General features: G+C 48.4%; 88 protein-coding genes and 12 pseudogenes (2 of these 100 only partly in view). 41 read left to right on the plus strand and 59 right to left on the minus strand.

Annotated elements, in window-relative coordinates:
- On the plus strand, positions 1 to 75 hold the 3' portion of the coding sequence (gene rlhA / locus QUE34_RS09245) for a 23S rRNA 5-hydroxycytidine C2501 synthase (protein WP_032302993.1). 1,887 nt of this gene lie to the left of the window's left edge; 75 of the gene's 1,962 nt are visible here — the last part of the coding sequence; the start codon falls outside the window, past its left edge; it ends in the stop codon at positions 73 to 75.
- Positions 76 to 170: 95 nt separating this feature from the next.
- Here the strand turns inward: rlhA and QUE34_RS09250 are convergent, their stop codons facing one another.
- Positions 171 to 401 (minus strand): DUF2554 family protein, encoded by a 231-nt coding sequence (locus QUE34_RS09250; protein ID WP_000491567.1) that lies wholly within the window; start codon positions 399 to 401, stop codon positions 171 to 173.
- A gap of 178 nt (positions 402 to 579) precedes the next feature.
- Between QUE34_RS09250 and hicB the strand changes: the two are divergent.
- The 7 genes and pseudogenes from hicB to patD all read left to right on the plus strand — a co-directional run.
- A pseudogene (gene hicB, locus QUE34_RS09255) lies at positions 580 to 816 on the plus strand (type II toxin-antitoxin system antitoxin HicB); the annotation flags it as partial.
- Between the two features lie 78 nt (positions 817 to 894).
- A complete protein-coding gene (locus QUE34_RS09260; RefSeq protein WP_103253629.1) occupies positions 895 to 2,301 on the plus strand; it encodes an aminotransferase-like domain-containing protein in 1,407 nt (468 codons plus the stop codon).
- A gap of 244 nt (positions 2,302 to 2,545) precedes the next feature.
- Positions 2,546 to 3,690 (plus strand): annotated as a pseudogene (gene ydcS / locus QUE34_RS09265) (putative ABC transporter substrate-binding protein YdcS).
- Between the two features lie 17 nt (positions 3,691 to 3,707).
- On the plus strand, positions 3,708 to 4,721 hold the full coding sequence (locus tag QUE34_RS09270; protein WP_103253628.1) for an ABC transporter ATP-binding protein: 1,014 nt from the start codon (positions 3,708 to 3,710) through the stop codon (positions 4,719 to 4,721).
- Complete coding sequence (locus QUE34_RS09275) at positions 4,722 to 5,663, plus strand: ABC transporter permease (protein WP_001251336.1); 942 nt, start codon at positions 4,722 to 4,724, stop codon at positions 5,661 to 5,663.
- Entirely contained in the window at positions 5,653 to 6,447 is a 795-nt protein-coding gene (locus QUE34_RS09280; RefSeq protein ID WP_000555466.1) for an ABC transporter permease, read from the plus strand. Before QUE34_RS09275 ends, QUE34_RS09280 begins: the two co-directional genes overlap by 11 nt.
- 21 nt (positions 6,448 to 6,468) lie before the next feature.
- The gene (gene patD / locus QUE34_RS09285; RefSeq protein ID WP_032302997.1) at positions 6,469 to 7,893 is read left to right on the plus strand and encodes an aminobutyraldehyde dehydrogenase; all 1,425 of its coding nucleotides are present in this window, start codon (positions 6,469 to 6,471) and stop codon (positions 7,891 to 7,893) included.
- 96 nt (positions 7,894 to 7,989) lie between these two features.
- On the opposite strand, the gene yncL is transcribed toward patD, so the two are convergent.
- A complete protein-coding gene (gene yncL / locus QUE34_RS09290) occupies positions 7,990 to 8,085 on the minus strand; it encodes a stress response membrane protein YncL (protein WP_001303494.1) in 96 nt (31 codons plus the stop codon).
- A gap of 194 nt (positions 8,086 to 8,279) precedes the next feature.
- Here yncL and ortT point away from each other — a divergent pair, with 194 nt between their 5' ends.
- Entirely contained in the window at positions 8,280 to 8,453 is a 174-nt protein-coding gene (gene ortT, locus QUE34_RS09295; RefSeq protein ID WP_000061178.1) for an orphan toxin OrtT, read from the plus strand.
- An 85-nt stretch (positions 8,454 to 8,538) separates the two neighbouring features.
- A complete protein-coding gene (gene ydcY, locus QUE34_RS09300) occupies positions 8,539 to 8,772 on the plus strand; it encodes a DUF2526 family protein YdcY (protein WP_032302999.1) in 234 nt (77 codons plus the stop codon).
- Here the strand turns inward: ydcY and QUE34_RS09305 are convergent, their stop codons facing one another.
- Entirely contained in the window at positions 8,773 to 9,222 is a 450-nt protein-coding gene (locus QUE34_RS09305; protein ID WP_032303000.1) for a DMT family transporter, read from the minus strand.
- On the minus strand, positions 9,222 to 9,737 hold the full coding sequence (locus tag QUE34_RS09310) for a GNAT family N-acetyltransferase (RefSeq protein ID WP_000027557.1): 516 nt from the start codon (positions 9,735 to 9,737) through the stop codon (positions 9,222 to 9,224). The genes QUE34_RS09305 and QUE34_RS09310 overlap by 1 nt, the downstream gene beginning before the upstream one ends.
- 180 nt (positions 9,738 to 9,917) lie before the next feature.
- On the opposite strand from QUE34_RS09310, the gene curA reads away from it, so the two are divergent.
- Both curA and mcbR read left to right on the plus strand, forming a co-directional pair.
- A complete protein-coding gene (curA, locus tag QUE34_RS09315; protein WP_024212169.1) occupies positions 9,918 to 10,955 on the plus strand; it encodes an NADPH-dependent curcumin/dihydrocurcumin reductase in 1,038 nt (345 codons plus the stop codon).
- A gap of 198 nt (positions 10,956 to 11,153) precedes the next feature.
- Positions 11,154 to 11,819 carry a colanic acid/biofilm transcriptional regulator McbR gene (mcbR, locus tag QUE34_RS09320; protein ID WP_103253627.1) on the plus strand — a complete coding sequence of 222 codons (666 nt, stop codon included), beginning with the start codon at positions 11,154 to 11,156 and terminating at the stop codon, positions 11,817 to 11,819.
- 35 nt (positions 11,820 to 11,854) lie between these two features.
- On the opposite strand, the gene pqqU is transcribed toward mcbR, so the two are convergent.
- Positions 11,855 to 13,957 carry a TonB-dependent receptor PqqU gene (gene pqqU / locus QUE34_RS09325; RefSeq protein ID WP_103253626.1) on the minus strand — a complete coding sequence of 701 codons (2,103 nt, stop codon included), beginning with the start codon at positions 13,955 to 13,957 and terminating at the stop codon, positions 11,855 to 11,857.
- Between the two features lie 241 nt (positions 13,958 to 14,198).
- On the opposite strand from pqqU, the gene yncE reads away from it, so the two are divergent.
- Positions 14,199 to 15,260: a 7-bladed beta-propeller protein YncE gene (gene yncE, locus QUE34_RS09330; RefSeq protein ID WP_105268474.1), complete on the plus strand. Its 1,062-nt coding sequence runs from the start codon at positions 14,199 to 14,201 to the stop codon at positions 15,258 to 15,260.
- Between the two features lie 112 nt (positions 15,261 to 15,372).
- Here yncE and ansP read toward each other — a convergent pair whose 3' ends face one another.
- Positions 15,373 to 16,872, minus strand: coding sequence for an L-asparagine permease (gene ansP / locus QUE34_RS09335; protein WP_001353204.1), 1,500 nt, complete (start codon positions 16,870 to 16,872; stop codon positions 15,373 to 15,375).
- 212 nt (positions 16,873 to 17,084) lie between these two features.
- Here ansP and QUE34_RS09340 point away from each other — a divergent pair, with 212 nt between their 5' ends.
- From QUE34_RS09340 to QUE34_RS09375, 9 genes and pseudogenes are all read left to right on the plus strand, one after another.
- On the plus strand, positions 17,085 to 17,204 hold the full coding sequence (locus tag QUE34_RS09340) for a glutathione S-transferase (protein WP_072000954.1): 120 nt from the start codon (positions 17,085 to 17,087) through the stop codon (positions 17,202 to 17,204).
- A gap of 605 nt (positions 17,205 to 17,809) precedes the next feature.
- Positions 17,810 to 18,340 (plus strand): hypothetical protein, encoded by a 531-nt coding sequence (locus QUE34_RS09345; RefSeq protein ID WP_032303072.1) that lies wholly within the window; start codon positions 17,810 to 17,812, stop codon positions 18,338 to 18,340.
- Positions 18,337 to 18,692: pseudogene (locus QUE34_RS28420) on the plus strand (lipoprotein). Before QUE34_RS09345 ends, QUE34_RS28420 begins: the two are co-directional and overlap by 4 nt.
- Before the next feature lie 221 nt (positions 18,693 to 18,913).
- The gene (locus QUE34_RS09350) at positions 18,914 to 20,908 is read left to right on the plus strand and encodes a type VI secretion system Vgr family protein (protein WP_105268475.1); all 1,995 of its coding nucleotides are present in this window, start codon (positions 18,914 to 18,916) and stop codon (positions 20,906 to 20,908) included.
- Positions 20,909 to 20,958: 50 nt separating this feature from the next.
- The gene (locus tag QUE34_RS09355) at positions 20,959 to 21,411 is read left to right on the plus strand and encodes a DcrB-related protein (protein ID WP_103253622.1); all 453 of its coding nucleotides are present in this window, start codon (positions 20,959 to 20,961) and stop codon (positions 21,409 to 21,411) included.
- Between the two features lie 18 nt (positions 21,412 to 21,429).
- Positions 21,430 to 26,055 carry an RHS repeat-associated core domain-containing protein gene (locus QUE34_RS09360; protein WP_249896337.1) on the plus strand — a complete coding sequence of 1,542 codons (4,626 nt, stop codon included), beginning with the start codon at positions 21,430 to 21,432 and terminating at the stop codon, positions 26,053 to 26,055.
- A 12-nt stretch (positions 26,056 to 26,067) separates the two neighbouring features.
- Positions 26,068 to 26,385, plus strand: coding sequence for a hypothetical protein (locus tag QUE34_RS09365; protein ID WP_129708641.1), 318 nt, complete (start codon positions 26,068 to 26,070; stop codon positions 26,383 to 26,385).
- Positions 26,386 to 26,488: 103 nt separating this feature from the next.
- Positions 26,489 to 26,887: pseudogene (locus QUE34_RS09370) on the plus strand (RHS repeat-associated core domain-containing protein); the annotation flags it as partial.
- A gap of 96 nt (positions 26,888 to 26,983) precedes the next feature.
- A complete protein-coding gene (locus QUE34_RS09375; RefSeq protein ID WP_286338954.1) occupies positions 26,984 to 27,568 on the plus strand; it encodes an SUKH-4 family immunity protein in 585 nt (194 codons plus the stop codon).
- A 160-nt stretch (positions 27,569 to 27,728) separates the two neighbouring features.
- Here QUE34_RS09375 and QUE34_RS09380 read toward each other — a convergent pair whose 3' ends face one another.
- On the minus strand, positions 27,729 to 28,298 hold the full coding sequence (locus QUE34_RS09380) for a flavin reductase family protein (protein WP_032184209.1): 570 nt from the start codon (positions 28,296 to 28,298) through the stop codon (positions 27,729 to 27,731).
- Between the two features lie 174 nt (positions 28,299 to 28,472).
- On the opposite strand from QUE34_RS09380, the gene nhoA reads away from it, so the two are divergent.
- On the plus strand, positions 28,473 to 29,318 hold the full coding sequence (nhoA, locus tag QUE34_RS09385) for an N-hydroxyarylamine O-acetyltransferase (RefSeq protein ID WP_032303004.1): 846 nt from the start codon (positions 28,473 to 28,475) through the stop codon (positions 29,316 to 29,318).
- A 95-nt stretch (positions 29,319 to 29,413) separates the two neighbouring features.
- Here the strand turns inward: nhoA and QUE34_RS09390 are convergent, their stop codons facing one another.
- The 10 genes and pseudogenes from QUE34_RS09390 to yddG all read right to left on the minus strand — a co-directional run bounded on the left by QUE34_RS09390 (position 29,414) and on the right by yddG (position 43,825).
- Complete coding sequence (locus QUE34_RS09390; RefSeq protein ID WP_032303005.1) at positions 29,414 to 30,307, minus strand: PhzF family isomerase; 894 nt, start codon at positions 30,305 to 30,307, stop codon at positions 29,414 to 29,416.
- A gap of 79 nt (positions 30,308 to 30,386) precedes the next feature.
- Positions 30,387 to 31,067: a respiratory nitrate reductase subunit gamma gene (gene narI / locus QUE34_RS09395; protein ID WP_000617115.1), complete on the minus strand. Its 681-nt coding sequence runs from the start codon at positions 31,065 to 31,067 to the stop codon at positions 30,387 to 30,389.
- On the minus strand, positions 31,064 to 31,759 hold the full coding sequence (narW, locus tag QUE34_RS09400; protein ID WP_032303006.1) for a nitrate reductase molybdenum cofactor assembly chaperone: 696 nt from the start codon (positions 31,757 to 31,759) through the stop codon (positions 31,064 to 31,066). Before narW ends, narI begins: the two co-directional genes overlap by 4 nt.
- The gene (gene narH / locus QUE34_RS09405) at positions 31,759 to 33,303 is read right to left on the minus strand and encodes a nitrate reductase subunit beta (RefSeq protein ID WP_103253619.1); all 1,545 of its coding nucleotides are present in this window, start codon (positions 33,301 to 33,303) and stop codon (positions 31,759 to 31,761) included. Before narH ends, narW begins: the two co-directional genes overlap by 1 nt.
- Complete coding sequence (gene narZ, locus QUE34_RS09410) at positions 33,300 to 37,040, minus strand: nitrate reductase Z subunit alpha (RefSeq protein ID WP_032303008.1); 3,741 nt, start codon at positions 37,038 to 37,040, stop codon at positions 33,300 to 33,302. Before narZ ends, narH begins: the two co-directional genes overlap by 4 nt.
- Positions 37,041 to 37,134: 94 nt before the next feature.
- Positions 37,135 to 38,523, minus strand: coding sequence for a nitrate/nitrite transporter NarU (gene narU / locus QUE34_RS09415; protein ID WP_105268478.1), 1,389 nt, complete (start codon positions 38,521 to 38,523; stop codon positions 37,135 to 37,137).
- 324 nt (positions 38,524 to 38,847) lie between these two features.
- Positions 38,848 to 40,098 (minus strand): leucine-rich repeat domain-containing protein, encoded by a 1,251-nt coding sequence (locus QUE34_RS09420; protein WP_032303010.1) that lies wholly within the window; start codon positions 40,096 to 40,098, stop codon positions 38,848 to 38,850.
- An 838-nt stretch (positions 40,099 to 40,936) separates the two neighbouring features.
- Positions 40,937 to 41,420, minus strand: a pseudogene (locus QUE34_RS09425) (leucine-rich repeat domain-containing protein); the annotation flags it as partial.
- Between the two features lie 163 nt (positions 41,421 to 41,583).
- Positions 41,584 to 42,684 carry a porin OmpC gene (ompC, locus tag QUE34_RS09430; RefSeq protein ID WP_032184219.1) on the minus strand — a complete coding sequence of 367 codons (1,101 nt, stop codon included), beginning with the start codon at positions 42,682 to 42,684 and terminating at the stop codon, positions 41,584 to 41,586.
- 259 nt (positions 42,685 to 42,943) lie between these two features.
- Positions 42,944 to 43,825 carry an aromatic amino acid efflux DMT transporter YddG gene (gene yddG / locus QUE34_RS09435; RefSeq protein ID WP_072000955.1) on the minus strand — a complete coding sequence of 294 codons (882 nt, stop codon included), beginning with the start codon at positions 43,823 to 43,825 and terminating at the stop codon, positions 42,944 to 42,946.
- Between the two features lie 231 nt (positions 43,826 to 44,056).
- Here yddG and fdnG point away from each other — a divergent pair, with 231 nt between their 5' ends.
- From fdnG to fdnI, 3 genes are read left to right on the plus strand one after another with little or no spacing between them, the layout of a single operon-like run.
- Positions 44,057 to 47,104: a formate dehydrogenase-N subunit alpha gene (gene fdnG / locus QUE34_RS09440; protein WP_103253616.1), complete on the plus strand. Its 3,048-nt coding sequence runs from the start codon at positions 44,057 to 44,059 to the stop codon at positions 47,102 to 47,104.
- 12 nt (positions 47,105 to 47,116) lie between these two features.
- On the plus strand, positions 47,117 to 48,001 hold the full coding sequence (gene fdnH / locus QUE34_RS09445; protein WP_001240580.1) for a formate dehydrogenase N subunit beta: 885 nt from the start codon (positions 47,117 to 47,119) through the stop codon (positions 47,999 to 48,001).
- The gene (gene fdnI, locus QUE34_RS09450; RefSeq protein WP_000045646.1) at positions 47,994 to 48,647 is read left to right on the plus strand and encodes a formate dehydrogenase-N subunit gamma; all 654 of its coding nucleotides are present in this window, start codon (positions 47,994 to 47,996) and stop codon (positions 48,645 to 48,647) included. The genes fdnH and fdnI overlap by 8 nt, the downstream gene beginning before the upstream one ends.
- A gap of 50 nt (positions 48,648 to 48,697) precedes the next feature.
- Here the strand turns inward: fdnI and QUE34_RS09455 are convergent, their stop codons facing one another.
- The 6 genes from QUE34_RS09455 to bdm all read right to left on the minus strand — a co-directional run bounded on the left by QUE34_RS09455 (position 48,698) and on the right by bdm (position 52,899).
- Complete coding sequence (locus tag QUE34_RS09455) at positions 48,698 to 48,982, minus strand: HigA family addiction module antitoxin (RefSeq protein ID WP_000781370.1); 285 nt, start codon at positions 48,980 to 48,982, stop codon at positions 48,698 to 48,700.
- Complete coding sequence (locus tag QUE34_RS09460; protein ID WP_032303016.1) at positions 48,982 to 49,260, minus strand: type II toxin-antitoxin system RelE/ParE family toxin; 279 nt, start codon at positions 49,258 to 49,260, stop codon at positions 48,982 to 48,984. The genes QUE34_RS09455 and QUE34_RS09460 overlap by 1 nt, the downstream gene beginning before the upstream one ends.
- 185 nt (positions 49,261 to 49,445) lie before the next feature.
- Positions 49,446 to 50,456 (minus strand): alcohol dehydrogenase AdhP, encoded by a 1,011-nt coding sequence (gene adhP, locus QUE34_RS09465; protein ID WP_000642407.1) that lies wholly within the window; start codon positions 50,454 to 50,456, stop codon positions 49,446 to 49,448.
- Positions 50,457 to 50,590: 134 nt separating this feature from the next.
- On the minus strand, positions 50,591 to 52,288 hold the full coding sequence (gene maeA / locus QUE34_RS09470) for a malate dehydrogenase (protein WP_032303017.1): 1,698 nt from the start codon (positions 52,286 to 52,288) through the stop codon (positions 50,591 to 50,593).
- Positions 52,289 to 52,444: 156 nt separating this feature from the next.
- Positions 52,445 to 52,582 carry a stationary-phase-induced ribosome-associated protein gene (gene sra, locus QUE34_RS09475; protein ID WP_000841554.1) on the minus strand — a complete coding sequence of 46 codons (138 nt, stop codon included), beginning with the start codon at positions 52,580 to 52,582 and terminating at the stop codon, positions 52,445 to 52,447.
- Between the two features lie 101 nt (positions 52,583 to 52,683).
- Positions 52,684 to 52,899 carry a biofilm-dependent modulation protein gene (gene bdm / locus QUE34_RS09480; RefSeq protein ID WP_000495766.1) on the minus strand — a complete coding sequence of 72 codons (216 nt, stop codon included), beginning with the start codon at positions 52,897 to 52,899 and terminating at the stop codon, positions 52,684 to 52,686.
- A 344-nt stretch (positions 52,900 to 53,243) separates the two neighbouring features.
- Here bdm and osmC point away from each other — a divergent pair, with 344 nt between their 5' ends.
- Positions 53,244 to 53,675, plus strand: a complete 432-nt coding sequence (osmC, locus tag QUE34_RS09485) for a peroxiredoxin OsmC (RefSeq protein WP_000152305.1) — start codon at positions 53,244 to 53,246, stop codon at positions 53,673 to 53,675.
- A 55-nt stretch (positions 53,676 to 53,730) separates the two neighbouring features.
- Here the strand turns inward: osmC and QUE34_RS09490 are convergent, their stop codons facing one another.
- The 13 genes and pseudogenes from QUE34_RS09490 to QUE34_RS09545 form a co-directional block, all read right to left on the minus strand.
- Positions 53,731 to 54,657 carry an oligopeptide/dipeptide ABC transporter ATP-binding protein gene (locus QUE34_RS09490; RefSeq protein WP_032303018.1) on the minus strand — a complete coding sequence of 309 codons (927 nt, stop codon included), beginning with the start codon at positions 54,655 to 54,657 and terminating at the stop codon, positions 53,731 to 53,733.
- A complete protein-coding gene (locus tag QUE34_RS09495) occupies positions 54,650 to 55,636 on the minus strand; it encodes an ABC transporter ATP-binding protein (RefSeq protein WP_032303019.1) in 987 nt (328 codons plus the stop codon). The genes QUE34_RS09490 and QUE34_RS09495 overlap by 8 nt, the downstream gene beginning before the upstream one ends.
- Entirely contained in the window at positions 55,633 to 56,529 is an 897-nt protein-coding gene (gene ddpC / locus QUE34_RS09500) for a D,D-dipeptide ABC transporter permease (protein ID WP_032184225.1), read from the minus strand. Before ddpC ends, QUE34_RS09495 begins: the two co-directional genes overlap by 4 nt.
- A complete protein-coding gene (locus tag QUE34_RS09505) occupies positions 56,526 to 57,548 on the minus strand; it encodes an ABC transporter permease (protein ID WP_000145093.1) in 1,023 nt (340 codons plus the stop codon). Before QUE34_RS09505 ends, ddpC begins: the two co-directional genes overlap by 4 nt.
- 1 nt (position 57,549) lies before the next feature.
- Positions 57,550 to 57,897 (minus strand): annotated as a pseudogene (locus QUE34_RS09510) (ABC transporter substrate-binding protein); the annotation flags it as partial.
- Positions 57,885 to 57,965: pseudogene (locus tag QUE34_RS28585) on the minus strand (PAS domain S-box protein); the annotation flags it as partial. The pseudogenes QUE34_RS28585 and QUE34_RS09510, both read right to left, overlap by 13 nt.
- A gap of 24 nt (positions 57,966 to 57,989) precedes the next feature.
- The gene (gene dosC / locus QUE34_RS09515; protein WP_000426274.1) at positions 57,990 to 59,372 is read right to left on the minus strand and encodes a diguanylate cyclase DosC; all 1,383 of its coding nucleotides are present in this window, start codon (positions 59,370 to 59,372) and stop codon (positions 57,990 to 57,992) included.
- 363 nt (positions 59,373 to 59,735) lie between these two features.
- The gene (locus QUE34_RS09520) at positions 59,736 to 61,055 is read right to left on the minus strand and encodes a family 10 glycosylhydrolase (protein ID WP_077756956.1); all 1,320 of its coding nucleotides are present in this window, start codon (positions 61,053 to 61,055) and stop codon (positions 59,736 to 59,738) included.
- Positions 61,056 to 61,185: 130 nt separating this feature from the next.
- Positions 61,186 to 62,721 (minus strand): acid resistance gamma-aminobutyrate antiporter GadC, encoded by a 1,536-nt coding sequence (gadC, locus tag QUE34_RS09525; protein ID WP_032303025.1) that lies wholly within the window; start codon positions 62,719 to 62,721, stop codon positions 61,186 to 61,188.
- A 155-nt stretch (positions 62,722 to 62,876) separates the two neighbouring features.
- Positions 62,877 to 64,277 carry a glutamate decarboxylase gene (gene gad, locus QUE34_RS09530; RefSeq protein ID WP_000358943.1) on the minus strand — a complete coding sequence of 467 codons (1,401 nt, stop codon included), beginning with the start codon at positions 64,275 to 64,277 and terminating at the stop codon, positions 62,877 to 62,879.
- A gap of 360 nt (positions 64,278 to 64,637) precedes the next feature.
- Positions 64,638 to 67,421, minus strand: coding sequence for a M16 family metallopeptidase (locus tag QUE34_RS09535; RefSeq protein WP_198600487.1), 2,784 nt, complete (start codon positions 67,419 to 67,421; stop codon positions 64,638 to 64,640).
- A 56-nt stretch (positions 67,422 to 67,477) separates the two neighbouring features.
- Positions 67,478 to 69,850, minus strand: coding sequence for a TonB-dependent receptor plug domain-containing protein (locus QUE34_RS09540; protein ID WP_286338955.1), 2,373 nt, complete (start codon positions 69,848 to 69,850; stop codon positions 67,478 to 67,480).
- A gap of 37 nt (positions 69,851 to 69,887) precedes the next feature.
- Positions 69,888 to 71,573, minus strand: coding sequence for an ABC transporter ATP-binding protein/permease (locus QUE34_RS09545; protein WP_103253613.1), 1,686 nt, complete (start codon positions 71,571 to 71,573; stop codon positions 69,888 to 69,890).
- A gap of 202 nt (positions 71,574 to 71,775) precedes the next feature.
- Between QUE34_RS09545 and QUE34_RS09550 the strand changes: the two genes are divergently transcribed.
- Positions 71,776 to 71,898 carry a hypothetical protein gene (locus QUE34_RS09550; RefSeq protein WP_123059887.1) on the plus strand — a complete coding sequence of 41 codons (123 nt, stop codon included), beginning with the start codon at positions 71,776 to 71,778 and terminating at the stop codon, positions 71,896 to 71,898.
- On the opposite strand, the gene QUE34_RS09555 is transcribed toward QUE34_RS09550, so the two are convergent.
- The 11 genes from QUE34_RS09555 to fimA form a co-directional block, all read right to left on the minus strand.
- Positions 71,861 to 73,021: an anaerobic sulfatase maturase gene (locus tag QUE34_RS09555; RefSeq protein ID WP_032303030.1), complete on the minus strand. Its 1,161-nt coding sequence runs from the start codon at positions 73,019 to 73,021 to the stop codon at positions 71,861 to 71,863. The genes QUE34_RS09550 and QUE34_RS09555 overlap by 38 nt on opposite strands.
- Before the next feature lie 51 nt (positions 73,022 to 73,072).
- Positions 73,073 to 74,755, minus strand: coding sequence for a sulfatase-like hydrolase/transferase (locus tag QUE34_RS09560; protein ID WP_103253612.1), 1,683 nt, complete (start codon positions 74,753 to 74,755; stop codon positions 73,073 to 73,075).
- 400 nt (positions 74,756 to 75,155) lie between these two features.
- Positions 75,156 to 75,917, minus strand: coding sequence for an acid stress response transcriptional regulator YdeO (gene ydeO / locus QUE34_RS09565; protein ID WP_032303032.1), 762 nt, complete (start codon positions 75,915 to 75,917; stop codon positions 75,156 to 75,158).
- 74 nt (positions 75,918 to 75,991) lie between these two features.
- Positions 75,992 to 76,189 carry a two-component system connector SafA gene (gene safA / locus QUE34_RS09570; protein WP_032303033.1) on the minus strand — a complete coding sequence of 66 codons (198 nt, stop codon included), beginning with the start codon at positions 76,187 to 76,189 and terminating at the stop codon, positions 75,992 to 75,994.
- A 247-nt stretch (positions 76,190 to 76,436) separates the two neighbouring features.
- On the minus strand, positions 76,437 to 78,716 hold the full coding sequence (gene ydeP / locus QUE34_RS09575) for an acid resistance putative oxidoreductase YdeP (protein ID WP_032303034.1): 2,280 nt from the start codon (positions 78,714 to 78,716) through the stop codon (positions 76,437 to 76,439).
- 348 nt (positions 78,717 to 79,064) lie between these two features.
- Positions 79,065 to 79,979, minus strand: a complete 915-nt coding sequence (locus tag QUE34_RS09580) for a fimbrial protein (RefSeq protein WP_000516693.1) — start codon at positions 79,977 to 79,979, stop codon at positions 79,065 to 79,067.
- 58 nt (positions 79,980 to 80,037) lie between these two features.
- Positions 80,038 to 80,541, minus strand: coding sequence for a type 1 fimbrial minor subunit FimG (fimG, locus tag QUE34_RS09585; RefSeq protein WP_032184240.1), 504 nt, complete (start codon positions 80,539 to 80,541; stop codon positions 80,038 to 80,040).
- 12 nt (positions 80,542 to 80,553) lie between these two features.
- Positions 80,554 to 81,084, minus strand: a complete 531-nt coding sequence (gene fimF / locus QUE34_RS09590) for a type 1 fimbrial adaptor subunit FimF (RefSeq protein ID WP_103253609.1) — start codon at positions 81,082 to 81,084, stop codon at positions 80,554 to 80,556.
- A gap of 13 nt (positions 81,085 to 81,097) precedes the next feature.
- Positions 81,098 to 83,749, minus strand: a complete 2,652-nt coding sequence (locus QUE34_RS09595; RefSeq protein WP_032303037.1) for a fimbria/pilus outer membrane usher protein — start codon at positions 83,747 to 83,749, stop codon at positions 81,098 to 81,100.
- Positions 83,750 to 83,792: 43 nt separating this feature from the next.
- On the minus strand, positions 83,793 to 84,503 hold the full coding sequence (locus QUE34_RS09600; RefSeq protein ID WP_032303038.1) for a fimbria/pilus periplasmic chaperone: 711 nt from the start codon (positions 84,501 to 84,503) through the stop codon (positions 83,793 to 83,795).
- A 360-nt stretch (positions 84,504 to 84,863) separates the two neighbouring features.
- Positions 84,864 to 85,427: a type 1 fimbrial major subunit FimA gene (gene fimA / locus QUE34_RS09605; protein WP_024218640.1), complete on the minus strand. Its 564-nt coding sequence runs from the start codon at positions 85,425 to 85,427 to the stop codon at positions 84,864 to 84,866.
- Positions 85,428 to 85,882: 455 nt separating this feature from the next.
- Here fimA and QUE34_RS09610 point away from each other — a divergent pair.
- The 3 pseudogenes from QUE34_RS09610 to QUE34_RS09620 all read left to right on the plus strand — a co-directional run.
- Positions 85,883 to 86,040 (plus strand): annotated as a pseudogene (locus QUE34_RS09610) (alpha/beta hydrolase); the annotation flags it as partial.
- A gap of 89 nt (positions 86,041 to 86,129) precedes the next feature.
- A pseudogene (locus QUE34_RS09615) lies at positions 86,130 to 86,276 on the plus strand (IS481 family transposase); the annotation flags it as partial.
- Between the two features lie 85 nt (positions 86,277 to 86,361).
- Positions 86,362 to 86,499: pseudogene (locus QUE34_RS09620) on the plus strand (helix-turn-helix domain-containing protein); the annotation flags it as partial.
- A 172-nt stretch (positions 86,500 to 86,671) separates the two neighbouring features.
- Here QUE34_RS09620 and QUE34_RS09625 read toward each other — a convergent pair.
- Positions 86,672 to 88,519 carry an ankyrin repeat domain-containing protein gene (locus tag QUE34_RS09625; protein ID WP_241957489.1) on the minus strand — a complete coding sequence of 616 codons (1,848 nt, stop codon included), beginning with the start codon at positions 88,517 to 88,519 and terminating at the stop codon, positions 86,672 to 86,674.
- A 311-nt stretch (positions 88,520 to 88,830) separates the two neighbouring features.
- Here QUE34_RS09625 and QUE34_RS09630 point away from each other — a divergent pair.
- From QUE34_RS09630 to QUE34_RS09640, 3 genes and pseudogenes are all read left to right on the plus strand, one after another.
- Positions 88,831 to 88,977 (plus strand): annotated as a pseudogene (locus QUE34_RS09630) (helix-turn-helix domain-containing protein); the annotation flags it as partial.
- Positions 88,978 to 89,220: 243 nt separating this feature from the next.
- Positions 89,221 to 90,738, plus strand: a complete 1,518-nt coding sequence (locus tag QUE34_RS09635) for an NEL-type E3 ubiquitin ligase domain-containing protein (protein ID WP_286338956.1) — start codon at positions 89,221 to 89,223, stop codon at positions 90,736 to 90,738.
- Positions 90,739 to 91,687: 949 nt separating this feature from the next.
- Positions 91,688 to 91,882, plus strand: a complete 195-nt coding sequence (locus QUE34_RS09640) for an MbcA/ParS/Xre antitoxin family protein (protein WP_000956368.1) — start codon at positions 91,688 to 91,690, stop codon at positions 91,880 to 91,882.
- A gap of 115 nt (positions 91,883 to 91,997) precedes the next feature.
- Here the strand turns inward: QUE34_RS09640 and QUE34_RS09645 are convergent.
- The 6 genes and pseudogenes from QUE34_RS09645 to lsrR form a co-directional block, all read right to left on the minus strand.
- Positions 91,998 to 92,383, minus strand: a pseudogene (locus tag QUE34_RS09645) (hypothetical protein).
- 190 nt (positions 92,384 to 92,573) lie between these two features.
- Entirely contained in the window at positions 92,574 to 93,896 is a 1,323-nt protein-coding gene (hipA, locus tag QUE34_RS09650; protein ID WP_001544563.1) for a type II toxin-antitoxin system serine/threonine protein kinase toxin HipA, read from the minus strand.
- Positions 93,896 to 94,162, minus strand: coding sequence for a type II toxin-antitoxin system antitoxin HipB (gene hipB / locus QUE34_RS09655; protein WP_001296726.1), 267 nt, complete (start codon positions 94,160 to 94,162; stop codon positions 93,896 to 93,898). The genes hipA and hipB overlap by 1 nt, the downstream gene beginning before the upstream one ends.
- Before the next feature lie 214 nt (positions 94,163 to 94,376).
- A complete protein-coding gene (locus QUE34_RS09660) occupies positions 94,377 to 99,797 on the minus strand; it encodes an ECSE_1600 family autotransporter (RefSeq protein WP_103253606.1) in 5,421 nt (1,806 codons plus the stop codon).
- 529 nt (positions 99,798 to 100,326) lie between these two features.
- On the minus strand, positions 100,327 to 101,919 hold the full coding sequence (lsrK, locus tag QUE34_RS09665; RefSeq protein ID WP_000113145.1) for an autoinducer-2 kinase: 1,593 nt from the start codon (positions 101,917 to 101,919) through the stop codon (positions 100,327 to 100,329).
- Positions 101,920 to 101,997: 78 nt separating this feature from the next.
- Positions 101,998 to 102,951, minus strand: coding sequence for a transcriptional regulator LsrR (lsrR, locus tag QUE34_RS09670; protein ID WP_000154346.1), 954 nt, complete (start codon positions 102,949 to 102,951; stop codon positions 101,998 to 102,000).
- A 249-nt stretch (positions 102,952 to 103,200) separates the two neighbouring features.
- Between lsrR and lsrA the strand changes: the two genes are divergently transcribed.
- The 7 genes from lsrA to tam are packed head-to-tail and all read left to right on the plus strand — an operon-like array spanning position 103,201 to position 109,815.
- A complete protein-coding gene (gene lsrA, locus QUE34_RS09675) occupies positions 103,201 to 104,736 on the plus strand; it encodes an autoinducer 2 ABC transporter ATP-binding protein LsrA (protein ID WP_000958013.1) in 1,536 nt (511 codons plus the stop codon).
- Positions 104,730 to 105,758: an autoinducer 2 ABC transporter permease LsrC gene (gene lsrC, locus QUE34_RS09680; RefSeq protein WP_021552079.1), complete on the plus strand. Its 1,029-nt coding sequence runs from the start codon at positions 104,730 to 104,732 to the stop codon at positions 105,756 to 105,758. Before lsrA ends, lsrC begins: the two co-directional genes overlap by 7 nt.
- The gene (gene lsrD / locus QUE34_RS09685) at positions 105,758 to 106,750 is read left to right on the plus strand and encodes an autoinducer 2 ABC transporter permease LsrD (protein ID WP_103253604.1); all 993 of its coding nucleotides are present in this window, start codon (positions 105,758 to 105,760) and stop codon (positions 106,748 to 106,750) included. The genes lsrC and lsrD overlap by 1 nt, the downstream gene beginning before the upstream one ends.
- 11 nt (positions 106,751 to 106,761) lie before the next feature.
- Positions 106,762 to 107,784, plus strand: coding sequence for an autoinducer 2 ABC transporter substrate-binding protein LsrB (gene lsrB / locus QUE34_RS09690; protein ID WP_105268487.1), 1,023 nt, complete (start codon positions 106,762 to 106,764; stop codon positions 107,782 to 107,784).
- Positions 107,785 to 107,810: 26 nt separating this feature from the next.
- Complete coding sequence (gene lsrF / locus QUE34_RS09695) at positions 107,811 to 108,686, plus strand: 3-hydroxy-5-phosphonooxypentane-2,4-dione thiolase (protein WP_000774178.1); 876 nt, start codon at positions 107,811 to 107,813, stop codon at positions 108,684 to 108,686.
- Between the two features lie 23 nt (positions 108,687 to 108,709).
- Complete coding sequence (gene lsrG / locus QUE34_RS09700) at positions 108,710 to 109,000, plus strand: (4S)-4-hydroxy-5-phosphonooxypentane-2,3-dione isomerase (protein ID WP_032303049.1); 291 nt, start codon at positions 108,710 to 108,712, stop codon at positions 108,998 to 109,000.
- Positions 109,001 to 109,056: 56 nt separating this feature from the next.
- Positions 109,057 to 109,815 (plus strand): trans-aconitate 2-methyltransferase, encoded by a 759-nt coding sequence (tam, locus tag QUE34_RS09705; protein ID WP_032303050.1) that lies wholly within the window; start codon positions 109,057 to 109,059, stop codon positions 109,813 to 109,815.
- Positions 109,816 to 109,818: 3 nt separating this feature from the next.
- Here tam and QUE34_RS09710 read toward each other — a convergent pair whose 3' ends face one another.
- From QUE34_RS09710 to glsB, 5 genes are all read right to left on the minus strand, one after another.
- Positions 109,819 to 110,733, minus strand: a complete 915-nt coding sequence (locus tag QUE34_RS09710) for a bestrophin family protein (RefSeq protein ID WP_032303051.1) — start codon at positions 110,731 to 110,733, stop codon at positions 109,819 to 109,821.
- A gap of 196 nt (positions 110,734 to 110,929) precedes the next feature.
- On the minus strand, positions 110,930 to 112,381 hold the full coding sequence (gene uxaB, locus QUE34_RS09715; protein ID WP_032303052.1) for a tagaturonate reductase: 1,452 nt from the start codon (positions 112,379 to 112,381) through the stop codon (positions 110,930 to 110,932).
- 226 nt (positions 112,382 to 112,607) lie between these two features.
- The gene (locus QUE34_RS09720) at positions 112,608 to 114,026 is read right to left on the minus strand and encodes a sensor domain-containing diguanylate cyclase (protein WP_123059885.1); all 1,419 of its coding nucleotides are present in this window, start codon (positions 114,024 to 114,026) and stop codon (positions 112,608 to 112,610) included.
- A gap of 138 nt (positions 114,027 to 114,164) precedes the next feature.
- A complete protein-coding gene (locus QUE34_RS09725; RefSeq protein WP_001191038.1) occupies positions 114,165 to 114,524 on the minus strand; it encodes a DUF4186 domain-containing protein in 360 nt (119 codons plus the stop codon).
- On the minus strand, positions 114,524 to 115,343 hold the 3' portion of the coding sequence (gene glsB, locus QUE34_RS09730) for a glutaminase B (RefSeq protein ID WP_032303054.1). Its footprint extends 107 nt past the window's final position; the window shows 820 of its 927 coding nt (coding positions 108-927); its start codon lies off the right edge, out of view — the gene reads right to left on this strand; its stop codon occupies positions 114,524 to 114,526. The genes QUE34_RS09725 and glsB overlap by 1 nt, the downstream gene beginning before the upstream one ends.

The following is a 115,343-nucleotide window of genomic DNA, read 5'->3' on the forward strand; positions in this document are numbered from 1 at the left end:
CCGTTACCGGGAAGCGTAGTGGCATCCGTTAGTCCGGATGATCTGCTGAAAACATTGCCGAAGCGAAAAGGGTAAAACGCCAGTTTTCTGGTTACTCACAACTTATTGAATCTGCATGATCTTGTCGGCCGGGTAAGGCGTCACGCCGCATCCGGCAATAAATAAATGACTCAACGTTGTCCCGCTTCTGGTTTGCGCGATTTTTGCCAGTAAAAATGCTCGCGCAAACCTTCCGCCGACTCTTCCGCCACGGCACGCAATTCATCGCTGTCCGCTTCATGACGCAGCTGATGATCCACATTCTTCACCCACATAAATTCATGTCCTTTGTGCCCTGCCATGAGTTGTCCTGAGAACAGTGCACACGTTAATAAGACAACCGATAAAGCCTTCGAAAACATCCCGCCACCTTTTTCTGACCTTTTGCCGCTATGATGCCGATCGTTTCTTGAGGTTATTATTCAGTTTTGCAAATTAGCGCAAAGAAATTCTGGAATCTTCCTTCCTGATTTTGCATTGCATTCTGCCGTTGCGGCGATTTAGTGCTATTTTCGAGCACATTACACACGGAGGTAAACTTCGCCATTAAATAGTCACGATCACTTTATTGAAGTGCCTTTGAGCGTCGCCTCTAATGTATTGCTGTTAAATGCTTTTTTACAGTCAGAAATCACTCAGCAAGAGTTAGCCAGGCGAATTGGCAAACCTAAACAGGAAATTACTCGCTTATTTAACTTGCACCATGCGACAAAAATCGACGCCGTCCAGCTTGCGGCTAAGGCGCTTGGCAAAGAGTTATCGCTGGTGATGGTTTGATAACAGTTAATGAAAAGTTGTCATTTTTAACAACTGATATAGACTGCCGAATCACCTGCACATAATAACGATTCGATAATGAAAAAATACCAGCAGCTTGCAGAACAATTACGCGAGCAGATTGCGTCGGGGATCTGGCAACCCGGAGATCGTTTGCCTTCGTTGCGTGACCAGGTGGCGCTTTCTGGCATGAGCTTTATGACTGTCAGCCATGCCTATCAGTTGCTCGAAAGTCAGGGATATATTATCGCGCGACCGCAGTCGGGTTATTACGTTGCGCCACAGGCAATAAAAATGCCGAAAGCGCCAGTCATTCCAGTCACTCGAGATGAAGCAGTCGATATCAACACCTATATTTTTGATATGTTGCAGGCCAGTCGCGATCCGTCGGTAGTTCCGTTTGCCTCGGCCTTTCCCGACCCGCGACTTTTCCCCCTCCAACAACTAAACCGCTCGCTGGCGCAGGTAAGCAAAACCGCCACGGCGATGAGCGTGATTGAAAACTTACCGCCAGGAAACGCAGAACTGCGTCAGGCTATTGCTCGTCGCTATGCCTTACAGGGCATCACCATTTCCCCTGATGAAATTGTCATTACTGCCGGGGCGTTAGAAGCATTAAACCTCAGTTTGCAAGCGGTAACCGAACCGGGCGATTGGGTGATAGTAGAGAATCCCTGTTTTTACGGCGCGTTGCAGGCGCTGGAGCGATTACGGCTGAAGGCGTTATCGGTGGCGACGGACGTTAACGAAGGGATCGATCTTCAGGCGCTGGAACTGGCGTTGCAGGAGTATCCGGTGAAAGCGTGCTGGCTGATGACTAATAGCCAGAATCCACTCGGATTTACCTTAACGCCGCAGAAAAAAGCGCAGCTGGTAGCGTTGCTCAATCAGTACAACGTAACGCTGATTGAAGATGACGTTTACAGCGAACTTTATTTTGGACGGGAAAAACCGCTGCCTGCGAAAGCGTGGGATCGCCATGATGGCGTTTTGCATTGCTCTTCGTTTTCGAAATGTCTGGTGCCTGGTTTTCGTATTGGTTGGGTCGCCGCCGGAAAACAGACACGTAAAATTCAACGCTTGCAGTTGATGAGTACGCTTTCCACCAGCTCACCGATGCAGCTTGCGCTGGTGGATTACCTTTCCACGCGCCGATACGACGCCCATCTTCGTCGTTTACGTCGTCAGCTTGCGGAACGTAAACAACGTGCCTGGCAGGCGCTGCTGCGTTATCTGCCTGCGGAAGTGAAAATTCATCATAATGACAGCGGTTATTTTCTCTGGCTGGAACTCCCCGCGCCGTTAGATGCGGGCGAATTAAGCCTGGCAGCACTGACGCATCATATCAGTATTGCGCCGGGTAAAATGTTTTCTACCGGTGAAAACTGGTCACGTTTTTTTCGTTTTAATACTGCATGGCAGTGGGGCGAGCGCGAAGAACAGGCGGTTAAACAATTAGGCAAACTTATTCAAGAACGGCTGTAATAGCGTTTAATTTAATTCCTCTTAGGTTGGGTAATATGAATTTCGAATAGCAGTCATATTTCCTAACCCCTTGTCTATACTCTAGAAGATAATCTCACAGACGGCATAATGCGCGGTAGCTCACAACCTGATTAAATTTTCTCAGGGGCGAAGGTGTGCCTGCAAGCCGCCGTCTATGGTTAAACAAGGAGATATTTTTACGGCACGGCGGCTGAACAATTAATTACGACAGGAGTAAGACCTTATGAGCAAGACATTTGCCCGCAGCAGCCTGTGTGCGCTCACCATGACAATAATGACCGCTCACGCCGCCGAACCACCTACCAATTTAGATAAACCGGAAGGGCGACTGGATATTATCGCCTGGCCGGGATACATCGAACGCGGACAAACTGATAAACAATACGACTGGGTAACGCAATTCGAAAAAGAGACAGGTTGCGCGGTGAATGTAAAAACCGCCGCGACGTCCGATGAAATGGTCAGTCTGATGACCAAAGGGGGTTACGATCTGGTTACAGCATCCGGCGATGCCTCGCTGCGCCTGATTATGGGTAAACGCGTGCAGCCGATTAGTACCGCATTGATTCCCAACTGGAAAGCGCTCGATCCGCGTGTGGTTAAAGGCGACTGGTTTAACGTTGGCGGCAAAGTTTACGGCACTCCTTACCAATGGGGCCGAACCTGCTGATGTACAACACGAAAACCTTCCCGACGCCGCCGGATAGCTGGCAAGTGGTTTTTGTTGCGCAGAATCTGCCGGACGGTAAGAGCAATAAAGGCCGCGTTCAGGCTTATGATGGCCCTATTTATATTGCGGATGCTGCGTTGTTCGTTAAAGCCACTCAGCCGCAGTTGGGCATCAGCGATCCGTATCAACTCACCGAAGAACAGTACCAGGCGGTGCTGAAAGTGCTGCGCGATCAACATAGTTTGATCCATCGCTACTGGCATGACACTACCGTGCAAATGAGCGATTTCAAAAACGAGGGTGTGGTTGCTTCCAGTGCATGGCCCTACCAGGCCAACGCCCTGAAAGCCGAAGGCCAGCCTGTCGCTACCGTTTTCCCGAAGGAGGGCGTTACCGGTTGGGCTGACACCACCATGCTACATAGCGAAGCGAAACATCCGGTTTGCGCCTACAAATGGATGAACTGGTCATTAACGCCAAAAGTGCAGGGCGATGTGGCGGCCTGGTTTGGCTCGTTACCGGTAGTGCCGGAAGGGTGTAAAGCCAGTCCGTTATTAGGCGAAAAAGGTTGTGAAACAAACGGTTTTAACTATTTCGATAAAATCGCCTTCTGGAAAACGCCTATAGCAGAAGGGGGCAAGTTTGTTCCCTACAGTCGCTGGACGCAGGATTATATTGCCATTATGGGCGGCCGCTAACTTCGCTGGGGTGTTTTATGACGTACGCAGTGGAGTTTGACAACGTATCGCGACTGTATGGTGATGTGCGCGCGGTAGATGGTGTCAGTATTGCGATAAAAGATGGTGAGTTTTTCTCAATGCTGGGGCCGTCTGGCTCCGGCAAAACCACCTGCCTGCGCCTGATTGCTGGATTCGAACAGCTTTCCGGCGGGACTATATCTATCTTTGGTAAACCCGCCAGCAATCTGCCACCGTGGGAGCGGGACGTGAATACCGTTTTCCAGGACTACGCGCTTTTTCCGCATATGTCGATTCTTGACAACGTGGCCTATGGGCTGATGGTCAAAGGGGTGGATAAAAAACAGCGACACGTAATGGCGCAAGAGGCGCTGGAGAAAGTGGCGTTGGGGTTTGTACAGCAACGTAAACCGTCACAACTTTCTGGTGGTCAGCGTCAGCGGGTTGCCATTGCCAGAGCGTTAGTGAATGAACCGCGCGTATTGCTGTTGGATGAACCGCTCGGCGCGCTGGATCTTAAGCTGCGTGAGCAGATGCAACTGGAGCTGAAAAAGCTGCAACAGTCTCTTGGCATCACCTTTATTTTCGTGACCCACGATCAGGGCGAGGCATTATCGATGTCCGATCGTGTTGCGGTATTCAACAACGGTCGTATTGAGCAGGTCGATTCCCCGCGCGATCTCTATATGCGTCCGCGCACGCCGTTTGTTGCGGGATTCGTCGGGACATCCAACGTTTTTGAGCCGCTAATGGCCGAGAATCTTTGCGGCATGATAGGCTGTTTTGCCCTGAGACCGGAACATATCCGCCTCAACACCCCCGGCGAAGTGCAAGTTAATGGCACGATCCAGGCGGTGCAGTATCAGGGCGCGGCGACCCGTTTTGAACTGAGACTGAATGGCGGTGAAAAACTGCTGGTGAGTCAGGCCAATATGACAGGCGAAGAACTGCCTGCCACGCTCACGCCCGGACAACAGGTGATGGTTTCCTGGTCGCGCGATGTGATGGTGCCGCTGGTTGAGGAGAGGTGAATGGCGATGAACGTATTGCAATCACCTTCACGTCCAAATCTGGGTAAGGTGTCAGGATTCTTCTGGCGGAAACCGGGACTGGGGCTGTTTTTGCTGCTGCTTGGTCCGCTGATGTGGTTTGGTATCATCTATTTCGGCTCGCTGCTGACGCTGTTATGGCAGGGCTTTTATACCTTTGACGATTTCACCATGTCGGTAACGCCAGAACTGACGCTGGCGAATATCCGCGCGCTGTTTAATCCGGCGAATTACGACATCATCCTCCGCACGCTAACCATGGCTGTGGCTGTCACTATCGCGAGCGCCATTCTGGCTTTTCCGATGGCGTGGTATATGGCGCGCTATACCAGCGGGAAAATGAAAGCGTTCTTTTATATTGCGGTGATGCTGCCAATGTGGGCAAGCTACATTGTTAAAGCTTATGCCTGGACATTATTGCTGGCAAAAGATGGCGTGGCGCAGTGGTTTTTACAACATCTGGGGCTGGAACCACTGCTGACAGCGTTCCTTACATTACCAGCGGTGGGCGGTAACACGTTGTCAACTTCCGGGCTGGGGCGCTTTCTCGTGTTTCTCTATATCTGGCTGCCGTTCATGATCCTGCCCGTGCAGGCGGCGCTTGAGCGTTTGCCGCCGTCATTGTTGCAGGCGTCGGCTGATCTTGGCGCGCGTCCACGGCAAACCTTTCGCTATGTGGTGCTGCCGCTGGCGATCCCGGGTATTGCCGCTGGCTCTATCTTTACCTTTTCACTCACACTGGGCGATTTTATCGTTCCGCAGCTGGTTGGCCCTCCAGGATATTTTATCGGCAATATGGTTTATTCCCAGCAGGGGGCGATTGGCAATATGCCGATGGCTGCGGCATTCACCCTGGTGCCGATTGTTCTCATCGCACTGTACCTGGCGTTCGTGAAACGTCTGGGAGCATTCGATGCACTCTGAACGCGCACCGTTTTTCCTTAAACTGGCGGCCTGGGGCGGCGTGGTTTTCCTTCATTTTCCCATCCTGATTATCGCCGCCTATGCTTTTAATACCGAAGATGCAGCGTTTAGTTTTCCACCGCAAGGCCTGACGCTGCGCTGGTTTAGCGTGGCAGCACAGCGTAGTGATATTCTTGATGCTGTGACACTGTCACTTAAAGTGGCGGCGCTGGCGACATTAATTGCGCTGGTATTAGGGACACTGGCCGCTGCTGCGCTGTGGCGTCGGGACTTTTTCGGTAAAAGCGCCATTTCATTGTTATTGCTGCTGCCTATTGCGCTGCCGGGCATTGTCACTGGTCTGGCGCTATTAACTGCTTTTAAAACCATCAATCTGGAGCCGGGATTTTTCACCATCGTGGTCGGTCATGCGACTTTTTGCGTAGTGGTGGTGTTTAACAATGTCATCGCCCGTTTTCGCCGCACCTCCTGGAGTCTGGTTGAGGCGTCAATGGATCTTGGGGCCAATGGCTGGCAAACCTTCCGCTACGTGGTGTTGCCGAATCTCAGTTCGGCGCTTCTGGCAGGAGGAATGCTGGCGTTTGCTTTGTCGTTCGATGAAATCATCGTGACGACTTTTACGGCAGGTCATGAACGAACGTTACCGTTGTGGTTGCTCAATCAGCTTGGGCGACCACGTGATGTACCGGTAACCAACGTGGTGGCACTGCTGGTTATGTTGGTAACAACCTTGCCGATCCTGGGGGCCTGGTGGCTAACCCGCGAAGGCGACAATGGTCAATAACCACTGATACAGGAATATGCTATGCAACATAAGTTACTGATTAACGGAGAACTGGTTAGCGGCGAAGGGGAAAAACAGCCTGTCTATAATCCGGCAACGGGGGACGTTTTACTGGAGATTGCCGAGGCATCCGCAGAGCAGGTGGATGCTGCTGTTCGCGCGGCAGATGCAGCATTTGCCGAATGGGGGCAAACCACGCCGAAAGCGCGTGCGGAATGCCTGCTGAAACTGGCCGATGTTATTGAAGAAAATGGTCAGGTTTTTGCCGAACTGGAGTCCCGTAATTGTGGCAAACCGCTGCATAGTGCGTTCAATGATGAAATTCCGGCGATTGTCGATGTCTTTCGCTTTTTCGCCGGCGCGGCGCGCTGCCTCAATGGTCTGGCGGCCGGCGAATACCTTGAAGGTCATACTTCAATGATCCGTCGGGATCCGTTGGGGGTCGTGGCTTCTATCGCACCGTGGAATTATCCGCTGATGATGGCCGCGTGGAAACTGGCTCCGGCGCTGGCGGCAGGGAACTGCGTAGTGCTTAAACCATCAGAAATTACCCCGCTGACAGCGTTGAAGCTGGCTGAACTGGCGAAAGATATCTTCCCGGCTGGCGTGATTAATGTGCTGTTTGGCAGAGGCAAAACAGTGGGCGATCCGCTGACCGGACATCCCAAAGTGCGGATGGTGTCGCTGACGGGCTCTATCGCCACCGGCGAGCACATCATCAGCCATACAGCGCCGTCTATTAAGCGTACTCATATGGAGTTGGGTGGCAAAGCGCCAGTGATTGTTTTTGATGATGCTGATATTGAAGCAGTGGTCGAAGGTGTTCGCACTTTTGGCTATTACAATGCCGGACAGGATTGTACCGCGGCATGTCGGATCTACGCGCAAAAAGGTATTTACGATACGCTGGTAGAAAAACTCGGTGCTGCAGTGGCAACGTTAAAATCTGGTGCGCCGGATGACGAGTCCACAGAGCTAGGACCGTTAAGTTCGCTGGCACATCTCGAACGTGTCAGCAAGGCGGTAGAAGAGGCGAAAGGGACAGGGCACATCAAAGTGATCACCGGTGGTGAAAAACGCAAGGGTAATGGCTATTACTATGCGCCTACGCTGCTGGCTGGCGCGTTACAGGACGATGCCATCGTGCAAAAAGAGGTATTTGGTCCGGTGGTGAGCGTGACGGCCTTTGACAATGAAGAACAGGTGGTGAACTGGGCGAATGACAGCCAGTACGGACTTGCATCTTCGGTATGGACGAAAGATGTGGGCAGGGCGCATCGTGTCAGCGCACGGCTGCAATATGGTTGTACCTGGGTCAATACCCATTTCATGCTGGTTAGTGAAATGCCGCACGGTGGACAGAAACTTTCTGGTTACGGCAAGGATATGTCACTTTATGGGTTGGAGGATTACACCGTCGTCCGCCACGTCATGGTTAAACATTAAGGATAATATTGCAGATCGTAAGAGTATGAGAAGATCTTGCGTACTGTCAGAGCACTGATTTCTCTGACAGTACGTGCTGCGTGCAAAATCACTACATCAAATAAACCAGCCAAATCTCATAGAGATAAGAGTAAACAAACCAACAGCAGCAAAGACATTTATCAGTACTACAGTTCTACTGGAAACATTCATTTTTGCCACCTTTTATCATTGCCCCTATGTGTATAGTACGGGTTAAGAAAATCCGCAATAATACTCATTCTGAAGATGGATAAGGGCAAGTTGCTGTTTGATGATTTTTTCTCAAACTGGTGAAAAAACTTGATGCACGTCAAAAAATGACGCATATTTGCGCGCGTTTTATTCATCTGGCTGGACGCCCGTACATGTCTCTCTATCAACACATGCTTGTTTTTTATGCGGTTATGGCAGCAATCGCATTTCTTATCACCTGGTTTCTTTCTCACGATAAGAAACGCATCCGTTTCTTAAGCGCCTTTCTGGTGGGGGCAACATGGCCGATGAGTTTCCCGGTGGCGCTGTTGTTTTCGCTGTTTTAAATCTTACGCACTGGCTTGACGGCACCACGCAGACTTATATCATTTGGATGAATCGATAAATTTCACAAGTGGCTAAGGAGAAAGTATGTCGCATCTGGATGAAGTCATCACGCGCGTGGATGCCGCGATTGAAGAGAGCGTCATTGCCCATATGAACGAATTATTAATCGCCCTGAGCGATGACGCGGAGTTAAGTCGGGAAGATCGCTACACCCAGCAGCAGCGTCTGCGCACAGCGATCGCCCATCACGGTCGCAAGCATAAAGAAGATATGGAAGCGCGCCACGAACAGTTAACCAAAGGCGGCACCATCCTCTGATTAAAATGTGCGCCTGGCCACCAGCCAGGCACCAACCACAAGTAAAATTGCGCCACAAATTGGGCCGATCAACGCCCGTAGTGGTACGCCATGACTGAGGAAGATATCCAGCACCAGACCGCCAATTAGCTGGCTGGCGACCAGTACTGCAATAGTTGTCGCCGCTCCCAAATTCTGATATCCGCTGATACTGGCGAAGACAAAAAAAGATCCCAGCAAGCCGGGTATAAGTGTCCACCAGCGTACGCTGGACACCAGTTCGCCAAACCCCGCCATGCCTTGTTTAAACCATAAAATAGCAACAAAGAGCACAATCCCTACCAGTGAGTTCAGCAACATGGCGATGAGAATGGTAGAGGAGGTCTGGGTGATGCGCACCATTAGCGTGTTCTGGACGACCAGACCAATCCCTGCGGCAATCAAAAAGGCAAGGGTAAGCGACTGATTCATCAGATTGCGTCCGGTTCACTGCGTTCGTCGAGTTGCAACTGCATAAATGTCAGATCCAGCCAGCGCCCAAATTTAGTGCCCACCTGCGGCATTTGTGCGGTGATGACAAATCCCAGCGACTGGTGGAGATGCAGCGAAGCCTGATTTTGCGATTCGATCCCGGCGACCATAACATGCTTCCCGCAATCCCGCGCTTCATCAATCAATCGGCTTAACAATTTACGCCCAAGACCTTTGCCCTGATGATCAGGATGGACATAAACCGAATGCTCCACGGTATGGCGAAAACCATCGAAACTACGCCAGTCGCCAAACGAGGCATATCCCGTCACTACGCCATCTTCTTCACTCACCAGCACCGGATAACCTGCTATGGTCCGCGCTTCAAACCAGGCAATGCGGTTATCTGCATCCACCGTTTGGTCATTCCAGATAGCCGCCGTATACAACACGGCGTGGTTATAAATTTCCGCAATGGCAGCACAGTCGGCTTTGCGGGCAAAACGGATGGACATGTCTGGCCTCGATAAAATAATGATAATGACGTTATCAATACTATCGAAAACAGCCCGAAGCAACGGATTCCTCGATGAAATTATTGCGTGTTGCAGAGGGGATGTGACGACTGCAAACAAAACCAATCCTGCGAGCCTGCTACTATTGATGGATTCATGCCAAAAGCACAGGAGAGCATTATGGGGCAACAAAAGCAGCGTAACCGCCGTTGGGTTCTGGCCTCGCGTCCGCATGGCGCGCCGGTTCCGGAGAATTTTCGTCTTGAAGAAGATGATGTCGCCACACCGGGTGAAGGACAGGTATTACTGCGCACAGTTTATTTGTCACTGGACCCGTATATGCGTGGACGTATGAGCGATGAGCCATCTTATTCACCGCCGGTTGACATTGACGGCGTGATGGTCGGCGGTACGGTGAGCCGTGTTGTGGAGTCAAATCATCCTGATTACCAGCCTGGTGACTGGGTGCTGGGCTACAGTGGATGGCAGGACTATGACATATCCAGTGGTGATGATTTGGTGAAACTTGGCGATCATCCGCAAAATCCATCGTGGTCGCTGGGTGTGCTGGGGATGCCAGGCTTTACCGCTTATATGGGCCTGCTGGATATCGGTCAGCCCAAAGAAGGCGAAACGTTGGTGGTAGCTGCAGCGACAGGACCAGTGGGGGCGACGGTGGGGCAAATCGGCAAACTTAAAGGTTGCAGAGTGGTGGGGGTAGCTGGTGGCGCGGAAAAATGCCGCCATGCTACCGAGGTGTTGGGCTTCGATGTCTGCCTTGACCATCACGCGGATGATTTTGCCGAGCAACTGGCGAAAGCGTGCCCAAAAGGTATCGATATTTATTATGAAAACGTTGGCGGTAAGGTATTTGATGCGGTGCTACCGTTACTCAATACATCCGCGCGCATTCCCGTCTGCGGCTTAGTGAGCAGCTATAACGCTACAGAGCTACCACCCGGTCCGGATCGTTTACCCCTGTTGATGGCAACGGTGCTGAAAAAACGCATTCGCTTGCAAGGGTTTATTATTGGTCAGGATTATGGTCACCGTATCCATGAGTTTCAGCAGGAGATGGGACAATGGGTGAAAGAGGGGAAAATTCACTATCGTGAACAAATTACCAACGGTTTGGAGAACGCCCCACAGACGTTTATCGGCCTGCTGAAGGGTAAAAACTTTGGCAAAGTGGTGATCCGCGTGGCGGATGATGATTAAAGTTTCAACGGCGGCGTAAGGCCGCCATAAAAATCCAGGCAAAAAGCTTATTTTCAGCTTTAATTAACTGACCACATCATTGTTCTGCTGCTAATAACTACAAAGGTGAGTGGCTTATGATTATTCATTTTAACACACCAGGTGAACGCCTTCTGCCATGCAGGCAGGGTCGGAAAGAAAACACGCGAAGGAAGTAAAATGCCTGGAACGGAAAAAATGAAACATGTCAGTTTGACTATGCAGGTTGAGAACGACCTGAAACATCAACTAAGTATTGGTGCACTAAAACCTGGCGCACGCCTGATTACTAAAAATCTGGCGGAGCAATTAGGTATGAGTATTACACCCGTGCGTGAAGCATTATTACGTCTGGTTTCGGTGAATGCGCTCTCTGTCGCACCAGCGCAAGCATTTACAGTACCGGAAGTGGGGAAACGTCAATTAGACGAAATCAATCGGATCCGCTACGAACTGGAATTAATGGCAGTTGCTCTGGCTGTAGAAAACCTCTCCTCGCAAGATATAGCGGAACTTCAGAAATTGCTCGATAAATTACAGCAGGCGCAAGAAAAGGGCGACATGGAACAAATCATTAATGCGAACAGGTTATTTCGCTTAGCGATTTATCATCGTTCAAATATGCCCATCCTGTGTGAGATGATTGAGCAACTGTGGGTCAGGATGGGACCTGGTTTACATTATCTTTATGAAACGATTAATCCAGCGGAATTACAGGATCGTATAGAAAGCTATCATGAACTACTCGCCGCGTTGAAAGTAAAAGACAAAGAGCGATGCAGACATTGTCTTGCTGAAATTATGCAACAAAATGTTGCTATGTTATACCAGCAATATAATCGTTAAATTAAATGCCCGGCAAATACCGGGCATCAAGATAATCACTCAAATCGCCACGCAACATTCACGCCGATACCATAATTTCGCCCGGGCGCAGGTTCGTAATATCGCCCGTTCGACTCATTGACAATGACAGAACCAACGTATTCTTTATCGAATAAATTGTCGACACTGCCAAATAAATCCACAGTTAAATTGTGGTAATTGTATTTATACCCCGTGAATAAGCCGACGAGTGTATAAGAAGGCGCTTTGGCCGTATTTTCATCATCTGCCATAATATCGCCCATATAACGCGCTTCCGTACCTGCATACCAGCCATCTTCCGGTACATAACCTATCGACGCAAAGCCCATATTACGGGCGATCCCTGGCATCCGGTTACCGTTACAATCATGTTCATTGCACACATTGCTGCGATAGGTCGCATCAAGCCAGGTCCAGGACGCTTTTACGCGAAAATCTCCCGCGAAACGTTGATCCCATGCCAGTTCAGCGCCTTGACGACGGGTCTTTCCGGCATTTTTATAAGTCGTACGTCCACCGCTACTGCTATCGACAACAATTTCATCATCGGTGTCGGTCTGGAACAATGCGAGACTAAGCAGCCCATCACCAATACGCGTTTTACTGCCGATCTCAATTGTATCGTTGGTGGATGGTTTTAAACCAAAGTTCATACCGCTTTGACCGTCAGCACGATAAGACAGCTCATTAATCGTCGGCGTTTCAAAACCACGCCCGGCTGCCAGATAGATATTCCAGGCATCGGTCATTGCATATTTTAACGATCCGGCTGGTAGCCATTTGTGATAACTGGCATCACCACTGTCATCGCCGTTACCCGGAGTAATGTAATGATCGTTGGAATCAAACCATACGGAGCTGTAGCGCACGCCAGCATCCAGCGACAGTTTTTCGCTCAGCTGCCACTGCGTTTGTAAATAAGGATCGACGTTCCACATCAGATTGCGTTCGTCGCGGCGCAACTCACCTTTTTGCCCGTACTCCGGCACACCGCTGTTCAGGCGGAAGTTGTTGTAGCCTTTACGGTTTTCACTCATGTTTTCGTAGTTCAGGCCGGTAGTGAACGTGACCGGAACACCCAGTTCGCCACGGTGTGTCCAGCGGCTGTCTATCCCCTGGTAATGACGTTGTAGAGTAATCACACCGCCCGCATGCGATGGGTTAAGTTGGGGGGCCATTGGGATTGACTGGTACTGGGTCGTTTCTCGTTCTCCGGCATACATCATCACACTCATATCATCCTGCGAACTTAGGCTACGTTCATAGCGCAACCCAGCCTGAGTTTGCTTGATGGTTTTTCGCGTGTCGTACTGTTCAGCGCGTGGCGCTTGTTGCGGATTCGCCTTCCATTCTGCTTCGGTTAGCCCACCTGGGTCATCTGCTTTGATATCCACACTATTGAAAATCAGGCTTAATTTGCTGGCGTCATCAATGCGAACGCCCAGTTTGGCATTGGCTAAATTTTTCTGTGCGCCACTATGATCACGATAGCCGTGGGTCGTAAAACGCGTGGTTGAGACGGTGTAATCGACATCGCCGGGCTGTGTGCCGTCTCCCGTTGCGCCCGTTGCTTTCAGCCCATAGCGCCAGCTGCCAAAACTGCCGTAGTAACTACTGGCTTCAATGGTTGGTGGCTGTTGCCCGGTCTGGGTGGTGACATTCATTACACCGCCAGACGCGTTGCCATACAGGGCAGAAAAGGGGCCACGCAGCACTTCCACATTTTGTACACTGCTTAAATCGATGTTGGATGTTTGCCCTTGCCCGTCGGGCATTGTGGCGGGAATACCGTCCACATACAGGCGAATACCGCGAATACCGTAAGTGGAGCGGGAGCCAAATCCGCGAATCGACAGCTGTAAATCTTGCGCATAGTTCTGCCGGTTTTGTACCTGCAAACCAGGCACGCCGGTCAGTGATTCGGACAAGTTAATGCGCGGTGTTGCCAGACGCATCTCCTCGCCATCCACCACGCTTACTGCTGCTGGGGTATCCAGTTCTGAAACCACCTGCGGTGCGGCACTGACAATCATAGTCTGTTCATCAGCGGCAAAAACAACGGGGGAAAGGACAAGCAGTGCGGGCAAAACGGTCTGTCGGACGGAAAAAATCTTCATGAAAAAAGCCAGGTTAAGAATGGGAAAACGCCGTCATGGTAATGAAATTGTAAATTTATGGAAAATGAAACGGCACAATACGTTAAGTAATTGAGAAAATTGTAGTCGTAACGGCAAGAAATGCTCCACATTTGAGAAAATAATGATTACCATTCCCATTTATAACAAGAGCGTAACGATGATTACGCTTAGCGAAGCATTGTGAAGCAGCAAAAATATCGGTTCATCAAAGGGAGTCGTCATGCATTTACGTCATCTGTTTTCATCGCGCCTGCGTGGTTCATTACTGTTAGGTTCATTGCTTGTTGCTTCATCATTCAGTACGCAGGCCGCAGAAGAAATGCTGCGTAAAGCGGTAGGTAAAGGTGCCTACGAAATGGCTTATAGCCAGCAAGAAAACGCGCTGTGGCTCGCCACTTCGCAAAGCCGCAAACTGGATAAAGGTGGCGTGGTTTATCGTCTTGATCCGGTCACTCTGGAAGTGACGCAGGCGATCCATAACGATCTCAAGCCGTTTGGTGCCACCATCAATAACACGACTCAGACGTTGTGGTTTGGTAACACCGTAAACAGCGCGGTCACGGCGATAGATGCCAAAACGGGCGAAGTGAAAGGCCGTCTGGTGCTGGATGATCGTAAGCGCACGGAAGAGGTGCGCCCGCTGCAACCGCGTGAGCTGGTAGCTGATGATGCCACGAACACCGTTTACATCAGTGGTATTGGTAAAGAGAGCGTGATTTGGGTCGTTGATGGCGAGAATATCAAACTGAAAACCGCCATCCAGAACACCGGTAAAATGAGTACCGGTCTGGCGCTGGATAGCAAAGGCAAACGTCTTTACACCACTAACGCTGACGGCGAATTGATTACCATCGACACCGCCGACAATAAAATCCTCAGCCGTAAAAAGCTGCTGGATGATGGGAAAGAGCACTTCTTTATCAACATCAGCCTCGATACCGCCAATCAGCGTGCATTTATCACCGATTCTAAAGCGGCAGAAGTGCTAGTGGTCGATACCCGTAATGGCAATATTCTGGCGAAGGTTGCGGCACCGGAATCACTGGCTGTGCTGTTTAACCCAGCGCGTAATGAAGCCTACGTAACGCATCGTCAGGCAGGTAAAGTCAGTGTGATTGACGCGAAAAGCTATAAAGTGGTGAAAACGTTCGATACCCCGACTCATCCGAACAGCCTGGCGCTGTCTGCCGATGGCAAAACGCTGTATGTCAGTGTGAAACAAAAATCCACTAAACAGCAGGAAGCTACCCAGCCAGACGATGTGATTCGTATTGCGCTGTAATAGATATGGCGAGGGTGAAAACGGAGAGACTTGCCTGACTTTTATCACGCCGCATGCGGCCCCCTCGTTTCTAATCTGAATTTGCCCGGCACATAGCCGGGCAATTTTGCAATTAACTCGCCGTCTCTGGCTTAAACACAATTTCCTGTTTTTCTTCGTCTTCCTCGACGACTGGCGCAGTGCTGTGTATTTCTGCAACGCGTTTGCGTACACCAAACCAACCTACTACCAGCAGAAGGCCAATAATCGGCAGCGCAGCGATGGTATAAGTCCCGTTCGGGTAATCGAACGCCATCAGCACCAGGACGCTCAGTAAAAACAGTAATGTCAGCCACGACGTAAAGGGCGCACCTGGGAGTTTAAAACTGACATCCGCTGCTTTGCCTTCTTTAATCGCTTTACGTAGACGCATCTGGCAAACAATGATAAACGCCCATGAAGCGATGATTCCCAGCGACGCGAAGTTCAACACAATCTCAAATACGCGAGACGGCACCAGATAGTTAAGGAATACGCCAACAACATAAACGACCAGCGTCGCCAGGATCCCGGCATACGGCACATGCTGACGGCTCATTTTCGCCATAAAACTCGGTGCGGAACCGCCCATCGCCATTGAGCGCAGAATACGTCCGGTGCAGTACAGACCTGAGTTCAGGCTGGAGAGGGCAGCGGTCAGCACCACAATGTTCATAATGCTGCCGATATATGGCACACCCAGTTTAGAGAAAAACGTCACGAACGGACTTTGCCCCGCCTGATACGCGCTCCACGGCAATAACATAACCAGCAACACCACGGAGCCGACGTAAAACAGGCCAATACGCCAAATCACACTGTTAATCGCTTTAGGCACCATGGTCTGCGGATCTTTACATTCTCCGGCAGCTGTACCCACCATTTCAATGGAGGCAAAAGCAAACACTACGCCCTGAATCAATACCAGCGCAGGTAGCAAACCATGGGGGAAGAAGCCGCCATTATCGGTGATTAAATGAAAGCCAGTGGTGTTGCCATCCAGCGGCTGACCACTACCGAGGAACACTGTACCCACGACCAAAAAGGTCACAATGGCGAGCACTTTAATAAGCGCAAACCAGAACTCCATCTCCGCAAACCATTTCACACCAATCATATTCATGGTGCCAACGATGGTCAGCGCAGCGAGCGCAAAGACCCACTGCGGCACACCACCAAATGCGCCCCAGTAATGCATATACAGCGCGACGGCGGTAATATCGACAATCCCGGTCATCGCCCAGTTAATGAAGTACATCCAGCCTGCAACGTAAGCGGCTTTCTCTCCTAAAAACTCACGGGCATAAGAGACAAAACTGCCACTGGAAGGGCGGTGTAGCACCAGCTCACCCAATGCACGCAGAATAAAAAATGAAAACAGGCCGCAGATTAAATAGACCAATGCCAGTGCTGGCCCCGCCATTTGCAGTCGGGCTCCAGCGCCTAAAAACAAGCCGGTGCCAATCGCGCCGCCGATGGCGATCATCTGTACCTGGCGATTGCCCATCGCTTTGTGATACCCCTCTTCGTGGGCATTAAGCCAGCGGCGTTTCGCGGCGTGTTGATCTGAAGTGTCGGTGTCGTGTTTACTCATTGCTCTCCCTGATTGCTTTAATGAAAAAGTCATATAAGTTGCCATGAACAATGTTTATTCATCCTGGCGATGACAAGATTCACCATTATTCTTTATGGGTATAACTGTCGGCGCAGAATCCTACCTTTTATCGTGTAACGATGCAAAATAATCCCGCTATAAATATGCGGGGATAAAGGCGGCCGGCAACAAAATAGCAACCTGATGAAATTATGACGGAAACAACCACTATTGGTTTGATGATACCCGACGGCAGTCCTACTCTTGCGCCACTCGTTCGTCGCTCTGAACGCCAGTGGTTGCAGTGGACACTGGCGTGGTTGGATCATTGAATAGTGAGGGGCTAGCACATGGCAGGTTTCAGGGGTAATACGCCAAATGCCGATACAATTGCTGATTAAATGAGCCAGTTGCCGACGTTACAGAAAAGGCTAAAAAATGTAAAAGGCATGTAGGGTGATAAACGCGCTATTGCCTGACAGGAGTTTCTGGAATTAGTCCTGTTCCATGGTCATTACAACGCTTAAAACATGACTTCAATATAATTAATGTGTATATCATTCTCGATATTAATTTATGAAGTGAATTTGATATATTCCGAATTCTTAATTTACATTACTAATGTATGGGGCATAACGTTAAGATTGCTATGTGCAGATTAAAATATCAGGGTGGGGCGGTAGCGTTTACAGATATTAATCAATTGATGGGAGTTATGATAACTGCGTAATCATTTGCATCGGTTATTGATATTGAAGATAGATTAATAAAAATGCTGAGAATTAAGGTTAAAAAATCATAACGGGAAACGTTGATAACTTACTTTGATTTCATTTTCTATGAAGATGATGTCATCAATACTGTATAAAGTGGAAATGTTGAACATCAAAGAGCGTTTGTGTTTTATCTGAAAGATATTATTTCCAGGGGAAAGGATATATCATTAAGGAGAATGACATCTGGTGAATTAACATTGGCCAGATCGATTTTTGAGAATACAATTGATTATAGCAAGGTATGGATCCACAATGAAAAATATTTGCCTGGTCAAGGGGAAAGAACAGCGATGACCCCAAACGGGGAAATGTATTATCCTGATGCTGTTTATAGTTCAGATTTTTCATCGCAAGCAATGCCTGGTGATCGTGAAACAGTTGCAGGTGCTTCTCACTTGTTTATTCATGAAACGATGCATGTTTGGCAATATCAGAAAGGGTATGCAGTTAAGTTGCGTGGTTTATTTTCCTGGGCGGCAAATTATCATTACGATCTTAATTTACAGTCAATTTCTTCTTATTCTATGGAACAACAAGCATCTATAGTTGCTGATTATTGGCTATTGATTAACTATGGATTGGTCGCTGATTTGGCAAATGTTAACTATGTAGGTGATACAACAGAATCAGTGAATACTCTATCGGAAAAATACAAGAAGGTGCTTAATTTATTTCCTGCTGGTGTCATATGAAGAGATTCTTTTTGTTATTCTTTTTATCGGGATGCACTGTTGGTGATTATGTTCGCCCATTGTTACCCGGTAATGTATATTTACAAGACGGGCGGGTTTGTTCAAAACCAGACGATGGGAATATTATTTCAAATTATATTTTATATGAAGGTAAATATGGCAATGCAATAAAATTGAAAAGAGTGACAGGTCAGTTCGATCCCAATGTATTGACATAAGTGAGCTATCTTCAGATGTTATGTATATCGGGAAATATATGCTCTCTTCCGGAAGTACAAAAGAATATTATGGTTTTAGCATAATTAGAACCGGGGAACGTATTTTAAGATTTGATGATAATCATATCAAATAACAGATTAAATAATTTTATTGGTTTTATTAATGTACTTTAGGTGAATGTTTCCACCAGGTTAACATGATGGTGCATTCTTCAAGGCATATATGGTTGATAGTATCTTCAGTAGCACGCATAAGTATTGAGATGTTTTATGCCAGCTACGAATATATTGCATATTTTATTCTCTGTAAGATTTCTTATTAGCACTTAGCCATTTCTAGTTAAAAGGATTAATTATGAGTTTTGCAGCTACAGATTATCCATCCGGCGCACTAACTGGATCGGGTACACATAACGTGACTTTGAGCGGCAGCGCAGTTCCTGATGGAATGTTACTGTTTGCAAGCTTAGGGGGGACAGAAACAGTAGGGGAACTATTTACTTATTCTATTAAATTAAAAACTCCTGACATCCTGAACCTGGGCTATGTTTCCCCCGCAGCCAACCTGCAGCTCAAACCGATGGTGGGCAAAGATCTGTGCGTCAATATCGAATTGGATGGCGGCGGAAAACGTTATATCAGCGGGCTGGTGACGGCGGCACGCGTGGCTGGTCATCAAGGACGTTCGGTGGTGTATGAACTGCGGATTGAACCGTGGTTAAAAATACTGACCCACACTAGTGACTACAAAGCGTTTCAAAATAAAAACGTGGTGGAGATCCTGGATGAGGTACTGGATGAGTACCCCTGGCCAGTGGAAAAACGACTGGTGGAAAATTATCCGACTCGCGCCTGGCAGGTGCAGTACGGTGAAACAGATTTCGATTTTATTCAGCGCCTGATGCAGGAGTGGGGTATCTACTGGTGGTTTGAGCACAACGAGAACAGTCACACGTTAGTGCTGGCTGATGCCATTAATGTCCACAAGGCGTGCGCAGATTCGCCACTGGTGTGTTATTACCAGAAAGGGCTGAAACTGGACAAGGAATTTATCCATACCATCACAGCAAATGAAAGCCTGCGCAGCGGACAGTGGGTACTAAATGATTTCGACTTTATGAAGCCGCGTTCACTGCTCAAGAGCACCGTGGCTAATCCGCGTGAAACTGGCCTTGCTGAATATGAGCACTACGAATGGCCGGGAGACTACTTCACAAAGAGTGAAGGTGAAATGCTGACACGCATCCGCATGGAAGAACAGCGTAGCCCCGGTAGTCGGGTACAGGGCAGCGGCAATATTCGTACCCTGATGACAGGTTTTACCTTCACCCTGGAAAACTATCCGACAGCCGAAGTGAACCGGGAATATCTGCTGGTTCAGACCACGCTATTTATACAGGACAATGCGCAACACAGCGGCCAGGAGCAGCATTTCTCTTACTCAACCAGCTTTGAACTGCATCCCACCAGCGAAGTTTACCGCCCGCAGCGAACCCTGAGCAAACCCCATACTAAAGGCCCGCAGAGCGCCATCGTGACCGGCCCGACGGGACAGGAAATCTGGACAGATAAATATGGCCGGGTGAAAGTTCAGTTTGGCTGGGATCGTTACGGTAAGAATGATGAAAACAGTTCCTGCTGGGTCCGTGTCAGTTATCCGTGGGCGGGTAAAGGATTCGGTGGCATTCAGATCCCGCGCATTGGTCAGGAAGTACTGGTGGATTTCAAAAACGGTGATCCGGATTTACCGATAATCGTTGGGCGTACCTACAATCAGGACACCATGCCACCGTGGGGACTACCGGGCGCAGCGACGCAAAGCGGGTTTTACAGCCACACTATCGGCGGCGGCCCGACCAATGCTAACGCCTTGCGTTTTGAGGATAAAACTGGCGGAGAAGAAATCTGGTTGCATGCCGAGAAAGATCAACGCATTGAAGTAAATAATAATGAAAGCCACTGGGTGGGCAATAATCGCCTTAAAGTCATTGATAAAACAGAAACTGCGATTATTGGTGAGAAACGTTCTCTAACAGTCCAGACGGATGATACCTCCCTTGCCGGACGAAATAAAACGATTCAGGCCGTACAGAATTTACGCCTTGCTGCGGGAGATTCCATTATTCTTAGCTGCGGAGAAACTATCCTGCAAATGACCAGTGACGGAATATTTAATATAACCTGTAAGAATTTTAATATTACCGCAACGGAAAATGGAAAGATAAATACACAATCAGGGCAGCTTGATTTAAATATGAATGACAGAGCGGCAGATATACCTCCGCCTGGAACATCGGAGAAAACAGCCCTTCAGTTGGCAATAGACGTCACCTTCATGACTAAAAAATAAATAAAAACCATCATTAAACAATTTATTAATTAACAAGGACTCATACCATTATGACGGAGTATTATCTCAATGAAACTGTTGTAACTTTCCCCGGGAATATTATTCAGGACAGTACGATTAATATGCTGCGTCTCAGCGATCCCGACGCTGCACTCATTATCAGCCGGGGCCAGATGCAGGAAGGAGACGAATTAGCCTCCCAGATTGAACAGCAAATGAAAAAACTGGAGAAACAGGTAAAGGATCTTCACTACACGCCCGTTCAGGTAACACGGGTAGGGATTAATGACGGTGAAGAAGGGCTGGAAATACAGAGTCAGTTTCTCCGGGGTAACGAGCAGGTGTACCAGTGTCAGGTGGCATTTGTGTTGCCGGGTGAGCGGGTCATGATGGCCTTCACCTACGCCAGAACCACACCGCTGACCCCGGCAGATATGACGCGCTGGGCTGAAATTAAAAAGAATCTGCGCTTCAGGATACGGCAGGAAGCCGGGACGAATTAATCACACAGGGAACGGGACATGGAAGAGGCATTCTGGGCAGCAAGGCAGGGTGATGCCCTGCTGCATACGTCGTTTATAGCAGATGTGCTGGGGGCAGTTGTAGAGGTTGCCGCCACAGCCCTGGTGGATGTTCTGGTTGTCGGAACCATGGCGGCGCTGGGCGGAGTTGAAGTGGCAACGCTGGGCTGCTCAACCATTTTAGCGATCGGTATAGCAACAGCGGTATTTATGTCGTATCAGGGCTGGAATGACCGAATCAGTAGGGAAAGTGAGCAACTGGCGAACTGGCTTTTCCCGCCTCAGATTGAAGGTTACATCCTCACCGGCTCTGGCGACACATGGATCAACAGCAAACCTGCCGCGCGGGCCGCGGCGACTGCGGCATCGCGGCAGGACATTGAGGCGCAGGAGGCGCAGGCGAAGGCGGAACAGGAAGAAGCGCAGCGTCAGGAGGATGCCAGAACGTTTCTGGATGTGGCCGGGGAATATCTGGAAATGGCGGGGGCCATAGCCCTGGCGGTTAACCCGGTGACAGGGCCTGTGCTGATGTCCCGGGCGCTGCACGACCAGCTCAGTACGGAAGAAGGGCGTTCTGAAATGGTGGATGGCGTGACACATTTTGTGTCGGAACTATGGCAGCCCACCGTGGCCAGTGCGGCCCCGGGCTCCACCCCGACCCCTGACGATAAAATCGACTGCCATAAACATCCCTCCTCACTGACGCAGTTTCTCGCACAAAAAAAAGCCGCCTTTCTGGATGACCCCCTGGGAACGGCCCTTAACCTGTTGAGTCCGGGCGGTATGCTGGAAACCGCCTTTCAGGGAGTGAATGCGGTTATTGGCAGCATCAGTAATCTGTTCAAAGGCGATGATGAACCGCCCGCAGCGGAATATATCGCGGAAGGCGCGCGGGATGTGCGTATCAACAGCCAGCCGGCGGCACGCAGCGGGGCACGCTGTACCTGCGAGGCCAGGGTGGTGAATGAGCCGGGGAACGGGGCGTTTGTGTCACCGGATGTCCGCATTGGCGGTCCGTTACTGGTGGTCAGGGATATCAGAAGCGGCAGGTCGCAGATAACCCTGGTGGCAACCGTGGCGCTGATGTTTCTTCGCCCGGGCAAAATGCTTTCTAAAATCGCCTGTTTTGCTGCCAGTGTCGGGATGGGGGTGATGACGCAGAAGGCCATCAGTGCCCTTCCGCATCCGGTCAATGCCGCCACCGGAGCCAAATATCTGGCGGATGACGATGACTTCGATTTCAGTCTGCCGGGCCACTTTCCGCTGGACTGGCAGCGCGTGTACAGCAGTCGTGACGACCGCACGGAAGGGATGTTCGGGCAGGGCTGGAGCGTGATGTATGAAGTCAGCCTCGAGCGCACGCCGGGTACTGCTGACGAAAACTGTATGACCTTTGTGTCGGGCATGGGACGACGCCTGGATATGGAGGCCGTGCTGCCGGGGAGCGGGTTTTACAGCCCCGGCGAAGGACTGGCAGTACGGCGGGGTGAGCAGGGGCACTGGCTTATCAGCAGCGATGACGGGCAGTTTTTTCTGTTTGAAGCCGACCCGCATCACCCGCAGCGCCAGCGGCTGAAAATGCTGGGCGACCGCAACAGCAACTGTCTGAATCTGTACTACGACGAGCTGGGGCGCATCACGCAAATCAGCGGTGAACAGCAGCGTCCGTGCATTCGTCTGCATTATGAACTGGCGGCGCATCCCCGGCGGGTGACACAGATTTATCAGCATTTCCCTGAGACGGCTCCTTTACTGCTGCGTCGTTACCGCTATGACGAGGCCGGCGACCTGAACGGCGTGTACGACAGCACGGGGCACCTGCTGCGTGAGTTTGCTTACGACGAAAACCACTGCATGACCCTGCACCGCCAGCCGGGCGGCGAAGGGTATTATTACCAGTGGGGCTGGTATGAAGGCCCGGATGACGCAGCGTGGCGGGTGACGGGGCACCACACGGACAGCGGTGAACAGTACCGGCTGGCGTGGAGCCTGGCGGCACGCAGGCTGTGCGTGACGGACGGGCTGGGGCGCACGCGTTATCATCAGTGGGATGCGCAGAACCAGGTGACGGCGTACCAGGACGAAGCCGGGCAGGTGACGACGTTCCGCTGGAGCGACGAAGAACGGCTGTTACTGGGAATGAGCGATGCGCAGGGCGGCAAATGGCGCTATGTGTATGACCGGCAGGGGCATATCACGGAGACGCACGACCCGCTGGGGCGGGTGGCACAGACACAGTGGCACCCGGTGTGGCACCAGCCGGAAACGGAGGTGGACGCGGCGGGGAACAGCTGGTGCTGTGAGTACGATGAACGCGGCAATCTTCTTGCGGTGACCGACCCGCTGCAGCAGAACACCCGGTATCAGTATGACCGCCACGGCCAGGTGGTGCAGATAACCGATGCCCGTGGGGGGAATAAATACCTTCAGTGGAACGAAGACGGGCAGCTCATGCGGCACACGGACTGTTCCGGCTCGCAGACGGCCTGGTTCTACGACGAACGCACGCGGCTTATCAGAATGACAGACGCGCAGAGCCACAGCACGCGCTACGGGTATGACGACAGCGGTCATCTGACGGAGGTGATACTGGCGGACGGCCGCACGGTGAATTACCAGTCGGACGCGGCGGGCAGGCTGGTGAAGTACACCAGCCCGATGGGGAGGATAACGCGCTGGCAGCGGGACGGGCAGGGCCGGGTGCGCAGCCGGACAGACGCGACGGGGCGCAGGACGGCGTTCGGGTACGATGCTTACGGGCGTCTGGTCACGCTCACGAACGAGAACGGAGAAAGCTACCGGTTCCGCCATGATGTGCTGGACCGTCTGGCGGAGCAGATAAATCCGGACGGCTGCCGCCAGGCGTACCGTTACAACGCGCTGAACGCGGTCACGGAAGTGGTGTTCACCGGGGACCGGGGCGGTGAAATCCGTCACCGGCTGGCGCGCGATGCGGCGGGCCGGCTCACGGCAAAGGAGACAGCCGATAGCCATACGGAATACGTCCATGATGCGGCAGACCAGCTACTGGAAATCCGCCGCCAGCGGCACGAAACTGACGCGCCGGAAGTTATCCGCTTCAGTTACGACAGACTGGGGCGGATGCTGACCGAGGAGACGGCGCAGGGCGTCCTGACCCATCAGTACGATGAACTGGGCAACCGGACAGCCACCACCTTTCCGGACGGCAGAACGCAGCGCCATCTGTACTACGGCAGCGGCCATCTCCAGCAGATAAATCTGGACCGGGAGGTCATCAGCGAGTTCACACGTGACGCCCTGCACCGGGAGGTGCTCAGAAGTCAGGGGCGACTGAGCACGCGGCAGCTTTACGACACCGCCGGGCGGCTGAAGCGCAGGGAGACATACAGCGGGATGCGCGGGGTGGTACCGGAGACGTTCACGGACCGGCAGTACAGCTACAGCGGCGAGGATGAACTGCTGAAGACGCGGCACAGCCGGCGGGGGGAAACGGATTACTTCTACGACCCCACGGGGCGCATCACGGCGTGCCGCTCGGAGGATGAGGGGTATCTGGCGAGCTGGCAGTACGACGCGGCGGGAAACCTGCTGGGGCGGCGTGCGGGGGAAAGGGCCACGGCAGAAAACAGCGTTGTGCCGTTCAACCGGCTGATGTCTTACCGTGGTGTGCACTACCGTTACGACGAATTTGGCCGGACGGTGGAAAAGCAGGGCCGGAGCGGAGCGCAGAGTTACCGTTATGATGCGGAACACCGGATGGTGGAAGTGACGACAGCGCGGGGAACGTACCGGTATGTGTACGATGCGCTGGGGAGGCGGACGGAAAAACAGCACATCAGCCCTGACGGTAAACCGTATAACCGGACGACATTTTTATGGGACGGAATGCGGCTGGCGCAGGAGAGCAGGCCGGAGGGAACAGGCAGCCTGTATATCTACAGTGACCAGGGGAGTTATGAACCGCTGGCGCGGGTGGATAAGGCGGGCAAAGAGGGACCGAACCGGATACTGTATTTTCACACGGATGTGAACGGTGCGCCGGAAGAGATGACGGACAGTGACGGGAAAATCGTGTGGGAGACGGGGTATCAGGTCTGGGGTAACACGATACAGGAGAAGGACCACGGCGGGGTGGAGCAGAACCTGCGCTACCAGGGACAGTACCTCGACAGGGAAACAGGGCTGCATTACAATCTGCACAGGTACTATGATCCGGATGTCGGGCGGTTCATGGTAACGGACCCGATAGGGCTGGCGGGGGGACTGAATCTCTATCAATATGCACCGAATCCATTAAGTTGGATCGATCCGTTGGGACAGATGTGTGCTACTTTGAAGAAAAGTAGTCATGCTTTACAACGGCATCGTGAAGGTCGACCTATTGGTGCTGTTATTAATGATCTTCAAAATGCGCGTTCTAGCGATATATTAAAGCAATCAGATGGGCGGTGGGTTGTACTGGGACCAAATGGCAGAGCACATATAATTGAAAAAGATGGTTCTGAAATTGTCACATCTATGAGGGATATCTCTAGGAAAAATATCCAACATCGAATGAATAGAAATACTGACCGATGGGAAAGACCAACTCAAAGTGAACTTGATGAATTTAGAGATATATTTAGTGATTATGTAAGATTTTAATAGGTGAGAGAAATGTATTTATTGGAACATAGAAATCCTTCAGGAACAGTGAATCAATTTCACATTGATGTATCAGAAGACGGTTTGATGATTTATGAATCGTGCATAAATTATGTATTAGAAAATTGTAGCGATCAGGAGGTTTATGAAATTACTGGTTGTGAAAATAGAGAGGCATTGAAGGAAATACAAAAGGATATTATCTCTATTTTATATTATCATGCTGCCAGGGATTTATTTCCTGCACGTTATTTAGAACCTACAAATAGGCATCAAGATTTAGATGAATTATCGTATATAGGTATTAATATGTCCGGTTTAAATAAATAGTCGTGAAGCATCAGAGTTGCATGCAGCGAGTGTAATCGCAGAAGGTAATAAACACTGCGCTGCTTCTTTATTTTTAAGAGATGCATCTTGAGCGTGGGTATACTTACTCAGGTACTACGATCCGGACTGCGGGCGGTTTACGCAGCCAGACCCGATAGGGCTGGCGGGGGGACTGAATCTTTATCAGTATGCGCCGAATCCGTTAGGCTGGATCGATCCTTTAGGATTAAAGGGAGGAAAAGCCTGTACAGATTTAGGTAAGGCGGGTGAGAAAAATTCTTCTGAATTAACTGGACTACCTAAAAATACGGTAAAAATCCCAAGTGCTAGCGGCAAAAAAGATTATCGACTTCCTGATCATATGTCTGGTGATGGACGTTACATTGCTGAAACTAAGAATCAGAATTCAATGCATCTATCCAGTCAGTTGAAAGATGATATTGCTCATGTAACTCGTGATGGCGTCAGGGAAAGATCATCGTGTGCCGTAGGCACACCGTAATCTTTCCCTGGGGGAGCGGGCTTTCGTAATCTTTCCCTGTAATATGGGGTGTTCACTTTTACAGGCTGCTCTTGATAAATTAAAAGGAAGATAATTATGTCATTAAATCCATTTAACGTTAAGATAAATGAAAAAATTTGTGAAATTAACAAATCTGATTCAAAATCAAACTTATTAAAAGAAATAAGAGATAAGGTTTACCTTATACAACCGTATGATAATTATGCCTTAACATTTTATCACAATGCTTTGTATTATTTCACTGCAAATAGCAAAAGATACATTGTCTTTGGTCACGATCTAGAAGGACATTTTGCAATTGAGGAAAAAAGCAGAAAAATCTATCACATAAGTAACTGTAAGAACGATCAATGTTCTTATTCATTGATTTTTTGCAATACAAATATAAATAATTTCATAAGCTTTAATAATGTATTTATTTTTATGGTGCTTGAACAAGCTAAAATATTAAACTATGAAAATCAATGTGACTCTGATGATGAGAAAATATTCGATATCCTGGACAATTATTTCACTGAATGTGATCCTTTATCGATGGCCGAGGACATGTTTTGGCATGTCAGATCCTACATGCTACGTGATGGTTTTTTCCCTACGAATGACACCCAAATTAATTTTTACAAAGATATGATGTTAAAATCAAACATGACTAATGAATGATAATTAATTTACTTATAGTAATGGAATTGCTCATGAATTCCGCAGGACGGCATTTTTAACGGCATAGTCAACTCCCGACCGCCGCACACAGCAGACGCAGATTTTTTCTCTGATAGGCACTTATTTGCTGTCTGCCATCCATGATAACTACGGCAAACATTTAGCCCGCGGTGACTCGCTTGCCGCTGGTAACAAACGTGCCAGCACCTAAATGATGTAGTGTATTGAGTTTGTCATCATCAAACTGCCAGCGGCCTTCGACAAATACTCGTGCGTCTGCCGCAGCTGATACTACCTCGCCAAATAGCGTATCGTATTTTTCTTGCGCAGAAGTCGCTGGTAGCAATCGACACTCCATCCATGCCAGACATTTCTCTTCAACCAGCGGCAATCCAAGCACCGGACCTTTCACAACCGGAATGCCATAGCAATTAAATTTATCTTCTTCACGACCCGAGACACTTCCCACCGCCCACGTCCAGTTAGTCGCTGCAACACCTGGGACAACAATGCCAAATTTACCGTTACGCTCAATCAACTCCCTGGTCCATGTCGATTTATCTACCACAATCGCTATGCGTGGCGGTTCAAACTCCACCGGCATCGACCAGGCCGCAGCCATCACATTACGTCGCTGTGATTTTTCATCAAAAGTTGTTATCAAAACTGTGGGGCCGTGGTTTAACAGACGGCTGGCATGGTGTAATTCGACGGGGATGAATCGGCTCACGGTATCGCCTCGCTAAGAAGGTTGTTTTAAAAGCGTAGCTCGTAACGCAATAAGTAACGAAATTAACGGGATTGGCGATTTGCGAACGTGATGCATGTCCGCGATCGCACAAAATAGCCGGTGCGGCGTCTATTCCAGGTTATAAATTGAGAAAACCACAAACGGAAACGCCTGATGACGCCCATTCTGAATCACTATTTTACCCGCATTAACTGGTCGGGAGCGGCTGCGGTCAATATCGAAACGCTGCGCGCATTACACCTGAAACACAATTGCACCATTCCATTTGAAAATCTCGATGTTTTGCTGCCGAGAGAAATGCAGCTTGATGATCAATCGCTGGAAGAGAAATTGGTGCTCGCCCAGCGTGGTGGTTACTGCTTTGAGCAGAATGGCGTGTTTGAGCGGGTGTTACGCGAGCTGGGTTTTCAGGTACGCAGTCTGTTAGGGCGCGTAGTGTTATCTAATCCGCCAGCATTACCGCCGCGTACCCATCGTTTGTTGTTGGTGGAGCTGGAAGGCGAACACTGGATTGCCGATGCCGGTTTCGGTGGGCAGACTTTGACTGCGCCGATTCGTTTAGTGGCGGATATCGCGCAAACAACGCCACATGGCGAATATCGGCTGTTACAGGAAGGGAACGACTGGATTTTGCAGTTTAATCATCATCAGCACTGGCAGTCGATGTACCGTTTTGATCTCTGTGAACAACAACAAAGTGATTATGTGATGGGGAATTTCTGGTCGGCGCACTGGCCGCAATCGCATTTTCGCCATCATTTGCTGATGTGCCGCCATTTGCCGGACGGTGGCAAACTGACACTGACCAATTTTCATTTCACCCATTATGAAAATGGACATGCAGTGGAGCAGCGAAATCTACCGGATGTGGCGTCGTTATATGCCGTGATGCAGGAGCAGTTTGGTCTGGGCGTAGATGACGCAAAGCATGGCTTTACTGTGGATGAACTGGCGTTGGTGATGGCGGCGTTTGATACGCATCCGGAGGCGGGGAAATAGTTTGTGCCAGGGGCCGGATGCGGCGTAAACGCCTACAACCGGCCCACATTAGCCCGGTTGTAGGCCTGATAAGCGAAGCGCATCAGGCAACGGTATCAAAAATCAATGGCCCATTCAGCATGGAAAAGAATCACCGCCGTGCCGGAAATGGTAACTTTCTCCGGTTGGTTATCTCGAATTGTCACCGTCACATCAATCACGCCGTCACGCCCCAGTGCGCGCCCCTGATGGCCTTTAACACGCAACACGCTGCCATCGTGGGGTAGTAAGTTGTGATGTACCAACCATGCGCCCATCGGGCCATTGGCATTGCCGGTCACCGGATCTTCCACAATACCAATCGCAGGTGAGAACATGCGACCATCGGTTTCATTTTTGCCTGGGCGGATCTGGAACGGGAAGAAACCATTGCAGCCAATCTGCTTGCTGATTGCGGTCAGCGCAGCAAGGTCAGGCGAAAGGGCGTCGATATCCACTTCAGATTTCAGTGGGATCATCACTTTTGAGTGTCCTGTGGTTGCCACCTGAATTGGCAAGCCTGGCAGAATATCGTCTTCAGTGAGATGAAGCGCGTTGATAATCGCTGCACGTGTTTCACCTTCCAGCGGTGGCTCAAAGCCCGGCGTACCTTGTTCCAGCGAAATACGATAATCATCGTTATGCTTTTCGATAGTCACGCGATGTTTTCCTGCCAGCGACGTTTGCCAGACCGTGCAATTTCCCAAACCTAATACCTTTGCACGTACATAGTGCGCAGCCACCGTTGCGTGACCGCAAATTGGCACTTCAACCGTTGGCGTAAAGTATCGAACGTGTACATCGCTGTCGTCGCTGTGCAGCAGAAAAGCAGTTTCCGAATGACCTAATTCGCGGGCGATAAGCTGCATTTGCGCTTCGCTAAGTTTATCGGCGGGAAAAACAACACCGGCAGAATTGCCGCGAAACGGTTGTGAGGTAAAAGCATCGACGTGGTACACCTGCGGTTTCATTAACGTTCTCCTGTGGCTGGAGAACTATCATAGCCTGCAAGTGGCCGGAGAGCGAAGGGCTATCCGGCCAGGGTGAAAATTATCGCCGCGAGCGCACAATCTGATACCGACGAGTAAAGTACTCAAACGGCGCGCTCCACACATGCACCAGTCGGGTGAACGGGAAGAGCAGGAAGATGGTCATTCCCAATACCAGATGCAGGCGGAAAACGAACGCTACGCCGTTAAGCATTTCTGACGATCCTCCACGGAAAGTGACGATACTTTGCGCCCAACCCACCAGTTTCATCATTTCGCTACCATCAGGATACTGTGCTGAAAACGGTATGGTACTTAGCCCCAACAAACATTGGATCAGCAATATGCTCATGATGATGATATCCGGCGTGGTGGAAGTAGCACGCACACGCTGATTTGTCAGCCTGCGCCACAGCAGTCCTGCACCGCCAATCAACGTCAACACGCCGCAAATACCGCCGAGCACCATTGCCATCAGTTGTTTCGCTGCCACTGGTAAAAACCACGCGTACATCCAGTGCGGTGTTAACATGCCGAACAGATGACCGAAGAAGATCCCCAGAATGCCGATATGGAACAGATTCGACCATATCACCATCCCGCGTTTATCGAGCATCTGGCTCGAGGAGGCGCGCCAGGTGTACTGCCCGTAGTCATAGCGCAGCCAGCTGCCAAGGAAAAACACCGTCGCACAAATGTATGGGTAGATATCGTAAAAAAAGACGTTCAGATACTGAATCATTTCCCACCTCCCGCACTGATGTCGACGTACTGCGGCGCGACATCCTGGCTAAAGCGTCGCTGATATTGATTAAGCGGCGAGCTGTCACACGCCGTGGCGTTATCTTCAATAAACTTCACCTGTTCTTCTTCCCACACCGCATCCAGCGCCTGGCGGGTGTCGTCACGCTCTTCACTACGAATTTGTTTTGTGACACTGTCACTTGACAGGGGACTTCCTGCCAGTTGCAAAAGGGCGTCAAATAACGCGTACCACGGTGTCTCGCGTTGTTTTAAGCGTCCGCCAAGCAGGGCGAGGATCGGCGCAACGTTGAGTAATCCTTCTTTTGCCTGATCGTCCGGCAGCACACTTAAGTACTCCAGGTACAGCGGCAGATAATCGGGCAGTTCCCGACAATCCAGTTGCAGACCGACCTTTTCATACTCCGCCAGCAGGTCCACCATTGCCTGGCCTCGATCGCGGGATTCGGCATGAACATGTTCGAACAGCAGCAGCGACGTGGTGCGCCCGCGGTCGAACACTTCACACCATTCGGCCTGTTTATCCAGCAGCGGCGCGTTGAGCAGGTCGAGTGCAAAATCGGTGAGCATCGGTGCGTCGCGGCGGATCAACGCCAGCGCGTCCTCCTTACATTCCCACAACAGCTCGTCCGGATACTCCATCAACAGGCCGATCACTTTGAGGATCTGCATTATTCGCCCTCCGCTTTGTCGCGCACTTCGGTGATGTTGATGGCATCGATACGGCTACTGTTGAACAGGTTGAATTTGCTGTCCGAGCCGTGGCAACCGTCGCCAAAGGTAAAACCGCAGCCATTGCGTTCTGCGAAGGCATCGCCCGCCATTTCCCGATGACTGGTTGGAATGACAAAACGGTCTTCATAGTTGGCAATGGCGAGGTAGCGATACATCTCTTCGACCTGGGCGACGCTCAGCCCTACTTCGTCAATGGCGCGGGTATCGGTAACGCCTTCCACGGTTTGTGAACGCATATAGTGGCGCATCGCCATCATCCGTTTTAGTGCCCGCAGCACCGGACCGGTATCGCCCGCACTCAACATATTGGCGAGATATTGCACCGGTATACGTAGGCTTTCGATAGCGGGAAGCACACCTTCGCTTTTCGGCAAGCCACCCGCATCAGCGTAAGACTGAATCGGTGACAGCGGAGGAACGTACCAGACCATCGGCAGGGTGCGGTATTCAGGGTGCAGCGGTAACGCCAGTTTCCAGTCCATCGCCATTTTGTAGACTGGCGAACGCTGGGCAGCTTCAATCACGTTTTGTGGAATACCTTGTTTCAGGGCTTCTTCGATCACAGAGGGATCGTGCGGATCGAGGAACACTTCGCACTGGCGTTCATAGAGGTCAACTTCGCGCTCGGTGCTCGCCGCTTCCTCGATGCGGTCGGCGTCGTAAAGCAGCACGCCCAGATACCGGATGCGACCCACGCAGGTTTCTGAGCACACGGTGGGTTGGCCTGACTCAATTCGTGGGTAACAGAAGATGCATTTTTCTGACTTACCGCTTTTCCAGTTGAAGTAGATTTTCTTGTACGGACAACCGCTAATGCACAAACGCCAGCCACGGCATTTATCCTGGTCGATGAGCACAATGCCGTCTTCTTCGCGTTTGTAGATCGCGCCGCTTGGGCAGGTCGCCACGCAGCTGGGGTTAAGGCAGTGTTCGCACAGGCGCGGCAGGTACATCATGAACGTGTTTTCAAACTGCCCGTACATCTCCTTTTGCATGGCGTCAAAGTTGCGGTCACGAGCGCGTTTTTCGAACTCACCGCCCAACAATTCTTCCCAGTTTGGCCCCCAGATCACTTTGTCCATCCGTTTGCCGTCAATCAGTGAACGCGGGCGAGCAGTAGGGATATGTTTGCCTTCCGGTGCGCTATGCAAATGTTCGTAGTCGAAGGTGAAAGGTTCGTAGTAATCGTCAATCTGCGGCACCACCGGGTTGGCGAAGATTTTGGTAATCACCCCCATCTTGCTGCCCAGACGCGGGCGGATCTTACCGTTGACATCGCGGACCCAGCCGCCTTGCCACTCTTCCTGATCTTCCCAGTTTTTCGGATAACCAATACCCGGTTTGGTTTCGACGTTGTTAAACCATGCGTACTCCATGCCTTCGCGTCCGGTCCAGACGTTTTTACAGGTCACCGAACAGGTATGGCAGCCGATACATTTATCGAGGTTAAGCACCATGCCGACTTGCGAACGTATTTTCATTTTTTCGCCTCCTGTACCTGATCGCGACCTTCATCATCCAGCCAGTTAACGTTCTTCATCTTGCGGATCATGATGAATTCGTCACGGTTTGAGCCGACGGTGCCGTAGTAGTTAAAGCCCCAGGCCAGCTGCGCGTAACCGCCAATCATATGCGTTGGTTTCGGACAAACGCGGGTGACCGAGTTATGAATGCCGCCGCGCATGCCGGTTACTTCCGAACCGGGGATATTCATTATGCGTTCCTGGGCGTGATACATCATGGTCATGCCCGACGGTACACGTTGGCTGACCACTGCACGGGCCGTCAGCGCGCCGTTGGCGTTAAACACTTCCACCCAGTCGTTATCGACAATGGTCAGTTCGCGGGCATCGGTTTCGCTGATCCAAACAATTGGCCCGCCGCGAGAGAGCGTCAGCATCAGCAGGTTTTCACTGTAGGTAGAGTGAATGCCCCATTTCTGGTGCGGTGTCAGGAAGTTAAGTGCTTTTTCCGGGAAGCCGTTTGGCGGTATCTGGCGCATTTCGCTGACGCTGCGCGTGTCGATAGGCGGACGATAAGCCACCAGGCTTTCACCAAAGGCACGCATCCACGGATGATCCTGATAGACCTGCTGGCGTCCCGACAGCGTGCGCCACGGAATTAACTCATGAACGTTGGTGTATCCGGCGTTGTAGGAGACGTGATCGCTTTCCAGACCAGACCATGTGGGGCTGGAGATAATTTTACGTGGCTGCGCCTGAATATCGCGAAAGCGGATCTTCTCGTCCTCTTTGTGCAGCGCCAGATGGGTATGTTCGCGTCCGGTGATCTCGCCCAGCGCTTGCCACGCTTTGACCGCCACATGCCCGTTGGTTTCCGGTGCCAGCGCCAGTATCACTTCTGATGCATCAATGGCGGTGTCAATCAGCGGTCGCCCCTGTGCCGGGCCATCACGCTTGGTGTAATTGAGTTTGCCGAGGAAATCGATTTCATCCTGGGTATTCCACGAAATCCCTTTACCGCCGTTGCCAAGTTTGTCCATCAATGGCCCGAGCGAGGTAAAGCGATCATAGGTAGCAGGGTAGTCGCGTTCCACCGCTACAATATTGGGCGCGGTTTTACCCGGGATCAGATCGCATTCGCCTTTGCGCCAGTCGAGCACTTCACACGGCTGCGAAAGCTCTGCCGGAGAGTCATGCAGTAGGGGTTGTAATACCACGTCGGTTTCTTTGCCAAGATGCCCTACGCACACTTGCGAAAATGCTTTGGCAATACCTTTGTAGATTTCCCAGTCGCTGCGTGATTCCCATGCCGGATCGACCGCCGCAGAAAGCGGATGAATAAACGGATGCATATCCGAGGTGTTCATATCGTCTTTTTCGTACCAGGTGGCGGTGGGCAGAACGATATCGGAGAACAGGCAGGTACTGGACATACGGAAATCGAGCGTCACCAGCAGGTCGAGCTTGCCTTCAATCGCCGCAGTTTGCCACTCGACTTCTTCTGGTTTGATCCCGTCGCTGGCACCGAGTTCCTCACCCTGAATCCCACTTTCGGTTCCCAGCAGATACTTCTGCATATATTCGTGGCCTTTGCCGGAGGAGCCAAGCAGGTTAGAACGCCAGACAAACAAATTACGCGGATGATTGCTGCCGCTATCGGGTTGTTCGCAGGCCATGCGTAAATCGCCCGATTTCAGCGCCTGGGCGGTTAATTCTGTGGGGGATAATCCGGCCTTGTCGGCTTCAGCTTTAATCCCGAGCGGGTTACGCCCCAGCTGCGGCGCAGAAGGTAGCCAGCCCATACGTTCGGCGCGAACGTTGAAATCAATCAGATGACCGCTGTACTTACTGGCATCGGCGAGCGGTGAAAGTAACTCCTGAGCAGAGACTTTTTCATAGCGCCATTGACTGGAGTGATTGTAGAAAAATGAGGTGCTGTTCATCTGGCGCGGTGGTCGGTTCCAGTCGAGTGCAAAGGCCAGAGGCAGCCAGCCGGTTTGCGGGCGCAGTTTTTCCTGACCGACATAATGTGCCCAGCCGCCACCGCTTTGCCCGACACAACCGCAGAAGATCAGCATGTTGATCATCCCACGGTAGTTCATGTCCATGTGATACCAATGGTTGACGCCAGCACCGAGGATAATCATCGAGCGCCCATGCGTTTTATGGGCGGTATCGGCAAATTCGCGGGCGATGGTTTCAATGTACTGGCGCGGTACGCCGGTAATTTGCTCGCCCCAGGCTGGGGTGTAAGGTTTGATTTCAGCGTAATCTTTCGCGCTGTTTTCATCTTCCAACCCGCGATCGAGGCCGTAATTTGCCAGTACCAGATCATAAACGCTAACCACCGGACAAGTGCTTCCATCGGCGAGCGTCAGATTTTTCACCGGAAGCTGGCGCACCAGTATGGGATCATTTTTTACGCTGCGAAAGTGTGGATTTTCAATGCCGCCAAAGTAGGGGAAGGCCACGCCTGCAACAGTGTCGTGTTGACCGAGCAAGCTTAACGCTAACTCAGTTTCTGTCCCGGCGGCGATAGATTCCAGGTTCCATTTGCCTTTTTCGCCCCAACGAAAACCAATCGAACCGTTAGGCACCACCAGTTCACCCGCAGTATTAACTGCCACGGTTTTCCACTGCGGATTGTTGCTTTCGCCCAACCCATCCACCAGGTCAGATGCACGGATCATCCGTCCGGGAACGTAGCTGCCATCGTCGCGCGGTTCCAGCATTACCAGCATCGGCATGTCGCTGTAGCGGCGGCAGTAATTGATAAAGTAGTCGCTGGGATTATCGAGATGGAACTCTTTTAAAATCACATGGCCCATTGCCATTGCCAGGGCGCTATCAGTGCCTTGTTTCGGTGCCAGCCACTGGTCGCACAATTTGGCTACTTCAGAGTAGTCCGGGGTAATGGCGATAGTTTTGGTACCTTTGTAACGTACTTCGGTAAAGAAGTGGGCGTCTGGTGTGCGCGTTTGCGGTACGTTAGAACCCCAGGCGATGATATAGCTGGAGTTATACCAGTCGGCAGATTCTGGCACGTCGGTTTGCTCGCCCCAGGTCATCGGCGAGGCAGGCGGCAGGTCGCAATACCAGTCATAGAAACTTAAACAGGTGCCACCTAACAGCGACAGATAGCGTGTTCCGGCGGCGTAAGAAACCATCGACATCGCCGGAATCGGCGAGAAACCGGCAACGCGATCAGGACCGTAAGTTTTGATGGTCCAGACGTTAGCGGCGGCAATCAACTGGTTTAGCTCCTGCCAGTTGGAGCGGATAAAGCCGCCACGCCCACGCACTTGTTTGTAGCTCAGGCACTTTTGCGGATCGTTCATAATCGATGCCCACGCCAGTACCGGATCGCTGTGTTGCTTGAGGGCTTCGCGCCACAGTTCAATCAGTCGTTTACGAATGAGCGGGTATTTCAGGCGGTTAGCGCTGTAAAGATACCAGGAGTAACTTGCGCCACGCGGGCAGCCGCGAGGTTCATGATTGGGCAGGTCAGGGCGAGTGCGCGGGTAGTCGGTCTGTTGGATTTCCCAGGTCACCAGACCATTTTTAACGTAGATTTTCCAGCTACAGGAGCCTGTACAGTTAACGCCGTGAGTGGAACGCACGATTTTGTCGAACTGCCAACGCTGGCGATAGCTGTCCTCCCAGTCGCGGTTGCTATGCATCACCTGTCCGTGACCATCGGCAAAGGTTTCGCCCTTTTGTTTGAAGTAGCGAAAGCGATCCAAAAGTTTACTCATGACATAACTCCTGCTCCAGGAATGAATTGGGATCTGATGCCTTGTCGGATGCGACACGGTTGTAGCCTGATAAGACGTGTCAGGCATCGATTTCTTATTTTTGGCTGAACTTCCGCCGACCATAAACCAGCCAGGTCAGCAGCACACAAACGATGTAGAAGATTAAAAACACTTTCATCGCGCCTACCGGAGAGCCGGTCATATTGAGCGACATGCCAAACGCCTGCGGAATGAAAAAGCCGCCCACTGCGCCAATGGCTGAGATAAAGCCCAGAGCCGCCGCCGTTTCGGTGACGGCTTCTCTCTGAGCTTGCTCATCACTACCGCCTTTCATCTTCACCCGATAAATGGTTATCTGGCGAAAGATGACGGCGATCATCTGGAAAGTAGAACCACTTCCCAGACCTGCGGTCAGAAACAACCCCATAAATACGGCGTAAAATGCGATGAAATTACCGGAGCCTGTGCCCGGTAAGGTAAGGAACAGCAGGGCGCTGAAAATCGCCATAAAAATGAAGTTGATAAACGTCACCCGCACGCCGCCGAATTTATCGGAAATAGCACCACCAACCGACCGCGCGATGGCACCAATAAATGGGCCCAAGAACGCCAGACGCAGAATATTCACATCCGGGAACTGGGTTTTCGCCAGCATGGCAAAACCCGCAGAAAAACCGATAAACGAACCGAAGGTGGCGAGATAGAGAAGACTGAGCAGCCAGAGATGCAGACGTTGTAATACAGGCAATTGATCGGCGATTGACGCGCGTGAACTGGCGATATCATTCATCCCTAACCAGGCGGCAATAGTGGCAATCGCCAGTAATGGCACCCAAATCCAGGCGGCATTCGCCAGCGACATTACCGAACCGTCGGCCTGTGGTACGCCATTGACGCCGAGAAAGGCAAATACGGGGATAAAAATCACCAGCGGCGCAACCAGCTGCATCACACTTACACCTAAGTTTCCTAATCCGCCATTAATCCCAAGTGCGCTCCCTTGTTTGGCTTTTGGGAAGAAGAAACTGATATTGCCCATGCTCGAAGCAAAGTTCGCACCTGCAAAACCGCATAGCAAAGCGATAACGATAAATATCCCAAAAGGAGTATTCGGATTCTGCACGGCAATTCCGAGCCAGACGCAAGGAATAATCAGGATTGCAGTACTAAAAACCGTCCATCGGCGTCCACCAAATATAGGCACCATAAAGGAGTAGGGGACACGCAATAATGCGCCAGAAACGGAGGGTAATGCGGTTAATAAAAAGAGTTGATCGGTAGTGAAATTAAAACCGATTTTATTGAGATTAACAGTAACTGCGCTAAATAGCATCCAGACACAGAAGGCAAGAAGTAGACAACTGACTGATATCCAGAGGTTTCTTCGTGCAATATGCTTTCCTTTATTTTCCCAGAAGGCCGGGTTTTCTGGTTTCCAGTCGCGCAAAAGATAACGACTATTTTTCTCATTTTGCAGTGCCATATTGTTCCTCACATGTACACATTGGTAATGAAAAAAAGACAAAACAGGAGGTAAGGCGCAATAGCCAGTTATTAGAATTAAGGATGAATTAGGTGAAGTGCTGATTGAAAGAATAGATAAGAAAGCGTAACCGCGGGGGCAGAATGGGGATTAAGCAGACAGATATGTGTTACTAAATGTAACTAACAGGCTAACCTTCAAACGGGGGTTAATCTTTGAACGTATGCCATGTTTCAACCCTTCAGATCGTGAATCTAAAGGGTTGCATATTAACTATATTCTTAATAAGACCAGACACTTATAGAATTAGTGATGATTTATTCACTAAAAAGGCCATGAGCTGGAGGAAAACGATCTGTCCAGAAAGTCTATCGGTTCCTCTCTTATCGCCTCATTGTAATAATCGTTATTACAGTAAGTATTGTTTATTTCATCTAAGGTCATATTTTTAATTTTTATATTCATCTGATTTACAACTTCTTCTGTTTTATAAGTGTGTATATTATATGGGGTGTATGCTTCTTTAAAAGTATAGTGAAACAATTCGTTATCCACATCTACTCCGTCAGAGTGAACTTCAAATGCACCAGGCGAAAGAATTGCCAGGCCAGTATTAAGCTTAAGTGCTGGGGAAAACAAATTAAATAACATGAGCTGCATAGTAGGGCAATTGTTCTTCCCAGAAACATTTAAAAAATTTAAGTTTTTGCTCTGTTTTATTATGGGGAATAAAGTTCCAATATCGGATGTATTCTTAGTGTCAATGCGGGTTATTTTATTATTGTCCAGCCTTAAACTTTTGATAGATGAAAGATAAGTCAGGAAATGAAGGTTTATTTTTTTCAACTGATTGTTCGCAGCGTTTAATGTCTGTACATTGCAGAAGTTGCTAAAGAATATTTTAATTTCAGAAAGCAAGTTGTTGTTGATAAGTAACGTATTCAAGTTGGGAAATAAGGCATTATGTAAACTTGTTAGTTTATTATTGGATAGATCCAGAAGTAAGAGTTCATCTTTATTTCCTGCAGCAATATCAGTTAATTGATTGTGGCTGAGATTCAGGTACTGCAGCCTTTCGCAACATTCTAATTGCACAAACTCTAGTTGATTATGTGCCGCACTAAAATAAGTAACTGATGAAAGCCCATCTATATCAATATTTCTGAGAGCATTATTATTCACAGATATATGTTTAATGCTTACATTTCTGCCTTGAGGAAAATTTATAGACTCAAGAGCATTACTATTCAGACTAAGGTTGATGAGTTTATCGTAGTTGGTTGCATCAAAATGTTTGAGTTGGTTCTCATCAAGATTGATAGAGGTGAAGTTTTGCAGCCCTGGTGGTTGGGTGGTTAAATTAAGTCCAGATAAATCAATGTCATTCTGCTTCGACAAAAAAGCACGGTTTATCCTTTCTGCCGCTTCTTTTCGGCATTCTTGACGATGAAGTTCACCTGTGACTATGCATTCTTCTTTCCATTTATTCAATTCATGCATCCAGCTATATAAATTCTGTTCTGGGAGTCGCTGTAGGGACTGCTTTGTTTTAAAAAAGATTAAAGGAAACTTCATAACTACTCCATGGCAATAATATATTTTTTGATTTATTATCCTTGATAAATCAGGATGTTTTTTATAACTCTGTGGTAAAGGATTGGCTTAACCAATTATGAAATGTTGGTCCATAACCTAAGGAAGTTTTATTCTCATCATAAATGTAATAACAGATAGGGGTGCCTGTTGCGTCCTTGAGTTCTGAGGATGAGGATGAGGATAGGGGAGTGTCGTTATCAAACCGACACGCGCGATACATAGGCAGAATAGCTTTTAATTCTTCTTCAGAAAGTGTTGTTTCTTGTTCTGTTAAAGTTAAATTGCTGAAATAAGGTTTTGAACGGTAACGAATCGACATTGAATCATTGTTTTCTTTATTATCACCTTCAGTATTTTTGCTTACTTCTACAAGATGCTTATTACTGGTATCGATATTTTTAATTGCTAGATCATAAGATATCTTAATGGTCACTTCATCAATATTATCAACTAAATCCATTATTGCATTCCAGTACTGCATTTGTGCAATAGGATCATTGTTAATACCGTTAACTGATAAATACCAAAGATGTTTTGATGATATTAACTCATTAATGTTATCTGTTGGTAATAAATTGTTATTACTTAAGTCTAAATATTCTAGTATCGCAGTGCTTTTAGCGTTTAAATTTGCAATATGGTTGTCGTTTAAAGCGATTTTTTTCACCATGGGGTGATAGTGTAATTTAAGATCATTGATCATATTGTGACGAGCACTTAACTCAATCAGAGATTCTTGTTGAGAAACATCCAGCAATGTTAGCTGGTTATTATCAAGGTTTAGAAATTTCAGTTTATAACTGTCAGAAATATTAATTTCTTTTAGATTATTATTTTGCGCTTCCAGATTAATCAATGAATGCTGATTTTTTAAATCTAAACTTTCCAGCTTGTTGCAATCGATATAAATATTTTCCAGTTTTGATTCATTTGGAAAGGTTATCGTTTCAATATTATTCAAGGTGAGGTTGATATTGATAAGACTAGCATTGTCGGTAAAGTCAAGGAAAGTTAGACAATTCCCCTCCAAATTCAATGTGTTAACTGTAGGGGGGGATAGGCGGTAACTCACTCAAATCAAGATATGACAAATTAAGAGATTCCATGTTTGAGTTGTAAGCTTCATTAATTCGCTCTAGAATAGTTCTTTTTTCTACGCCATTATTAAGCGATTTCTCACCCCATTGTGCCAGTTGTTCAAAAAAATTGCTGGCGATGGTTTCTCTGTTAGGTAATGCGTTATTCACTTGATAACTGGCATTATTTTTTACACAAGCTGTATTAATATTGGTCATAATCACTCATCAATAAATATTATACTAAGATGTCCCCGGAGGGTATGGAAGAATATTAATTGAGGTGAATGACCAGAAATATCAAAAATTGCTCATTTTTACTTAAGGAGTCATACAGCAGCACTTAAATCAAAAACCAGCCCAGAGAAGGGCTGGTCAGGAGAGGATGTTAGAACTGATAGGTAATGCCCGTTGCGACGATGTTATCGGTGCGAATATCTACGGCACGGGTAAAGTCGCTTTCATCGATCAGGTTGATTTTATAATCAACATAGGTCGACATATTTTTGTTGAAGAAATACGTTGCACCAACGTCGATATACTCAATCATGTCCTGATCGCCGTAACGCCCCAGATCTCTGCCTTTTGATTTCAGGTAAGCGAGTGATGGGCGCAAGCCGAAGTCGAATTGATATTGGGCCACCACTTCGAAACTTTGTGCTTTGTTAGAGATATAACCATCACCATAGGTGGTCATGTTTAATGTTTCAGCGTAATTAGCTGCAAAGTAAATGTTGTTGGCATCATATTTTATACCTGTTGCCCACAGTTCTGCATTCTTACCGGAGGCATTGAGAGGATTAGCCGCTGCTCTTTCCTGCGCATTTGTCCGATCAGATTTGGTATACACAGCACCGATCCCAAAGCCATCATAAACATAAGTTGAGGAGATACCGAAACCGTCACCATTGGCACGCGTATAGTCAGCACCATAAAGATGAGCGTTATCAGAGCGTTCATTTTTGCCTTGATATTGTGCGGCAAAGTTCAGCCCTTCAATTAAGCCAAAGAAATCGTAGTTGCGATAGGTTGCCACACCAGTGGTACGATATGTCATGAAGACATCTTTCTGGCTCCAGGTATCTCCACCAAATTCTGGCAACATATCGGTCCATGAACCAATGTCATAACCGACACCGTAGTTACGACCATAGTCCAGAGAGCCAAATTCACTAATTTTTAAACCTGCATAGGCAAGACGGGTTTTGTTGCCGCGCGAGCCGTTGGCTTCATCGTTATAGCCTTTAAAATCATATTCCCAGTGACCAAAACCAATCATTTGATCATTGATTTGCGTTTCTCCTTTAAAACCGAGACGGGCATAAGTTTTATCACCATCGTCACGCTTATCATCAGTAAAATAACGTAGAGCGGTAACCTTGCCATAAAGGTCGAGTTTATTACCATCCTTGTTATATACTTCGGCAGCATGTGCTACGTTCGCAGCTAACAAACCAGTTACAACCACCGCAACTATTTTTAATTTCATTTAACAGTATCCTTTTAATTATCGTTAAACCTATTTTCTAAACGAATTTTAAACGGCGTCATTTACAAATGACATACTGTTTTTAAAATAGAATGGTGATTAAAAACAATGAGAATACTAGATGAAATAATATTATTTGTCGATATGTGATCGAAGTCGAAATGAGATATAAGGTGAATTACTGGTATTTGAAATTTATTTTTTATTATTGTCGTAATTTAGCGGGTTAACTGCCGGGTGCTATGACCCGGCAATAATTTTATCCACGACGTGTCGCCAGCCAGCAGAGCAGGGAACCGCCGCAGACCATCAGTGCGCCTTGCCAGAATGAGAACGATAGCGGAGCACTAAGCAGTACCGCAGCAAGCGCCGACGAAAGTACGGGCGTAAAATACGAACCTACTGCCATAATGGTGACGTTGCCATGTAAAATGCCAACGTTCCACGCAGCGTAAGCAAATCCTAAGGTAAATGCCGCAGAGATGAGTTTAATCATGACGGGTGTGCTAAATACCATTTCTGGTTGTGGCGTGAGAAAATAGTAAACCCACAAACTTGCTCCTGTCAGCAGTACAAAAACGGTTATTCCATTAAATCCGCGTGCGTATTTATTCGTTACTGTACAATAAGCTGCCCAGATAAAAGCGCCAATGAACGCCAGGAAATAACTTAATGGACTGGTGGTAATATTATTGATGATTTCATCATAGTGTAACCCATTGTCACCGCCTAACACCCAACAGACACCGACCAGGGCTAATAATAATCCAGGTACAATCAGCCAGTTGGTTTTCTGACCATTAAACAGAATGGCAAAGAGAATTGTCAGACTGGGCCATAGATAGTTCACCATACCTACTTCAATCGCCTGATGACGGCTCGCCGCATACCCTAAGGAAAGCGCCAGACAGATTTCATAGCTGACGAATAACAGACTCCCGGCGAGCAAATACCCTTTCGGGATCTGCCGAATTCGCGGAAATCCAACCGTGAAGATTAACAGCAGCCCGCTTAATGAATAGATAGCAGCTGCGCCGCCGACCGGGCCGAGCCCCTCACTGACACCGCGAATCAATCCTACCATTGTGCTCCACAGGACGATCGCTATTAGCCCTATGAGCGTTGCTTTTTGTCGTGTCATGCTCGCTGTTTTGTCTCTCTTGCCGTTAAAAATTAAGCTGAATTTTATAGCATTTTTTTAACTGGCCTGTCAGGCAGTGGTGCGTTTTTCTACCGCTATTGAGGTAGGTCAATTTGCGCAGGCGGATTATTTTGTGGCAAACAAGTGTTCTTTTTGATTTCGCGCAAAAAGATTCAGAATTTTACTGTTAGTTTCCTCGCGCAGTAATACCCCTGAAAAAAGAGGAAAGCAATGGACGTCAGTCGCAGACAATTTTTTAAAATCTGCGCGGGCGGTATGGCGGGAACAACAGTCGCGGCATTGGGCTTTGCCCCGAAGCAAGCACTGGCTCAGGCGCGAAACTACAAATTATTACGCGCGAAAGAGATCCGTAACACTTGTACATACTGTTCCGTAGGTTGCGGGCTATTGATGTATAGCCTGGGTGATGGCGCGAAAAACGCCAGAGAAGCGATTTATCACATTGAAGGTGACCCGGATCATCCGGTAAGCCGTGGTGCGCTGTGCCCGAAAGGGGCCGGATTGCTGGATTACGTGAACAGCGAAAACCGTCTGCGCTATCCGGAATATCGTGCGCCAGGTTCTGACAAATGGCAGCGCATTAGCTGGGAAGAAGCATTCTCCCGCATTGCGAAGCTGATGAAAGCAGACCGTGACGCTAACTTTATTGAAAAGAATGAGCAGGGCGTAACGGTAAACCGTTGGCTTTCTACCGGTATGCTGTGTGCCTCCGGTGCCAGCAACGAAACCGGGATGCTGACTCAAAAATTTGCCCGCTCCCTCGGGATGCTGGCGGTAGACAACCAGGCGCGCGTCTGACACGGACCAACGGTAGCAAGTCTTGCTCCAACATTTGGTCGCGGTGCGATGACCAACCACTGGGTGGATATCAAAAACGCTAACGTCGTAATGGTGATGGGCGGTAACGCTGCTGAAGCGCATCCCGTCGGTTTCCGCTGGGCGATGGAAGCGAAAAACAACAACGATGCAACCTTGATCGTTGTCGATCCCCGTTTTACGCGTACCGCTTCTGTTGCGGATATCTACGCACCTATTCGTTCCGGTACGGACATTACGTTCCTGTCTGGCGTTTTGCGCTACCTGATCGAAAACAACAAAATCAACGCCGAATACGTTAAGCATTACACCAACGCCAGCCTGCTGGTGCGTGATGATTTTGCTTTCGAAGACGGCCTGTTCAGCGGTTATGACGCTGAAAAACGTCAATACGATAAGTCGTCCTGGAACTATCAGTTCGATGAAAACGGCTATGCGAAACGCGATGAAACACTGACTCATCCGCGCTGTGTGTGGAACCTGCTGAAAGCGCACGTTTCCCGCTACACGCCGGACGTAGTAGAAAACATCTGCGGTACGCCAAAAGCCGACTTCCTGAAAGTGTGTGAAGTGCTGGCCTCCACCAGCGCACCGGATCGCACCACCACCTTCCTGTATGCGCTGGGCTGGACGCAGCACACCGTGGGTGCGCAGAACATCCGTACTATGGCGATGATCCAGTTACTGCTCGGTAACATGGGTATGGCCGGTGGCGGCGTGAACGCATTGCGTGGTCACTCCAACATTCAGGGCCTGACTGACTTAGGCCTGCTCTCTACCAGCCTGCCGGGTTATCTGACGCTGCCGTCAGAAAAACAGGTTGATTTGCAGTCGTATCTGGAAGCGAACACGCCGAAAGCGACGCTGGCTGATCAGGTGAACTACTGGAGCAACTATCCGAAGTTCTTTGTCAGCCTGATGAAATCTTTCTACGGCGATGCCGCACAGAAAGAGAACAACTGGGGCTACGACTGGCTGCCGAAGTGGGACCAGACCTACGACGTCATCAAGTATTTCAACATGATGGATGAAGGCAAAGTCACAGGTTATTTCTGCCAGGGCTTTAACCCGGTTGCGTCCTTCCCGGACAAAAACAAAGTGGTGAGCTGCCTGAGCAAGCTGAAGTACATGGTGGTTATCGATCCGCTGGTGACTGAAACCTCAACTTTCTGGCAGAACCACGGCGAGTCGAACGATGTCGATCCGGCATCTATTCAGACAGAGGTATTCCGTCTGCCTTCGACCTGCTTTGCTGAAGAAGATGGTTCTATCGCTAACTCCGGTCGCTGGTTGCAGTGGCACTGGAAAGGTCAGGACGCGCCAGGCGAAGCACGTAACGACGGCGAAATTTTGGCGGGTATCTACCATCATCTTCGCGAGTTGTACAAAGCCGAAGGTGGTAAAGGTGTAGAACCGCTGATGAAGATGAGCTGGAACTACAAGCAGCCGCACGAGCCGCAGTCAGACGAAGTGGCAAAAGAGAACAACGGCTATGCGCTGGAAGATCTCTATGACGCTAATGGCGTGCTGATTGCGAAAAAAGGTCAGTTGCTGAGTAGCTTTGCGCATCTGCGTGATGACGGTACAACCGCATCTTCTTGCTGGATCTACACCGGTAGCTGGACAGAGCAGGGCAACCAGATGGCCAACCGCGATAACTCCGACCCGTCCGGTCTGGGGAATACGCTGGGATGGGCCTGGGCGTGGCCGCTCAACCGTCGCGTACTCTACAACCGTGCTTCGGCGGATATCAACGGTAAACCGTGGGATCCGAAACGGATGCTGATCCAGTGGAACGGCAGCAAGTGGACGGGTAACGATATTCCGGACTTCGGCAATGCCGCACCGGGTACGCCAACCGGGCCGTTTATCATGCAGCCGGAAGGGATGGGACGCCTGTTTGCCATCAACAAAATGGCGGAAGGTCCGTTCCCGGAACACTACGAGCCAATTGAAACGCCGCTGGGCACTAACCCGCTGCATCCGAACGTGGTGTCTAACCCGGTGGTTCGTCTGTATGAACAAGACGCGCTGCGGATGGGTAAAAAAGAGCAGTTCCCGTATGTGGGTACGACCTACCGTCTGACCGAGCACTTCCACACCTGGACCAAGCACGCGTTGCTCAACGCAATTGCTCAGCCGGAACAGTTTGTGGAAATCAGCGAAACGCTGGCGGCGGCGAAAGGCATTGCCAATGGCGATCGTGTCACTGTCTCCAGCAAGCGTGGCTTTATCCGCGCGGTGGCTGTGGTAACGCGCCGTCTGAAACCACTGAATGTAAACGGTCAGCAGGTTGAAACGGTGGGTATTCCAATCCACTGGGGCTTTGAGGGTGTCGCGCGTAAAGGTTATATCGCTAACACTCTGACGCCGAATGTCGGTGATGCAAACTCGCAAACGCCGGAATATAAAGCGTTCTTAGTCAACATCGAGAAGGCGTAAGGGGGCGAACAGATGGCTATGGAAACGCAGGACATTATCAAAAGGTCCGCAACTAACTCCATCACGCCGCCTTCTCAGGTGCGTGATTACAAAGCAGAAGTCGCGAAACTTATCGACGTTTCCACCTGTATCGGCTGTAAAGCCTGTCAGGTGGCGTGTTCGGAGTGGAACGATATCCGTGATGAAGTGGGGCACTGCGTCGGGGTTTATGATAACCCCGCCGATCTGAGCGCCAAGTCCTGGACGGTGATGCGCTTTAGCGAAACCGAACAGAACGGCAAGCTGGAGTGGCTGATCCGTAAAGACGGTTGTATGCACTGTGAAGATCCGGGCTGCCTGAAGGCGTGCCCGTCTGCTGGTGCGATCATTCAGTACGCTAACGGGATTGTCGATTTCCAGTCGGAAAACTGCATCGGCTGTGGTTACTGCATTGCCGGGTGTCCGTTTAATATTCCACGCCTCAACAAAGAGGATAACCGGGTATATAAATGCACACTCTGCGTCGATCGCGTCAGCGTTGGTCAGGAACCGGCTTGTGTGAAAACTTGTCCGACCGGGGCTATCCACTTCGGCACCAAGAAGGAGATGCTGGAGCTGGCGGAACAGCGCGTGGCGAAACTGAAAGCGCGTGGTTACGAACATGCTGGTGTCTACAATCCGGAAGGGGTCGGTGGTACGCACGTCATGTACGTGCTGCATCACGCCGATCAGCCGGAGCTGTATCACGGTCTGCCGAAAGATCCGAAGATCGATACATCGGTAAATCTGTGGAAAGGCGCGTTGAAACCGCTGGCAGCGGCTGGCTTTATCGCCACTTTTGCCGGGTTGATTTTCCACTACATCGGTATTGGCCCGAATAAGGAAGTGGACGATGACGAGGAGGATCATCATGAGTAAGTCGAAAATGATTGTGCGCACCAAGTTTATTGATCGCGCCTGTCACTGGACCGTGGTGATTTGCTTCTTCCTGGTGGCGCTGTCCGGGATTTCGTTCTTCTTCCCGACGCTGCAATGGCTGACGCAAACCTTCGGTACGCCGCAGATGGGACGCATTTTGCACCCGTTCTTCGGCATTGCGATTTTCGTCGCGCTGATGTTTATGTTTGTGCGTTTTGTGCATCACAACATCCCGGATAAGAAAGATATTCCGTGGCTGTTGAACATTGTCGAAGTATTAAAAGGCAATGAACACAAAGTGGCGGATGTCGGTAAGTACAACGCCGGGCAAAAGATGATGTTCTGGTCGATCATGAGCATGATTTTCGTGCTGCTGGTAACCGGGGTGATTATCTGGCGTCCGTACTTTGCGCAGTACTTCCCCATACAGGTTGTCCGTTATAGCCTGTTGATTCACGCGGCTGCGGGTATCATCCTGATCCACGCCATCCTGATCCATATGTATATGGCATTCTGGGTGAAAGGGTCGATTAAAGGGATGATCGAAGGGAAGGTGAGCCGTCGTTGGGCGAAGAAACACCATCCACGCTGGTATCGTGAAATCGAAAAGGCAGAAGCGAAAAAAGAGAGTGAAGAAGGGATATAATCTCTTTTGAACTTTAAGCTGAAAATGGCGCTGTAAAAAGCGCCATTTTTTTATTGCGTAACCAGACGGCGTAGTCGCGACACATCTACCGTTTTTTCTGCCTCTGCCAGACTCCAGGCGTTTTGTAGATTCAGCCACATTTGCGGCGAACTGCCGATCACCACGGAAAGTTTAATCGCCATTTCTGGCGTCAACGCGGCTTTTCCGGTCAGCAATCGGCTTGCCGTTGAGGGCGCAATTTCCATTGCTCTGGCAAACTCGCGCAGGCTGACGTTCAGCTCGTCCAGTGATTCCTGAATAATGTCCCCCGGGCGGGGATGATTGGCCATTTTCATCAGTGATAGTCCTCGTAATCCAGTATGTATGCATCGCCATTGACGAATTCAAATGTGATTCGCCAGTTGCCCGAGACAGATATCGCCCAAATTCCATCACGATCGCCGCTTAACGGGTGTAGTCGGTAACCGGGCATATCGAGATCAGCAAGACAGCTTGCTGCATCAATCACAGCGAGTCGGTGGCGTAATCGTTTGATTTGCGTCGGTATAACGCCGGAGGTTTTGCCGAGAAGAAACAAGTCACGCAATCCCTTGTGTCTGAAATTCATTATCATCTCTTCATCCTTGTTCCCTCGAAAGGAACGCTATCACTATTGTTCCGTGCAGCGCAACAAATTTCGCTACGTTTTCGCGAATTGTGAGGGGAAAGATGGGGGAGGAAAAGAAGAAGAGTGAAATTGCGGAAAGCGTCTCGCAAAACAGGCTGCGACCCGAACATGGCAGTCGCAGCAAAGGCCTCTTAGCGGCGGAAATCAATCACCATACGGCCACGGATTTTGCCTTCTTCCATCTCAGTAAAGATGGTGTTGATGTCCGCTAACGGACGCAGGGCGACTTTCGGCACCACTTTGCCTTCGGCGGCAAACTGGAAGGCTTCGGTGAGATCCTGGCGCGTGCCAACCAGCGAACCGACCACTTCAATACCATCCAGCACCAGCCGTGGGATATCCAGGCTCATAGACTCCGGCGGCAGACCGACTGCCACAACACGACCGCCAGCACGGACAGCATCAACTGCCGAGTTAAACGCAGCTTTAGCTACCGCTGTTACCACCGCAGCGTGAGCGCCACCAGTTTTCTCCTGCACAATTTTGGCGGCGTCTTCGGTGCGTGAGTTAATCGCTAAATCTGCACCCATTTCGGTTGCCAGTTTCAACTGCTCATCATTGACATCAATGGCGATCACTTTGGCATTAAAGACATTTTTCGCATATTGCAGGGCGAGGTTGCCCAGACCGCCAAGACCGTAGATAGCAATCCACTGTCCTGGACGAATTTTTGACAGTTTTACTGCTTTGTAGGTGGTGACACCCGCGCAGGTAATGCTGCTAGCCGCCGCGGAGTCCAGGCCATCCGGCACTTTAACTGCGTAATCGGCGACCACGATGCACTCTTCCGCCATACCGCCATCAACGCTGTATCCGGCATTTTTTACTGAACGGCACAGCGTTTCGTTGCCGCTGTTACAGTATTCGCAATGACCGCAACCTTCGTAAAACCACGCCACACTGGCACGATCGCCTGGTTTTAATGAAGTTACACCAGGGCCAACTTCTGCCACCACACCAATACCTTCGTGTCCCAGAATTACGCCGGTTTTATCACCAAAATCGCCATTCTTAACATGAAGATCGGTATGACATACGCCACAACACTCCATTTTCAGCAGGGCTTCGCCATGTTTCAGTGAGCGCAGTGTTTTATCCGTAACGTCAACATGATGATCCTTCGTAACAACTGCAGCCTTCATAGTTTCCTCCTTTTCGGATGATGTTCTGCATAGCAGGTGAGGCAAATGAGATTTATTCGCCACTACCCAGTATGGATGAGATCTGAAAAAGGAAGAGGAAAATTGCCCGGTAGCAGTCACTACCGGGCGCTGGCTTAGATGGATGTACGGCGGTAGTCGCGGTATTCGGCTTGCCAGAAGTTATCATCAATGGCCTGTTGCAGAGCTTCGGCAGACGTTTTCACCGCCACACCTTGCTGCTGCGCCATTTTGCCAACCGCAAACGCAATTGCGCGGGAGACTTTCTGAATATCTTTCAGTTCCGGTAATACCAGACCTTCGCCGTTCAGGACCAGCGGCGAATACTGAGCAAGTGTTTCGCTTGCTGACATCAGCATCTCATCGGTGATACGTGACGCGCCGGAAGCAATAACGCCCAGCCCAATGCCCGGGAAGATAAAAGCGTTGTTGCATTGCGCGATAGGGTAGATTTTATCTTTCCATACCACCGGATTAAACGGACTGCCGGTGGCGACCAGCGCGTTACCTTCAGTCCAGGCGATAATGTCCTGAGGTGTGGCTTCCACGCGTGAAGTCGGGTTAGACAGCGGCATCACGATCGGACGCGGACAGTATTTATGCATCTCACGGATGATCTCTTCCGTAAACAGCCCGGTCTGTCCTGAGACGCCAATCAGAATATCCGGTTTGACATTGCGCACCACATCAAGCAATGACAGCACATCGCTGTCAGTATCCCAGTCACTGAGATTTTCGCGCTTCTGCACCAGTTTGGTCTGAAAAGGCAGCAGATTCGGCATCTTGTCGGTGAGCAGACCAAAGCGATCGACCATAAAGACTTTCTGCCGCGCCGCTTCTTCGCTTAATCCTTCACGCTGGGTCTGGGCGATGATCATCTCCGCAATGCCGCATCCTGCTGAACCTGCGCCGAGGAAGACGATTTTTTTCTCGCTTAACTGACCGCCCGCCGCACGGCTGGCTGCGATCAGTGTGCCGACTGTTACCGCCGCGGTGCCCTGAATATCATCGTTAAAAGAACAAATTTCATTGCGATAGCGGTTAAGCAACGGCATCGCATTTTTTTGTGCGAAGTCTTCAAACTGCAACAGCACGTCCGGCCAGCGTTGTTTCACAGCCTGGATAAATTCATCCACGAATTCATAGTATTCGTCGTCAGTGATACGTGGATTACGCCAGCCCATATACAGCGGATCGTTAAGCAACTGCTGGTTGTTCGTCCCGACATCCAGCACCACCGGCAGTGTATACGCCGGGCTTATGCCACCGCAGGCGGTATAGAGCGACAGTTTACCGATCGGAATACCCATCCCACCGATGCCCTGGTCACCAAGCCCCAGAATACGTTCGCCGTCCGTCACCACAATCACTTTAATATTATGGTTCGGTACGTTTTGCAGAATATCGTCCATATTGTGGCGGTTCTGGTAAGAGATAAACACGCCGCGTGAACGGCGGTAGATCTCAGAAAAACGCTCACAGGCTGCGCCGACGGTTGGGGTATAAATAACAGGCATCATCTCATCAAGATGATTGTTTACCAGACGGTAGAAGAGGGTTTCGTTAGTGTCCTGGATGTTACGCAGGTAGATGTGCTTGTCGATTTCGGTTTTGAATCCCTGATACTGGATCCATGCGCGTTCCGCTTGTTCTTCGATGGTTTCGACCACTTCCGGCAGTAACCCCAGCAGGTTGAAGTTACGGCGTTCTTCCATGCTGAAGGCGCTGCCTTTATTCAACAAGGGAAATTCCAGCAGTACAGGGCCAGCGTAAGGAATATAAAGCGAACGCTGTTTTTTTGTTTTTGGTTCCATGTCACTCACTCTTTTTTGAATATCCATCCCTGGGGTGCTTTTATCGTCTTTGCTTTACCGCCAGGGCGTCGGCTCCAAGTATAAAGCAGTTAAAAACAAAAACACCATTGCGCAGGCAATGGTGTTTAATCGTCATTGAGGACTGATTGTTAAAGATTACTTTTCAGCGGGGCGTTTTCTGCCGGTTGGGTTATTTACCACGCTGGATTTATCACCTTCGGTAACTATTTTGCGCTGGTTAGAAATTTTATGGTCCAGTCCAAGAATATGACGTGCCTGACGGTTCGATTTCATTTTAACTCCTCAATCCTGTTGCTAGTTTTAAGGACAACATCGCCGTAGCGAAGAAACACGTGCTAAACCCCTAAATTAGGTTGCCGATCAAGCATAGCACCTTAAAGCGTAGGGTGCTGGCCACTGACCACATAATTGATCGTTTGCTGGTAGATATCACTGAGGATGTCGTTATCAGAAGCTTCCACCCATTTGGTCAGCTCCATGAGAATGTCATCTTCAGTGACAACACCGTGTTCTGCCCGAAGGCCTTGCTCAATGGCATTAACCAGAGCGGGTTCTGCTGTTGAATTTTCTGCCTGATAATAAGTAAACATAGTGATTCTCCGTGTCTGTGTATTTATGGTGTCTGCTACGGATCGCAGATTTATAAAGCACATTCAGCATGGCAAATATTTGCCGCTTCGTTGTTAAGATTAGTCCTGGTTGATGATTTTTATATTTTAACTTCATGATATTCATAGGGATTGTGATTGGTATGATCCGATTAATATTGATGCAATATCTCTTGAGTTATATATTCCCGGTTATCTATTGTGGGAATTTTATTTAAGTACATAGATAATATTTTCGCCGGATTCTATTCGGAATATCCTGCTTATCCTCGTGCTGTTTCTCACGTAGTCTATAATTTCCTTTTTAAGCCCACAGGAGAGCAACAATGACAATCCATAAGAAAGGTCAGGCACACTGGGAAGGCGATATCAAACGCGGGAAGGGAACCGTATCCACCGAGAGCGGCGTGCTGAACCAACAGCCGTATGGATTTAATACGCGTTTTGAAGGCGAAAAAGGAACTAACCCTGAAGAACTGATTGGCGCGGCGCATGCAGCATGTTTCTCAATGGCGCTTTCATTAATGCTGGGGGAAGCAGGATTCACGCCCACATCGATTGATACCACCGCCGATGTCTCGCTGGATAAAGTGGATGCCGGGTTTGCGATTACTAAAATCGCACTGAAGAGCGAAGTTGCGGTGCCGGGTATTGATGCCTCTACTTTTGACGGCATTATCCAGAAAGCAAAAGCAGGATGCCCGGTTTCTCAGGTACTGAAAGCTGAAATTACGCTTGATTACCAGTTGAAATCGTAAAGCGTTGCCGGATGACGCGTCAGGCGCGTGATTGCCTGATGCGTTGTTAGCGTCTCTACAGCGCCCGCCAGCACCTGATCTCACGTCCGTCCTCCCGCGTCGTGAATGATTGCCGAACTTCACATCCGCTGGTTGCCAGGGGGCAACGTTCGCGGAAAAAACAGCCCGGCGGCAACGTGCGGTTTCCTGGTAGTTCCGTTTTACGCAATGCCCATTCTTCCTCCAGCGGTTTATCAATGGCGGGCAGGGAATCCAGCAATAATCGGGTGTATGGATGTGCCGGAGTAGAGAGCACCTGCTGCGCGTCGCCCAGTTCCACAATCTGTCCGAGATACATCACCGCTACCCGATCGCTCATATGACGAATCACCGAGACATTGTGTGAAATCAGCACATAAGTCAGCCCGCGATTTTCCTGTAGCGTTACCAGTAAATTGAGGATCTGCGCCTGGACGGAGATATCCAGCGCCGAGGTGGGTTCATCAAGCACAATCACGTCAGGCTGCGAAGAGAGTGCTCTGGCAATGGCGATACGTTGCCGCTGCCCGCCTGAGAACGCATGAGGCAAGCGGTCGAGATACTCCGGACGAATACCCACCTGCACAGCCAGCTCCTCTGCCAACGCTCGCCGCTGTTGTTCACTACTACGCTTAGCAATCCAGAGCGGTTCCGTGATGATGCGCCACACCGGTAAGCGCGGATTAAGCGAAGAGAGCGGGTCCTGAAACACCATCTGCATAATGCGTTGTGATCCTGAACGGATGTACTGCCCGTGGCTCGGTTGCAGCATACCCATTAAAAGCTGTGCGAGGGTGCTTTTGCCGCAGCCTGACTCACCGACGATCCCTAAGGTTTCACCACGACGGATCTGTAAATCAATACCATTGATGGCATGAACATGTTCCGTAGTTTTACCAAGCCAGTTTTTTCGGGCCGGGAAATTGATATGGACGTCGCGTAACGTTAATAACGTGTCAGACACTAATGACCTCCTGCTGAGGATACCAACAGGCGCAGCGGTGGTTGTTGTCACCACACGCTGTCAGCGCCGGGACGTTTTCACACTGTGTACCTGCCGCATAGCAACGATCGCGAAAAGCGCAGCCGTCAGGCAAATGGGTGAGGTTTGGTACCGTCCCTGGAATGGCGGGTAATGGCTGGCGTGGTATTCCATGTTCCGGTGCGCATTGCAGCAAACCAATGGTATACGGATGCTGGGGATGATGGATAACGTCTGCCGTCATGCCGCTCTCGATCACGCTTCCGGCATACATCACGTAAACGCTATCGCACAGTTGCGACACCACGGCCATATCATGGCTGATGAACAGTACCGCAGTTCCACTGGCGCGGGCTTTATGTTTAAGCAGACGCAGTACCTGCAACTGTACCGTGACGTCCAGCGCCGTAGTCGGTTCGTCGGCAATAATCAATTGCGGCTCGCAGGAGAATGCCAGCGCAATCATTACCCGCTGGCGCATACCACCTGAAAGCTCAAACGGATAGCGCGACATAACTTCCACGGCATCCGGGATTTGCATCTCTTCCAGCAGGGCAATCGCTTTAGCTCTGGCTTCCCTACGACTTATTGGTTGATGATGGCGGATCACGTCCATCATCTGAAGACCTATTCGACGTGTCGGATTTAGGGCGGTCATCGGTTCCTGAAAGATCATCGCCACTCGTGCGCCGCGCCACTGACGAAGCTGTTTTTCCCGAGCGTTAAGAGCATCTTCTCCCAGCAGTGAAATATGTCCCCGATGTACGCAATAACTACCCGTCGGTAACAGACGCATAATCAACATTGCAGTGACTGATTTACCCGAGCCGGATTCTCCCACCAGACCGACAATTTCACCGCGGTTGATTTTCAATGACACATTGTTGAGCGCGTGAACGTCGCCGTTAAAACCGGAGAAACTCAAATGCAGCTGTTGAATGTCCAGAACGGGTTGGGTCATGACTGCTTTCCTCCTGCTTTCGGGTCAAGCAGATCGCGAATACCATCACCAAAGAGATTGAACCCGACGGCGGTAAGCAAAATCGCTGCCCCCGGAAATGCGCAATACCACCATTGATCGAGCACATAGTTGCGGCCATTCGCCACCATCGCCCCCCATTCAGCACTCGGTTGTTGAGCACCCAGGCCAATAAATCCCAACGTGGCGGCCATTAAAATCGCGCTACCAATATCCAGCGATGCCTGCACAATCAGCGGCGGCAGGGAGTTACGTAAAATATGCCAGTTGATCAGATGCCAACGCGACGCACCAAAGGTTTTCGCCGCCTGAACGTAAGTGTACTGGCGAACAACTAATGTTTGCCCCCGCGCCAGGCGCACATAAAACGGGATACGCACGATAGCAATCGCCAGCATGGCGTTAAACAAACTCGGTCCAAGTGCGGCAGCCAGCGCCATTGTCAGCACCAGCGAAGGAATCGACAGCATAATGTCCATGATGCGCATGATGATCGCGTCTGCGCGGCCGCCAAGCACACCGGATAGACACCCGAGTAGCGAACCCATCATACCCGCAATGGCGACCACCACTAATCCGGCGAGAATTGATTGCTGACTGCCGACCAGTACGCGGCTAAACAGATCGCGTCCCACTTCATCGGTGCCAAACCAGTGCGCCGCAGAAGGCGGCAAAAGGCGGGCAGTTAAATCAATGGCGTTGGGATCATGCGTCGCCAGCCACGGTGAAAAAATCATCATCAGTAGCATTAATACAATGATGACTGCGCCGGTCACGGTGAGCGGACTGCCTTTCAGCATCCATACCAGTTTTGCACCGTTAAATCGCGTTTGTTTTGGTGGGCGTACGACGGACGTTTCCTCGCTTAGCATCATTCATCACCTCCACGTCCGATACGCGGATCAATCCACAAATAGAGCAAATCCACCACCAGGTTGACCAGCACATAAGCAAATGAAACCACGACGGCAAAGCCCATCACTGCCGGGAAGTCGAGCGCCTGTATTGATGTTACTACCCATGCACCCATTCCAGGCCAGGCAAAAACGGTTTCGGTGAGCACTGCGCCATACAACAAATCGCCCAGCGCCAGCCCCAATACGGTAATCGAGGGGATCAACGCATTGGGTAGCGCATAACATAAAACGATATACCAGCCGGGCAAGCCGCTGGCCCGGGCGGTACGAATGTAGTCTTCACTCAATTGTTCCAGCATAGCTGAGCGGATCTGGCGAGCGACAATCCCCAGGTGAACGAACGCCAGCGTTAATGCCGGTAAGATGAGATGTTGCAGCGCATTGAAGAAGACTTCACCGTTGCCTTCAAGCAGCGCATCGAGCAGATAAAAGCCGGTAACGTGCGTTGGTGGATCCAGCCAGTCATCAAGCCTTCCGCCGCCGGGAAGAATTTGCAGATGACCATAAAACAGCACAATGACGCCCAGCCCAAGCCAGAACGCAGGTGTGGAGATTCCGGTAATGGCCATTATTCGCACCAGATGATCCAGCCAGCGATTTCGCCAGACTGCAGAGAGTATGCCCAGCGGGATACCAACCAGGAGTGCCAGCAGCAGAGCGCAAAATGCCAGTTCCAGCGTCGCCGGGAAAAATATGCGCAACTCTTCCAGCACCGGACGCCCGGTACGAATGGATGTTCCCAGGTCACCCTGAAACAGGTCGCTGACGTAGCGGTAAAACTGTACGTACAGTGGCTGGTCCAGTCCCAGTTGCTGGCGAATATTATCCACGATAGCATCGCTGGCGCGGTCACCCGCCAGTAACCGCGCCGGGTCGCCGGGGATCAGGTGCGAGATAATAAACGTAATCACACAGACGCCCGCCACCACGAGCACCAGCCCCCAGCAGCGTTGGCGTAAAATACTCCAGAAGGTCACGTTATTTACTCATGGTATTGATATTGAAGACCTGTTCCAGCATGGGATTGAACACAAAGCCTTTCACCTCTTTGTTCATCGCCAGTTGGTAGTTTTTCTGGAACAGGTACACATAAGCAGCGTCATCAATGACGATTTTCTGTGCCTGCTGGTAGTCCCGGGTACGCTGCGTCTGGTCGGTGGTCGCTAGCGCATTGCGCAGTAGCTTATCGACCTCACTGTTTTCATAGAACGAGCGGTTACCCGGCAGACCTTTTTTGTCGGACTCAAACCAGTAATTCATAAACATATACGGGTCGGCAAAATCCGGACTCCAGTTGCCAATCGCGATGTCGTAATCACCGCGCCCATCATATTTTGCTCAAGGGCGGGGAAAAAAATGCCATCGGCGGCATTATCCGCATCGGTTAGCTTCATGATTACCTCTGCATCCTGGCGCATCTAAAGACTGGCTTTCCAGAGTTCAACACGGTTTCTACCTCGTCTTTTGGCGATATACAGAGCTTCATCGGCTATTTGAATGAGGCGCTCATAGTCAGGATGACCATTAAACATGGCGGCACCGATGGAAAGTGAGAGGGCAATATCTTCGCCGTTTGCGGCTTTCAGTTTGGTTTTCTCCACCCGACTGCGAATACGTTCTGCGGTACGTAACGTTTCGTTTTCCGAAGCTTCAGTCAAAACAATGATAAATTCATCGCCCCCGTAGCGGAAAACATAATCACTACTGCGGACGTTGTCATAAAAGGCCTGAGAAACTTTACGCAGAATTTCATCGCCAGTGTTATGGCCCCACGTATCGTTGATCTCTTTGAATTTATCAACGTCAATAATCAGCACTGACAGGGGGGTTCCGGTCCGGTTGGCATGGGCAATTTCGCGTTTAAAGATGGTCGGCAGGAAGCGGCGGTTAAGTAATTTTGTCAGTACATCCATACCCACTTCGTGGCGAGATACTTCTTCAAATAATTCACGCAGCAAGGTAATAATTTGCGATACGGTATTTCTTATCTGTAATAAAAATCTCACCCGCAGAGTTTTGTTGCTCAAATTTTTTGTATTACGTATGGTTTGATTAAAAATACCGTCGAAATCCTGAATCAGGCGGGAGATATGACCCACTTCGGCAATGCCGCTAAAATAATGTCGACCTTTATGGTTAAACCACAGGCCAAAATCAGCCTGGCTTAAAGGCAAACTACTGCCTAAATCAGAATCCAGCAGAACTTTATAGATAATGTCAATTTCCCATGAAAGGATTGAGGCTATTTGCCGTTCTTTTTCTTCTTCGGCGTTTTCCAGTAACGAGAAGATACGATAGTTTTCATCTTCTTTTGAGGCACTACTGTCACTAAAGGTAAACGCGCGGGTCATGACTTCCATCGCGATATCAATACTGTTAATCGAGAAATGGTAGACCTGAAGTTTTTCTGCGGCAGAATAATCCGAAGAGAAAATCACCGGATAGAGGATTTTTTTCAGCACCCGAAACCCCATCTCGACAATTTCTACTGGAATGCCGATGCGGGCATGCACTTCTGCGACGGTATGCTGGATTTGTATTAGCCTTTCAACATCGTCAACCTGGGCAGAAAGCACATTAATAATCCAGCGTTCCATCGCACTTTTCAGCTGCCGCTCAACTTGTTCATTACTCAAGAATTCTTCGGCATGCGGGTCGATACGGACAATTCGGTAAAACTCAATGCTCAGGTAATGGGCATGCGCAACGGCAATTTCCGCGGCTTTAGCACGAATGAGCGGATCTGCTTGTTCGACAAGCCCGGTCCACTCATCTTTCATTCTTTTAAAATACATCTCCATAATTCACACCCTTATAAGGCTGAGAAAGCAGACGGAATCAAAAACGAAACGCAACGTGCGAGATCGACTAACTGCACATATTCTCCTGAAATATGAAGATATACTGAAAAGAAATAAGAGAGTTAGGACAGTTTCAATCTACGCTACTGTTCTTCAGAAGAGTATAGCCCATCGTAATTATTTTTCGGAAACAGCGAATACCGTAGGGTTTTCATATTCATACATTTTTATTAGGGGTTTTATGGCTATTAAACTAAGAGTGGTTAATTGCGTGGTTAATTTGGCTTAAATAAGCATGATTATTAGTGGGATATTTCAAGAGGATAACAAGCCGGTGAGTAAAGCACCGGCCATGTTACAAGTTTAACTGCCCCAACGACTTTGCAAATAGCTGACCGCTTGTTGAGTCTGAGGTTTGTTCAGATAGTCCTCACGGAACAAGATTGTGCCGCTAATTTCTGGCACGGCATCGTTAAGATCGAGTTGCTTTTTCAGTTCCGGTACGCCGCCGTTAATCATCCAGTCTGGCTCTATCTTTGAAGGTTCACCCACTTTATAGAAGGCGATACCGATATACAGGCGGGTCCTGGTCGGTTTAACGACATCCGCCCACCATTTTGCCAACACGTCATAACGCGCGGCACTCCGCGAGAATGGCCAGTAAATTTGGGGGGCAATGTAATCCAGCAATCCTTGTTCCACCCATCGGCGCGTGTCAGCGTAGGATTCGTCATAGGCTGCCGCGCCTCGGGTATCAGAACCGAGCGGATCGTGTGATCGGTTACGCCACACGCCTGCCGGGCTAACGCCAAATTCGACTTCCGGCTTAATGCTTTTAATGGTGTGCGATACCTTCGCAATTAACTGCTGAGTATTGTTGCGCCGCCAGTCTGCTTTTGACGCAAATGCGCCTCCGTATTTGCGGTACGTTTCGTTATCATTTAGCCGTGAAGCTGGTGACTCAGTATAAAAATAGTCGTCAAACTGCACGCCATCTACCGGATAGCGGGAAACCACTTCCGCGACTATTGATGTGATCCAGTCCTGAACCTCAGGGATGCCTGGGTCGAGGACAAACCGATCACCCGACGTTCTAATCCAGTCGCGGTGTTGCACATAGACGCTGGCCGGTTGTTGAGACAGGGTGCTATTCAGTTCCCTGATAGTACCAGGCTTTGTATTAACCGATACGCGGTAAGGGTTAAACCAGGCGTGTACTTTCATCCCACGCTTGTGGGCTTCGTCGAGCATAAATTGCAACGGATCGTAACCCGGGTTTTCGCCAATCTTACCGGTCATAAGATCGGACCACGGCAAAATTTTCGATGGCCATAGTGCGGTACCGTCCGGCTTGACCTGGAAAAAGACCGTGTTTATACCGAGACGTTGCAGATGATCGAGCTTGTCGATCATCGCCTGTTGTTGTACGCGGATCCGGCTGGTGGGGTTACTAATGTTAACCGAGGAAACCGGTGGCCAGTCGAGGCGAGACACTGTGGCCAGCCAGATGCCACGCATCGGTTGTGACGATTGTTGCGTCGTAGCTGGTGGCTTCGAACCTGTTGGTGGTGTCACCATTGACTCTGGGGGCGTGCTTTTGCAACTACACAGTAACAGTGCCAGTGCAACCAGTACCGCTGGTCTTCTAATTGCTAATTTCTCGTTTCGGGAGCAGATATCCATATATGCTGGTTTCCGGTAAACAGATGTGCGCTCATTCTCGTACTTATCCCGGTTAAGTCAATACGACAGCGAGCACGAAAAAGGGAGCGATGAATTATCGCTCCCTTGTCTTATAACCATTCAGACATGGTTAGTGTTTCTTGTCATTCATCACAATATAGTGTGGTGAACGTGCACGCGGGTGCAGGAAGAAGTGACCTTTTGGTGCGTTCTTACTGTTGATTGGCTCCAGAGTGACGCCGGTATTCGCTTTGCCTTTACGATCATGAACAGCATAGAGAATAAAGGGCAGGGCAAGTACCACCAGGAAACTAACGACCAGTAATTCAACATACATATCGGTAGAGTCACCCTGGATGTTATCCGGCGGCAGGAAGGAAACAATAAACGCCATAATTGAAGTCAGCAGACCGACAATTGCCACGACCAGTTTCACCCCTTTACCACCAGGGATATTAAATGTGCGTTTTAAGTCAGGATGTTTAAGAACCAACACAATGTAGCCAATAAACAGCATGAAATAAGCACACAGATAAATCACCACCGTCAGCGCCAGGGCGATCAGGAAGGACATATTGTTACCGCCACCAGTATTGGTGAGGATGATCAACGCGATAGTAGTAATCACCAACTGCGAAATAACCAGCGTTACCGGTACGCCATTTTTGTTCATTTTAGCGAACGCCGCTGGCAGCAGGTTTTTCTGCGCGGTGACATACATCCCGCGAGAAGGGCCAACAATCCAGGAAGCGATTTCCGCCAGAACACCCAGCAACAGCAGTGCGGAGATCACGCGAACCGTCCACTCAATTTCCGGTGCCACATGGGACATAAGAACGGTAAAGGTTTGCATTACCCCTGCGGAGAGGTTGATTTCATTACCCGGAATAACCATCGCAATAGACAAACCGCCAACAGAGCTTAAGCAGATTGCCGCCACCATCAGCAGTAACATCGCCAGCGGATAATCGCGACCGGGATTGCGCATTTCATTGACGTGGGTTGCGGAAGCTTCTACCCCCATATAACTCAAAATGAAGGCAACAAACACAACCAGGGTGCCGACTTTAGAGAAATCAGGGAAGAAGGTTTTCGCATCCATTTCGATAGCAACGGGAGCACCGGAGTGCAGATAAATAGCCGCTAATGCGATCAAAATAAATGCAGGTAACAGGATACCGGCGAAGAAGCCAACTTTAGCAATTCGCGCCGTGTATTTCGTGCCACCAAACTGTGTTAATGCCAGCGCCCAAAGAATGATGAGTGCTGCAATAGTTTTGGTAATGGGGTCTTCATTCAACGCTGGCCATTTCAAAATGTAGGAGAGTGCCCCTAACACGAAATAGAGCATTGGAATAAAACCGATGGCGATTTGCAGATAGCCAAATGAGATCGCTGCAAACCCCCATCTCGGCCCCAGAGTATTTGATACCCAGGCGAAGACGCCACCTTCTTCCCAGCCGTCGACGGTAGCCATTTCCGCAGCACAAAGTCCCACGGGAATAAACCATAAAATCCCGCCTAATAGCAGGAAGAAGACTAATGAAAAGCCCGATGTTGCGAAAGTAGGGTATTCATAAACAGCCATTACCATCGATGCCGTTATGGCAAAGAATCCGAGTAATGTGAGCTGCTTAGCTTTACCTGTCTGTACTGATGTAGCCATATTATCCCCCTAAAACGGTATTCCTGTCGGAACCGCACCTGTTTTGTTCTGAAGCGTATTCAGAACAATATTTTCCGTTGCTAATGCCAGTGAACAGACTTTGGAAATTGTCCCGAAACGGGTTCGTTTCGGGACACCGTTACCGTTAAACGTTATCAGGTATGTTTAAAGCTGTTCTGCTGGGCAATACCCTGCAGTTTCGGGTGGTCGCTGAGATATTTCAGGGAGGCTTTGTAGTCTTCCAGCAACAGTTCAGCAAAGTCCATTTCGAAGCCGCGACGACACATAATGCGCATCACCACGATGTCGGTGGCTTCACCGCCGAGAGTGAAGGCCGGAACCTGCCAGCCGCGCAGACGCAGACGTTCAGAGAGGTCGTACAGGGTGTATCCCGGATCTTCACCATCTTTCAGTTTGAAGCAAACCGCCGGGATGCCTTCGTCCGGGCGACCCGTACAGATGAACTCATACGGCCCCAGTTTGGCGATTTCATCCGCCAGATAAGCGGCAACCTGGTAGGAAGCGTTCTGTACTTTGGTATAGCCTTCACGACCGAGGCGCAGGAATTCATAGTATTGTGCAATCACCTGACCCGCCGGGCGGGAGAAGTTGATGGCGAAAGTCCCAATCTGACCGCCGAGGTAGTCAACGTTGAACACCAGTTCCTGCGGCAGCGCTTCTTCATCACGCCAGATAACCCAGCCGCAGCCCAGCGGAGCCAGACCGAATTTATGGCCTGAAGCACTGATCGATTTCACACGCGGCAGGCGGAAGTCCCAGACGATATCCGGGGCGACGAACGGTGCCAGGAAGCCACCGCTGGCGGCGTCGATGTGCATGTCGATGTCGATACCGGTGTCGGCCTGGAATTTATCCAGCGCATCGTGCAGCGGTTGCGGGAACTCATAGTTACCGGTGTAGGTCACGCCGAAAGTCGGCACCACGCCGATAGTGTTTTCGTCGCAGGCTTCAATCATGCGTTTCGGGTCCATAAACAACTGACCGGGGCGCATAGGGATTTCACGCAGTTCCACATCCCAGTAACGGGCGAATTTATGCCAGCAGATTTGTACCGGGCCGCACACCAGATTAGGTTTGTTAGTCGGCTTACCTGCAGCTTCCATACGCTTGCGCCAACGCCATTTCATCGCCATCCCGCCGAGCATACAGGCCTCGGAAGAACCAATGGTGTTGGTGCCAACGGCCTGACCATTTTTCGGTGCAGGCGCATGCCACAGATCGGCAACCATGTTTACGCAACGCAGATCGATTGCTGCAGATTGCGGATATTCTTCTTTGTCGATCCAGTTTTTGTTAATGGATAAATCCATCAACTTATGGACATTTTCGTCGTCCCAGGTCTGGCAGAAAGTGGCCAGGTTCTGACGAGCGTTGCCATCAAGATATAATTCGTCATTGATAATCTGGAATGCGACATCATCACGCATTTCGTGCAGCGGAAAACGTTTTGATTCTGCAATAGTGGAAATAGACTTCGCACCAAAACGTGAATCGAGTAATTCCGACCTTAAATCCGTTACTTGCTTCTTATCCATTTTAAACTCCTTAAAATGATTGGATCGCATTAAAAAAGTAGGATTTATCGATAAAGTAAGCAAGTGCAAAGGACTCGGGTTTAAATAACAAAATCCTAATGTTATTTATCATGAAATATTACGAGAATAATGTTTTTTCATTAAAAACAATATATTATTGAATTCTTGGGTGGTGGCAAGGTGTTTTATGTTGTTATTTTTATGCGCTTTCTATGTCTCCTGAATTATCGCGTAAAAATCAGGCATTAAAATATCATTATTAGCACTCGGCTATTATTTTGAACGCATTTATAAAATTATTACATAAAAATGGCGAATATTGCTAAAATCCCCGCCAACGAGGTGTTGACGGGGCTGTTATTATTTTGGCAATAATACTCCGGTATAGGTATTCACCGGATGAGAAAGATATTGTTTAACGGCAGTGTTAACATTCTCTACCGTCATTTGTTTCAATAATTGCTCCTGCTCAGTCCATGCTGCAGGATCGTCATATTGAATAAGACTATTTACAATGGTGTTCGCTAATTGTTGAACGCTACGCTGTTGGATATCGAGGCTGCGCTGAACGTTTTGCTGGTATTCGTTCAGTTCTTGCTCACTGATCCCTTTAGCCAGACGCTTAACCATCACTTCATTCGCTAACGTTAACAGTTCATCATGTCGTTCCGGTTGACAAGTAAAAGCCAGCAAATGACTGATGTCTTTGGCCTGAGGATCAACCGAGAGGCGAGAAGAAACGCTGTATGCCCCAGATGCCTGTTCACGAATATTAATGCGTAGATCTTTTGCCAGTGCGACGTTAAAAGCATCGAGCGCCATACGCGTCGCCAGGTTAACCGGTGTCCGGGAATCATAACGCTTCCACTGTGAAACCTGTGCCACAGGTTCATTTTGTTCTTTTACAGTAATCGATGCGTTGTCCGTCGCGCGAGTTAATGGTTTACCTGCGGCTAATGGCGAATCAGAGTGTTTGATTGATCCTAAGTAATGCGTAATTAACGGCAGAAGTTTGTCTTCTGCGACATTACTGACAACGACAAACGTGATATCCGCTGGAGATGAAAATAACTGGCGATCGGCAGCCAGCGCGTTTGCGGCGGTAAATTGTGCAATCTGTTTTTCTTGCAGTAATTTCGTACGGTCATCAGCATAGCGCTTCTCATACATCTGCTGGGCGAATTTCTCTGCTGGACGCTGGTCGAGCGTTTTCAACGCCTGAATTTGAGCATTTTGTAGCGATGCCCAAATATTGTCATTAATCGTGCTGTGAGTGATTCGCTGGTTAATCAACTGGAAACCAGGTTCAGGATTATTAGCCCGCGCGCTCACGGAGAGCAACGTATTCAGCCCACTGACTTTGCTGCTCATGGTTACCGAGTTTTCCGCACTCCAGCGTTTCAGGCTGGAAGAGGAGAGATCACCAACGCCGCTGCCACTCACCGCTTTATTTGCCAGCGCGATAAGTGATTTTTGCTCCGCAGGGAAACTTAAATCACCTTTATTAGATACGGCAATAATTTGTAGCTTTTGCTCTTCACCCGCTGATTTTGCCAGAATAACCCTGGCACCATTAGAAAGTGTTAATGATGTCAGATTCTCAGCCAGTGTTTCTTTACTGCTAATTTCCGCCTGTGGGTCAGCGTCTACTGTTAACGATAAATTTCTGCCTGGGAAGATGTAAGCCGCCAGCTTTTTGTTGGCGTACTCTTTTTCCAGCGCCAGGATAGCCGCAGGAGACAATGCTTTTTTGGCGGCAACTTCATTGTTTACCATTTGCTCCCAAAATGCGTCCTGGTTCTTTCTTAGCTGCTGCCATTTTTCCGCCAGACTTTGCACGGTAATTTGCGGCCACAGACGTTTCGAAAGTTGGTATGTCTCTTCCGGCGACAAGAACGGCGTATTATTTAACGAGCTGGACGCCAGGCGACTGGTCAGCATACGTAAATCGCGTTCAGCTTGCTGATCAACCGCATTTTTCAGCCAGGTTAGGCGGGTAGTTTTAACATCGTCGAGTTCTTCAGCAGAAAAACCATGTTGATCGAGGGTTGCCAACTCTGCCATTAATGCATTCGCAGCATCCTGCATATTATTGTCACGTGCATTTACACGGAAAAACAGCGACTGATAATCGGGTGCAATTTTAACGCTGCGCGCAGTGCCACCAGAAATAGTCTTCAACTCGCCCGACTGTATACGTTCCTGCAGACGTTGGTTGAACAGCTGAACCAACATGCTCCATTCAGCTTGTTCGATAAAGCTTTGCTCATCGTTCACTTGTACCATTGGCAGGCGATAATAGAGTGCGATGCCGTTCACCCGGTTTTCTTTATCATTGATGATATTAAAGCGCAGGTGGTTTTCGGCTTTTGTCGGCCAGACGCGATTTTCAGCTGCTTTGTTAGCCGGAAGCTTACTTAAATTATCCTTTATCAGCGCCAGCGCTTCTTTACTGTCGATATCGCCGACCACAATAAAGGTCATATTATTTGGTTGATACCAGCGTTGATAAAATTGGCGCAATTGTGCCGGTGTGACCGTGGCGACGGTATCCATCAGGCCGATAGGTTCACGGTCTAAATTACGGGTATTTGCCAGCAGGAAAGGGCGGCGCGCCTGAGAGGTGCGCCATTTCGCATCCTGATGGGCACGCCATTCCTCAGTAATTACGCCGCGTTCAGCGTCTACTTCGAGTTTTTCAAAGGTTGCGGCATTACTCCATTCACTGAAGATTGCCATCACTTGTTGCAGATTTTGTTTCTGCGTAGTCGGCAAACTCACCTGATACACTGTTTCGTCATAGCTGGTATAGGCATTAACATCGCGACCAAAACGCAGGCCCATTGACTCAAATGTTTCGATGACTTTATTACCCGGCCATGTTTTTGTGCCGTTAAACATCATATGTTCTACAAAATGAGCCACGCCGCGCTCATTGTCTTCTTCCTGCAATGAACCGGTATGAATTTGCAGCCATAAATTTACCTGATCCTTTGGTTGAGCATGCGGATAAATCAGATATCGCAAGCCATTGTCCAGTTGCCCGGTAATTAACTTTTCATCCTGCGGTAAGGCGGCGGCAATCAGTCGCCCGGGGAGCAACAGAGTTGCCACTAACGTCAGTAAGAAACAGAGGTTTCTCATAATTATCTCCATGCGAAAACCGGGCGAATTTACCCGGTTAAGTAAAATCCGAACTATTAAAATTTCATGCTGACATCAAGCCAGAAAGTACGGCCACTGGCGTAGGTCGCCACGCCGGTATTCGTTGTATCAACAGCGGTTTTGCTATCCAGTACATTGAGAATATCGGCACTGATCGTCAGGTTTTGTTGTTTCAGAAATTGTGGCGTCCAGGACAAGCGGGTGTCCCAGGTCAGGCTGCTATCCAGTTTTTCGTCAACATACTGCTTGTAATCTGAATATTCGCTGATGTATTGCGCATTCGTCTTACCCAGGATAATGCGAGCTTTACGCGCTTCTTGCCAGGTCAGCGTATTCGCCCACACCAACCCGCTCGGTTGATGCGTGAAATCCATGTTTAAGGAGATCTTTAGTGGATTATTAAAATCCGCCACTGGAACGCTATCGTAAGAGACCAGATTACCGTTATAAACCACCCGGTTATCACCGGTATTGCTCTCCTCATAACCATTGTTTAACGACAAGTTGCCCTTGCTCTTGATATAGCTAAAGACAATTTGTGGGTTAATATCTACCTGGCTGATATGCAGGGGTTCGGCCAGTTCAAAACTGAGGTTGAACGAATGCGTTTTGGTTTTACCGTCGTTGTTATATTCAGTAATGGTGGTTTTAGTCGCGCTGTCGGTACGACTGCTTTTGCTGATTTGATCATGCGCTACACGGTAAACATAGTTTGCGCGCGCAATAACGTTCTTACCGATTTTTTGCTGCAATCCCATTGCCAGTTCATCGTTATAAGGCGTTTTCAAATCCTGATAACGCGTCAGGGTTTTATTGCCTGATACCGATTCCGTCCAGCTATTGCGGATATCACGTAATCCCATATCAAGAATATTCCCGCCATAGTAACGGTTATAACCTGCGGTAATCATTGAGGTTTGATCAGCAAAAATATCCCATTCCGTCATAAAGCGCGGGGAGATATTGTGGTTTGACAGATAGTTATCATAGTCATACCGCACGCCGGGCATTAACGACACATTACGCCAGCTAATGCGATCCGCCATATACAGCGTGTAATTGTCTATTCCCAGGCTGCCTTTACCTTTATGGTAAATGGTATGGTTAGTTTTCTTTCCGGCAGCATTAATCACATAGGATTCAGACTGGTTATGGCGTTCAGTCCATGCATCGGAATAGATGTATTCCGCGCCGAAGTAGGGTTGATGCGAAACATTACCCACGGCGAATTTTTGCCAGTCAAGGCGTGTTTTGAAGGTGTAATTATCTACAGCCTGGGAAATGTGTCCTAATCCGCCACGGGTGCAACGCCCTGAAATATCGCCATATGTACATGAAAGTTCGGTGTACCAGATGTCATGATCGTGACGGGTATAATCACTAATATGATCCCAACCAACGGTGGTACGCAGTTTGGCCCATGCGAGCTGGGTATCCATATCCCATGCCAGACCATAGGATTTATTACCCATTTCGCGATCAGACTCCGGGAAGGTGCTGGTATTATAATCACGGCTGGAGCCGGTATATTTTAAGGTTAAATCGTGGGTAAAGCGGTCGCTGGCAAACCAGGTAAATTTGCTCAATGCAGTATCGATAACGTTTTTATACTGTGCCCTGCCGGCGACAATGCCGTCATTCGAAACATAATCCGCGCGGATGATATCAGACTGGCGGCGCGATAAACCGGCGGTAACGCCGAAGTTATCAGCGAGTTCCTGATTAAACGCCAAAGTATAAAAGTTCTTTTTAAAATCTGGAGAGTAATAAGTACTTCCTGAAGAACCTTGGTTAAATGCGCTCTTGTTATTCTCATCGATATGCGATGTTAACCAGTTTGAACGCGTAGTGCGATAACCCAGTTTCACGCTGCTATCATCAGCATTGAAGCGTTTGATCTTTGCATCAATTACCCCGCCATTGAAGCGACCGAATTCAACCGGCACAAAACTGTCATAAAGCGTCACATTGTCGAGTAAGCTGACATCAAGATAATAGCCCTGTGACATCCCGCTAATATTGGTTGCACTACTGGCATCGGACTCATTCGCTGGGTTCAGGTTATTAGTTGCACTAATACCGTCAATCAAATAGGCATTCTGGTAGGGCGACGCACCGTGAATAGAGATTTTCTCCGGGCGAATATCTCCCTGGTTCAACGAGGTACTTTGCGTTGAATCCATGCGCACCGCAGGGTTGGTTCTCAGCAGATCGCTGATATTGCCATTCCCGGTCGGTAAACGCTCGATGCTTTCACTGGTGTAATGCGTGTTGCCGTTTACGGGTACAGGGACAGGAGCATAGACCGTCATCTCTTCAAAAACATGCATGTACATGTTTTTGTCATCGACGGCCTGCGCCACATCAGCGCCACATAAAATGACGCCAGGAATAAGAACTCGCTTCATTTATTTTTATCTCCGTACAGCAGGGCTTTTATTGTTTTTATAAAACCGCGCTAATGTCACAAATATCATCGGCCAGGTTCCAGACACCGGGTTGATGTGTAACCATAATGACGCCGCTTGTGGGTAGTTTTTCACGCACTAAACGCAGTAAGCGGATAGCCTCTTGTTCCTCAAGATGAGAGGTAGTTTCGTCAAGAAATATCCATTTCGGACGTCGTAAAATTAATCGTGCCAGGGCGATACGTTGTTTTTCGCCGCTGGAAAGAATATCTCCCCAGCGATCGTGGTCATGAATACGCGCAGCCAATTTCCCCAGACCAACCTGATGCAGTACTTCGCTCAACGATTTATCGTCTACGGGCAGAGGAAGTGCTTTACAAATAATCTCTTTCAGTAAGCCGCTTTTGATTAACGGTGTTTGTGACACATACCAACTGTCAGCAGGAGACGAAATATCACCTTTAAACCACGGCCAGCAGTGGGATAATGTTTTAAGCAGTGTGGTTTTTCCCGCACCAGAGTAACCTTTCAGTAATAGCCATTTGCCTGGCGAAACATGAAAGTTCAGGTTCTCTAATATGATCTTATTATCAGGAGTACGAATACTCGCGTCAGCCACTTGTACCGCATGTTGGCAATTTTTAGGCTTATTCGTAGGGCGCTGTTCGGTGAGTTGATGGAACTCATACAAGCGATCGATAACCGCAGCCAGTTCAGCAAGTTCATCATATTTATAAATAAACCAGCTTAAATTGTTCGATACCAGCATAAATGCCTGGCGTGATTTCATCAGTCCGCCCAGATTGATCTGTCCGCTAATAAACTGCGGCAATAACAGAAAGTAGGGAAGAACGCTAAGCGAGCGCGAATAAATATTCTGCCAGTAATCAAGCCACCGCTGACGATTCATTAAACGATGCCAGTTCTCTTTAATGGTATGAAAATTTTCGCTCAACTCCTGGCGTTGTAGAGACTCAGCATTGCTTAGCGCAATCAGTTCTGCCTGCTTATTATGCTGTACAAGATTAGTTCGAAATGTCGCTTCGCTACGTTGTTTTTCCACATTAAGCGGACGAATACGTTTACCAACCTTATGGGTAAATAAAGTTCCACCGATCACAATGAGCACGACGGTATAGACCATATACCCCGGGATACTCCATTCAGTTCCACCAACAGTGAATGAGAGCGTACCCGCGCTTTGCCAAAGAATAACGGTAAAGGTGATCAGCATGCTAAGTGACTGGATGAAGCCAAATGAAAGGCTGAGCGTTTTGCTGATCAGTAAGAGAATGTCTTCAGCGATACGTTGGTCAGGGTTATCTGTATTTTTATGCTCGCCGTAGATCTGCGTGAAATAGTAGTTTTTATCTGCAAACCAGCGATTAAGGTAGTAATCTGTTAACCATTCGCGCCAGCGAATAGTCAGTAGTTTAATTAACCATGTTTTGTTTACGGATATTAATACAAAGATCCCCAGCAGGGCAGGGAACCAAAGGACAAGCTGCCAAAGCTTATCAGTTTCTTTCTGGCTTAGCGCATTGAAAAAATCATTATTCCAGTCGTTTAACCAGACCTGAATTTTAACCACGCCAAGGATCATGGCGAGGATAATAATGATTAACAACACTGAAGTTTTATTATTCTTACGCAGCCAAAAGGGCTTCAGCAGACAGAGATACTTTGCTATCAACATACAAAACGTAATGGGAATGGTTATCATTAGCGAAAATTGATTGTGCCATCCAATGATTATCTATGGCAATGATATACTGATGAAATTTATTTAAGTATCATTTAACAATATGAAATATAAAGAAATATTTCATTTTCAGTGGTTATGGTTACGCTATTGATAATCAAGAGTATTGCTAATGCCCTGACGCATACCTCGTAAGCCAGGATTTTCGCACGGGAAGATGATGATGACGAAACACCCGACAGGAAGTTATGTCGGGTGCCTTGTTAAGTTCATAAGAAGGAGGCTAAGACTGAAGCTAATAGAGTGCGTTATTTATTATTCTCCATTTGTTTTGCAACATCCATAATGTGGTAAAGTGGAACTCTGTTCTTAGCTAACTCCACCATGGCGTTCATATAAGGCACCATGGTTGAAAAAAGGATTTTATAACCTTCGCAAAAATAGGAAACAGTTTCATTGTTTACTTTAGTAATACGATGTTTAGGGCAACCACCATTGCAGATAGGTTTATATGCACATTGCTGACATTTCGCTGAAATCCGTTTTTTTTGCGCTGTCAGTTGAACACTATTCATCGTTTTGAGTTCAGATTTATTAATGTTTCCAATTTTGTACTGTGGATAGACAAAATGGTCGCATTCGTAAATGTCTCCATTACTTTCAACAACCAGATTATCCTTGCAGGACTCCTGGAAAATACAGCTGGTATGCCCATTCCCCAAAAAACGGCTGACAAAGCTTTCAAACTGACGGATGAAAATTTCACCCACATCGTTTTTAACCCATTGCATAAAAATGGTTGACATAAACTTGCCATAAGCCGTAGGAGGCACAGAAAAATCAATGATACGGAATGTGTTCTCACTATGACCACTGAAATCAATATTCGGCGTCCCGGTTTCGAGCAATTCGATAAATTGCATATGTTTACTGCCGATAGATTTTAAAAAATGATAAACCTCAAGAGGGTAATGGACATTAACGTTATTAATGACGGTTAACGTATTAAACTCTACTTGATATGATTTCAGACGCTCGATGGCTGCTATCACTTTTGCAAAAGTACCGTTACCTGAATTACTGCGTCTGTAATAGTCATGTAGCTCCTGGGGTCCATCGATCGAGATACCAACCAGAAACTCATGTTCTTTGAGAAAGGCACACCATTCATTATTCAATAAAATGCCATTCGTTTGTAATGCATTAAAAATACGTTTTTGGCCTGCATAGCGTTGTTGATAGTGAATAACTTTACGGAAAAAATCCAGGCCAGCCAGAGTGGGTTCACCGCCTTGCCAGGTAAAATAGACCTGATTGCCAGACGCTGCGATATATTGTTTGATGAACTCTTTCAGAGTGCTGTCATCCATCCATTTTTCATGAGTAAACTGCGACTCTTTTTCAAGGTAAAAACAGTAATCACATTTGAGATTACATTGAAAACTGGAGGGCTTGGCTGTAACGTGCATCGCTATCTCGCTCAATAAGGCGGCGGAAAAATCCGCCGCATGAAGGTTTAGTTATTTCGCTTCGCTTAGTGCTTTCTTGATATTGTTAAACTTCGCCTGATTTACCTCGCTAAGCGGTGGCTGGCTGTTGTCGATAAACTCTCTTACCACACCTTGCATCTCTTTAACGACCTGCGGATTGGCAGCGGCAAGGTTATCTTTTTGCTGTAGATCTGTCAGTTTGTATAGACCTAACTGATTGTTTTCTACTGTATAGACTAGCGAATAATCGTTATTTCTCACCGTATAAGAGAATTGGCTTAAATCTTCGGTGTTGGGGTTATGCGGGTAATCGTCTGACTGATGGCGGACAAATTTGTGGTAATTATCCCAGAAGGGAATATTTTCCTCATCAAACCAGTGAGAATAAGATGTTATCCATGTCAGATTTTTATGTGGCTCACCTTGTTTCTTATCTTGCAACCAGGGCAGCAATGAAACACCATCCAATTTTAACTCTTTTGGAATGCTGATATCGGCTGCATCAAGAGCTGTCGGGTAGAAATCCATTGCGGAAATCAGCTTGTCATAATTACCGGGCTGAAGTTTTCCTTTCCACCACATAAACATTGGTGTATGGGTACCGCCAGGATAAGTCTGGCTCTTATAGCCTTTTTGCGCTCCGTTCAGCGGCAGAGGACCATCGATAACTGCACCATTATCGGAGGTAAATAGAATAATTGTATTGTCATACTGTCCGTTTTTCTTTAGTTGTTCGAGAATGCGTTTTACACCCTGATCAACAGAATAAACGGAAGCGTAGTAGTTATCTGCTGTTTGACTACCGGTATTAAATTGCTTCTGATATTGCTCCGGTGCAGGATTATCATTTGGCAGATGCGGAGCATTATAAGCAAGGTAAAGCATAAAAGGCTGGTCAAGTGTTTTAGCACGATCAACAACACCAATTGCCTCATCGGTTAACTGATCGCTGATATAACCTTTTGCGGGGACGCGTTCACGGTTTTTGAACAGTGAAGGGGAGTTGTAATATGCCGTTCCTGCAGCGTGGAATCCCATAAAGTAATCAAAGCCACGGTTTTGAGGTTGCCATTCTTCCGCAGAAAATGTGGTGAAGTTGTCATGATAGTCACGCGTTTGTTTATCTTCCGGTACTGGCACATTACTGATTTTTGACAAGTGCCATTTACCTACTGCTGCAGTGTAATAACCATGATTCTGGAATAATTCAGGCAAGAAAGTTTCTGTCAGCGGAATACCATCCTGAGCATCAGTATTGGAGTACACACCAAAACGAGCGGGCGCTCGACCGGTCATTATTGCGGCGCGGGAGGGACCGGAAACCCCGTGCGCCACATAGCCGTTAGTAAAACGTACACCTTCATCCATTAACGAAAGCAGTGTTGGCGTCGATTTTGATGCAGCTTCAATGGCTTTATCTATCCCTATTTTGTAGGTATCGACAACTTCACGATTTTCCATTGTTTTTGGGTCAAAAGAACCCTTATCAAAAGGAAGTTGTCCATAACCCAGATCATCCATGGTCAGTACGATGATATTTGGCTTTCCTTTAGTGCTGTATTCAGTCGGCGTAAAGTCTGAGAAAGCAACGTTTGTTTTAGTTGCTTTCAGCTTTACATCATCTGCCGCATGAGCGGTAAATGCAGCCATACCAGATGCCAGTATCAAAGATATCGAGGTACTTACGACACTTTTCTTCAATGCAGACTTCATAAATGTTCCTCTTCTTATTGTACTTAATTCCAAAGTAATTTTACGAAGAGAAATAAGATGATGTAAGTGAAGTGAGTCACATAAAGAGATAGCAGATTTGGCTAAAAAAAGAGAAATAATAGTCCATAACGCGTTGACATTGCTTTCTGTTGAGCTAGGTAAATTCACAATGCCAAATAACTAAATGATTGAAATTAAATGGTATTATGTGTTTTTTTGGTAATTCATTGCATTGAGATCATAAATAAATATGAAACAGATTATTCAGATGCATAAATTTGTGATGTATATCACTAATTCTCATCATGAAATACAATTCGTAACGACAGATTGGGGCAGGTAATAGCTGCCCCTTTAATTCTTACTTAGCGTTTGTAGTTGACTATACGTGAGCGAATAATCAATTAGCCAAAGCATTCATCGTGTTGCCCGTGTTCATATTCGTGTGCCTTTGACAACGGTACTCCTTTGAAACTCTCTTTGGACTGTTGCCGAAATGTTTGCGGAAAGCATAAATAAAATAAGATGTACTGGCATAACCACATTTTTCGGCAATTTTATTGACTGAACCTTCTACGCGTATCAAATTTTTTGCGTGTTGCATTCTGGCATCTAAAAGAATTTGTGAGAATGTCGTTTGCTCTTGCTTTAGTTTTTTCTTCAGCAGGCTTTCACTAATATACAGGCAATCACAAATATCTTTTAGTTTCCATGGGTGTGCCAGCTTCATATTGACAATGTTTCTCACTTTCCCTGATACGGATAGCACACCGTTAGTTAATAGTGTAATGAAACCTTTGCATGCGGCAAAAATAGACAGGCAAGAAAAAAGCAAAAGTTCTGAAAAATTATGATGATTGCGTTCTTCCGAGTTGAGATAAGCAATCATTTCATTAAGCAATCCAGTCGGTACATTTGAAGCACGTAAAAACTTCGCAGGAACAGGCACCGTCACTGTCTGGATGTTAGTGCATTGTAGATATTTTTTAATGGTATTTTCATTAAATCCGATTTCTTTAAAATGCCGCTCATAAGGTTCAAAATGCGTACGAACAGCGTTATCTACCATCAAGATCTCGCCGTCAGAGAAGGCGTAATCTTTATCTAAAATGTTAGCGTTGAAGGCATGATGAATAAATATAACAGAACAAACGAGCGACATTTTATCTCCTTAAAACAATAAAGTTTTTATCGATACTTTTTTAACATTTCATATTTATAATTTGCTGTTTATTTTCAGTCTTGCAAACTATTGATAATGAAATGTGTAAGATCTCTTGCAATGCGACCCATTTCTGTAATACCCAGCTGATCAATTGCCGAAAAAATGGCTATCAACGTAAGTGTCAGTAATAAGACAACCACAATTACAGACATGATTTCTTTATAGTTGTCTCTTTGCGTGATTTTGTTTTTCACTGTGGTCGCATGCATTTCAAATATGTTTATTTAGCGGATAACGTTAAAAATCGTTAATCAGTATGCTTAATATAACAGGCTGGAAAAAAGAGGAAATAGGACTGGTGCTTCAGTACTGAGCGGAGTTTCTTACAGCTGTAGGCGGAGGTATAAATCTTATAGCGAGCAGTTTAATTTAGCACATGTGAGTAAATTGCGCGACAATGGTCAATGAGGAATTCTTCTGCTGTGCGGATGACAGCAGAAGAAATGAGGAGGCGAATTAATTTGATGGTTCTAATTCAACCGGAATACTTTTATAGCCAGGAATGCCACTTAATGGATCGTGGTTATCAAGTGTTAGCATGTGATTCGATTCTGGAAAATAGGTCACCAGTGAGCGGTCAGCCATGGGGTAAATGACCACTTTTAATCTATCCATGCGGCGTGAGCTGCGCTTACCGTCTGGCGTAAGCGCAATAAGATTAACTCTTTCGCCGTTTTTTACACCGCAAACTTTAGCTTGTTTAGCACTCATGAAGACCACATCTCGTTGACCGAATACCCCTCGATAGCGGTCATCCATACCATAAATCGTCGTATTGTACTGATCGTGACTGCGCACTGTCGCCATGACCAGCTTACTGTTAAACGCCGAAGAGGGATCTTCTAACAACCCTTTACTGGTAATAAAATTAGCCTTACCTGACGGCGTCAGCCAGCGCCTTTCAGCAGCTGCGTTTATCAGGTGAAAACCACCAGGATGGCGGATGCGCTGGTTATAGTCGGCGAACTCTGGCAGCACAGCTTCAATGTCATTGCGAATGCGATCATAATCTTCCACCAGATGCTCCCAGGCCACCACGCTCTGAGGGAGCGCTGCCTGCGCGATTCCCGCGACCACAGCACACTCTGATTTCAGCATGACACCTGCGGGTTTTAACACGCCACGCGAGGCATGAATCATTGACATTGAATCCTCAACGGTTACCGCCTGCGCACCGCTTTTTTGCATGTCAATCTCGCTACGTCCCAGAACCGGCAGGATATAGCTATGCCGTGCGGTCAGCAGATGGGAGCGGTTAAGCTTTGTGGCAACGTGTACCGCCAGATCTAATTGCGTTAACGGTACAGCGCTCGCTTCCCGATCTGGCATTGCCAGTGCAAAGTTGCCCCCCATGCAGATCAATGCTCGAGCTTGCCCCGTACATATTGCTTGCATGCTGGCGATTGCAGCATGTCCAGGTGCATGAGGTGGGGTGAAGCCATAGCGCTCACCCAGGCGAGCCAGAAACTCTGCAGACGGTTTCTCGGTGATACCGACGGTTCGGTCGCCCTGTACATTAGAGTGACCACGTAGTGGGCAGATACCCGCACCAGGCTTGCCAATGTTACCTTTCATCAACAGCAGATTGATCAGTTGCTGTACGTTCTGTGTACCATGTTCGTGCTGAGTGATCCCCATTCCGTAACAGATAATGGTTCGTTCGGCAGCGGCATATGCATCAGCAAGTTCGGCGATTTGTGTCTGACTTAGTCCAGAAATACGTTCGATATCTTTCCACTCGGAATTGAGAACGTCACGGCGTAGCTCGTCAAAGCCGACGGTATGCGTTTGAATGAATTCGTCATCCAGCAATGAGGGCCGACCCGCAGCACTTGCAGCATCATCGCGCTCAATTAACAGGCGCATCATCCCCTTTAGCAACGCCATATCGCCACCAATGCGCACATTATAGTAAGCACTAGCCAATTGAGTCTCGGAGTTCGTCAGCATTTCAAACGGGTTCTGTGGTGCGGTAAATCGCTCCAGGCCACGCTCCTGCAGAGGATTGATGGCAATCATTTTCGCTCCACGTTTCACTAAAGCGCGCAACGAAGTCAGCATGCGAGGGTGGTTTGTACCAGGGTTATGCCCAATGCAAATGACTAAATCGCATTTCTCAAAGTCTTCCAGTAACACGGTCCCTTTACCCACGCCGATACTCGCAGCCAAACCTACGCTGGTCGGTTCATGGCACATGTTTGAGCAGTCGGGAAAGTTATTGGTACCGTATTCACGGGCAAAAAGCTGATAAAGAAAGGCAGCTTCATTGGAAGTGCGACCCGAAGTATAGAATTCAACCTGATTTGGATCACTATAACTTTGAAGACGTGCGCCAATTTCGTCGAAAGCTTGTTGCCAGCTTAATGGCTGGTAACAGTCGCTGACGGCATCATATTTCAAAGGTTGAGTGAGACGCCCCGCAGCCTCGAGTTCGTGATCTCCCCAGGTAAGTAATGATTGAACCGTATTCTCAGCGAAAAAAGAGGCATTCACCTGCTTATCGGTGACTTCCCAGGCGATTGCTTTTGCGCCGTTTTCACAAATGTCGAATGACGCGCTGTGCTTAGGATCTGGCCATGCACATCCTGGACAGTCAAAGCCTTCTGGCTTATTCATGTCAAACATGGCAATCACTTCCTGGCGTATATCCATCTGCTTACGGACTGCATTCGCTACAGATTTGACAGCCCCCCAACCACCGGCAGCTCCCTGGTAGGATTCAATTTTTTTCTTCATCAGCTTATCCTGTGTGGAAATGAATTATTAGGATTTGTAATAGCGATGATGCGCAGTATATATAATGGGTTTATCGGCCATTTGGATATATGAGAGTAGGGGGCTACTCTCATTCTATTTTTAACTCATTATCGTCACATAACAGAATAGTATAAATGCGATAAGTTAAGCATCATCTCTCATAGTCTTTAAGTTAACATACTTTTCAATATATAAAATAAGACTCTGACTTCAATTGTGCGCGGATTTTCTTACAGGTGTAGGATAATTTCTTTCAGGAAAGAATTATCCGCGTAATTTTAGTGAATGGAAAGCACAACCTAAAGTATAACAGGGTCAACATCACAATTATTCATAGATAAATGTAACGCCAATGACTGACTGTACTGCTCCAGCTGCGACCTTGCTTCCGGTCTGTCCATAAGTTGCACTTAAGCCCAGGGGTACTTTGCTTTTATTTACAGTTCCCAGGGAGACATTTTCTCCCGTAGCCAGTATTTTTCCATTACGCATCAGGGAGACACCGACTCCTGATGCTTTTGTTGCGTCAGGTGCTGTATTAGCAAACACTTGTCGGGCACTGTCAGTGGTAGCGCCCGAAAGATAAAATGAGAGCTTTTGCTCACTTGAGCAATATACGCCCAGGGGTATTTCTGCGCTTCCAGGAAAGTCCGGGAGACTCACTGTGACATTACGACTATCAACGGTACAGCCGCCCGTTGGCATAACAACACTGTTATTTGAAATAATATTCCATGTAAAGTTACGCGGATTTCCACTTCCTAACGTTGCAATTTTATACATATGAATGCGAGCAATAACTTCTCCCGCGTTTATGACAACGCCACCGGCCGCCCCGACAGGGGTAATATAGAGTTTTAACGGTAAGGGCATCGGTGTCTTATCACCAATATCCAGCACGTTGGTATTTGTCGTCAACGGAAAGGGGTAGGTCACATTATTCCAGTACAGCGATCCTTTATATGACTGTAGGGAGCCTGCGAAAGCTGAGCCTTGTACTAAGTTAATATGATCTGTGTCGTACCAGCCGCCGTAATCATTCCAGCAACTTATATGCTGAGACAAATCTACAACCAGATTCTGACCTGGTTGAATGACAGGATCGAGATTAACATACACAGAAGTTGTACCTGCGCCAATACTTGACCCACCATCAACATTACAACTGAAGGCGAAGACTTTACCTGCCATCAAAAGAAAATAAATACTGAACAGGACATTTATACTAATTTTTTTTCCCATGATAAATCCTTAGGTTAAAAATTGATTTAAAAAAGAGGCTTATAAAATCGAATCGATGTTATTGCCAGGTATAGATCACATTGATTAGCGCCTCGATCGTTCCCTGGCTTGCGTTTCCATTCACCGTGATAGCTCTTGCCTTAAGTGGAAACTGTGCATTACGTGTGATCTCATCAACAATAACCGTTTTGCTATCGCCACTTTTTAACGTCGCCTCCTGATCATCCCTCAGCTCTATTTGAATATTTTCTGCACTACCTTCATTTTTGTAATAACCCGTATTGTCAGTTGAACCTGTTACGATTGCCGTCACTGCACTTGTTTCAATCGGACAATCGGTTAATGATAAAGTAATATTGTGCCAGCCAGATGCAGAACCAGGTTGTTGCAGATTGCGTGTATAAAGATCCCCGAGATTAACGCTAGCCTCTTTGGTTTGAATAGTGCAGGGTTTAGCAACTACCCGACCATTAACAGTGATAGTGACATCAGCGGCCTGAAGCGTTGCTGAAAATAGCGCACAGAGCGTAGCCAACAGAAGTCTTTGGAAAGTTCTATTCATATCTGACTCTGATTATTGAAATTCAAGGGTAAATGTTGCCGAAGCGCTAACCAGTCCTGGATTGACGGACTTTTGTGTTGACTTCAAACGGGCCGAGTAAGGCAAAATATTATCCTGATCAGGAGTCAGAGGGATCCACTGCATTCCGGTATGAAGGTCATTTATTTTTACTGGGCGCATATTTCCGTCCAGAATTTCAATACCCAAACCGGAAGCAGAATTGCTTCCTTCATCCAGTTTCAGCAGAGTATTATTTTCTAAATCCTCTATCCCGCTAAATGCAACCCGAACCCCCGTAGTCCCTTTGCTACATTCACTTAACGTAATCTGGAAAGGAACGGTTGGACTTGTGCTTCCAGTCGTTGGGAATTGCCTGGCACTGTGTTTTTGTAGGTCTACGGTAAAATTAAGCGAATCAGATGAAACTGTGCAGCCATAATCCAGGACGCGCCCGCTAATTTTAATAACGCTATCTGCAGATAAAGCAGAATAGGTGGTTAACCCCAGACATAAACTGAGGAAAATAATGCTATTGTGTTTCATAATCTAGTGTTCCTTAGCGACAGACTGCTGTTTGCTGACTCAGTAAGTTCCCAGGAGAGACTTCAGGAAGCTTGTAATTAACAATACATTTAGCGTTTGCATTGTTGCCCCATGAAACCTGTAATTTTCCTGATTGTGGAAGTCCTGTCAGATAGACCTGACCATTTTCAGCAACAATGCTGCCATTGTTATTGTCACCGTGAGTCACAATTGCACCGAATGGAACTGGTTTATTGCCGTATTTCAGAGTCATTAATACTTTACCGCCGATTTGTGCATTAAATGTTGCTCTGGCAATAGCACCATGAGTAGGGATGACCGTAACCACGGTTTCATCCAGTTCAACATTATCGGCAAGGGAATTAGCGTTAAGAGCGACACGATTTTCTCTATATTCTGTCGCAAATGGTAATATTGCATAGCCACGCCAGTCTGTATGTATTCCTGTCTGGTTCTCTATTTTAACATTCTCCGCGCCAGGAGCCTTAACCAGAACCATAGTGTCACCCATCGGCTGTCCAAAGGTGACACCATCAGCATGAGCAATAATTCCACCACTCATTCCGTAGTAAAACTGGTTGCTATCTCCATTACGACTGTAACCGACATTAGTATTACCGTAAGCCCCTCGATAATTAAGAGAACTGTAACCACTGGTGCCAGATGATGCATTACCTCCGCGGGTATTACCGACCTGAACACTATAATTCAGGTTATTATCCGGCAGCAGTGTGCCATAAACCCCAGATAGATTGGTCATACCGCCTTTCAAATCGTTTGACATGCTATAACTAGCGTTTGAATTACGAAATGCCGACTGACTGTCTGTACGCATCCAATGACTGAAGGGAACATTAAGTGTAAAAGCGAGTAAATGATCCCGATCGTTTTGCCATATATTACTGGAATAGCTGTAATTCAGCGAAGTCGTAATATCGCCAAACGGTACATTTAACCCGAATGATATTTGCTGATCGCTGCGTGACGTGTTCCAGTAACTTTGGCGACTGGCACTGAAAAAGGTCGTACCGTAATTTCCAAGCTGCTGAGAAATACTTATTTGTTCCTGACCACGCTTACTATAGTACAGATTAAAATAATCAATAAATTGTATCTGTTCATTGGTGTCTCCGGTCGGAGGCTTGACGGTGTAACCACTCATTCGACTGTATGCACTGTCAGATAAGTTATAAAATCCTTGCGTAGAATATCGATATCCTGCGACCTGGATATTCGTTCCCGTCTGATAGAAAGATTTACTGTAAACAGATTTTACCGATTGTCCGCTGTGACGAGTATCATCCGCAAGTGTCGTATTGGCTTGCGTGATATCGACAGAAAAGGCACCTAAAAGGCCAAGATCTTTACCAATACCCACGTTGAAAGCTTGATAATCTTCTGCAATTTGCATCCCGCCATAAGGTGTCCAGTTTCCCTCCAGACCATGCATTACGCTGCCCTGAATGAATTTTGGGGAGCTTTGCAGGTTATTTCCACTACGATATTCTCCCAAGGCAAGTGCATAACGCGTATAACCAACACGTTGGAGAACCGGGACAGATGAATAAGGGACATATAAAGTCTGAATACTGCCGTCTGCCTCTTTTATCGTAACTTGCAGATCACCGCCATTAGCCGCAGAGTTAATATCATCAATAGTAAACGGGCCGGGAGGGACCGTAGTCTGATAAACATCGTATCCGTTCTGTTTAACACTGACTTGGGCTGTGCCACGGGCTATACCATGAATCACCGGAGCAAAACCATGTTGGCTATCGGGCAACATCGCTTCCGTTGAGTTTATTTTAAGGCCACGAAAGTTCACACTTTCAAAAATATCGCCATCGGTATAACTATCACCCACCGTTAACCGTGAGCGTAAGGGAATAATGTCACGTTCAGCAGACGTATTGATATGTTGCCATTTATTGCTGTCAGATGGGTTGTTACTCCCACTGTTATAACTCCACGTTGAGTTATCACGTAGTCGCCAGCTGCCAATGTTTATGCCACTCTGCAAATTCAGATATGCATAGTTGGTTTTGCTGGCGTTATGGTTACTACGATTGTTGATAGAATTACCATTAAAACTATAGTTCAGTAGGCCTGCGTTTATTCCTTCTTCCCACAGGTCAGGAGAGACATAACCACGGGCCATTCTACCGACATAAATCTGTGGAACGGAGAGCGACAGATGTTGCTGACCAACATCAAAATCAGTAGATGCGTCGGCCAAACGATCCTGAAGTGGTGTACATGCGTTGTTATCCGGCACATTTTTTCCTGCCAAATGGCCCTTATTGGCTAATAACGCTGATTTTTTTATGCCAAGACTGACAAGAAGGTCTGTACTCAGACATGGGGTGAGATCTGCGTTATTATCATCTGCAACAAAAGTAACATCCCGAGTGGTCATAAATTCGTCGTTCAAATAAATATCGACCCGATATGTACCAGGTGGTGCCTCGCGTCCCTTAGCAAAGGCAGATAAATCAACAGACTCAGCAAGATCATTGCTTAAAAACCGTGGATTAAAATAATACTCTGCTTCTACGGGAAAAATCGCTGTAGCTAAGCCAAGGGCAAAGGTAAGCCGTGCAAAGCGAGGCAGTAGTAACACATGATGCATACGATATGCCTTAAATGCGGCACGAAAGGCTGTCATTATTAGTTCCGATTGAGTTTATGCTTATTAATTAGGTCAGTTGTTACTGCATGGTTGCCTTAATACGCGGTGTTAATGCACCGTAATCATTGATCGTCTGAAAGCTGATATCCCCGGATGCACCGTGAGGGAAATCCACAGAAATCTCACCTTTTGGAGGCACCATGGTGTTTGGGAGATCGCTATTTCCTGCTTTCATATTCGTTACGGTAATGAAGTAGGGGGTCGGATTAATAAGTGTCAGTTTGCTACCACTGCGGCGGAAACGAAGCATTTCCGGAGCTTGGTCAGGTGCCATTGCCAAATTCGTTGGGCGATAGAACATTTTTATGCGGCTAATAATTGCCAGCTGTAATGTATTTGCATTTTTCTGATCTTTTTCCATAGCAGGAATAGCTTTGACATTTACCCAAAACAGGCTTTCCCGGTCGCTCGGTAACTGATGATTAGTGGCGTTGATAATCCGCAGCGTATTCTCTTTTTTGCCTTGCATCGAAAAAAGCGGTGGGGTAATGACAAACTGGGTATCTTTTTGGTCACCCGCATTTTCTATCCATGACTGAATAAGATAGACACTGGCAGGATCATTATTCGTGACAGGCAATAGAACCTGTTTCTGATTTGCTGGAAAGATTACACGAGTTGCACCTAGAGCTACCGCTGCATTGGCAATGGTACTATGGCAAAGAAAGATCAATGAAAGTAATACTGTCGCCATAAAAGAAACAGAGTAGGGCGTACGAGTCGTCTGCATCTGATGTGTTCTCCATGTGTTGATAGGCTAAGCGGGGGAAACCGTCACATCAGAAAATGGTAAATATTGCTAATGCTATGGCGGATGGCCGGGTTTCCAGACTTAATGCGCTGGTAATAAAATTTGGTTCTCTATTGAAATAAAAATTGTCTTCAAAGTGATTTTTAAAATCACAGTAAATTTAACTGTCTTGTTTATTAATCGTTTAGATACTCTATGATTTTTTCATATCGTTCCAAAATATAAGTCATTCCTTAGTAATAATGAGATAAATATTGATGAATTTTTTCGGGTGTGAGTAGCCATGCCACACACACCCTGTTTTAATTTCAGATGACGTATAGCCACCTGAATACTGAATTATAGGTATTGGACTTTGAAGGTCGCATCTGCATTTGCAGTACCGGCCACTGACTGCCCGAGGGCAATATAACGAGCCTGGAATGGCAGTATATTCGTGCCATCAATCAAGTCAGTTTTAGCGCTAAAAGTTGCCCCATCCAGTATTAATACCTCCCCCGTACGGTCCAAAATTTGGATACCGACATTCTGGGCAGAGCCTGCTGCTGAACTCTGAAGCGCCAACGTATCGTCATTACTGGTGACAGTAGTCCCAAGGAATGCAACAGCCGCATTACTGGAAACATTGGTATCACAATCATTCAGCTTGATATTGAAGCCTACAGCGCTACTGAGGTCACCCGCTTTAGCCAGGCGAGAAGAACGGACCTGACCCAGCTCAACCGTTTGGTTCATTGATTCTGAGTCAATCGCACAAGCGGCATTTACCACTTCACCTTTAAAATGAATAACACCGCCATTTACGGTGGTCGCAACTGACTCATCACCTTCGGCTGCGTTAACCGCAGCCGAAGACATCGCCAACACAGAAACGACAATCATTCCGACATGTTTGAGTTTCATAATTCTCCAAAGTTTATATTTAAGCAGCTGAATAAAGAAATATAACAATTCAGTCATTCGGTTATTGTTTATAAAAAAGAATCATTCTTGATTAGCCTGTCACCCTGAAAATATAATTTCCTGAGTTATTACATCTGATGAAGAACGATAATATCTTTAAATCACAAGGACGCTCAGTCACAACAAGCTTATAACTGCACTTGTTGTAGAGAGTATTTTCAAAGACTTTTTTATATCGCCAAATAACATGACGATTTCATTATGCATGATGTTTATAAACAACGTCTAAACAGAATATGATTGCGAATATGGAAAACGTCAGGAAAGGTCAAGAGTTATTAATGTTTTATATGGCCAAATAACATTAGGAATGCTTGATGTTTTTTGTTGTCATTATTTCTTGATGGATTATTATTTGGCAATCTATCATCCACGCACCAATCTTATTGTGAAGTATCAGGTTACCCGGTATTTGCGGCTGGGGAGGTATGGTTTTGAACGACGCCGCAATGGATGCCCGCGTGAAAGCGATGGCTACGACATGAGCCGGGCGCTGGGCCATGGCGTAGGTGAGGGCAAAGACCGTTATTTCACCGCCGACCTTCGTTCTGTTTACAGTCAGCAGGAAAGTCGTTGCCGCAGGCGATTGTGTGAATCGTCAGTTCGTGGCAGAACATCCTGACCAGCTGTGGGTGGCTGATAACTCCGATGGCGCTCTACTTTGAACTTGCTAAGAAAACGCCATACTCTGATGCCGTTCACGCAAACTATCAGCCCAATGAGGAGCATATACAGGAACAGAATAACCAGCTTGAACTTGAGCTGAGAAAATTGAAACGATGTCTATGAATCACACAATTTATTATCGAATACGGTGACCGCCTGAGCGGCCACCTTTAATCGTGGGCAGTTACACAGAATTATTTACAGGGTCCGTCACTACGGCATTTCTCCTGCCACTAGCTACAAGTGGCTTAAACGTTGGACCGATGAAGGTTTATCCGGTCTTCAGGACCAGATACGTACTCTTCAGCCTTCCCCGAACCGTTCGTCCTACGACCTCATTGCGCTTTTTCTTCCGCTTTCCATGCTTTAGCCATGCAGGGGGCCACGGGATGTGCAGGGCCTTACCCCACAACAGTGAGCCCCGGCACTTTTACATTATCCCGCATCTCTTCGCCGAGGGGAGTAAGCCCGTCTGGAGTCAGGTAGGGTTTGACAGTGTCCACATTAATGTTTAGGTTCTAACAGTACTCCTCTAAACTCCCGGCCGCCCGCCGTACACTCAGATCACTCCATTGCCGGAGTTGTCCGTAGGTGAGGCTGGTTTCAGACTGCCTTGCTATTTCGTCTGTTTTTGGTTTTCCAGTTTCTGTCAATACAATATGGCTGACAATATTTAATTCCCTCAGCAAATCAACAGGAATATCTGACTTATTATTCATCAGTATGTTATCGAACAGCATTTTGTACATGCTTATCAGTTTGTCCTTATTCCCTCTGTCCATACCTTTGGTCCAACCCGAGATGTCTTCGTCGATTTTTGCAAACAGAAACTTTTGTATATCCGCGCCGGTAATGTCAAACTTATCATTCAGCATGGGGAGCGCGTCCAGTATGGTCTTCAGTATTTCCACATGTCCGTGCGCTATGGCTAAAGATATCCCTGTCCAGCCGTTGCCGTTTTTTGAAGCCAGTATATCATTGAGGACATAGTCTTTGGTAATATTAAACTCCCCCTTCATCGAGCAGAGACGGTCCAGCATGGCCTTCACTATTTCCACATGACCATAAGACATAGCATGCGCCATCCCCGTCATGCCATTCGCATTTCTTACAGCCAGGAAACCCAGAATATCCTCTTTGGTAAATATCTCCTCCGGTAGCGCGCAGAGATTATCCAGCATGAACTTCAGCATATTTACCTTCCCATTTGACATGACCTTAAATAAACCCGAGGGGTTTTGGGAAGTTTTATCGTTGAATGAAGACAGTATATTAAAGACATCCTCTTTGCTGAGTTGTAATTTCTCGGCATGGTCGGGGAGTAACAGTTGCATAGCGGTTACTATGTTTTCTTTCCCATTAAGCATGGCTTTGCTCAAAGCGCGATCATCACCCCTACGTGGATTGATTAAATCCCGCATCTCATCGTTGGTAATTCCAAACCTCTCGACCACGTTGGGAAGCATTTCCAACATCGTTATCAGTATTATATCATGTCCTTCCGTCATGGCAATTTCCAACCCTTCAATCGAATTAGATCTCGGATCAGAGTTTTTTGCTTTCAGTAACCTCAGTACATCATTTTTGTTAATGTCATAATTATCGGGCAGTTTGGCGAGCAAGCCCAGTATTGTATACAGCATGTCATAGCGTCCGTTCTTCATGGCCATATACAAACCCGGGGTACCCCCTTCGCTTGACGCCTCCAGTAATTTTAGCATCTTACTGGAGGTGAGTCCGCCTTTACCGGTAAGTTCGGACAGGTGAAGGCTTTCAATCAAATCTGTATCCCCGTCCCGCATAGCCCTGAACAAAATGCTCTCACCCCTGTTGTCGCAAGCCATCAGCTCTTCTAAAATGTCATACCTGTAAAGCTTGTTCGCAACCAGATCATAGGACGTTTGGTAATTTCTCGGACAATATTTTTCTATGAGGTTTTGTTTAACGTTTGTAAACTCTTTTTCTGTACAACATATTGATTCGTTCCCCCCGGCACAACTGATGGACAACTGTTTCGCTTCCGGGTCAAAGTTTATTTCTACATCAACCTCGCCACTCTCATCCCGGATGACATATCTGTACTTCTCTTCCTGAATGGCGCTTTTAAAAATCAATTTAAGATATTCCATGCCTTCCCGCATATTCTCATTGTTCGGAATTTTTTCGCTTCCTAACAAATGAGCAATAGCATATAATAACTTTTTGACCCAACTGGAAAATCCTCCGGAACTTGTATCAAGTATGGCTTTGATACCCGCCAGTGGTATCATGTTTCCATTATCGCACAGGTCTTTTGTAGTATTTGTAGTATTTGTAGTAGAAGATCTGAGTATTATAGTGTGGACATCACCATTAACGGACATCATAATAATCACCTTTTAATTTATCGAACCCATTACTGACATTAACAGAAATCTGAATATTATCCCGGATAATGCCGGGATAAAGATTCACCTGATACTATTTTAAAACCGGAGAAAAACTATCAAATATCGCTCATTTTAAATGATTTCTTTTATGCTTTTGTCATTCAGAAGTTACCCCACCTGGGGCACCTGCCTCACGATATTCTAATTCGAGTTGCAACTGACTTGAACGAGAAATTTACGGGGTCACATGATGATACGATTCATTCCATTCTTCGTTCTAAGCATTCGAGGCAAATGAAGATGAATCAGTGTCTGAAAAAAATCCGATACCAGAGCGACTTAAGGAAGCGAGATGCAGGGCGGGATTATCACAGCGCTCTCTGGGTCTCCTTGTTGGCTTTGACCCTGCATCGGCTAGCAGTCGTATGAATCATTATGAGACAGGACGCCATGTTAAGCCGCCATTGACGATGCATCTTGGTTCATGAAGTAAGTTAACAGTCAATATGATTTAACTTATGTTGAGTATAAATGTGCCGTTGCTAGCGATTGTAGCTGGTGAACTGCAAAACCACCGGAAACGCACCAGATAAATTTTAACCACATGAATACCTGGCAAAATGCGCGAATTTTGATAGCCGGTTCACGGGAATATGGACAGAATCCGGCTTTTCATCAACACATTTTTGTGAGGTATCATGCTCCAGCCTACTTCTTTATCCGGCGCATCCGGTTTATATGTTAAACCCAATGAAAATGAATATTGGGCACCCGATAAATCCAGCCAGACAGCAAACCGTCTTCATATCGGCTATGTATTAACCGATTTATTAAACAATTCATTAAACGATATCGCAGCCAGCAAGACCAGCAAGAACAGCAAGAACAGCAAGACCAGCAAGATAGAAAACTGGGATGATTTATCCTCATCAGATTATACAACCATATTACACAACGCATCCGAAGAAACTTTCATCCACATGGTTTGTCGTTCCCTCCTTCACGATCAATGTTTGACCAAAAGTGAGCAGCTGACAAATATGTTCCTGAGCTTCGAGTCCACAGACAATCCCAATATTTACACCATCCCGGCCAAAAAGGAAGACCCGCCGATAGGGCTCTTACTGAACCTGTCCGTCGTCGATGAGCCCATCATGACAATGTACATACCAGGTATGCCAAAAGTAGCGTTGTCTGTAACTCTGACTGGCGATAAACCACACTGTAAACTGCTCCGGAAGTATATCGATAAAGTCCCGGACTGGGTGGCCCAGATAACGGCATGGCGTGCCTGGGCCAAGGTAAATGCTCCCGGGGAAAACAGGGCAGAAGCTCTTAGTAGGGTGAAGGCATATATATACAATAGAGCATGCAATAGAGCTTCGGCACTGGAACTAGAACTGGCAAATCTGATGCTGACCAGCCTGCCGGAGCTGCCCGCCGGGCTGGAGAAGCTTGATGTGAGTGGAAACCAGCTGTGCAGCCTGCCGGTCCTGCCCACCGGGCTGAAGAAGCTTGATGTGAGTAGAAACCGGCTGTGCAGCCTGCCTGTCCTGCCCGCCGGGCTGAAGCACCTTAATGTGGGTGGAAACAATCTCTTCATGTCCACCGGGCTGGAGCTGCCCACCGGGCTGGAGGAGCTTGATGTGAGAAGAAACTGGCTGGACAGCCTGCCGGTCCTGCCCGACGGGTTGAAGCATCTTTATGTGTGTAAAAACCATCTGTGCAGCCTGCCGGTGCTGCCCGCCAGTCTGGAGAAGCTTGATGTGAGTAGAAACCGGCTGTGCAGCCTGCCGGTGCTGCCCGCCGGGTTGGTGATGCTTGATGTGAGTAATAATCAGCTGTCCGGCCTGCCGGCGCTGCCCGCCGGGCTGGTGACGCTTGATGTGCGTTTTAACCTCATGAGCAGCCTGCCGGAGCTGCCCGGCTATATGAGGACGCTTAATGTGAGTAATAACCAGCTGATCCATCTGCCGGTGCTGCCCGTCAGGCTGAAGGTGCTTGATGTGAGTCATAACCAGCTGACCAGCCTGCCGGACCGCCTGCCCAGCGGACTGGAGATGCTTAATGTGTGTTGGAACAAACTGACCAGCAAGCCCAGCCTGCCGCCCAGCCGGCCGAACGCTTGGTACTTTGGCTGTACGATTAATTATGAACCCCAGAGGCCTCGCTCCGGGGAAAACCCGTCTGTTGAGGTATCGGGCTATACGCCCTGAAGCAGTACAGAGAACAACCAGAACCGTTTGATTTTCCGGGGGGCACCGACTACATCGGCGAATTGCGCAATGGTAAAGCGGCAGTCATGAGGAAAACCATGCGAAGTCGACGCATTGCGCAACTGAAGGCTATAAAACAGGCGCACCGTAAAAACAGTTTGACCAGTACACCCGGATTAACCGGTGCGCAACAATTTCACCTCATATTCTGGTGGAGACAGATGTAGTGCGTGTGGTGTTATATCAATAATTGAAGGAAATCCACCCGCTGTCAGATATGTCAGTAAAACAGGGTATATATCATTGATTGAGCAATTCAGGAGCGTTACTTTTATCCGTATCAGTGCACTGTCTACACGTTTGTGGCTATTCGTTGTTTAATTTGTTGCGTTGAAGTGTTAAAGGTTGCATCTGGGACTGACTGAGATTATATTTTTCAGGTCTAGCATACAGTGGTACGCGCTGCTAACACTCCTATTAGTGAGGCTTATCAGTGCATGAAGGGAGAGGGCGGGGTCGGCTTTGCCCTCTCTTTTTAATGACTGTATTAAACTTCAAATCCTTTTTAAAATTCATTGCCTTATTGTAATATTTTTATTACCAATCCTAATCAGTGTTTTTATTTTTTCATTTATCTTAATATGTGTTTTATCTTGCTCAAGAGAAAGTTTCCGGAATTCATTTTCTCTGCTCGGCACGGCAATTATCAATTCTTCATGTTGGCTTTGATCCCGCATCGGCTAGCAGTCGTATGAATCATTATGAGAAAGGGCGCCATGTCCCCGATATTGATACGATTCGACGGATGGCGGCAGAGTTAAACGTGCCGTTGAACTACTTTTTTGTGATGATCAGACAACAGCAGAACTTGCATTGCTCATATCCCGGATGACAGAGGAAGAGCGAAGTAGTCTTATCGAAGCACTCAAAACGTCTTCAGGTGTAAAACATGCTGACAAAAAATGATGTTCTTCAAAAGGCTATTGATCTTTTTGAAGGTAACGAAAGTGCAGCATTAAACTGGTGCAATGAACCAAACAGAGCATTACAGTGGAAAACGCCCTCCGAGATAATGGACTCAGAAGAGGGGGTGTTGAAAGTTGCCATGCTCATTTTTCGAATAGAGCAAGGGGTTTATTCATGATTTACGACTCATCTAATTTCTCCAACTAACGGTTGGAGAAATTTGGGAAGGTAAGCAATATACAGAATGACGGAAATAAATCGTCCATGCCCTTTGCCGAAAATTATAACCAGCATTATGACGACTTGTGTAACTCCCGAATTACATGTTTGGCAACAGACTTTCCACCGGAATAACCGTATTGATTTTTACCGCTTTGACAATTTCTATCAACGATAGGGTATTCTGCGCCAGTTGGTCTTGCAGTTCACTGACTTCCGCCTGCAACTGCTGGTTTCTGGCCAGCAAGGCCTGACGGGTTTTGCGGTTGACGTATTGCTGTTTTTCTTTTGGGCGTAGATTCAACGGGCCAAGTTGCTGATCAACATAGGCAGCAATTAGGCGTTTTCGCTCAAGGCTGCTCAGCGTACTTAAACCACCGTTAACGATACCTTTTGCCTTGAGCCGAATATGCAGGGCCTTGGCGGAAATAGGGGACTTGTCAAAGCCTTCAGCCAGCATCAGTTGTAATTCGTGCTCGATCAGTGTGTCCAGTTCCTTTCGTGAGAGGCAATGGAGAAATATGAAGTTGTTTACCATCGTAGGCTATTTAACATAATATACATTATGCGCACCAACATAAACCAAGGGAGAATCCAGTAGTTGGCGGTCATGATTGTCCTGCTCATTAACAACGGCCAAACCCCATATCTTACTTAATACCGTATTCTCGGCTTAACCGACGGTGCAACCTCAACACATTGGTTTCAACTGCCGTCACCACGTTCTCCGGAAAATCTGTCGGTAATGAAGTCTTCACGTTATCCAGTGCTGCCGGAATCATTCTGGCAAAGTCACTCAGGATTTCATGCATCTGCACTTCCGGAAATTTCAGCACCTTTGCTGTCGCCAGAAAATGTCGCGGATAAATTTTATCGATTGCCGTTTTTTTGCCTTTGGATGCGTTAAGCCCCATTGCCAGTTTGAGATCGCTGATGTGTATTCCTGCGCCACCCAATACCGGAAATGCTGAAATGATGTCGTAAAATGGCGTGAGTCGATAACTGCCGCCAGCCTGAATAAATACGGAGAAGTTTTTTGCATGGCCATCCGTTGCGCCAATCAACCACTGGAACACCTGAAACTTCATAAAATCATAGCGATCTTTCAGCGCCTCGCTGGACCCCATCAAAAAAGCCATGATCCGCGCGATGCCTGGGCCTCCATCTGATTCATATTTCACCGATGAAGGTAAACCGAATGTCTGACACATATCCTCCTGTGGCAAGCGAAGTAAAACCGTTCGCTCAGCATTCCAACGCCTGTCAAAACGTTCGACCGCTAACGCGCGCACATTTCCCGCTTTAATGATTTCTGCGTCCGGCACATTCAACCCAAGTTCTTTCGCCAGCAGCAGACAGTAATACTCATTATCAACGCTTTGGCTGAGATCGAGCGTCGCATTGGGCTGCCTGATTTCGCCAATCGGTAATTTAATGATGTGCGTCGTCGGCGTTATTCCTTTCGGAATGCACCAGTCATTGCCTATTCTGAGCAGCGCTGTCTTCTCCTGCGCGCCAGCAACCGAGATGCGAAAGTCATTTTCTTCTCTAATCATGCCTAGAGGGATATCTGCTTTATAAGCCGTTAATACTTCTTCAAGCCTGGCTTCAGTGAGCTGTTCCCATGCCATTATCGGGCGCGTTATGGTTTCATTTTCGGGTAATAACGTTACGGCACCAACGCTATCTCGCCCTATTTCTGACAATAAATCAAACGGTTGCCTGGATTTAGCATGATAACGTTTAACGATCCGGTCACGTACAATCGGGCTATCGGGTAACAGGTTATCGAAGAAGTTAAATACGGCATCAGAGGTGATATTCCCCCTCTGCAATGGCAGCGAAAGTGACAACGGTCTGGCATAACGGTTAGCTAACCACTCCGGTGCATACTTAAAGGTGTGCGCGCCATTGGCTAACTTCGTTAACTCGCCTACCCGCTGGTTGTTCATCCAAGTGACAAGTTTAGGCATTACCACTCCAGATCTTGCTGTTCTGTTGATTCTGGCGAGGCATTTTTCGTGTCGCATAGCGTCATTGAGAGTTCAAGCGACTGTAAAATCTTAAAAAATGTCGTGAGCGTGGTATTGTCAGGATTGTTTTCGAAATTGGAAATTGTCGCCTGCTTAATACCGATTTTTTTCGCCAGCTCGCTCTGCGTCCAGCCATTTTGCTGACGAACCAGTTTCATTGCATTCGCTAATTGCGTTGGGCTATAGATCTTCTGAAAGCTCATCATGTCATACGTCCACAGCATATTTATCCGTTCAAGGGGATATTATCAGTTTTATCCTTTAGTGGGGATAAAGTCAATCAGGAAACACATCTTATCCGCTCTACGGGATAAACACTGTGATATCCGCGATCGCGGATAAAAAGGAGGATTTAAAAGTCGTTTGAAGTCGGCAATATTAAGCAGCCGCATGCCATCTTCGACATGCGGCTTATACGGTTTACCAGCTATATTTCACACCCAGCATGCCCTGAGTATCGCTATAGCCTTTATCACCTAGTTGCACACCGACATTCCCCCACAGGCTAAGGTTGTTATTTACTTTCGCCTCAACCCCGGTACGTACTTCACCGAGATTACGCGCACCATCACGGCTTACGGTTTGACCATTCATCTTCACGGCGTAGACTTTGCTGTTGTTGATCCAGTTCGCTTCAATGTAAGGCTGGAACTCACGCTGTTTACCATTGTCACGCTGGTGATGACTGTTCAAGTAGGTTTTCACCCCAAGTCGCGTTTGCACGTTTCCGTCGCCTTCCGTTTCAATGCGCGTTCCGTCTTTCCGGGTATGGTCAGAATCTTTCACACCCATCCAGGTGATTTGTGCCTGAGGTTGAATGTACCAGGTATTCAGCGTCCCTTCGCTGCCGCTAAATGTTCCCGCTTCAAAGGTATATCCGCCCTCAACAGAGGCCGTCACACCGCGAGAATCATAGTCGTCAGCAGAACGGTTATCGGAACTGACGCTGTTATCAAACCAGTTATACAGCGCCCAGCTGTCAACATAAGCGCCGGTCTTATTCGCATCGTTCTGATACCAGGTCGCGTACATCCCAGCGCTGTAACCGCTGATGCGCCCATCCGATTTATAACCCACACGATTACTCTGAGTATTACTGTGCTGATTGGCATAGCCTGCCATGACGCCGAGATGCCAGCGATCCTGCGCGTTGCTACTCCACTGCGCCAAATCGCCGCCTAGCTGCAATACATAGCGGTTAGCCTGAGTATTTAGCTGACCGTCACCGGCCCTTGAACGTTCGTGCCCTCCGACATGACGCATCCACATACTGCTTGCCGAACCCTGAGAATGCAGTGAATCTGTATACTGCGGCTCACCCAGACGGTCGTGTAAACGATGGCTAAACAGCGAGTTGGCTGCGGCAATGTTGCTGATATAGCTTCCGGCCTCCGGGCGATAAACTGATGGGCCTTCCGGATCCACAGCAGGAGGATTATTGATGGGATCGGGTGTATCCGGTGGCGTTACGCCTTCCCATTTACTGGTTAGATACCAGTTTTTCTCGTCATTCCCCTTCCCTTTAGCCAGTGTGTAGACGTAAGCCCCAGCTTCGACAGTTCCGGTGGTCAGCGCGAAGTTACCTGCAGAATTACCGCCAACCTCAATGAGTTCAATACCGTTGACCGTTTGTGCACCGACGCCGCCAATGTTATCAACCCGAACGCGAGTGTTCCCTTGGGTATCGCCTTTCACGTTCATTTTATCCGTGGGTGAATTATCGCCGCCCAGCGTCGCGTTGAACGTCATCAGGCCATTGTTTCCGGTATAGTTGCCGTTAACGGTCAGTACATTCCCCGGTTTCCCCCCTTCGCTATTCATTTGAACCGTGCCACCATTCTCCAGATTGCCGCCGATAGTGGTTTTGGCGACACGCAGTGTCCCCCCAGGCATAACGTTCACATCACCTGCAGTGGTGACATTTCCCGACATCACACCGCTGTTATGGATATTAATGTGCTGACTTGCCATATTAATGGCAGAGTCGGAACCGAAAGCAATTTCACCACCCACGATATCCGTCGTACCCTGATACGCCGCGGAATCGTTGTTAAGAGTCAGGATCCCGGTCCCCAGTTTTGTCACATCGCCGCTACCGGTGATACTGTGCGTCATCGCCCAGCTACGCTCAGTGGCGATGGTGAGCAGGCCATTATTGATAACGGAAGCATCACCCAGGTTTTTCTGCTCGTTGACGCTGAGCGCGCTGCCTGCATCGATGTTGAATTGCCCCACAAAGCGGCTATTATCGCCATCCAGCTCTACGTCTGTGCTGGCGGTTGCGCTCACGATACCTTTACCGCTTATGCTATTGCGCAGTTCGCCGGTCACGTTTTTTAGCGTTAACAGACCGTCATTGGCAATATTCCCTCTGCCTAACCCCTGCGTATTGTCGAGGCTGACTTCCGCATTTGGGCTAATGCTGGTTAACGCATTGTAGCGTGCATTAAGCCCCTCGATAGCCAGTGTTCCCCCTGTAACATTCAGGTTTCCGCCACCTGTCAGTTCGCCCTGACTGATCCCACCTTTATTCACCGTCAGCGAACCTTCTTTGAACAAAATAGTCGAACCCATCAGCCCGGTGAATGTCTCTACCGTCTGCTCCGATCCATTAAGATCGACGATGGCCGCGTTGCTGATGTTCAGTTCCCGAGTATTGCCCAGCGCGCCATCCGCATCGGTACGTAATGTCCCCATCTGAACATAGGTTGCCCCCTGATAGTCGTTCTGACCGTTGGAAAGCGAAACCTGTCGCACCGTATTGATTGCCAGATCCCCTTCACCACCGATTTTTGCCGACATATCGGCCGTTGCGCCATAGGCTCCGCCATGTTCGGCTAACGTCAGCTTTTGCCCACCATGGATGTTCAGCGCTTTCAGCCCATAGTTAACATACAAACCATCACCAGGTGCGGTCGTGAGTCGGAATCCATAATCACCCTCGGCGACCACTGTTCCGTTTTGTGCAATGTGTAACGTTTTGTCCGCTTCCACCTCGTCACCCTGTAAATCACGTAACGTTAATGAGCCACCCGACCCAATAACCGTTTGCGCCTTCACCAGTTGAACGCCGACATGGCTATCATCGTGTTCCAGCAAATTGAGCGTAGTCAGAGGGTTATTCGCCATGGGATCATTCCACGGTTTAGGCACGTCGATAAGCACGTCGCCCGTCCCGTTTACCTGATAGTTACGGCCTTTCCAGGTGTAGTCACCCGCGCCGACAACCAGTGTATCGACGCTGATATATCCCTCCGCAAGCGTCGCAGCAGGTATATCCGTATCGAAAGTGAGCGTACCGCCATTCATGGCTAGTCCACCAATGGATTGCTCTCCCACTTTTACCGATGTGGTATTTTCACTGTCAGACTGAAGCATCGCGTGAGTAAGCGCAGCGGTGTTGTCGCGTTCCAGTGTGAAGGTACTGTCTTTCAGTTGGGCAACACCGGCGAATTCAGTTCCTGTTGCATGGGTAAAGCCAAACATTTTGTCGGAGGATGACAGCTGCACTCGCATCAAGCCATCGCCTTTGAGCGCATTGGTCAGCGTGTAATCTCCTGCGCTGTTCGTTGATGCGAGAATGTCGAGCGTACCGGGGCTTGCAATGGTTACTTCACTCGAACCCATGCCTGTTACCCCATCTGCCGTATGTGACGCAATAGTCAGGAGGCCGTCATTGACCAGCGTTTTACCGCTATAAGTATTCCCTGCATTGAACACAGTATGGCCTGCATCATGCATCACTCTTCCGTCTTTATCGTCACCTGTAATCAGCATGTCGACCTGGTAACCGGCATCGCTGTTATTGGTGTGATTAAAGACAAAAACGCCTTCGCCAAGACCGAACTCCACCTTCGTCGCATTGGTGATAAACCCGGCATCTGCCGCAGCCTCACCGTGGGCAGCACCAATGTTTAGCGTTCCTACAGCAGGCTCAAAAACACCTAAGTAAACTTCTCCACCTTCGACATTCAGCGTGCCGTTATTCGTCAGGGTTAACGTACCTGTGCCAGTCGTCCCTACGTTCATATTGAATGTTTCAAGAAGAGAGTTCTGCCCATCCACCCGCACGTCGCCCTTACTTTTGTCATTGAGAGCTATCTGTGTATCACGCGCTTTAACTATACCTCCGGTGGTAATATTCAGTTCACCCGTGCCTAATACACCGACCTGTAGCAATTGGGCGTTAGTAGATGACGTTTTTAAATTCCAGAGACTATCCGTTGAAATATTAACTATCCCCTTACCGGAGGCATTTCCTCCGATAAATCCATAGCCCGTTGAATTAAGGGTGGCACCATTACTGACATTTACGATGCCGCTACCAAAATTACCGATATTGATACCTACAGTATCGAACGATGATGTCGCATCCATCAGGTTCAGTGTGCCGATACCGCTTGCTTTATCGCCCAAAAAAGTAATATTTTGCGATACGAACTTACCGCCATCGCTGATATTGAGGTTTCCGACGCCCGCAACACCAATAGTGGTATAGACATTCTTATTGACCTCCCACATCCCCCCCGTGGTGATGCTAACCTTCCCGACGCCGGTTTCTCCATAACCGAGTGAGCTTCCTCCGTTGCTGACAACAACCCCCTCATTACTGATATTCATTTCGCCGTGGCCGTCATAACCAAGATTAGTTCCGAGATTAGTGATAACGGAGTTCTTATCCTTAACAGTAATGTTGCCTGTGCCTGTTTCTTTCATCCCCGCAGTGATAATTCCCGAATCTACTTTGCCTTCACTCGAGACATTAAGTTCACCGTCGCCAGCATCACCGATATAGATATAGCGGAAAGCTTCGCCCGTTCCGAGGAAATTCCAATGCCCTTTATCGGTCACGTTGACGACACCGTGGGACCCGTCCTGAACGCCCACCAATGAATATTCTTTATTATTAATCAGTCCATTATTGGAAATATTGACTGTGCCATTACCGAAATATCCATTATAGAGTCTGCGTACCGTGATGACAGAGTCTTGATCCTGCACATTCAGGGTTCCGATACCGGTGAGGTTGCCACCGATAATCGTATTTTCAGCCGTAATTAGCCCCCCATCGCGAATAGTTGCTTCGCCCGTCCCTTGATTACCAATTTGAAATTCAATTGAGGAATCATTATTTTTTATTAGCCACTCGCCACCCTTTTCAACGACAACCTTACCATTACTGTTCGCCTGATATCCTACAATGGCGACTATTGAACTCGTGACGTAACCCTTATCCGTAATATTTAATGAGCCTGTACCGTAACTCCCTATTTCGAATAATTCGGTCGTCAGAACCGAGTCCTCTCCTTCAACATTGACCGTCCCGACGCCTCCTGTCGAAGAACCTATCCTTAAATATCCTCCGTCAACGTGACCCTTCTGTTTAATATTCAGCGTCCCCGTTCCGGATTGACCCACATTTAAAGGCCTTGCATTATTTCCGCTATCATACAATCGCCAGGTGCCACCCAAAACGTTAACGGTGCCCTCTGAGTCCTCATTACCACCAATGACGCTGGTAGTAATAGTGGTTAAGGAGGCATTACCGCCAGCCAAAATATTAAGCACTCCAGTGCCATACCACCCAACCAGGTAGGCATCGTAAGCAACATCAGTATTAATATTGGTAATCTGACCATTATCAACTTCCAGACTCGCACCAGACGCTGAACCGCTTAGTGCCAGCAAAACACCCAGCGTCAATCTACTGAATTTCGTTGTCAATCCAGAGGATTTACGCAAATTAACCGTTGATGTTTTACCTACCCTGCGAGTTAATTCCGAGCAGGCCTGAAATACCTGTAGGGTGCAATTCCATATCACGCGATAGATTCTATTCATATAAACGCTCCATATACAAACAATACAGCCACGAAAGAGATGAGTCATCAGACGTTAAAAATGAAACTTATTAAGTTGTCAGAGGTCTGTATTGAGTGTTGGTTGGAGGTGGGAAGGTGTCAATTTGGCTAATTTGCTAATACTTTCGAATCGATAGATTAAAAATTGCATAGTTCTTATTTTATTTAAAAATGAACCATGAGTTATTGTTGCTTAATAAGAAAACTGTTTCTTTCAATAAGAAGATTATCATCATCATATTTAACAAAGAATAGCACTAATTGCTAAAAACAGAAGTTTATTAAAACCCTTTTTCATCCATTAATGCCTTTAGGAATATTCGCTATAAAATAAGGGTTATGCTTAATGCTTTAAGAAAAATAGCAATTTTCCCTTGAATATAGTACTGGTGATGGAACGATGAATCTGCAAGCTGGCATTTAACAAGCCAGCTCTAAAGAAGGGAAATAAGAATACCAATACTCAAAAACTAACAGCCACAGTCATCATGATGTGGCTGTCAATGAAACTATAACCCAGGCGCTTTCCATAACGACGTCGTCAGTCCATGATCAACCAGCCCCAGCTGATCCTGATAAACAGCCTGCCACTTATCGCGTGAATCCTGATAAAGTTCATGCTTTTCCGGGTCTGGTGTGTGCGTCCGTTCCCAGCGAACCAGGCGTTCTCCGGTTTCTGCCATTGATGAAAAAATTCCGGCACCGACGCCAGCTGCAATGGCACATCCTAATGCGGTGGCTTCTTTGACCACCGGAATATTGACGGGTAATCCCGAGACATCAGCGAGAATTTGACTCCATAATTTCCCTTTTGAACCTCCGCCTGCAAAGACTAACGATGAAGGATGAATATTCGAGAAATCAGCGATTTGCTGCAAGTTACACGCTGATACAATCGCCGCATTTTCTTCCAGCGCACGGAACAATGTCGCTTTGTTACATTTATCCGGATCAATAGACAAATTAATAAAGGAAGGCGCAGCGTGATACCAGGTTTTAAAGCGCATTCTGTCGGAGAATATCGGCATTACGCCCCACGACCCAGGCGGCACACGACTTGCCATCTCTTCCAGCAACGTATAGGTGTCGATGCCTAAACGTTCGGCAATCAGTTTTTCTTCGGCACAGAAAGCATCGCGGAACCAGCGCATGGTGAGTCCGGTAAAAAAGCTTATAGATTCAGCTTGTACCATGCCAGGAATAACATGAGGATTAACGCGCACGTTCATTTCTGGGTCTGTCACCGGCGCGGCTAAGTTTACAACTTGCTGCCAGAATGTACCGCCAAGAACAGCGGTTTGTGCCGGACGGACAACGCCTAACCCCAGGCAACCAAGTTGCACGTCGCCTCCTCCAACGACCACCGGAGTGCCCGCCTTCAGACCGCAGAGTTCCGCCGCTTGTGAACTTACCACGCCCAGCAATGTGCCGGTTTCTTTGACAGGAGAAAGAATATCGGCCCGCAGTCCGGCCATATCCAGCAATGCAGGTTTCCAGTCACGGGTGGTTAGATCAAGAAGTCCCGTGGTGCCAGCGTTAGAGGGATCCACCGCCAGTTCACCGCTGAGCATATAGGCCAGCCAGTCGCTGATCATGGTGATGGTCGACGCCTGTCGGTAGATATCAGAACGATGGTGCGCCAGCCAAAGTAATCTGGGAATAGCGCTTAAAGCCAGCGTTTGTCCGGTGGCGCGATAAACTTCGTTTTCAAAGGTATTGTTGTGCAGTTCTTTAAGTTCGCTAACTTCGCGCGCCGCTCTGGCATCCACATTGGCGCAGGCCCAGATCGGTGTTCCTTCATTGTTATATAAAACAATGCCTTCGCGCATCGAACATGCCGAAACGGCAGCGATATACTCCGGGGCTATGCCGGCGTTGTGCAGCGCCTGGCGCATACACTCACATGCCAGTTGCCAGTTTTTGTTGAGATCAAATTCCATAGAACCAGGAACGTCCGGTACTGCCAGATGCCGCCACTCCGCCTGTCCCACTGCTATTTGATTGCCTTCCAGGTCGAATATCACAGCCCGAATACTTCCGGTGCCTGCATCCAGCGCCATCAGGTAGTACTTTGATTCTGAAGGGGTAAAGAGTCGAGCCATTAGATTATCCTCGGCTTATGCGTTCTGTCTGTTCCTCTATACGTTCTCCATCATTCCCGGTAATAAGGTCATGCAAATTTAACTACGTAAAATCGCCGCTGCTGTGTCCTGATCGGTAACCAGTGCGTTGATATAGCCGCCTTTAATTGCAGCGGCAATGGCTTCGGCTTTATTTTCTCCCCCTGCCACGCCAACCCGGACGGGAATGGTCTTCAGCGCGCTTAAAGGTAAGCCAATCAGTTCGTTATGTATTTTGATATCCGTGACAACGTCACCTTTTGCATCAAAAAAGTAGCCTAAGATGTCGCCAACCGCCCCTTTTCGACCAATCATTAACTGTTCGCCCTGGCTGATATAACCGGAGCGAATGATCGTCGCGTCGTCTTGTTGACTCACGGCCCCAATGCCGACAATCGCCACATCCGCAGCTTGTGCGGCTAACAGAACATCTTTGACGCAATTTTCATTTTTTAGCGTATGGGCAATGTCAGCGGAGGATGCCCGCAGCGGAGCCGGAATAATATTCACACTGCACGCCGCATTAAGCTGCCCGATACCCGTCATATAAGAACCGACGCCACCGGAGAGCGTGACCAGGCGAATTTGCTGCGACGAAATAAAACCACTTAAGCGTTGCAGCGTATTCATGGTTGCCTCGCCAAAACCAATCGCCAGCATCTGTTGTGGTTGAAGTAAACTCATCAACATATGCGCCGCGCCTATCCCTAGTCGCCCGCCGACATCAGCATCCGCAAGCCCAGGGATCACCCGGACATGTTGCAGCGAAAACTGACAACGTAATTGAGTTTCATATTCCAGACAGCCTTCAAAGCGAGAATTAATCTGCACGCGAATAATGCCGGACTGATGCCCTTTTTCCAGTAATCGCGACACTTTCAAGCGAGTCAGCCCGAGACGCTCGCTGATCTCGCTCTGGGTCAGCCCGTCGTGATAGTAAAACCACGCGATCCGCGCGACCTGTTCTTCTTCACACATTCCCTGTTCTGAAATTGCCGAATCGTTGATTGTCATAATTCATTCTTCACTTTGAACATATTTAAATCTTTAATGCAATTGTTCAGTTCTTGCGCATTTATATCTGTGATAGCAACCACAGTTTGACTCTACGAGCATGAACAAACGCAACCGTGAAAATCAAAATAGCATAAATTGTGATCTATTCGTCGGAAATATGTGCAATGTCCACCTAAGGTTTATGAACAAATTGAAAGCAGAAATACATTTGTTCAAAACTCACCTGCAAAACTGAACGGGGGAAACATGCTAACGAGTGATACCCGCGCGTTACCGCTACTTTGCGCCCGCTCGGTTTATAAACAGTATTCAGGGGTTAATGTCCTGAAAGGCATCGATTTTACGTTGCATCAGGGGGAAGTCCACGCCCTGCTTGGCGGCAATGGTGCCGGTAAATCGACGTTAATGAAGATCATTGCCGGTATTACCCCTGCTGATAGCGGTACGCTGGAGATTGGGGGCAACAACTACACCAGATTAACGCCAGTTCATGCTCATCAGTTGGGTATTTATCTCGTTCCCCAGGAACCGCTGCTTTTCCCAAGCCTGTCGATAAAAGAAAACATTCTGTTTGGGCTGGCAAAAAAACAGCTCTCCATGCAGAAACTGAAGAACTTGCTGGCGGCGCTGGGCTGCCAGTTTGATCTGCATAGTCTGGCAGGATCGCTGGATGTCGCCGATCGCCAAATGGTGGAAATCCTCCGCGGGCTGATGCGCGACTCGCGGATTCTGATCCTCGATGAACCTACCGCCTCGCTTACCCCCGCCGAAACCGAACGTTTGTTTAGTCGCTTGCAAGAGTTGCTTGCTACTGGCGTGGGTATTGTTTTTATCTCGCATAAGCTGCCGGAAATTCGCCAGATTGCCGATCGAATTAGCGTGATGCGCGACGGAACCATCGCCTTAAGCGGCAAAACCAGCGAACTGTCTACCGACGACATTATTCAGGCCATCACGCCAGCGCTACGGGAAAAATCGCTCTCTGCCAGCCAAAAATTATGGCTGGAGTTACCTGGCAACCGCCCACAACATGCCGCCGGAACGCCGGTGCTGACACTGGAAAACCTGACCGGCGAAGGTTTTATGAATGTCAGCTTGACGCTTAATGCCGGAGAAATTCTGGGTCTGGCTGGGCTGGTGGGGGCCGGACGCACAGAACTGGCCGAGACGCTCTATGGTCTGCGTACTTTGCGTGGCGGACGCATTATGCTGAATGGTAAAGAGATCAATAGATTATCCACTGGAGAACGTTTACTGCGCGGTCTGGTTTATCTGCCGGAAGATCGCCAGTCATCCGGACTGAATCTCGATGCTTCGCTGGCCTGGAATGTCTGCGCCCTTACTCATAACCTTCGTGGATTCTGGGCGAAAACCGCGAAAGATAACGCCACACTGGAACGTTATCGTCGGGCGCTGAATATTAAATTTAACCAACCGGAACAAGCTGCGCGGACCTTATCCGGCGGCAACCAGCAAAAAATCCTGATTGCCAAATGTCTGGAAGCTTCGCCGCAAGTTTTGATTGTCGATGAGCCGACGCGCGGCGTGGATGTCTCGGCCCGTAATGATATCTACCAGCTGTTGCGCAGCATCGCCGCACAAAATGTGGCTGTGCTGCTTATCTCCTCTGATCTGGAAGAGATCGAACTGATGGCAGATCGCGTATATGTGATGCATCAGGGCGAAATTGCCCACTCTGCACTGACCGGACGCGATATTAATGTCGAGACCATTATGCGCGTTGCCTTCGGCGATAGTCAGCGTCAGGAGGCATCATGCTGAAGTTTATCCAGAACAACCGTGAAATCACGGCACTGCTGGCGGTGGTGTTGCTGTTTGTATTACCCGGTTTTCTCGACCGCCAGTATTTAAGTATGCAAACGCTGACCATGGTTTATAGCAGCGCGCAAATCCTGATCCTGCTGGCAATGGGCGCGACGCTGGTGATGCTCACGCGCAATATCGATGTTTCGGTAGGTTCGATTACCGGAATGTGCGCAGTGCTGTTGGGAATGTTACTGAACGCGGGGTATTCACTACCTGTTGCTTGTGTCGCGACTTTACTGCTTGGTTTGCTCGCGGGATTTTTCAACGGTGTCCTGGTCGCGTGGCTAAAGATCCCTGCCATTGTTGCCACGCTCGGTACATTAGGATTGTACAGGGGCATCATGTTGCTGTGGACTGGCGGTAAATGGATTGAGGGGTTACCCGCCGAACTGAAACAACTCTCCGCCCCGCTGCTGTTTGGCGTTTCAGCAATTGGTTGGTTGACGATAATTCTGGTGGCATTTATGGCCTGGCTGCTGGCGAAGACGGCGTTTGGACGCAGTTTTTATGCCACGGGCGATAATTTGCAGGGCGCTCGTCAACTGGGCGTTCGTACGGAAGCCATTCGAATTGTGGCATTTTCGTTGAACGGCTGCATGGCGGCACTGGCGGGGATTGTGTTTGCTTCGCAGATCGGTTTTATTCCCAACCAGACCGGTACCGGGCTGGAGATGAAAGCGATTGCAGCCTGCGTGCTGGGCGGTATTAGTTTGCTCGGCGGTTCCGGTGCGATCATCGGTGCGGTACTCGGCGCATGGTTCCTGACGCAGATCGATAGTGTACTGGTGCTGTTGCGCATTCCGGCATGGTGGAATGATTTTATCGCGGGCCTGGTTCTGCTGGCGGTGCTGGTGTTTGATGGACGCCTGCGTTGTGCGCTGGAACGTAATCTGCGGCGGCAAAAATATGCCCGCTTTATGACGCCACCGCCATCCGTTAAACCCGCTTCGTCAGGTAAAAAACGGGAGGCCGCGTAATGCGTATTCGCTACGGTTGGGAACTAGCTCTTGCCGCACTGCTCGTGATTGAGATTGTCGCATTTGGTGCAATTAACCCGCGGATGTTAGATCTCAATATGTTGCTGTTCAGCACCAGTGACTTTATCTGCATTGGCATTGTCGCCCTACCGCTGACGATGGTGATTGTCAGTGGCGGGATCGATATTTCGTTTGGCTCGACCATCGGCTTGTGCGCCATTGCATTAGGCGTACTGTTTCAAAGCGGCGTGCCGATGCCGCTGGCGATTCTTCTGACCTTTCTGCTCGGCGCATTGTGCGGGCTGATTAACGCCGGATTAATTATCTATACCAAAGTTAACCCGCTGGTGATTACGCTTGGCACGCTGTATCTGTTTGCCGGAAGCGCTCTGCTGCTTTCCGGGATGGCCGGAGCGACGGGGTACGAAGGTATTGGTGGATTCCCGATGGCGTTTACAGATTTCGCTAACCTGGATGTGCTGGGACTACCCGTTCCGCTGATTATCTTTCTGATATGTCTCCTCGTTTTCTGGCTCTGGCTGCATAAAACCCATGCCGGACGTAATGTGTTTTTGATTGGGCAAAGCCCGCGCGTGGCGCTTTATAGCGCGATTAAAGTTAACCGCACCTTATGTGCGCTCTATGCCATGACGGGGCTGGCGTCTGCGGTCGCCGCTGTGCTGCTGGCATCGTATTTTGGTTCAGCACGTTCCGATCTCGGTGCGTCGTTTCTGATGCCCGCCATCACCGCCGTGGTGCTTGGCGGTGCCAATATTTATGGTGGTTCCGGTTCCATTATCGGCACCGCCATTGCGGTTTTACTAGTGGGATATTTGCAACAAGGTTTGCAAATGGCAGGAGTGCCAAATCAGGTGTCCAGCGCCCTTTCCGGTGCGCTGCTTATCGTCGTTGTCGTAGGTCGTTCCGTTAGCCTGCATCGCCAGCAAATTAAAGAGTGGCTGGCGCGTCGGGCCAATAACCCATTGCCATAAAGGATATCTTCATGACACTTTATCGCTTTAAGAAAATCGCCTTACTTAGCGCTCTTGGCATTGCCGCAATCTCTATGAATGTGCAGGCCGCAGAGCGTATTGCTTTTATTCCCAAACTGGTTGGCGTGGGATTTTTTACCAGCGGTGGCAACGGCGCACAACAAGCGGGTAAAGAGCTGGGCGTTGATGTGACCTACGACGGGCCGACAGAACCCAGTGTTTCTGGTCAGGTACAGTTGATTAATAACTTCGTCAATCAGGGGTATAACGCCATTATCGTTTCTGCGGTTTCGCCTGATGGCTTGTGTCCGGCACTGAAACGCGCCATGCAACGTGGCGTGAGAGTGCTGACCTGGGACTCTGATACCAAACCGGAGTGCCGCTCTTACTACATTAATCAGGGAACGCCCGCCCAGTTGGGAGGTATGTTGGTGGATATGGCGGCGCGTCAGGTGAATAAAGACAAAGCCAAAGTCGCGTTTTTCTACTCAAGCCCCACCGTTACGGACCAAAACCAGTGGGTGAAAGAGGCGAAAGTGAAAATCGCCAAAGACCATCCAGGCTGGGAAATTGTCACTACGCAGTTTGGCTATAACGATGCCACTAAATCGTTACAAACCGCAGAAGGAATATTAAAAGCCTATAGCGATCTCGACGCCATTATCGCCCCGGACGCCAACGCCCTGCCCGCTGCCGCACAAGCCGCAGAAAACCTGAAAAATGACAAAGTTGCGATTGTCGGATTCAGTACGCCAAACGTGATGCGTCCGTATGTAGAGCGCAGCACGGTGAAAGAATTTGGCCTGTGGGATGTGGTTCAGCAAGGCAAAATTTCAGTTTATGTCGCGGATGCATTATTGAAAAAAGGATCAATGAAAACGGGCGACAAGCTGAATATTCAGGGCGTAGGTCAGGTTGAAGTCTCGCCAAACAGCGTTCAGGGCTATGACTACGAAGCGGATGGTAATGGCATCGTACTGTTACCGGAGCGCGTGATATTCAACAAAGAGAATATCGGCAAATACGATTTCTGATGTGCATTACTTAACCGGAGTACGTTATGGCAGATTTAGACGATATTAAAGATGGTAAAGATTTTCGCACCGATCAACCGCAACAAAATATCCCTTTTACCCTGAAAGGTTGCGGTGCGCTGGATTGGGGAATGCAGTCACGCTTATCGCGGATTTTTAATCCGAAAACGGGTAAAACCGTGATGCTGGCCTTTGACCATGGTTATTTTCAGGGGCCGACTACCGGACTAGAACGCATCGATATAAATATCGCCCCGCTGTTTGAACATGCCGATGTATTAATGTGTACGCGCGGCATTTTGCGCAGCGTAGTTCCCCCGGCGACCAATAAGCCGGTGGTACTGCGGGCGTCTGGTGCGAACTCTATTCTGGCGGAATTAAGTAATGAAGCCGTGGCGTTATCGATGGATGACGCCGTGCGCCTGAACAGTTGCGCGGTGGCGGCGCAGGTTTATATCGGCAGCGAATATGAACATCAGTCGATTAAAAATATTATTCAGCTGGTCGATGCCGGAATGAAAGTAGGAATGCCGACCATGGCCGTGACTGGCGTGGGCAAAGATATGGTGCGCGACCAACGTTATTTCTCGCTGGCTACCCGAATCGCCGCTGAAATGGGGGCGCAGATTATCAAAACTTATTATGTCGATAAAGGTTTTGAACGGATTGTTGCCGGATGTCCGGTACCCATTGTTATTGCTGGCGGTAAAAAATTACCGGAGCGCGAGGCGCTGGAAATGTGCTGGCAGGCTATCGATCAGGGCGCTTCTGGTGTGGATATGGGGCGTAATATTTTCCAGTCTGACCATCCGGTGGCGATGATGAAAGCCGTACAGGCGGTGGTACACCATAACGAAACGGCTGATCGGGCATATGAACTCTATCTGAGTGAAAAACAGTAACTGCGGATTTAAGGAGAAGAATCATGCACGTCACACTGGTTGAAATTAACGTTCATGAAGACAAGGTTGACGAGTTTATCGAGGTTTTTCGCCAGAATCATCTGGGCTCGGTCCAGGAAGAAGGCAATTTGCGCTTCGATGTCTTACAGGACCCGGAAGTTAATTCGCGCTTTTATATCTACGAAGCCTATAAAGATGAAGACGCAGTGGCGTTCCATAAAACCACGCCCCACTACAAAACCTGTGTCAAGAAACTGGAATCTTTAATGACCGGGCCGCGTAAAAAACGTGTGTTCAATGGGGTGATGCCGTGAGGCGAATTTATCAGTTTTATCTACAATTGGGGTAACGCACTGACGGGAGTAAATAAATGTCTGACTGGAACCCCTCTTTATATCTGCACTTTGCCGCTGAACGATCGCGTCCGGCGGTGGAGCTGCTTGCCAGAGTGCCGCTGGAGAATATCGAATACGTTGCCGATCTTGGCTGTGGCCCAGGTAACAGCACCGCCCTGCTGCATCAACGTTGGCCTGCGGCCAGGATAACAGGCATCGACTCGTCTCCGGCGATGATTGCTGAAGCGCGCAGTGCTTTGCCAGACTGCCAGTTCGTGGAAGCAGACATCCGCAACTGGCAACCGGAACAGGCACTCGATCTGATTTTTGCTAATGCCTCGCTGCAATGGCTGCCCGACCATTACGAACTGTTCCCTCATCTGGTTTCGTTACTCAGTCCGCAGGGCGTGCTGGCGGTACAAATGCCGGATAACTGGCTGGAGCCTACCCATGTGCTCATGCGCGAAGTCGCCTGGGAACAAAACTACCCGGATCGCGGGCGTGAGCCGCTGGCTGGCGTTCATGCTTACTACGATATTTTGAGTGAAGCCGGATGCGAGGTCGATATCTGGCGAACCACTTACTATCACCAGATGCCGTCGCACCAGGCGATTATTGACTGGGTGACCGCCACTGGATTACGTCCGTGGTTACAGGATCTGACCGAGAGCGAACAGCAGCATTTTGTTACGCGCTACCATCAGATGCTGGAAGAGCAGTATCCACTGCAAGAGAACGGACAGATACTGCTGGCATTTCCGCGTCTGTTTATTGTTGCCCGGCGTACGGAGTAAATATTACGTCAGCTGGTAATGACGATCGGGAAGAATTTTTGCTGGAATTTCTGTTTCATCGTTCATCTGTAACAGGTCAATTTCAATAGCGTTGCAGATGGCATCCAGCGGTAAATCATTGTTTTCAGTACCGAACGGATCTTCCAGCTCTTCCGCCAGACAATCCAGCGAAATAAAAGTGTAGGAAATCAGCACAGAGATAAATGGCGTCATGTAATGCAGGTCCACGACCAGCGCGAACGGCAGCATGATACAAAACAGATAAACGGTACGATGCAAAATCAGGGTGTAGGCAAAGGGAATTGGCGTGTAGGCAATGCGCTCGCAGCCTGCCAGAACCGCTGAAATATCGTTAAGCCGATCGTTGAGGCTAATAAACAGGATATCTGAAAGCTGTCCATTGCGTCGCTGAACCGCCAACCACTCCCCCATTATCAACAAAATACGGTTAGCTGGAGTGTTTGAAGCCAGTACACGCTGAAGATCTTCAGTCTTGAGATAATGTGCCAGCACTTCCGCCTGTGGTTGTTTGCGTAATGTCATGCGTAAACAGTGGGCGAAGGCGATTTGCAGCCGTGCAAACTCCCTTACACTTGCCGAATCCGGCAATGTCGTTTTTACCTCGCGCAGTAACGACCGTGAGGCAATCATCAACTGCCCCCAAAGTTTTCGCGCTTCAACGTAACGGGCGTACCCGGCATTATTACGAAAACCAAGAAAAATGGCGATGGCGACACCGAGAATGCTGAATGGTGCGAGGGTAAATTTAATACCCAGATGCGTGTACCAGGGCAGCATGAAAATAACGGCAGTAGAAAAGAGAAAATTAAGTAGTAAGCGTGAGGATATCTTGGATAATACTGAACCGTGCCAGACAAAAATACGGCGCAGCCAGTGTTGTTGTGGACGAACGATCATGGTTATCTTCAGGCGTGTAAAAGTCGCCCTATTAAACGTGATTACGATCACATTCTCAAGACACTACTTACAAATTACCTATAAGCTTACAACATTAACAGGTGCTGCATGTGGCACCTGTTAATGATAAAGGCACATAGGATGTTGTAACTAATATAGTGAAATAAGAAACCCGGTCGAAACCGGGTTCAGAGTATTAGCACAACGGACGTACAGCTTCGCGCATTCCTTTTTCGAGAATCGCATCCAGGTCATTAGCAACCAGCTGGACCAGACCAGGCACTTGCGTCAGGTCCAGCTCCCAGTGGTCTTTTTCAGCCAACACAATAGCAACCAGTTCCTGGGTGCCGATAACACGGTCACGATGCTGGCTCCAGAGTTGCTGATAACGTTCCAGCCAGTGGGCATCGTCCTGTACCGGATATGTTTCTCCGTTACGCTCACCGCGATAAAACGCAATCAATGCCGCTAATGCGAAAGTAAGGCGCGCCGGAAGGGTGCCGTTTGCCTTCTGCCCTGCCAGCAGTTGCGGCAGGATACGGGTGCGGAACTTGGTCATACCGTTAAGCGCGATAGACAGCAGCTGATGCTTGATGTACGGATTACGGAAACGTCCGGTGACTGCACTGGCGAAAGATTCCAGTTCATCACGAGGCAAATCCAGTACCGGAATAATCTCTTCGTAGATGGCTTTTTCAACGAATGCACAAATTTCAGCATCGTTCATCGCTTCACCTACAGTATCCAGCCCGGCCTGGAACGCCACCGGCACCAGCGCCGTGTGTGCACCGTTGAGGATTGCCACTTTGCGCTCTTTATACGGTTTAATATCGTCAACAATCAGCACGTTGAGCGGATATTTGTCCAGACGCAGCTCAGTCGCTAAGGATTTCGGCCCCTGAATCACAAACAGGTAAAAGTGTTCAGCGGTGTCGAGGAAACCATCGTGATAACCCAGTTCTTCTTCCAGTTTAGCCACTTCATCACGCGGATAACCGGTAACGATACGGTCCACCAGCGTAGAACAGAAGCTGTTAGCCTGATCCAGCCATTGAATAAATGCTTCTGGTAGTGCCCACTCTTGCGCGTAGCGCAGCACCAGTTCACGCAGTGCATCGCCGTTATAGTCGATCAGTTCACATGGGATGATGATCCAACCTTTATCCTGCGCTCCGTTGAAATGGCTAAAACGTTCGAACAGCAGACGGGTCAGTTTTGCCGGATAACTTACCGCTGGCGCGTCATCGAATTTATCGCCCGCATGGTAGCTGATACCCGCTTCGGTGGTGTTAGAGAAAACAAAGCGCATTTCCGGGTTGTGCGCCAGTTTCAGGAATTCATCGTATTCACTGTAGACGCTGATTTCACGATTAACCGAGCGAATCAGACGCGCGTCGCTGACCGCCTCCCCCTTCTCATTCAAACCACGGATAATGGTGGTGTACAGACCATCCTGCGTGCTCAATGACGGCGGGAATGAAGTTTCAATCGGACGAACAACGACCACGCCAGAATTCAGATCGGTGTGCTCATTCAGGAGATCGATTTGCCAGTCAACAAAGGCGCGCAGGAAGTTACCTTCACCAAACTGAATGATACGTTCTGGATACTGTGCACCGGGAAAATCGCGACGATTTAGTGTTTTCACAATGGGTTCCCTTCTGATTAGTCATACAACCTGTTTGAATTGGTACGACAGGTTAGCAAACTTTAATACGCCGAACCCCTGTTTTGATCAACTCCTGATGATTAATGAGCAGTTTTATGAGAAAAGTGTGGCGCGGATCATGGTTTAATCGAGGAAATACGCCTTTTCTTGGAACATAAAGTGGTAGAACACATTGCATTTAAAACGCTCTGAATGAATAAAGATGTCAGACAACTTCCTCACCGTAACGCATAGTGCTGGTACGGTTGCGCCCATCTTTCTTCGAGCGATACAGACATGTATCGGCTTCGACCATCAATTTATTAAAGTCATCGGTCAGCGTTCGGTACGATGCGCAACCACTACCGACGCCAATACTTACCGTGAGATAAAGCGTTTTTTGTTGCCAGGTGAACGGTTGCAGTTCAACGCCTTTACGGATTTTTTCCGCCATTAGCAGACCATCGACAGGATTCACCGATGGCACTGCAACAGCAAATTCTTCGCCGCCCATTCGCGCCACCAGCCCCTTATCACCGACAATCTTTTGAATATGCTGGGCAAACACGCTTAACACTTTATCGCCACATTCATGTCCATAGTTATCGTTAATGCTTTTGAAATAGTCGATATCAAGCAGCATGACAGTCAGATGTTGTGTCTGTTTCAGCGATGGCCTTTTCAGCGCCTCATAAAGACCGGACCGTGAGTAAACCTGAGTCAGAAAATCAAAGTCGGCTCGCAGCGCAACTTGCTTCATTAGCGAATTGATCGCTGCCACGCTAAAAGAAACCATAATTGGGCATATCGCCATCGTGGCAATACCGAGACGTGCGGAGAACATTTGCGGAATGGAGAACGGCGAACCGACCGAGATATCAATCACCGAATTTGCCACCAGTACGATTTCCACCGCACCGGTGACAAAGGTCAACAGACATGTTACCTGCGGCGTATAGCGCACTGCACACCAGATTAATGCAGGCAGCGGGAACGCCAGACTCCCCGCTCCGCCAATGACTACCGAGGCAACAACCGACACAATAAGCGCGATAGCGGGCATCATCTGTTCTGCTTTAAAGCGCGGCAGCACTCCAGGAATTGCCAACGTCAGCATACAAGGCACGATCAACACGCCCGTTGAGAATTGCTCACTGAACCAGTCGGCAAGCAAAGGCCAGAAATCCAAACTATCAATACTGACCGAACCAATCGCCCCGACAATAGCGCATAATAATGCGGCAATCAGACAGTAATTAAATAGCCGTAAGGCACTTACTGGCTCGTACTTATTTTTCCCCAGACGCTTATCCCGCGCGACCAGTAAGGCGACGGTAACAATAAACATCATATTGGAGAAATTGATAGCCAGTGAAACCAGCCCCCATTCGGTGGTTATGGCATCATAAACCAGCATTGCCACATAACTGATCGCATAGTAATGCAGTCGATTAAGCCAGACATAGCGGGCAAACACCCCCGCCATTACGCCATTCAGCGGCCAGAAAAGAGAAAGTTCGTGAACCAGCCGTAACTCTGCACCAATAAAATAGAACAGCGTGGTTAGCACAAAAATAGCGATGCTATTACGTAGCAGATGACCTTCCTGGAACAAACGGAAAGTTGAAATGGGCTGTACATGCATTAATTATCTGTCCATACAATTGCGGGTGGCAATTATCTCAACGTAATAAGTAAATTCTCATAAAGGATAGCATGTTCGCTGACAGCGGCGGCAAATAAAGATATCCTGGGAATGCTATTTTATCGTTTTCCGCAATTATCATGGCTGATTCATCTGTATAACCAACCAGTGATAGATTACCGACACGATATAACGTTGTTGTTCCTCGCTTAACGAAACACCCTGCGGAATGTTATGCCACTTAGCCAGACAACCGCGACAACAGGTTGCAGTGGCGTGCTGAGCGATAAACACCGGATGCCCGCGCATGGGGGTTTGCTTACCGTCGTTAGCCGGTAATGCCGGAGCAAGACGTTTAGAGACAAAATCCGCCGCATGTTGTTCGATGACTGGCGCGCCTTTCTCCAGACAATACTGACGCTCTTTCACACCCAAACGAAAGCGAGAGCGAAATTTTGAACGGGATAAACGCGCGAAGAGTGGATCGAGAGACTGCATTAATAAACCGAACGCCCTAATTGTTTCGTCAATTGTTCAAGGACAGCAATGCCCGCAAGCGAGTTACCTGCATCATCCAGTTCCGGACTCCAGACAGCGATGGCCATTTCATGCGGAACAATCGCCACAATACCGCCGCCGACGCCAGATTTCGCTGGTAGTCCCACCCGCCAGGCAAACTCCCCCGCGTTCTGGTACATACCACTGGTCGCCATCAGTGCGTTAATTTGCCGCGCCTGCATTGGCGTCACCACAGGTTCATCAATATGAATAGCTTTCCCCTGATTAGCCAGAAAGACAAACGTCCGGGCCAGCTCTACACAGCTCATTTTCAGAGCGCAGTAATGAAAGTAGTTTTGCAGAACGGTTGTCACGTCATGATGGAAATTGCCAAACGACTTCATCAGCCAGGCGATAGCCGCATTTCGCGCGGAGTGTTCAAATTCGGAACGCGCTACCACCGTATCGTAGGAAATATCAGACACTCCGCTTAAGCCGCGGACAACTTCCAGCATACGTTGCCGTGGCGCGCTTAAGCGCCCTTGCAACATATCGCAGACCACCAGCGCACCGGCATTTATAAACGGATTACGCGGAATACCCTGCTCCATTTCGAGTTGCACCAGGGAATTAAACGGTGATCCAGACGGATCTTTGCCGACGCGTTGCCAGATTTCCTCTTCGGAGTAATGACGCATGGCGACAACGAGACTCAGCACTTTGGAAATAGACTGAATGGAAAAACGTTCTTGTGCGTCTCCGGCCTGAAAAAGCTGTCCGTCAACGGTACAGATAGCTATGCCCAGTCGGGAACCATCA

Source organism: Escherichia sp. KS167_9B (assembly GCF_030295215.1).
Lineage (GTDB): Bacteria > Pseudomonadota > Gammaproteobacteria > Enterobacterales > Enterobacteriaceae > Escherichia > Escherichia coli_F.

Coding starts and splice junctions, on each gene's coding strand:
- ddpC (WP_032184225.1), bottom strand. CDS start 56,529: ATGATGCTAAGCGAGGAAACGTCCGTCGTACGCCCACCAAAACAAACG.
- tam (WP_032303050.1), top strand. CDS start 109,057: ATGTCTGACTGGAACCCCTCTTTATATCTGCACTTTGCCGCTGAACGA.
- ansP (WP_001353204.1), bottom strand. CDS start 16,872: ATGAGTAAACACGACACCGACACTTCAGATCAACACGCCGCGAAACGC.
- yddG (WP_072000955.1), bottom strand. CDS start 43,825: ATGACACGACAAAAAGCAACGCTCATAGGGCTAATAGCGATCGTCCTG.
- QUE34_RS09310 (WP_000027557.1), bottom strand. CDS start 9,737: ATGTCCATCCGTTTTGCCCGCAAAGCCGACTGTGCTGCCATTGCGGAA.
- QUE34_RS09550 (WP_123059887.1), top strand. CDS start 71,776: ATGACGAAACACCCGACAGGAAGTTATGTCGGGTGCCTTGTTAAGTTC.
- fimA (WP_024218640.1), bottom strand. CDS start 85,427: ATGAAACTCAAACATGTCGGAATGATTGTCGTTTCTGTGTTGGCGATG.
- narW (WP_032303006.1), bottom strand. CDS start 31,759: ATGCAGATCCTCAAAGTGATCGGCCTGTTGATGGAGTATCCGGACGAG.
- QUE34_RS09420 (WP_032303010.1), bottom strand. CDS start 40,098: ATGAAGTTTCCTTTAATCTTTTTTAAAACAAAGCAGTCCCTACAGCGA.
- osmC (WP_000152305.1), top strand. CDS start 53,244: ATGACAATCCATAAGAAAGGTCAGGCACACTGGGAAGGCGATATCAAA.
- QUE34_RS09535 (WP_198600487.1), bottom strand. CDS start 67,421: ATGAGAAACCTCTGTTTCTTACTGACGTTAGTGGCAACTCTGTTGCTC.
- QUE34_RS09495 (WP_032303019.1), bottom strand. CDS start 55,636: ATGACCCAACCCGTTCTGGACATTCAACAGCTGCATTTGAGTTTCTCC.
- QUE34_RS09365 (WP_129708641.1), top strand. CDS start 26,068: ATGTATTTATTGGAACATAGAAATCCTTCAGGAACAGTGAATCAATTT.
- lsrA (WP_000958013.1), top strand. CDS start 103,201: ATGCTAACGAGTGATACCCGCGCGTTACCGCTACTTTGCGCCCGCTCG.
- narU (WP_105268478.1), bottom strand. CDS start 38,523: ATGGCACTGCAAAATGAGAAAAATAGTCGTTATCTTTTGCGCGACTGG.
- nhoA (WP_032303004.1), top strand. CDS start 28,473: ATGACGCCCATTCTGAATCACTATTTTACCCGCATTAACTGGTCGGGA.
- lsrD (WP_103253604.1), top strand. CDS start 105,758: ATGCGTATTCGCTACGGTTGGGAACTAGCTCTTGCCGCACTGCTCGTG.
- ydcY (WP_032302999.1), top strand. CDS start 8,539: ATGTCGCATCTGGATGAAGTCATCACGCGCGTGGATGCCGCGATTGAA.
- QUE34_RS09520 (WP_077756956.1), bottom strand. CDS start 61,055: ATGGATATCTGCTCCCGAAACGAGAAATTAGCAATTAGAAGACCAGCG.
- lsrB (WP_105268487.1), top strand. CDS start 106,762: ATGACACTTTATCGCTTTAAGAAAATCGCCTTACTTAGCGCTCTTGGC.
- QUE34_RS09375 (WP_286338954.1), top strand. CDS start 26,984: ATGTCATTAAATCCATTTAACGTTAAGATAAATGAAAAAATTTGTGAA.
- QUE34_RS09560 (WP_103253612.1), bottom strand. CDS start 74,755: ATGAAGTCTGCATTGAAGAAAAGTGTCGTAAGTACCTCGATATCTTTG.
- narI (WP_000617115.1), bottom strand. CDS start 31,067: ATGATTCAGTATCTGAACGTCTTTTTTTACGATATCTACCCATACATT.
- QUE34_RS09600 (WP_032303038.1), bottom strand. CDS start 84,503: ATGCAGACGACTCGTACGCCCTACTCTGTTTCTTTTATGGCGACAGTA.
- QUE34_RS09280 (WP_000555466.1), top strand. CDS start 5,653: ATGCACTCTGAACGCGCACCGTTTTTCCTTAAACTGGCGGCCTGGGGC.
- narH (WP_103253619.1), bottom strand. CDS start 33,303: ATGAAAATACGTTCGCAAGTCGGCATGGTGCTTAACCTCGATAAATGT.
- QUE34_RS09455 (WP_000781370.1), bottom strand. CDS start 48,982: ATGAAAATGGCCAATCATCCCCGCCCGGGGGACATTATTCAGGAATCA.
- QUE34_RS09460 (WP_032303016.1), bottom strand. CDS start 49,260: ATGATAATGAATTTCAGACACAAGGGATTGCGTGACTTGTTTCTTCTC.
- fdnH (WP_001240580.1), top strand. CDS start 47,117: ATGGCTATGGAAACGCAGGACATTATCAAAAGGTCCGCAACTAACTCC.
- QUE34_RS09355 (WP_103253622.1), top strand. CDS start 20,959: ATGACGGAGTATTATCTCAATGAAACTGTTGTAACTTTCCCCGGGAAT.
- QUE34_RS09540 (WP_286338955.1), bottom strand. CDS start 69,850: ATGAAGCGAGTTCTTATTCCTGGCGTCATTTTATGTGGCGCTGATGTG.
- QUE34_RS09625 (WP_241957489.1), bottom strand. CDS start 88,519: ATGATGTCCGTTAATGGTGATGTCCACACTATAATACTCAGATCTTCT.
- QUE34_RS09725 (WP_001191038.1), bottom strand. CDS start 114,524: ATGCAGTCTCTCGATCCACTCTTCGCGCGTTTATCCCGTTCAAAATTT.
- adhP (WP_000642407.1), bottom strand. CDS start 50,456: ATGAAGGCTGCAGTTGTTACGAAGGATCATCATGTTGACGTTACGGAT.
- lsrR (WP_000154346.1), bottom strand. CDS start 102,951: ATGACAATCAACGATTCGGCAATTTCAGAACAGGGAATGTGTGAAGAA.
- QUE34_RS09340 (WP_072000954.1), top strand. CDS start 17,085: ATGACGGAAACAACCACTATTGGTTTGATGATACCCGACGGCAGTCCT.
- lsrG (WP_032303049.1), top strand. CDS start 108,710: ATGCACGTCACACTGGTTGAAATTAACGTTCATGAAGACAAGGTTGAC.
- hipB (WP_001296726.1), bottom strand. CDS start 94,162: ATGATGAGCTTTCAGAAGATCTATAGCCCAACGCAATTAGCGAATGCA.
- QUE34_RS09660 (WP_103253606.1), bottom strand. CDS start 99,797: ATGAATAGAATCTATCGCGTGATATGGAATTGCACCCTACAGGTATTT.
- patD (WP_032302997.1), top strand. CDS start 6,469: ATGCAACATAAGTTACTGATTAACGGAGAACTGGTTAGCGGCGAAGGG.
- gadC (WP_032303025.1), bottom strand. CDS start 62,721: ATGGCTACATCAGTACAGACAGGTAAAGCTAAGCAGCTCACATTACTC.
- QUE34_RS09360 (WP_249896337.1), top strand. CDS start 21,430: ATGGAAGAGGCATTCTGGGCAGCAAGGCAGGGTGATGCCCTGCTGCAT.
- bdm (WP_000495766.1), bottom strand. CDS start 52,899: ATGTTTACTTATTATCAGGCAGAAAATTCAACAGCAGAACCCGCTCTG.
- QUE34_RS09350 (WP_105268475.1), top strand. CDS start 18,914: ATGAGTTTTGCAGCTACAGATTATCCATCCGGCGCACTAACTGGATCG.
- ydeO (WP_032303032.1), bottom strand. CDS start 75,917: ATGTCGCTCGTTTGTTCTGTTATATTTATTCATCATGCCTTCAACGCT.
- lsrK (WP_000113145.1), bottom strand. CDS start 101,919: ATGGCTCGACTCTTTACCCCTTCAGAATCAAAGTACTACCTGATGGCG.
- QUE34_RS09595 (WP_032303037.1), bottom strand. CDS start 83,749: ATGACAGCCTTTCGTGCCGCATTTAAGGCATATCGTATGCATCATGTG.
- QUE34_RS09545 (WP_103253613.1), bottom strand. CDS start 71,573: ATGATAACCATTCCCATTACGTTTTGTATGTTGATAGCAAAGTATCTC.
- QUE34_RS09250 (WP_000491567.1), bottom strand. CDS start 401: ATGTTTTCGAAGGCTTTATCGGTTGTCTTATTAACGTGTGCACTGTTC.
- ompC (WP_032184219.1), bottom strand. CDS start 42,684: ATGAAATTAAAAATAGTTGCGGTGGTTGTAACTGGTTTGTTAGCTGCG.
- QUE34_RS09580 (WP_000516693.1), bottom strand. CDS start 79,979: ATGGGAAAAAAAATTAGTATAAATGTCCTGTTCAGTATTTATTTTCTT.
- fdnI (WP_000045646.1), top strand. CDS start 47,994: ATGAGTAAGTCGAAAATGATTGTGCGCACCAAGTTTATTGATCGCGCC.
- yncE (WP_105268474.1), top strand. CDS start 14,199: ATGCATTTACGTCATCTGTTTTCATCGCGCCTGCGTGGTTCATTACTG.
- QUE34_RS09275 (WP_001251336.1), top strand. CDS start 4,722: ATGGCGATGAACGTATTGCAATCACCTTCACGTCCAAATCTGGGTAAG.
- fimF (WP_103253609.1), bottom strand. CDS start 81,084: ATGAAACACAATAGCATTATTTTCCTCAGTTTATGTCTGGGGTTAACC.
- QUE34_RS09305 (WP_032303000.1), bottom strand. CDS start 9,222: ATGAATCAGTCGCTTACCCTTGCCTTTTTGATTGCCGCAGGGATTGGT.
- hipA (WP_001544563.1), bottom strand. CDS start 93,896: ATGCCTAAACTTGTCACTTGGATGAACAACCAGCGGGTAGGCGAGTTA.
- QUE34_RS09260 (WP_103253629.1), top strand. CDS start 895: ATGAAAAAATACCAGCAGCTTGCAGAACAATTACGCGAGCAGATTGCG.
- yncL (WP_001303494.1), bottom strand. CDS start 8,085: ATGAATGTTTCCAGTAGAACTGTAGTACTGATAAATGTCTTTGCTGCT.
- QUE34_RS09720 (WP_123059885.1), bottom strand. CDS start 114,026: ATGCATGTACAGCCCATTTCAACTTTCCGTTTGTTCCAGGAAGGTCAT.
- ydeP (WP_032303034.1), bottom strand. CDS start 78,716: ATGAAGAAAAAAATTGAATCCTACCAGGGAGCTGCCGGTGGTTGGGGG.
- pqqU (WP_103253626.1), bottom strand. CDS start 13,957: ATGAAGATTTTTTCCGTCCGACAGACCGTTTTGCCCGCACTGCTTGTC.
- gad (WP_000358943.1), bottom strand. CDS start 64,277: ATGGATAAGAAGCAAGTAACGGATTTAAGGTCGGAATTACTCGATTCA.
- lsrC (WP_021552079.1), top strand. CDS start 104,730: ATGCTGAAGTTTATCCAGAACAACCGTGAAATCACGGCACTGCTGGCG.
- sra (WP_000841554.1), bottom strand. CDS start 52,582: ATGAAATCGAACCGTCAGGCACGTCATATTCTTGGACTGGACCATAAA.
- QUE34_RS09390 (WP_032303005.1), bottom strand. CDS start 30,307: ATGAAACCGCAGGTGTACCACGTCGATGCTTTTACCTCACAACCGTTT.
- lsrF (WP_000774178.1), top strand. CDS start 107,811: ATGGCAGATTTAGACGATATTAAAGATGGTAAAGATTTTCGCACCGAT.
- QUE34_RS09555 (WP_032303030.1), bottom strand. CDS start 73,021: ATGCACGTTACAGCCAAGCCCTCCAGTTTTCAATGTAATCTCAAATGT.
- fimG (WP_032184240.1), bottom strand. CDS start 80,541: ATGAATAGAACTTTCCAAAGACTTCTGTTGGCTACGCTCTGTGCGCTA.
- narZ (WP_032303008.1), bottom strand. CDS start 37,040: ATGAGTAAACTTTTGGATCGCTTTCGCTACTTCAAACAAAAGGGCGAA.
- QUE34_RS09710 (WP_032303051.1), bottom strand. CDS start 110,733: ATGATCGTTCGTCCACAACAACACTGGCTGCGCCGTATTTTTGTCTGG.
- QUE34_RS09635 (WP_286338956.1), top strand. CDS start 89,221: ATGCTCCAGCCTACTTCTTTATCCGGCGCATCCGGTTTATATGTTAAA.
- dosC (WP_000426274.1), bottom strand. CDS start 59,372: ATGGAGATGTATTTTAAAAGAATGAAAGATGAGTGGACCGGGCTTGTC.
- QUE34_RS09270 (WP_103253628.1), top strand. CDS start 3,708: ATGACGTACGCAGTGGAGTTTGACAACGTATCGCGACTGTATGGTGAT.
- ortT (WP_000061178.1), top strand. CDS start 8,280: ATGTCTCTCTATCAACACATGCTTGTTTTTTATGCGGTTATGGCAGCA.
- mcbR (WP_103253627.1), top strand. CDS start 11,154: ATGCCTGGAACGGAAAAAATGAAACATGTCAGTTTGACTATGCAGGTT.
- maeA (WP_032303017.1), bottom strand. CDS start 52,288: ATGGAACCAAAAACAAAAAAACAGCGTTCGCTTTATATTCCTTACGCT.
- safA (WP_032303033.1), bottom strand. CDS start 76,189: ATGCATGCGACCACAGTGAAAAACAAAATCACGCAAAGAGACAACTAT.
- curA (WP_024212169.1), top strand. CDS start 9,918: ATGGGGCAACAAAAGCAGCGTAACCGCCGTTGGGTTCTGGCCTCGCGT.
- QUE34_RS09640 (WP_000956368.1), top strand. CDS start 91,688: ATGCTGACAAAAAATGATGTTCTTCAAAAGGCTATTGATCTTTTTGAA.